The organism is Stenotrophomonas sp. PE591 (assembly GCF_018320795.1).
In the GTDB taxonomy this organism is placed as follows: Bacteria; Pseudomonadota; Gammaproteobacteria; order Xanthomonadales; family Xanthomonadaceae; genus Stenotrophomonas; species Stenotrophomonas maltophilia.
The window spans coordinates 1-113025 of sequence record NZ_JAAOKO010000004.1 but is presented as its reverse complement, the minus strand read 5'-3'; the positions used below and the strand labels follow the sequence as shown (position 1 = coordinate 113025).

103 protein-coding genes and 2 pseudogenes (1 of these 105 only partly in view) are annotated in these 113025 nt (G+C 65.6%); 70 read left to right on the top strand and 35 right to left on the bottom strand.

The window, feature by feature from the left end:
- Window positions 1–1642 carry the 5' portion of a TonB-dependent receptor gene (locus tag JLDANKMP_RS12440; protein WP_212561254.1) on the bottom strand. The gene continues 533 nt to the left of window position 1, outside the view, so 1642 of the gene's 2175 nt are visible here — the first part of the coding sequence; it begins with the start codon at window positions 1640–1642; its stop codon lies off the left edge, out of view.
- A gap of 220 nt (window positions 1643–1862) precedes the next feature.
- Here JLDANKMP_RS12440 and JLDANKMP_RS12435 point away from each other — a divergent pair, with 220 nt between their 5' ends.
- The 4 genes from JLDANKMP_RS12435 to JLDANKMP_RS12420 all read left to right on the top strand — a co-directional run bounded on the left by JLDANKMP_RS12435 (window position 1863) and on the right by JLDANKMP_RS12420 (window position 5854).
- A complete protein-coding gene (locus tag JLDANKMP_RS12435; protein ID WP_212561253.1) occupies window positions 1863–2867 on the top strand; it encodes a PHB depolymerase family esterase in 1005 nt (334 codons plus the stop codon).
- Window positions 2868–2995: 128 nt separating this feature from the next.
- Window positions 2996–4144 carry a serine hydrolase domain-containing protein gene (locus JLDANKMP_RS12430; RefSeq protein WP_212561252.1) on the top strand — a complete coding sequence of 383 codons (1149 nt, stop codon included), beginning with the start codon at window positions 2996–2998 and terminating at the stop codon, window positions 4142–4144.
- 245 nt (window positions 4145–4389) lie between these two features.
- Window positions 4390–5202, top strand: a complete 813-nt coding sequence (locus JLDANKMP_RS12425) for a trypsin-like peptidase domain-containing protein (protein WP_212561251.1) — start codon at window positions 4390–4392, stop codon at window positions 5200–5202.
- A gap of 82 nt (window positions 5203–5284) precedes the next feature.
- Complete coding sequence (locus JLDANKMP_RS12420; RefSeq protein ID WP_249336903.1) at window positions 5285–5854, top strand: hypothetical protein; 570 nt, start codon at window positions 5285–5287, stop codon at window positions 5852–5854.
- On the opposite strand, the gene JLDANKMP_RS12415 is transcribed toward JLDANKMP_RS12420, so the two are convergent.
- From JLDANKMP_RS12415 to msuE, 3 genes are read right to left on the bottom strand one after another with little or no spacing between them, the layout of a single operon-like run.
- Window positions 5811–6845: a methionine synthase gene (locus JLDANKMP_RS12415; RefSeq protein WP_212561249.1), complete on the bottom strand. Its 1035-nt coding sequence runs from the start codon at window positions 6843–6845 to the stop codon at window positions 5811–5813. The two genes, JLDANKMP_RS12420 and JLDANKMP_RS12415, sit on opposite strands and share 44 nt — an antisense overlap.
- A 38-nt stretch (window positions 6846–6883) precedes the next feature.
- The gene (locus tag JLDANKMP_RS12410; RefSeq protein ID WP_212561248.1) at window positions 6884–7861 is read right to left on the bottom strand and encodes a DUF1852 domain-containing protein; all 978 of its coding nucleotides are present in this window, start codon (window positions 7859–7861) and stop codon (window positions 6884–6886) included.
- 56 nt (window positions 7862–7917) lie between these two features.
- Entirely contained in the window at window positions 7918–8505 is a 588-nt protein-coding gene (gene msuE, locus JLDANKMP_RS12405) for an FMN reductase (RefSeq protein WP_212561247.1), read from the bottom strand.
- A 75-nt stretch (window positions 8506–8580) separates the two neighbouring features.
- On the opposite strand from msuE, the gene JLDANKMP_RS12400 reads away from it, so the two are divergent.
- On the top strand, window positions 8581–9495 hold the full coding sequence (locus JLDANKMP_RS12400) for a LysR family transcriptional regulator (RefSeq protein WP_201862023.1): 915 nt from the start codon (window positions 8581–8583) through the stop codon (window positions 9493–9495).
- Window positions 9495–10364: a methylenetetrahydrofolate reductase gene (locus tag JLDANKMP_RS12395; protein WP_212561246.1), complete on the top strand. Its 870-nt coding sequence runs from the start codon at window positions 9495–9497 to the stop codon at window positions 10362–10364. Before JLDANKMP_RS12400 ends, JLDANKMP_RS12395 begins: the two co-directional genes overlap by 1 nt.
- A 392-nt stretch (window positions 10365–10756) precedes the next feature.
- On the opposite strand, the gene JLDANKMP_RS12390 is transcribed toward JLDANKMP_RS12395, so the two are convergent.
- On the bottom strand, window positions 10757–11002 hold the full coding sequence (locus JLDANKMP_RS12390; protein WP_005409734.1) for a hypothetical protein: 246 nt from the start codon (window positions 11000–11002) through the stop codon (window positions 10757–10759).
- Between the two features lie 171 nt (window positions 11003–11173).
- Here JLDANKMP_RS12390 and JLDANKMP_RS12385 point away from each other — a divergent pair, with 171 nt between their 5' ends.
- Window positions 11174–11605, top strand: coding sequence for a BLUF domain-containing protein (locus tag JLDANKMP_RS12385; protein WP_043033421.1), 432 nt, complete (start codon window positions 11174–11176; stop codon window positions 11603–11605).
- A 501-nt stretch (window positions 11606–12106) separates the two neighbouring features.
- A complete protein-coding gene (locus JLDANKMP_RS12380) occupies window positions 12107–14755 on the top strand; it encodes an excinuclease ABC subunit UvrA (protein ID WP_212561245.1) in 2649 nt (882 codons plus the stop codon).
- A gap of 65 nt (window positions 14756–14820) precedes the next feature.
- On the opposite strand, the gene JLDANKMP_RS12375 is transcribed toward JLDANKMP_RS12380, so the two are convergent.
- A complete protein-coding gene (locus tag JLDANKMP_RS12375; protein ID WP_059034473.1) occupies window positions 14821–15723 on the bottom strand; it encodes a LysR family transcriptional regulator in 903 nt (300 codons plus the stop codon).
- A gap of 109 nt (window positions 15724–15832) precedes the next feature.
- Here JLDANKMP_RS12375 and JLDANKMP_RS12370 point away from each other — a divergent pair, with 109 nt between their 5' ends.
- The 5 genes from JLDANKMP_RS12370 to JLDANKMP_RS12350 all read left to right on the top strand — a co-directional run bounded on the left by JLDANKMP_RS12370 (window position 15833) and on the right by JLDANKMP_RS12350 (window position 21264).
- On the top strand, window positions 15833–16954 hold the full coding sequence (locus tag JLDANKMP_RS12370) for a 4-oxalomesaconate tautomerase (RefSeq protein WP_212561244.1): 1122 nt from the start codon (window positions 15833–15835) through the stop codon (window positions 16952–16954).
- Window positions 16955–17029: 75 nt separating this feature from the next.
- On the top strand, window positions 17030–18088 hold the full coding sequence (locus tag JLDANKMP_RS12365) for an ABC transporter substrate-binding protein (RefSeq protein ID WP_044571384.1): 1059 nt from the start codon (window positions 17030–17032) through the stop codon (window positions 18086–18088).
- 14 nt (window positions 18089–18102) lie between these two features.
- Window positions 18103–18936 carry an ABC transporter ATP-binding protein gene (locus JLDANKMP_RS12360; protein WP_005413494.1) on the top strand — a complete coding sequence of 278 codons (834 nt, stop codon included), beginning with the start codon at window positions 18103–18105 and terminating at the stop codon, window positions 18934–18936.
- On the top strand, window positions 18920–19696 hold the full coding sequence (locus JLDANKMP_RS12355; protein ID WP_005409726.1) for an ABC transporter permease: 777 nt from the start codon (window positions 18920–18922) through the stop codon (window positions 19694–19696). The genes JLDANKMP_RS12360 and JLDANKMP_RS12355 overlap by 17 nt, the downstream gene beginning before the upstream one ends.
- A gap of 134 nt (window positions 19697–19830) precedes the next feature.
- Window positions 19831–21264, top strand: a complete 1434-nt coding sequence (locus JLDANKMP_RS12350) for a porin (protein ID WP_212561243.1) — start codon at window positions 19831–19833, stop codon at window positions 21262–21264.
- 25 nt (window positions 21265–21289) lie between these two features.
- Here the strand turns inward: JLDANKMP_RS12350 and JLDANKMP_RS12345 are convergent, their stop codons facing one another.
- Window positions 21290–22537, bottom strand: a complete 1248-nt coding sequence (locus JLDANKMP_RS12345) for an arsenic transporter (RefSeq protein ID WP_212561242.1) — start codon at window positions 22535–22537, stop codon at window positions 21290–21292.
- 296 nt (window positions 22538–22833) lie between these two features.
- On the opposite strand from JLDANKMP_RS12345, the gene JLDANKMP_RS12340 reads away from it, so the two are divergent.
- A complete protein-coding gene (locus JLDANKMP_RS12340; protein ID WP_212561421.1) occupies window positions 22834–24015 on the top strand; it encodes a serine hydrolase domain-containing protein in 1182 nt (393 codons plus the stop codon).
- Window positions 24016–24427: 412 nt separating this feature from the next.
- Here the strand turns inward: JLDANKMP_RS12340 and JLDANKMP_RS12335 are convergent, their stop codons facing one another.
- Window positions 24428–24883, bottom strand: a complete 456-nt coding sequence (locus JLDANKMP_RS12335) for a fasciclin domain-containing protein (RefSeq protein WP_239668883.1) — start codon at window positions 24881–24883, stop codon at window positions 24428–24430.
- A gap of 527 nt (window positions 24884–25410) precedes the next feature.
- Here JLDANKMP_RS12335 and JLDANKMP_RS12330 point away from each other — a divergent pair.
- From JLDANKMP_RS12330 to JLDANKMP_RS12295, 8 genes are all read left to right on the top strand, one after another.
- Window positions 25411–28539: a TonB-dependent receptor gene (locus JLDANKMP_RS12330; RefSeq protein ID WP_212561241.1), complete on the top strand. Its 3129-nt coding sequence runs from the start codon at window positions 25411–25413 to the stop codon at window positions 28537–28539.
- Window positions 28540–28669: 130 nt separating this feature from the next.
- Window positions 28670–29428, top strand: coding sequence for a SapC family protein (locus tag JLDANKMP_RS12325; RefSeq protein WP_100478406.1), 759 nt, complete (start codon window positions 28670–28672; stop codon window positions 29426–29428).
- A 3-nt stretch (window positions 29429–29431) separates the two neighbouring features.
- On the top strand, window positions 29432–30454 hold the full coding sequence (locus tag JLDANKMP_RS12320) for a cupin-like domain-containing protein (protein ID WP_212561240.1): 1023 nt from the start codon (window positions 29432–29434) through the stop codon (window positions 30452–30454).
- Between the two features lie 14 nt (window positions 30455–30468).
- A complete protein-coding gene (locus tag JLDANKMP_RS12315; RefSeq protein WP_212561420.1) occupies window positions 30469–31998 on the top strand; it encodes a tryptophan halogenase family protein in 1530 nt (509 codons plus the stop codon).
- 165 nt (window positions 31999–32163) lie between these two features.
- Complete coding sequence (gene xylB, locus JLDANKMP_RS12310; protein ID WP_212561239.1) at window positions 32164–33657, top strand: xylulokinase; 1494 nt, start codon at window positions 32164–32166, stop codon at window positions 33655–33657.
- Between the two features lie 43 nt (window positions 33658–33700).
- Complete coding sequence (xylA, locus tag JLDANKMP_RS12305; protein WP_212561238.1) at window positions 33701–35035, top strand: xylose isomerase; 1335 nt, start codon at window positions 33701–33703, stop codon at window positions 35033–35035.
- Window positions 35036–35084: 49 nt separating this feature from the next.
- Entirely contained in the window at window positions 35085–36494 is a 1410-nt protein-coding gene (locus tag JLDANKMP_RS12300) for a sugar porter family MFS transporter (RefSeq protein WP_010485699.1), read from the top strand.
- The gene (locus JLDANKMP_RS12295; protein ID WP_212561237.1) at window positions 36491–39049 is read left to right on the top strand and encodes an exo 1,3/1,4-beta-D-glucan glucohydrolase; all 2559 of its coding nucleotides are present in this window, start codon (window positions 36491–36493) and stop codon (window positions 39047–39049) included. The genes JLDANKMP_RS12300 and JLDANKMP_RS12295 overlap by 4 nt, the downstream gene beginning before the upstream one ends.
- Window positions 39050–39057: 8 nt before the next feature.
- Here the strand turns inward: JLDANKMP_RS12295 and JLDANKMP_RS12290 are convergent, their stop codons facing one another.
- Entirely contained in the window at window positions 39058–40116 is a 1059-nt protein-coding gene (locus JLDANKMP_RS12290; protein WP_212561236.1) for a LacI family DNA-binding transcriptional regulator, read from the bottom strand.
- A gap of 92 nt (window positions 40117–40208) precedes the next feature.
- On the opposite strand from JLDANKMP_RS12290, the gene JLDANKMP_RS12285 reads away from it, so the two are divergent.
- From JLDANKMP_RS12285 to JLDANKMP_RS12255, 7 genes are read left to right on the top strand one after another with little or no spacing between them, the layout of a single operon-like run.
- Window positions 40209–42383, top strand: a complete 2175-nt coding sequence (locus tag JLDANKMP_RS12285; protein ID WP_212561235.1) for an alpha-glucuronidase family glycosyl hydrolase — start codon at window positions 40209–40211, stop codon at window positions 42381–42383.
- A gap of 32 nt (window positions 42384–42415) precedes the next feature.
- Window positions 42416–44368, top strand: coding sequence for a sialate O-acetylesterase (locus tag JLDANKMP_RS12280; RefSeq protein ID WP_212561419.1), 1953 nt, complete (start codon window positions 42416–42418; stop codon window positions 44366–44368).
- Window positions 44369–44421: 53 nt separating this feature from the next.
- The gene (locus tag JLDANKMP_RS12275) at window positions 44422–46116 is read left to right on the top strand and encodes a glycoside hydrolase family 43 protein (protein ID WP_212561234.1); all 1695 of its coding nucleotides are present in this window, start codon (window positions 44422–44424) and stop codon (window positions 46114–46116) included.
- Window positions 46113–48806 carry a glycoside hydrolase family 3 protein gene (locus JLDANKMP_RS12270; protein ID WP_249336902.1) on the top strand — a complete coding sequence of 898 codons (2694 nt, stop codon included), beginning with the start codon at window positions 46113–46115 and terminating at the stop codon, window positions 48804–48806. The genes JLDANKMP_RS12275 and JLDANKMP_RS12270 overlap by 4 nt, the downstream gene beginning before the upstream one ends.
- Before the next feature lie 59 nt (window positions 48807–48865).
- Window positions 48866–50350, top strand: a complete 1485-nt coding sequence (locus tag JLDANKMP_RS12265; protein ID WP_212561233.1) for an MFS transporter — start codon at window positions 48866–48868, stop codon at window positions 50348–50350.
- Window positions 50351–50366: 16 nt separating this feature from the next.
- A complete protein-coding gene (locus tag JLDANKMP_RS12260) occupies window positions 50367–51404 on the top strand; it encodes a glycoside hydrolase family 43 protein (protein ID WP_212561232.1) in 1038 nt (345 codons plus the stop codon).
- A complete protein-coding gene (locus JLDANKMP_RS12255) occupies window positions 51394–52239 on the top strand; it encodes an aldose epimerase (protein WP_212561231.1) in 846 nt (281 codons plus the stop codon). Before JLDANKMP_RS12260 ends, JLDANKMP_RS12255 begins: the two co-directional genes overlap by 11 nt.
- Window positions 52240–52352: 113 nt before the next feature.
- Here JLDANKMP_RS12255 and JLDANKMP_RS12250 read toward each other — a convergent pair whose 3' ends face one another.
- The 4 genes from JLDANKMP_RS12250 to ptsP all read right to left on the bottom strand — a co-directional run bounded on the left by JLDANKMP_RS12250 (window position 52353) and on the right by ptsP (window position 58996).
- Complete coding sequence (locus JLDANKMP_RS12250) at window positions 52353–53606, bottom strand: carbohydrate porin (protein WP_212561230.1); 1254 nt, start codon at window positions 53604–53606, stop codon at window positions 52353–52355.
- A gap of 83 nt (window positions 53607–53689) precedes the next feature.
- Entirely contained in the window at window positions 53690–55393 is a 1704-nt protein-coding gene (locus JLDANKMP_RS12245; protein WP_212561229.1) for a fructose-specific PTS transporter subunit EIIC, read from the bottom strand.
- A gap of 85 nt (window positions 55394–55478) precedes the next feature.
- Window positions 55479–56435: a 1-phosphofructokinase family hexose kinase gene (locus JLDANKMP_RS12240; protein ID WP_212561228.1), complete on the bottom strand. Its 957-nt coding sequence runs from the start codon at window positions 56433–56435 to the stop codon at window positions 55479–55481.
- Window positions 56432–58996 (bottom strand): phosphoenolpyruvate--protein phosphotransferase, encoded by a 2565-nt coding sequence (gene ptsP / locus JLDANKMP_RS12235; RefSeq protein WP_212561227.1) that lies wholly within the window; start codon window positions 58994–58996, stop codon window positions 56432–56434. The genes JLDANKMP_RS12240 and ptsP overlap by 4 nt, the downstream gene beginning before the upstream one ends.
- A gap of 101 nt (window positions 58997–59097) precedes the next feature.
- Here ptsP and JLDANKMP_RS12230 point away from each other — a divergent pair, with 101 nt between their 5' ends.
- The 3 genes from JLDANKMP_RS12230 (at window position 59098) to JLDANKMP_RS12220 (ending at window position 61034) form a co-directional block, all read left to right on the top strand.
- A complete protein-coding gene (locus JLDANKMP_RS12230; RefSeq protein WP_212561226.1) occupies window positions 59098–60081 on the top strand; it encodes a LacI family DNA-binding transcriptional regulator in 984 nt (327 codons plus the stop codon).
- Window positions 60082–60231: 150 nt separating this feature from the next.
- Window positions 60232–60678 (top strand): Rap1a/Tai family immunity protein, encoded by a 447-nt coding sequence (locus JLDANKMP_RS12225; protein ID WP_249336901.1) that lies wholly within the window; start codon window positions 60232–60234, stop codon window positions 60676–60678.
- Window positions 60679–60800: 122 nt separating this feature from the next.
- Window positions 60801–61034 (top strand): hypothetical protein, encoded by a 234-nt coding sequence (locus tag JLDANKMP_RS12220; RefSeq protein WP_005409710.1) that lies wholly within the window; start codon window positions 60801–60803, stop codon window positions 61032–61034.
- On the opposite strand, the gene JLDANKMP_RS12215 is transcribed toward JLDANKMP_RS12220, so the two are convergent.
- The 3 genes from JLDANKMP_RS12215 to JLDANKMP_RS12205 all read right to left on the bottom strand — a co-directional run bounded on the left by JLDANKMP_RS12215 (window position 61017) and on the right by JLDANKMP_RS12205 (window position 62541).
- Window positions 61017–61610 carry a cysteine hydrolase gene (locus tag JLDANKMP_RS12215; protein WP_212561225.1) on the bottom strand — a complete coding sequence of 198 codons (594 nt, stop codon included), beginning with the start codon at window positions 61608–61610 and terminating at the stop codon, window positions 61017–61019. The two genes, JLDANKMP_RS12220 and JLDANKMP_RS12215, sit on opposite strands and share 18 nt — an antisense overlap.
- 3 nt (window positions 61611–61613) lie before the next feature.
- The gene (locus JLDANKMP_RS12210) at window positions 61614–62252 is read right to left on the bottom strand and encodes a DUF6766 family protein (protein ID WP_005413480.1); all 639 of its coding nucleotides are present in this window, start codon (window positions 62250–62252) and stop codon (window positions 61614–61616) included.
- 100 nt (window positions 62253–62352) lie between these two features.
- Window positions 62353–62541 carry a hypothetical protein gene (locus JLDANKMP_RS12205; protein ID WP_005409707.1) on the bottom strand — a complete coding sequence of 63 codons (189 nt, stop codon included), beginning with the start codon at window positions 62539–62541 and terminating at the stop codon, window positions 62353–62355.
- A gap of 148 nt (window positions 62542–62689) precedes the next feature.
- On the opposite strand from JLDANKMP_RS12205, the gene JLDANKMP_RS12200 reads away from it, so the two are divergent.
- From JLDANKMP_RS12200 to JLDANKMP_RS22455, 7 genes and pseudogenes are all read left to right on the top strand, one after another.
- Window positions 62690–63853, top strand: a complete 1164-nt coding sequence (locus tag JLDANKMP_RS12200; protein WP_005409706.1) for a zinc-dependent alcohol dehydrogenase — start codon at window positions 62690–62692, stop codon at window positions 63851–63853.
- Between the two features lie 10 nt (window positions 63854–63863).
- Window positions 63864–64367, top strand: coding sequence for a hypothetical protein (locus JLDANKMP_RS12195; protein ID WP_212561224.1), 504 nt, complete (start codon window positions 63864–63866; stop codon window positions 64365–64367).
- Window positions 64368–64472: 105 nt separating this feature from the next.
- A complete protein-coding gene (locus JLDANKMP_RS12190; protein ID WP_212561223.1) occupies window positions 64473–65414 on the top strand; it encodes an acyl-CoA dehydrogenase in 942 nt (313 codons plus the stop codon).
- Window positions 65402–66160 carry a PIG-L family deacetylase gene (locus JLDANKMP_RS12185; RefSeq protein ID WP_212561222.1) on the top strand — a complete coding sequence of 253 codons (759 nt, stop codon included), beginning with the start codon at window positions 65402–65404 and terminating at the stop codon, window positions 66158–66160. Before JLDANKMP_RS12190 ends, JLDANKMP_RS12185 begins: the two co-directional genes overlap by 13 nt.
- Window positions 66157–66744 carry an SAM-dependent methyltransferase gene (locus tag JLDANKMP_RS12180; protein ID WP_005413477.1) on the top strand — a complete coding sequence of 196 codons (588 nt, stop codon included), beginning with the start codon at window positions 66157–66159 and terminating at the stop codon, window positions 66742–66744. Before JLDANKMP_RS12185 ends, JLDANKMP_RS12180 begins: the two co-directional genes overlap by 4 nt.
- Complete coding sequence (locus tag JLDANKMP_RS12175) at window positions 66741–67427, top strand: glycosyltransferase (RefSeq protein WP_212561221.1); 687 nt, start codon at window positions 66741–66743, stop codon at window positions 67425–67427. Before JLDANKMP_RS12180 ends, JLDANKMP_RS12175 begins: the two co-directional genes overlap by 4 nt.
- 157 nt (window positions 67428–67584) lie before the next feature.
- Window positions 67585–67983: pseudogene (locus tag JLDANKMP_RS22455) on the top strand (BLUF domain-containing protein).
- 14 nt (window positions 67984–67997) lie between these two features.
- On the opposite strand, the gene JLDANKMP_RS12165 reads toward JLDANKMP_RS22455, so the two are convergent.
- Window positions 67998–68390 (bottom strand): response regulator, encoded by a 393-nt coding sequence (locus JLDANKMP_RS12165; RefSeq protein WP_005409699.1) that lies wholly within the window; start codon window positions 68388–68390, stop codon window positions 67998–68000.
- A 125-nt stretch (window positions 68391–68515) separates the two neighbouring features.
- On the opposite strand from JLDANKMP_RS12165, the gene JLDANKMP_RS12160 reads away from it, so the two are divergent.
- From JLDANKMP_RS12160 to JLDANKMP_RS12150, 3 genes are all read left to right on the top strand, one after another.
- Window positions 68516–68944: a hypothetical protein gene (locus tag JLDANKMP_RS12160; RefSeq protein ID WP_242899910.1), complete on the top strand. Its 429-nt coding sequence runs from the start codon at window positions 68516–68518 to the stop codon at window positions 68942–68944.
- A 159-nt stretch (window positions 68945–69103) separates the two neighbouring features.
- Window positions 69104–69625: a ferritin-like domain-containing protein gene (locus JLDANKMP_RS12155; RefSeq protein WP_005409697.1), complete on the top strand. Its 522-nt coding sequence runs from the start codon at window positions 69104–69106 to the stop codon at window positions 69623–69625.
- 37 nt (window positions 69626–69662) lie between these two features.
- Window positions 69663–70571, top strand: coding sequence for a manganese catalase family protein (locus JLDANKMP_RS12150; RefSeq protein WP_088436490.1), 909 nt, complete (start codon window positions 69663–69665; stop codon window positions 70569–70571).
- A 121-nt stretch (window positions 70572–70692) separates the two neighbouring features.
- On the opposite strand, the gene JLDANKMP_RS12145 is transcribed toward JLDANKMP_RS12150, so the two are convergent.
- A complete protein-coding gene (locus tag JLDANKMP_RS12145) occupies window positions 70693–71016 on the bottom strand; it encodes a KGG domain-containing protein (RefSeq protein ID WP_005409695.1) in 324 nt (107 codons plus the stop codon).
- Between the two features lie 302 nt (window positions 71017–71318).
- Here JLDANKMP_RS12145 and JLDANKMP_RS12140 point away from each other — a divergent pair, with 302 nt between their 5' ends.
- The 3 genes from JLDANKMP_RS12140 to JLDANKMP_RS12130 are packed head-to-tail and all read left to right on the top strand — an operon-like array spanning window position 71319 to window position 73277.
- The gene (locus JLDANKMP_RS12140) at window positions 71319–71786 is read left to right on the top strand and encodes a BLUF domain-containing protein (RefSeq protein ID WP_212561220.1); all 468 of its coding nucleotides are present in this window, start codon (window positions 71319–71321) and stop codon (window positions 71784–71786) included.
- Window positions 71783–72550, top strand: a complete 768-nt coding sequence (locus JLDANKMP_RS12135; RefSeq protein WP_212561219.1) for a DUF72 domain-containing protein — start codon at window positions 71783–71785, stop codon at window positions 72548–72550. The genes JLDANKMP_RS12140 and JLDANKMP_RS12135 overlap by 4 nt, the downstream gene beginning before the upstream one ends.
- A complete protein-coding gene (locus tag JLDANKMP_RS12130) occupies window positions 72543–73277 on the top strand; it encodes a DNA-formamidopyrimidine glycosylase family protein (RefSeq protein ID WP_212561218.1) in 735 nt (244 codons plus the stop codon). Before JLDANKMP_RS12135 ends, JLDANKMP_RS12130 begins: the two co-directional genes overlap by 8 nt.
- A 38-nt stretch (window positions 73278–73315) precedes the next feature.
- On the opposite strand, the gene JLDANKMP_RS12125 is transcribed toward JLDANKMP_RS12130, so the two are convergent.
- Window positions 73316–73813 (bottom strand): DUF892 family protein, encoded by a 498-nt coding sequence (locus JLDANKMP_RS12125; RefSeq protein ID WP_005409691.1) that lies wholly within the window; start codon window positions 73811–73813, stop codon window positions 73316–73318.
- 251 nt (window positions 73814–74064) lie between these two features.
- Here JLDANKMP_RS12125 and JLDANKMP_RS12120 point away from each other — a divergent pair, with 251 nt between their 5' ends.
- Both JLDANKMP_RS12120 and ligD read left to right on the top strand, forming a co-directional pair.
- Window positions 74065–74241, top strand: coding sequence for a DUF3606 domain-containing protein (locus JLDANKMP_RS12120; protein WP_005409690.1), 177 nt, complete (start codon window positions 74065–74067; stop codon window positions 74239–74241).
- Window positions 74242–74254: 13 nt separating this feature from the next.
- Entirely contained in the window at window positions 74255–76804 is a 2550-nt protein-coding gene (ligD, locus tag JLDANKMP_RS12115; protein WP_212561217.1) for a DNA ligase D, read from the top strand.
- 7 nt (window positions 76805–76811) lie between these two features.
- On the opposite strand, the gene JLDANKMP_RS12110 is transcribed toward ligD, so the two are convergent.
- Complete coding sequence (locus JLDANKMP_RS12110) at window positions 76812–77072, bottom strand: hypothetical protein (protein ID WP_224482002.1); 261 nt, start codon at window positions 77070–77072, stop codon at window positions 76812–76814.
- 189 nt (window positions 77073–77261) lie between these two features.
- On the opposite strand from JLDANKMP_RS12110, the gene JLDANKMP_RS12105 reads away from it, so the two are divergent.
- Entirely contained in the window at window positions 77262–77711 is a 450-nt protein-coding gene (locus JLDANKMP_RS12105) for a BLUF domain-containing protein (RefSeq protein WP_212561216.1), read from the top strand.
- A 9-nt stretch (window positions 77712–77720) separates the two neighbouring features.
- On the opposite strand, the gene JLDANKMP_RS12100 is transcribed toward JLDANKMP_RS12105, so the two are convergent.
- Window positions 77721–77951 (bottom strand): hypothetical protein, encoded by a 231-nt coding sequence (locus tag JLDANKMP_RS12100; RefSeq protein ID WP_212561215.1) that lies wholly within the window; start codon window positions 77949–77951, stop codon window positions 77721–77723.
- Between the two features lie 226 nt (window positions 77952–78177).
- Between JLDANKMP_RS12100 and JLDANKMP_RS12095 the strand changes: the two genes are divergently transcribed.
- Entirely contained in the window at window positions 78178–79695 is a 1518-nt protein-coding gene (locus JLDANKMP_RS12095; protein ID WP_212561214.1) for an FAD-dependent oxidoreductase, read from the top strand.
- Window positions 79696–79698: 3 nt separating this feature from the next.
- Here JLDANKMP_RS12095 and JLDANKMP_RS12090 read toward each other — a convergent pair whose 3' ends face one another.
- From JLDANKMP_RS12090 to JLDANKMP_RS12080, 3 genes are all read right to left on the bottom strand, one after another.
- Window positions 79699–80121 (bottom strand): low affinity iron permease family protein, encoded by a 423-nt coding sequence (locus JLDANKMP_RS12090; RefSeq protein WP_005409684.1) that lies wholly within the window; start codon window positions 80119–80121, stop codon window positions 79699–79701.
- On the bottom strand, window positions 80118–80372 hold the full coding sequence (locus JLDANKMP_RS12085; protein ID WP_212561213.1) for a hypothetical protein: 255 nt from the start codon (window positions 80370–80372) through the stop codon (window positions 80118–80120). Before JLDANKMP_RS12085 ends, JLDANKMP_RS12090 begins: the two co-directional genes overlap by 4 nt.
- Window positions 80373–80585: 213 nt before the next feature.
- Window positions 80586–81617 (bottom strand): SDR family oxidoreductase, encoded by a 1032-nt coding sequence (locus tag JLDANKMP_RS12080; RefSeq protein WP_343237739.1) that lies wholly within the window; start codon window positions 81615–81617, stop codon window positions 80586–80588.
- Between JLDANKMP_RS12080 and JLDANKMP_RS12075 the strand changes: the two genes are divergently transcribed.
- Window positions 81618–82445 (top strand): GlxA family transcriptional regulator, encoded by an 828-nt coding sequence (locus tag JLDANKMP_RS12075; protein WP_249336898.1) that lies wholly within the window; start codon window positions 81618–81620, stop codon window positions 82443–82445.
- 133 nt (window positions 82446–82578) lie between these two features.
- On the opposite strand, the gene JLDANKMP_RS12070 is transcribed toward JLDANKMP_RS12075, so the two are convergent.
- Window positions 82579–83532 (bottom strand): alpha/beta hydrolase, encoded by a 954-nt coding sequence (locus tag JLDANKMP_RS12070; protein WP_212561211.1) that lies wholly within the window; start codon window positions 83530–83532, stop codon window positions 82579–82581.
- Window positions 83533–83700: 168 nt separating this feature from the next.
- Between JLDANKMP_RS12070 and JLDANKMP_RS12065 the strand changes: the two genes are divergently transcribed.
- The 3 genes from JLDANKMP_RS12065 (at window position 83701) to JLDANKMP_RS12055 (ending at window position 85620) form a co-directional block, all read left to right on the top strand.
- Window positions 83701–84270, top strand: coding sequence for a TetR family transcriptional regulator (locus JLDANKMP_RS12065; protein WP_212561210.1), 570 nt, complete (start codon window positions 83701–83703; stop codon window positions 84268–84270).
- Window positions 84271–84332: 62 nt separating this feature from the next.
- The gene (locus JLDANKMP_RS12060) at window positions 84333–84809 is read left to right on the top strand and encodes a nuclear transport factor 2 family protein (protein ID WP_099473254.1); all 477 of its coding nucleotides are present in this window, start codon (window positions 84333–84335) and stop codon (window positions 84807–84809) included.
- 79 nt (window positions 84810–84888) lie between these two features.
- The gene (locus tag JLDANKMP_RS12055; protein WP_212561209.1) at window positions 84889–85620 is read left to right on the top strand and encodes a hypothetical protein; all 732 of its coding nucleotides are present in this window, start codon (window positions 84889–84891) and stop codon (window positions 85618–85620) included.
- Between the two features lie 17 nt (window positions 85621–85637).
- Here JLDANKMP_RS12055 and JLDANKMP_RS12050 read toward each other — a convergent pair whose 3' ends face one another.
- From JLDANKMP_RS12050 to JLDANKMP_RS12040, 3 genes are all read right to left on the bottom strand, one after another.
- On the bottom strand, window positions 85638–86108 hold the full coding sequence (locus tag JLDANKMP_RS12050) for a hypothetical protein (RefSeq protein ID WP_212561208.1): 471 nt from the start codon (window positions 86106–86108) through the stop codon (window positions 85638–85640).
- Window positions 86109–86465, bottom strand: a complete 357-nt coding sequence (locus JLDANKMP_RS12045) for a hypothetical protein (protein WP_212561207.1) — start codon at window positions 86463–86465, stop codon at window positions 86109–86111.
- Window positions 86466–86921: 456 nt separating this feature from the next.
- On the bottom strand, window positions 86922–87677 hold the full coding sequence (locus JLDANKMP_RS12040; protein ID WP_212561206.1) for a hypothetical protein: 756 nt from the start codon (window positions 87675–87677) through the stop codon (window positions 86922–86924).
- A gap of 455 nt (window positions 87678–88132) precedes the next feature.
- Here JLDANKMP_RS12040 and JLDANKMP_RS12035 point away from each other — a divergent pair, with 455 nt between their 5' ends.
- Entirely contained in the window at window positions 88133–88582 is a 450-nt protein-coding gene (locus JLDANKMP_RS12035; protein ID WP_212561205.1) for a BLUF domain-containing protein, read from the top strand.
- Window positions 88583–88629: 47 nt separating this feature from the next.
- Here the strand turns inward: JLDANKMP_RS12035 and JLDANKMP_RS12030 are convergent, their stop codons facing one another.
- The 3 genes from JLDANKMP_RS12030 to JLDANKMP_RS12020 form a co-directional block, all read right to left on the bottom strand.
- Window positions 88630–88983 (bottom strand): response regulator, encoded by a 354-nt coding sequence (locus tag JLDANKMP_RS12030; protein WP_212561204.1) that lies wholly within the window; start codon window positions 88981–88983, stop codon window positions 88630–88632.
- Between the two features lie 3 nt (window positions 88984–88986).
- On the bottom strand, window positions 88987–90120 hold the full coding sequence (locus tag JLDANKMP_RS12025) for a PAS domain-containing sensor histidine kinase (protein ID WP_212561203.1): 1134 nt from the start codon (window positions 90118–90120) through the stop codon (window positions 88987–88989).
- A gap of 174 nt (window positions 90121–90294) precedes the next feature.
- Window positions 90295–90651 (bottom strand): hypothetical protein, encoded by a 357-nt coding sequence (locus JLDANKMP_RS12020; RefSeq protein ID WP_249336897.1) that lies wholly within the window; start codon window positions 90649–90651, stop codon window positions 90295–90297.
- 618 nt (window positions 90652–91269) lie between these two features.
- Here JLDANKMP_RS12020 and JLDANKMP_RS12015 point away from each other — a divergent pair.
- Window positions 91270–91695 carry an organic hydroperoxide resistance protein gene (locus tag JLDANKMP_RS12015; RefSeq protein ID WP_212561202.1) on the top strand — a complete coding sequence of 142 codons (426 nt, stop codon included), beginning with the start codon at window positions 91270–91272 and terminating at the stop codon, window positions 91693–91695.
- A 48-nt stretch (window positions 91696–91743) separates the two neighbouring features.
- On the opposite strand, the gene JLDANKMP_RS12010 is transcribed toward JLDANKMP_RS12015, so the two are convergent.
- Window positions 91744–92694: a hypothetical protein gene (locus JLDANKMP_RS12010; RefSeq protein WP_212561201.1), complete on the bottom strand. Its 951-nt coding sequence runs from the start codon at window positions 92692–92694 to the stop codon at window positions 91744–91746.
- Window positions 92695–92826: 132 nt separating this feature from the next.
- On the opposite strand from JLDANKMP_RS12010, the gene JLDANKMP_RS12005 reads away from it, so the two are divergent.
- On the top strand, window positions 92827–95514 hold the full coding sequence (locus JLDANKMP_RS12005) for an ATP-binding protein (protein WP_212561200.1): 2688 nt from the start codon (window positions 92827–92829) through the stop codon (window positions 95512–95514).
- Window positions 95515–95546: 32 nt separating this feature from the next.
- Window positions 95547–98930 (top strand): hybrid sensor histidine kinase/response regulator, encoded by a 3384-nt coding sequence (locus JLDANKMP_RS12000; RefSeq protein ID WP_212561199.1) that lies wholly within the window; start codon window positions 95547–95549, stop codon window positions 98928–98930.
- Window positions 98931–98956: 26 nt separating this feature from the next.
- Here the strand turns inward: JLDANKMP_RS12000 and JLDANKMP_RS11995 are convergent, their stop codons facing one another.
- Window positions 98957–99544 carry a response regulator transcription factor gene (locus JLDANKMP_RS11995; protein ID WP_249336916.1) on the bottom strand — a complete coding sequence of 196 codons (588 nt, stop codon included), beginning with the start codon at window positions 99542–99544 and terminating at the stop codon, window positions 98957–98959.
- On the opposite strand from JLDANKMP_RS11995, the gene JLDANKMP_RS22275 reads away from it, so the two are divergent.
- From JLDANKMP_RS22275 to JLDANKMP_RS11935, 13 genes are all read left to right on the top strand, one after another.
- The gene (locus tag JLDANKMP_RS22275; protein ID WP_249336934.1) at window positions 99509–99685 is read left to right on the top strand and encodes a hypothetical protein; all 177 of its coding nucleotides are present in this window, start codon (window positions 99509–99511) and stop codon (window positions 99683–99685) included. The genes JLDANKMP_RS11995 and JLDANKMP_RS22275 overlap by 36 nt on opposite strands.
- Window positions 99682–100359 carry a response regulator transcription factor gene (locus tag JLDANKMP_RS11990; protein ID WP_212561197.1) on the top strand — a complete coding sequence of 226 codons (678 nt, stop codon included), beginning with the start codon at window positions 99682–99684 and terminating at the stop codon, window positions 100357–100359. Before JLDANKMP_RS22275 ends, JLDANKMP_RS11990 begins: the two co-directional genes overlap by 4 nt.
- The gene (locus JLDANKMP_RS11985; RefSeq protein WP_212561196.1) at window positions 100349–100648 is read left to right on the top strand and encodes a hypothetical protein; all 300 of its coding nucleotides are present in this window, start codon (window positions 100349–100351) and stop codon (window positions 100646–100648) included. Before JLDANKMP_RS11990 ends, JLDANKMP_RS11985 begins: the two co-directional genes overlap by 11 nt.
- 277 nt (window positions 100649–100925) lie before the next feature.
- Window positions 100926–101834 (top strand): hypothetical protein, encoded by a 909-nt coding sequence (locus JLDANKMP_RS11980; protein WP_212561195.1) that lies wholly within the window; start codon window positions 100926–100928, stop codon window positions 101832–101834.
- A 180-nt stretch (window positions 101835–102014) separates the two neighbouring features.
- Window positions 102015–102593, top strand: coding sequence for an outer membrane beta-barrel protein (locus JLDANKMP_RS11975; protein ID WP_249336896.1), 579 nt, complete (start codon window positions 102015–102017; stop codon window positions 102591–102593).
- Window positions 102594–102759: 166 nt separating this feature from the next.
- A complete protein-coding gene (locus tag JLDANKMP_RS11970; RefSeq protein WP_212561194.1) occupies window positions 102760–103344 on the top strand; it encodes a type 1 fimbrial protein in 585 nt (194 codons plus the stop codon).
- Window positions 103345–103407: 63 nt separating this feature from the next.
- Window positions 103408–104160, top strand: coding sequence for a fimbria/pilus periplasmic chaperone (locus JLDANKMP_RS11965; protein WP_212561193.1), 753 nt, complete (start codon window positions 103408–103410; stop codon window positions 104158–104160).
- An 80-nt stretch (window positions 104161–104240) separates the two neighbouring features.
- On the top strand, window positions 104241–106811 hold the full coding sequence (locus tag JLDANKMP_RS11960) for a fimbria/pilus outer membrane usher protein (RefSeq protein ID WP_249336895.1): 2571 nt from the start codon (window positions 104241–104243) through the stop codon (window positions 106809–106811).
- A gap of 37 nt (window positions 106812–106848) precedes the next feature.
- Complete coding sequence (locus tag JLDANKMP_RS11955; protein WP_212561191.1) at window positions 106849–107874, top strand: fimbrial protein; 1026 nt, start codon at window positions 106849–106851, stop codon at window positions 107872–107874.
- A 45-nt stretch (window positions 107875–107919) separates the two neighbouring features.
- On the top strand, window positions 107920–108666 hold the full coding sequence (locus JLDANKMP_RS11950) for a molecular chaperone (RefSeq protein ID WP_212561190.1): 747 nt from the start codon (window positions 107920–107922) through the stop codon (window positions 108664–108666).
- A gap of 124 nt (window positions 108667–108790) precedes the next feature.
- Complete coding sequence (locus JLDANKMP_RS11945) at window positions 108791–109513, top strand: molecular chaperone (RefSeq protein WP_212561189.1); 723 nt, start codon at window positions 108791–108793, stop codon at window positions 109511–109513.
- A gap of 528 nt (window positions 109514–110041) precedes the next feature.
- Window positions 110042–110716, top strand: coding sequence for a fimbrial protein (locus tag JLDANKMP_RS11940; RefSeq protein WP_249336894.1), 675 nt, complete (start codon window positions 110042–110044; stop codon window positions 110714–110716).
- Window positions 110717–111198: 482 nt separating this feature from the next.
- Complete coding sequence (locus tag JLDANKMP_RS11935) at window positions 111199–111570, top strand: hypothetical protein (protein ID WP_212561188.1); 372 nt, start codon at window positions 111199–111201, stop codon at window positions 111568–111570.
- An 11-nt stretch (window positions 111571–111581) separates the two neighbouring features.
- Here JLDANKMP_RS11935 and JLDANKMP_RS11930 read toward each other — a convergent pair.
- Window positions 111582–111863, bottom strand: a pseudogene (locus JLDANKMP_RS11930) (transposase); the annotation flags it as partial.
- An 18-nt stretch (window positions 111864–111881) separates the two neighbouring features.
- Entirely contained in the window at window positions 111882–112796 is a 915-nt protein-coding gene (locus tag JLDANKMP_RS11925) for an IS110-like element ISStma6 family transposase (RefSeq protein WP_005407612.1), read from the bottom strand.
- Window positions 112797–113025: the final 229 nt, after the last annotated feature.

The window sequence follows — 113025 nt, the reverse complement described above, 5'->3', positions numbered from 1 at the left end:
TATCCAGGCCGGTGAACACCGACAGCTGGATGTCCTTGTACTTGTTGTAGAACGCTGACAGGTTCAGGAACAGGCGCTGGTCGAGGAAGGCCATCTTGCTGCCGACCTCGTAGCTGTCCACGGTCTCGTCATCGAACGGCTCCGCCGAGCGCGGTACCGCCACCGCGTTGGCGCGGATGTTGTAGCCGCCGGACTTGAAGCCACGCGTCGCCAGGCCATAGACCATGATGTCCGGAGTGATCTGGTAGTCCAGCGAGACCTTGGGCGAGACGTTCCTGAAATTGGTCTTCTTGTCGAAATCGGCGGTCACCGCCACCGGCCGGCTGAAGCCCGGGTCGGCGTAGAGGCGGTTGAGCACGATCGCGCGCTTGTCCTCGTCGGTGTAGCGGGCGCCGACATCGAGCTTCAGCTTGCTGGTCAGGTCGAAGGTCCAGTCCGCGTACAGCGCGATGCTGTCGGTCAACACCTTGCCCTGGTTGTCGGCAAACTGGGCACTGAAGTAGTTGTTCTGGATCTGGCCACCGGCCTCGCCACTGAACTGGTACAGGCCGACCACACCGCGCACCCGACCGCCAGCATCGTAGTTCAACTGCACTTCGTTGCTGACCTGGTCGTCGTGGTAGGTGCCACCCACGTCGGCGAGCTTGACCGGGGCGGTATCGAAGTCGATGTTGGCCTCGCTGTCCGATTCACGCTTGGCGACCACGTATTTCAGCGCGATGTCTTCGTTCGGCCGCCAGTTCACCGTAGCCGAGGCGCCCTTGCTCTCCACGTTGTTGAGGTTGCGCATGCCCGAGCGGATGTCATAGCGGCTGTCCATCGGCGGGTAGGCGCGCAGGAACGGATTGGGTGCCAGCATCTTCGAGCCGCGCATGCCGGACTGATCGTCGATCCAGTCCAGTGCGAACTGCACGTCGAAGTCGTCGCCCGCATACGCGCCCAGGTTCAGGCGTGCCGCGTTGATCTGCTTGTCGCTGACCGGCTGGCCGTTGAGGGTGTTCTCGCCAAACCCGTCGTGGTTCATGCTGGCCACCGCCACACGGGCGCGCAGGCCACTGTCGGCACCGCCGATCGGGCCGCCGATGGCCGCCTTCGCATCCAGCTGGCTGTAGTTGCCCACGGTGATCTGGGCGAAGCCCTCGGTCTGGGTGGGCAGGCCGCGCGAGATGTACTTGATCGCGCCGCCGATGGTGTTCTTGCCGTAGAGCGTGCCCTGCGGGCCGCGCAGCACCTCGATGCGCGAGACGTCGAAAACGTCCAGCAGCGCGCCCTGCGGACGTGCGATGTAGACGTCATCCAGGTAGATGCCAACACCCGGATCGGCGCCCCAGGTGGGGTCGGACTGGCCGATGCCACGGATGTAGGCGGTGACCGTGCTGCTGGCGCCGCGGGCGGCGTAGATGGTCAGGTTGGGTACCTGCGCATCCAGGTCGCTGATGTCCTGGACATTCATCTTGTCCAGCGCTTCGGAGGTAAATGCGGTAACCGCTACCGGGACCTCCTGCAGGGTTTCCTCGCGCTTGCGCGCGGTGACCTTGATGCTGTCCAGGTTGGTGGGTGATGCAGTCCTGGCCGCCGTCGGCGTGGCCTGGGGCGTTTCCTGTGCCAGTACCGGCCCGGAGGCCAGCAATGCGCTGATCATGAGACTCAGGCAATTCCGTTTCATTCGGTCCTCCCCCAGGCAGCTGCTTGCAGATGGCCCATTGCCATCCTGCAGCCAAGGCTAGCGGTGTCATCACGCAGCGGCGAGTGGACCTAGGTCCAGTCGGCAGCGGCCGCTGGATGCGGATACTGGGCGCGCCCCCAGCCGGAAGCGCGTCCCGGTACCACTTCATCCACGACTCACGCATGAGGATCTGGCCATGAAATCCGGAATCGATTCGATCAAGGTTGTAATGCTGGTGCTGTGCAGTTGGCTGGCGATGGCGGGCAGTGCCCTTGCCGCAGGCCCAGCCGGGCATTGGGACATTGGCCTGTACGGCAATCTGTTCGGCGCCCGCGAATACCAGGTGTGGGTGCCGGCCGGCTACGACGACCAGCAGCCGCTTCCGTTGCTGCTGGTGCTGCACGGCTGCGTCAACGGGCCCAACCTGATGGGGGAGGCGTCAGGCTTCAATGATGTGGCCGACACCGAAGGGTTCATCGTGGTCTACCCCCGGCAGAACGTCACCTCCAATCCGGCCCGCTGCTGGAACTGGCAGCTGCCGATCAACCAGGCCCGCGACAGCGGCGAAGCCTCGATCCTGGCCGGTATCGTGGACAAGGTGAAAGCGGACTACAGCGTGGATCCGCGCCGGGTCTATGTCACCGGCATTTCGGCAGGTGGTGCGATGACCTCGATCATGCTGGCCTGCTATTCGGATGTGTTCGCTGCCGGCGCCATCCACTCCGGTGGCATGTTCAAGGGCGCGATCACGATTTCCGGCAGCGCCTATGCATTGCTGGCCGGCAGCATCTATTCGCCGGACAGCAATGGCCGGCTGGCGTGGCAGTGCTCGGGTTCGCCGTCGCCGCGACCGCTGCCGGTGCTGGTGTTCCATGGCAGCGCCGATCTCACCGTCAATCCGGTGAACGGCCAGCAGGCCGTGCGCCAGTTCCTGCAGACCAATGACCTGGCCGACGACGGCCTGGACAACGACTCGGTGAAATACGTGGCGACCAGCACCTATCACGGACAGGTGCCGGGCGGTCGCGCGTATACCGTCGACACCTACGCCTACGGTGGCAGGACGCTGGTCCAGCACTACGTGGTGCAGGGCATGGGGCATGCCTGGAGCGGCAGCCAGTCGGGCCTGCCATTCACCGACCCGAAGGGGCCGGACGCCACGCTGATCACCTGGTTGTTCCTGAAGGACCACCAGCGCTGACGGGGGGGGCAGGGGGCCTCCAGGGAGGGCGCGACCGGAGGTGCCGGATGGCACCTTCAGCCGCTCATGGCAATCGATTATCGTGAGCGCCCGTTCCCACGACCTTCAAGCGCCGGCGCATGCAATCCATGTCAACGACTGCCCGAAACCGGCAATGGCTCAATGCCGTCGTGCTATCCGCAGTGCTCCTTGCCGTCGGCTGCGAGGGCAGGAAGGCACCGTCGAACGATGTGGGGGCGGCGGTTGACGAGGCGGCCCATGCCCTGATTGAACAGCCTTTGCTGCACTCGGCCTCCATCGGCGTGGTGTACCGGGGCAAGACCTTCATCCGTCACCGCGGCGAGATGGTAGCCGGCAAGCCCGATGTGCCGACCGACGCAACGCTGTATGAGATCGGCTCGCTGAGCAAGACCCTGGCGGGCACGTTGATGGCCCGTGCGGTGCTTGAGGGCAGGGTGGGCCTGGAGGATGACGTTCGCAGCTACCTGCAGGGCGACTATCCGAACCTGCAGTACCAAGGCCAGCCCATACGGGTCCGTCACCTGCTGTCACACACCAGTGGCCTGCCGAACATGCTGCCGGAGCGGGCGAACACCGTGTTGGAGGACTTCACCGATCACCGCGTGCCCGGTGAACTCAGTGCCCTCTATGCGCATTACGGCAAGCCGGATTTCCTGCGGGATCTGTACGCCGTGCGGATCCCACGGATGCCCGGGAAAGAGTACGCCTACTCCAGTGCTGGGACGGAGCTGACGGCCCACATTCTGGAAGGCGTCTACAAGACCGACTACACGTCATTGCTGCGTGGCTTCTTCAGCGACGCCGCAGCAATGACCAGCATCGGGATCAAGCTGGGGAATGCGGAAAAAGACCGTCTTGCCATCGGCTACCACAGCGACAATCCGGTGCCGACCTCGCCGATGCCACAGTTGCCATGGGGCGCTTCCGGCAACGTCAAGGCAACAGTGCCCGACATGGTGAAATACCTTCAGTTCCAGCTGGCCAACGGCCCGGTGGTGCAGGAATCGCATCGCACTCTGGCCAGATTCGACGACGAGTTCAGCATTGGCTATTTCTGGAACATCGTCGCTGGCGATCGCCAGAAGGGTGTCTATTACGCCCACCACGGTGGCGTTCCACGCTCGCAGTGCTACATCTACATCATGCCGGAGCACGATCTGGGCATCTTCGTGATCACCAACCAGAGCGGCGACCGGACCGCGCGTGCCATGGAGGCGGCGATCGATACCCTGGTCGGGAGAATCGTGGCGCGTTGAACCTCCCGCTGAGGCTCGGGCCCTCGCGGCCCGGTCCGTGCACCAATGTGGCTTCGCAGGACGACGTGTCGGACAAGCCTGGGACCGATCTGGACAGACCGCTCGGCCCCGGCGGCTGTCTGCCGCAGGGCTTTGCGCTCGAACTATTGGCATTCGTCGCTGCATGCTGTCGTTGGTCGCATGTTCTCCACAACGCGGGTGCCCGCGGCTAGGCTGTAGTGATCGACTACAGGGATGACGACCCCATGAATCGCTGGCTTTTCCTGGCGCTTGCTGCGCTCCCGTTCACTGCCGGTGCCGTGGTCATCCGTGATGACGTTGACGACGCCCGGTATCAGATCGATGCCTCTGTCTTCCCGGCGCTGGCCGACATGCCGGGCGAAGGACATGGCGTTCTCATCGCCCCGCGCTGGGTGCTGACCGCAGCGCATGCGGCACCCATGGAAGGGATGGAAGAATCCATCTCCATCAATGGACACGCCTATGCGGTCGAGCGCGTCTTCGTGCATCCCGGTTTCAGAAGAATGCCGGAGGCCCTGGGCAAGGAGGCGCTGGCGACAGGAAATCCCTCCAGGATCCACGCGTTCCTGGCAGCATCGGATGACATCGCACTGATCAGGCTTGCGACTGCTGTAAAGGATGTACAGCCCGTAGCGCTCTATCGCGGTGCTGCCGAAGTCGCGCAGATCGCGGCCCTGATAGGGAAGGGGGCTACCGGCAATGGCGTCGTAGGGCTGGTGCCAGGCGGCCCGCATCGCACGACCCTGCGGCGTGCATACAACGCGCTTACCGGCGGCAACGACCGGTATCTCTGGTATCGGTTCGATCCGCCTCCGCGGGCCCTGCCGCTGGAGGGGGTTCTCGGCAACGGTGACAGCGGCGGTCCGCTGGTGATTGATGATCACGGAACGCCGCAGCTGGTAGGGCTTGGTTCGTGGATCACTGCGGTTCCAGAGCATGCGCTCGAGGCGGGGTTCTATGGCCAGGTGGTCTACAACGTCCGCGTATCGCGCTACATCGACTGGATCGAAAGCACCAGCCGTGACGCGTCACATTGATTGCTTTTCGTGGAGTCGTAGCAGTGCAGGGGGCGTTGCCCTGATCTCAGCCGGTGCGACGGGCGTTCGTATGCTTCCCATCATGGGCTCATCATTTCACCGTCCAGATTTCATGATCGTCACCCGGCCGTCCGGCTGGGTGCAGAGCGGCGAGCGCTGGGATCTGTGGTGGAACGGCCGTTCGGTGGCCAGTATCGTGCCGCATGCCGTGCTCGGGTTCCGCCTGAAACTGGACGCACGCAGGATGTCACAGAGCAAGGTCGTGTCCGTCGCCAGCGCCCGCCAGGCGAAGCGCTACGCCGAGCGCTGGTGCGCGGCGCGGCTCTGCCCACAACTGCCACTGCGTGACGCCGTCGCCCGACTGGTGCAGAGTGCGCCCGAACCGGGCGCCGTGTCCGCGCCGCCACTGACCCGGACGCAGCGGCAGCAGGCCCGGCGCCTGGCCGAGGCCGGCGCAAGCGAGATGGGGCGGATCAAGGAAGCGCTGGCGCCACGGCCGCGCGTGATGGCCGCCAGGCCCGAGGTTCAGGGACGAGGTGGAACCTGGTCTGTGCCCGGCCAGAATCCATCCTCGCCGCACCGAAACGGGAACACCTCCCCAGCCAGGATTACGCCGAAAGCTCCTCACGCACGATCCTGGCCCCTTCGCTGAGCGCGCGCAGCTTGCCGCGTGCCACTTCCCGTGCAAGCGGCGCCATGCCGCAGTTGGTGCTCGGGTAGAGTTTGTCGGCATCCACGAACTGCAGCGCCCTGCGCAGCGTGTTGGCCACGTCTTCCGGCGTTTCCACCGTATTGGAGGCCACGTCGATGGCGCCCACCATCACCGTCTTGCCGCGCACCAGTTCGATCAGGTCGATCGGCACGTGCGAGTTCTGGCATTCCAGCGAGATGATATCGATGCTGGAGGTCTGCAGCTTGGGGAACGATTCTTCATACTGCCGCCATTCCGAGCCCAGTGTCTGCTTCCAGTCGGTGTTGGCCTTGATGCCATAGCCGTAGCAGATGTGCACCGCCGTCTGGCACTTCAGGCCCTCAACCGCACGCTCCAGCGCGGCCACGCCCCAGTCGTTCACTTCGTCGAAGAACACGTTGAAGGCCGGCTCATCGAACTGGATGATGTCCACGCCAGCGGCTTCCAGCTCCTTCGCTTCCTCGTTGAGGATCTTCGCGAACTCCCAGGCCAGCTTTTCGCGGCTCTTGTAGTGCGCGTCGTACAGCGTATCGATCATGGTCATCGGGCCGGGCAGGGCCCACTTGATCGGCTGCCTGGTCTGGCGGCGCAGGAACTTCGCATCCTCGACGAACACCGGCTCCGGACGGCTCACGGCGCCGACCACGGTCGGCACGCTGGCATCGTAGCGGTTGCGGATGCGGACCGTTTCGCGCTTCTCGAAATCGACGCCGCTGAGGTGCTCGATGAAAGTGGTGACGAAGTGCTGCCGGGTCTGTTCGCCGTCGCTGACGATGTCGATGCCGGCGTGCTGCTGTTCCTGCAGGGACAGGCGCAGTGCATCCTGCTTGCCTTCAGTCAGGCCGTCGTCCTGCAGCTTCCAGGGTGACCAGAGCTTCTCGGGCTCGGCCAGCCAGGAGGGCTTGGGCAGGCTGCCTGCGGTGGAGGTGGGAAGCAGTTTCTTCGTCGACATTGCGGCTGGTTTCCTGGGGCGAATGGGGAATCAATGGATCAGCGGGCAGCCCACTGCTCAAGCACGGCGCGGTACGGCTTGATGAAGTGTTCTTCGGTGAACCGACCCTGCTTGACCGCCAGCTGGCTGCGCTCTTCGCGGTCGTAGACGATGCGGGTGGAGGAGTAATCCTGGTGCTTCAGGCTGGGCTGGTAGACCTTGCCCGCCACGGAGTTGGCGTTGTAGATCTCCGGGCGGTAGATCTTCTGGAAGGCCTCCATCGTGCTGATGGTGCCGATCAGCTCCAGGTTTGAGTAGTCGCCCAGCAGGTCGCCCTGGAAGTAGAACGCCAGCGGTGCGACGCTGCCCGGCGGCATGAAGTAGCGCACCTGCAGGCCCATCTTGTCGAAGTACTGGTCAGTGGGAGAGAACTCGCCCTGGCGGTATTCCACGCCCAGGATCGGGTGGTGGTTCTCGGTGCGGTGATAGGTCTTGCTGCTGGATACGCTGATGCAGATTACCGGCCCCTTGCTGAAGTTGGCGCGGTAGGCCTCGGACTCCAGGAAATGCTTGAACAACTTGCCATGCAGGTCGCCAAAGCCCTCCGGAATGCCAAAGGTGGCCTTCCCTTCGTTGCTGGCCGGCAGCACCACGCTGAAATCGTAGTCGCGCACGTAGGAGGAGAAATTGTTGCCGACGATGCCTTCGGTGCGCGCGCCGGTGCGGGTGTCGACGATGGTCGGGCGCAGCACCTCGATCAGCGGGAACGGATCGCCGCCATCGCTGTTACCGATGTGCATCTCCACCGAGATGATGTCCAGCTCGACCGCGTAGCGATCCGCGCTGGGGTTGTCCCAGTGCGCCAGATCGTTGAAGCGGTTGTTGATCATGCTGATCGTATTGCGCAGGTTTTCCTGGCGGGACGCGCCGCGGGCCAGGTTGGCGAAATTGGTGGTGATGCGCGTCCCGTCGGCAGGCTGGTAATCCTCGTTGAAGGGGATCTGCGTGATGCTGAAGGCGAAGGTGTCGGTCGTCATGGGTGGCGTTCCGTAGTGCGGGGTGACATCCGGATGCGGGCGAGGGCATCCGCCATTCAAAGTGCTGCGGCCGCTTCCAGGTCGGCAAGGCGCTGGCGAGGCAGGTCCAGCAGCGGCATGGCCCGCCGCACCGCCAGCCGTGCGCGCTCGATCAGGGCATCGTTGTGCACGCGACCGTCGGCGAAATCGCGGTCGGTGGCGTAGACGCCCAGCGGCAGGGTGCGTGCCTGGAAGAAGCTGAAGAGCGGGCGCAGCTGATGGTCGATCACCAGCGAATGGCGCTCGCTGCCGCCGGTCGCGGCCAGCAGGATGGGGGTGTCGACCAGTGCGTCCTGGTGGACGAAGTCGAAGAAATGCTTGAACAGCCCTGTGTACGAGCCGCGATAGACCGGCGTGCTCACCACCAGCACATCGGCCTGCTCGACGGTGGTCAACTGGCGCTCCACGGTGTCGGGCAACTGCGAACGCCAGAGCGCACCTGCCAGCTGCGGGGCCAGTTCGCCCAGTTCGACCAGGTGCTGCTCGCTGTGGATGTCCTCGCCGATCAGGCCCAGCAGATGCTCGGCCAGGGTGGCGGCCTTGGAGGGGCGCTGCAATCCGCCGGACACGGCGACGATTCGAAGGGGGCGGGCAGGTGAAAGCATGACCCGATGCTAGCCACGGCCTTCCATGACGTAAAATGGTATTACTTCACCTATCCATGAGCAGGATTCATCGTCATGCTGGAGCGGATCCACCTCAGCATCGTGCAGCAGGTCGAGCAGCAGGGCTCGCTTACCGCGGCCGCCGGCGTACTCAACCTGACCCAGTCTGCCCTGAGCCACAGCATGAAGAAGCTGGAGCAGCAGCTGGGCACTGATGTGTGGCTGCGCGAAGGCCGCAGCCTGCGCCTGACCCAGGCCGGGCAATACCTGCTGGCCGTCGCCAACCGCGTGCTGCCGCAGCTGGATCTGGCCGAGGAGCGGTTGGGCCAGTTCGCACAGGGCGAGCGCGGCGCGCTGCGCATCGGCATGGAATGCCATCCCTGCTACCAGTGGCTGCTGAAGATCGTCTCGCCATACCTGGCCGCGTGGCCGGATGTGGATGTGGACGTCAAGCAGAAATTCCAGTTCGGCGGCATCGGCGCGCTGTTCGGCTACGAGATCGACCTGCTGGTTACCCCCGATCCACTGCTCAAGCCAGGCCTCAAGTTCATTCCCGTGTTCGACTACGAGCAGGTGCTGGTGGTGGCCAGCAACCACGCCCTGGCCAAGGTGGATTACGTGAAGCCGCGCCAGCTCGGCCAGGAAGTGCTGATCAGCTATCCGGTGCCGTTCGAGCGCCTGGACATCTACAACCAGTTCCTGCTGCCGGCCGGCATTACGCCGCGACGGCACAAGGCCATTGAGACCACCGACATCATGATGCAGATGGTGGCCAGTGGTCGTGGCGTGGCCGCCATGCCGCGCTGGCTGGTGGAAGAGTACGCCACCCGAATGGACGTGGTGCCGGTGCGCCTCGGTGCGAAGGGCATTCCCAAGCAGATCTATCTGGGTGCGCGCGAGGCCGATACCAGCATCGACTACCTGCAGGCCTTCATCGAACTGGCGCGGAACAGTTCGCCCCTGGCCGGCAATGCAGGCGGAGCCCGTTGATGGCTGCACCTGGATCACTACGGGCGGAAACCTTCATCAACACCTTTTCACTGGAGGTCAGCGCCAAGTCCATGCCCGCGCTGCGCGCCGAGGCCGACCGCATACCGCGCGGCACAACGATCTCCATTCCCTACCTGGCCAGTGAGGATGACGACGCACGCCTCGCCGCCGCGCGCACGGTGCGCGCGCTTGGCTTCGAGCCGATGCCGCATCTTTCGGCCCGCCGCATCGGGTCGCGTACGGTGCTTGAACGGTTCCTGCAGCGCGCCGCCAACGAGGCAGGTGTCGCCCAGTGCCTGGTGATCGCCGGCGACCTGGCCACGCCCGCCGGACCGTTTGCCGACAGCGCCTGCGTCATCAGAACCGGTCTTCTGGAGACGTCCGGCATCAGGATCGTTGCCATCGGTGGTCACCCCGAAGGGCATCCGGCAATGCGCGCTGAGGAACGCTGGCAGGTACTGGAACACAAGTGCCAGTCCATCGAAGCGCGCGGCATGGCGCCAATGATCATCACGCAGTTCGCCTTCGATGCCGACATCGTCCTGGCCTGGTTGCACGCGCTGCACGCCCGTGGCATCCACGTTCCGGTGCTGGTCGGCGTGCCGGGCCCGGCAAGCATCGCGCGGCTGGTACGTTACGCCGCAATGTGTGGGGTGGGGGCCAGTGCATTGATGCTGTCCCGGTATGGCATCTCGATCGGCCGGTTGCTGGGCAGCGCGGGCCCGGAGGTGTTCGTGGACCGTCTGGCGGGCGGTTTGACTGATGCCCACGGGTTGGTCAGCCCGCACTTCTTTCCGTTCGGTGGAATTGCCCAGTCGTTGGACTGGATCAACCAGCATCGGGCGCTGCCATCGGTTGCCCGCCGCTGACAGGCCATCAATCACGCCTGCCGGGCAGCGCATGGCCCGGTGCCGCCCCGCTCAGCCCCGGCGGTGGCGTATCCCTGACGGGGTACTGATCAGGCCCGCATTGCTGATGGCCTGGCGCGTACCGCACGCCCGGCACGCAAGCACGGTTCCTCCTCGCACATGCTCCATTTCCTGCTCGCCCCAGACGCTGGTTGCGCCGCAGGCCGTGCAGGTGGCTTCGATCTGCAGGGCACGGGCCAGGTCGCCCCCCGCGCTTGGCCTGTAGGTGAGGCCAGTGATCTTGAATAGGCCGGTATGACTCATTTGAACGCCGTTGTGGGGGCACTACGGGAAGATGCGAGGCCAAGGTGTCGACAGGGTTGGCACAGTGTCGAGAAACGGCGCGCTTCAGCTCATGGATCACTACGCAGCACGAATTCCTCCAGCCGCGCCCGGCTGACGGACTGGTGGTTGCCACAGCCCGGGCAACTGAGCGAAGCAGCGCCGTTGAGGTCGACGAGGCCATGATCAGGAATTGCGCGGAACTGCCTTGAACACTTCAGGCAGGAACAATCGATCCGGGTGACCTGCAGCAGGGTGCCATCCTCACGCGCCACTCCTTCGACGCTGTTTACATAGAACTGTCCGATGTCGCGCATGAAGATGAATAAAGCCCTGAACGCATGGGGGCGTTCATCATGCCGCCTGTCGCGCTGCTAGGCGCGAACCGTATTCTGAAGAATTAAGAATATGCATCACGGCCCGGACTTGCGCCGGGTGCTAGAGTGTGAATAGGTGCCGACGTGGCCCCACATTTCAAGGCGAAGTCCATGCCCATCCGGGCCGTTGTATACGCAAGCCAGGCCGTTGAAGGCCTTTCGATTGACCGCCTGGAAGCACTCGTCACCGATGCCGCGAGGTTCAACAAGCTTGCAGGGGTGACAGGCGTGCTGCTGCATGACGGCACGCGGTTCGTGCAGTACTTCGAAGGGCCGGAAGATGGGGTGGCCAGCGTCTACGAGCGGGTGCTGCAATCGACCAGCCACACGGATGTGGTGGAGCTGGCCCGGGGGCGTGTCTCTACCCGGCAGTTCCCCTATTGGTCGATGCACCAGCTTCCTGCCGACCAGCTTCTGGTCGGCAGGCTTGCCAGGGCCGACTGGTCACGCTTCAAGAGAAGCCAGCCCGAGGAGATTGCGGGTTCTGCGTGGGGTATCGATGTGCTGGCCGCCGCGGTTGAGCCCTACGTGCACGCCGCTTAGTTTCCTCTTCGGCGGCCACTTGATCGAGGTGTGCAGTGAAATGAAGGCGCTCATCACGCTCATCGCTGCACTGGCTGCGAGCCCGGCGCTTGCCGATGCCCCGCTGCGGCCGCCGGAGAGGTTCACGGCATGCTCCCCCGCGCGGAATCTCTGTGCTGATTCCGATCCGGCCTTGAATTCAACACGGGTAACGCCACAGGCATCGGGCCGGGATGCCTGGCTGATACCCGGATGGCATCGCGGGTTGTTCCCGTCGGACGATGGGGCTCGGTCGTGGTCGGCTGCGAAGGCATGAACCTGGTTCCGGCTGACGTGACGTTGAGTGAGCCGGTGCTGCATTTCTACAATCGCGGCCGCCTGGTTCGCACCGTTACGCTCGATCAGTCGTATCGGCGCACCATGGTGTGACCGCGCCATCACCCGCATTCACCCCGCAGCAGCGAAAATGCACCATCGGGCGTGCCCCTACGCGCGCCGCTCACTGCCCGCAGGATCGCGAAGATGCCCAATCCCCCCTTTGGTGAATCGTCATGTGCCGCCGCTGCCAGCGGTTGCGTCGAGGTGCGCGGCGCGCGCGAGCACAACCTCAGGAATGTCGACGTCTCCATCCCGCGCAACGCATTGGTGGTGTTTTCCGGTGTTTCGGGCTCCGGCAAGTCATCGCTGGCGTTCGGCACGATCTTCGCGGAGGCGCAGCGGCGCTACTTTGAGTCGGTTGCGCCGTATGCACGGCGCCTGATCGACCAGGCCGGCGTGCCCGATGTGGACGCCATCGACGGGTTGCCGCCGGCAGTGGCCCTGCAACAGCAGCGCGGCGCCAGCAACGCGCGCTCATCGGTGGGCAGCGTCACTACGCTGTCCAGCCTGGTGCGCATGATGTATTCGCGTGCAGGTGCATACCCGGCCAACCAGCCGATGCTTTACGCCGAAGACTTTTCGCCCAATACCCCGCAGGGCGCCTGCAGCACCTGTCACGGGCTGGGGCACGTCTACGAGGTGACGGAAGCCTTGATGGTGCCGGATCCGTCGCTGAGCATCCGCGAGCGCGCCATCGCCTCCTGGCCGCCGGCCTGGCATGGCCAGAACCTGCGCGACATCCTGGTCACGCTCGGCTACGACATCGACGTACCGTGGAAGAAGCTGCCGAAGAAGGATCGGGAATGGATCCTGTTCACGGAAGAAACGCCCACCGTGCCGGTCTATGCAGGCTTCACGCCTGCCGAGACCCGGGCTGCGCTCAAGCGAAAGCTCGAGCCGAGCTACATGGGTACATACACCGGCGCGCGTCGCTATGTACTGCATACCTTCGCCAACACCCAGAGCGCGCTGATGCGCAAACGGGTTTCCCGCTACATGGAAGGCAAGCTGTGCCCGGCCTGCCACGGCAAGCGCCTGAAGCCGGAAGCGCTCTCGGTCACCTTCGCGGGCGTGGATATCGGTGAGTTCATGCGGTTGCCCCTGGATCAATTGGCGGATCTGCTGGAGCCCATCGCGGAAGGTGATTTCGGCGCACACAGCAAGGGTGCACCTATCAGCAGGCATGCGACACCCCGCGATCGTGCCCGGCGCGCCGCGAGTGGCCGCGCGACCCACGAGGGCGCCCCCGACGTGCGCCTGACCTCGGCCCTGTCCGAAGAGAAGCGGCTGGCCGCACAGCGGCTGGCGGGCGGAGTCATGGGGCGGGTACGGCAACTGCGCGAGCTTGGCCTGGGCTATCTCTCGCTGGACCGCGCCACGCCCACGCTGTCCGCCGGCGAACTGCAGCGCCTGCGGCTGGCCACGCAGCTCAGCTCGTTGCTGTTTGGTGTGCTGTACGTGCTCGACGAGCCTTCGGCCGGACTGCATCCCGCCGACAGCCAGGCGCTGTACGACGCGTTGGACCGGCTGCGTGATGGCGGAAATTCGGTGTTCGTGGTCGAGCACGATCTGGAGCTGATGCGCCGCGCGCAGTGGCTGGTGGACGTGGGCCCGGAGGCCGGCGAGCGGGGAGGGCGCGTGCTCTACAGCGGCGAGCCCGATGGCCTGCGCCAGGTGCAGGATTCGCGCACGGCCCGGTATCTGTTCGACCAGGTGCCTGCGCCTGCCAGCCGCCAGCGAAGCGCCGCGAACTGGCTGGAGCTGAAGGGCATCCATCGCCACAACCTGCAGGGAGTGGACGCGCAGGTGCCGCTGGGTTTGCTGACGGCCGTGACCGGCATTTCGGGGTCGGGCAAGTCCAGCCTGATGGCACAGGCCTTGCCCGAGCTGATGCTGCTGCACCTGGGGCATGAACCCGCGGACGATGGCGCCGAGGCGTCGCCGGACGACGGGCCGACGGTGATGGAAACCACCCGTGGCCAGTTGGCCGGTGATGTGGACGCCATCCAGCGGGTCGTGCAGGTCGACCAGAAGCCGATCGGCCGCACGCCACGCTCCAACCTGGCCACCTATACCGGGCTGTTCGATCACGTGCGCAAACTGTTCGCGGCGACGCCCGCCGCACGTCGTCGTCGCTTCGATGCGGGTCGTTTCTCGTTCAACGTAGCCAAGGGCCGATGCGAAACCTGCGAAGGCGAGGGTTTCGTGAGTGTCGAACTGCTGTTCATGCCCAGCGTCTATGCCCCATGCCCCACCTGCCACGGCGCCCGCTACAACGAGGCCACGCTGAAGGTGCTATGGAATGACCGCAACATCGCCGAGGTCCTGCAGATGACCGTGGACCAGGCGCATGCATTCTTCATGGCGGAAGAGGTGATTGCCCGGCCGTTGCAGCTGCTGCAGGACATCGGCCTGGGCTACCTGAGGCTGGGCCAGCCGGCCACGGAGCTTTCAGGCGGCGAGGCCCAGCGCATCAAGCTGGCCACCGAACTGCAGCGCAGCCAGCGCGGGCGCACGCTTTACGTGCTGGACGAACCCACCACCGGCCTGCACGCGTCGGATGCGGACAGGCTGCTGGTTCAGCTGCAGCGGCTGGTCGACGCAGGAAATACGGTGGTGATGATCGAGCATGACATGCGGGCGGTCGCCCAGGCGGACTGGGTGATTGACGTCGGGCCGGGCGCAGGCAGCGCGGGTGGCACCATCGTGGCGAAGGGAACGCCGCAACAGGTGGCGCGCGCGCGGGGAAGCAGGACAGCGCCTTTCCTTGCGCGCGAGCTGGCTCCTCTGTAGGGCCGAGCCATGCCCGGCCATCATCCTCGGCCAGATCCGGGGGCGGCCTGTCCAGCAAACGATGCTCAGGCCTCCCCGCGCCACTGGCTCATCAACATCTGCAGAAAGCGTTCCGCAGTAGGCGAGAGCAGGGCGCCCCGGCGACGGACGATCCCGATCGTGCGCGACACCACGGGGTTACCAATCGTGCGCGTCACCAGGGTCGGATGATCCCCGTCCGGCGTGGCCATTTTCGGCAGGACCGACACGCCGATGCCGGCCTCGACCATGCCCAGTGACGTCGACAGGTGGGTCACTTCGTAGTGCCAGCTCAACTTGAGGTTTTCGCGCGCCAGGGCACCATCCAGCAGCGTGCGGTTGCCGCTGGTGCGATGCACGGTGATCAGCTGGTGCTCGGCCAGATCCGCCCACTCAACCTTGCGCTTGCGGGCCAGCGGATGATCGCGTCGGCAGGCCAGCACGAAGGGATCTTCGGCCAGCACGTCGAAATCGAGATTCGGATCGTTGGCGCCCATGAAGTTGATGCCGAACTCGACTTCGCCACGCTCTACCGCCTGCAGGCCTTCGGTGGCCGGGATATCCAGGATCCGGAAGCGCACGTTGGGATGCGCTTCGTGGAAACGCGCCATCACGCTGGGCAGGAAGTAGAACGCCGCCGTGGGCAGGCAGGCGATGGTGACGGTAGCGCCCCGCGTATCGTCCCGGCCCCGCAGTGAGAACAGTGATCCATCGAATTCCTCCAGCATGCGACGCACCAGCGGCAGCAGGTTCTCGCCGACGGCGGTGGTGCTGACGCTGCGCGTGGTGCGCTCCAGCAGTGGCGAACCCACCGCCTGCTCCAGCTTCTGTATCCGTCGGCTGAGTGCCGGCTGGGAGACGTGCAGGATCTCCGCGGCGCGGTGGAAGCTGCGCGTCTCCGACACCAGAAGGAATGCGCGTAGATCCAGGATTTCGCAATTGATGCTCATTGGGTATCAATCATCAAAAAATCAGCAATTCACAGATCAATTGGGGCCATGCCAGTATCGAATCACAGAGGGGTCATTCATCCCCTATACGCATCAATCTAGCACACGTATGTCCAACGATCTGCTCAGCATTCCCTGCGTACTCATGCGCGGTGGTACATCCAAGGGCCCGTTCTTCCTGGCCAGCGATCTTCCGGCGGACATTGCTGAACGCGATCGCCTGCTGGTGGAAGTAATGGGGTCGGGCCATCCGCTGCAGATCGATGGCATCGGTGGCGGCAACGCGCTGACCAGCAAGGTGGCCATCATCGACCGATCCAGCCGGGCAGACGCCGACGTGGACTATCTGTTCGCCCAGGTACGGGTGGAGCAGCAGGTGGTGGACACGTCCCCCAACTGCGGCAACATGCTGGCGGCGGTGGGCCCGTATGCCATCGAGCGGGGGCTGGTGCAGGCTCAGGATCCGCAGACCGAGGTGCGCATCCACAACGTCAACACCGGCAAGCTGATCATCGCCACGGTGGAAACGCCGGGCGGCCATGTGGTCTACCGCGGTGATACGCGCATTGCCGGCGCACCGGGCTCGGCCGCGCCGGTCAGGCTTTCCTTCCTTGATGCCGCAGGCGCCCGCACCGGCAAGCTGCTGCCCAGCGGCCACGCCCGGGAAACCATCGATGGCGTGCCGGTCAGCCTGGTGGACTGCGCGATGCCGATGATGCTGGTGCGTGCCGAGGACCTGGGCGTGCGCGGTGATGCTTCGCCCGCCGAACTGAACGCGGACGCGGCGCTCATGCGCCGGCTGGAAGCGCTGCGCATCGAGGCGGGCGCCCGCATGGGCATCGCCGACGCCGGCAACAAGGTCATTCCCAAGCCGGTGCTGCTGTCGGCGCCGCAACACGGCGGCGATCTGCAGGTGCGTTACTTCATGCCGCACCAATGCCACACCGCACTGGCGATCACCGGCGCGGTCGGCCTGGCTACCGCCGCCGTCACGCCGGGCACGCTGGCCCACACTTTGGTCGGGTGCCTGTCCGTTCCCGGCAGCATTACCCTCGAACATCCGAGCGGGGACCTGCAGGTGGGCCTCAGTCGCAGCTCGGATGACGCACCGGTGATTGCCAGCGTGGTCCGCACCGCACGCCGATTGTTCGAAGGTCGCGTGTTTGCGACAACGCCAGTGCCTGCCATGGCCAGTTCCACCCAAGCCCGCCAATGGACGTCAGCGGCATGATCTGAACCCGGCAGGGCCGGCGCAGACGCGCATGCCAGCCATTACAACGTAGATGCTTCACTCCTGGGAGGGATGATGTACAAGCAGTTCTTCATGGCCGCGCTGTGCGCGGCCGGTCTAGCCGCGGCCGGTTGCAGCAACAGCGGGCGCCCCGATGGCGCATCCACCGGCACCGGTGACGATGCACCCGTGCGCATCAGCGTCGGCTCCTACAACCTCAACAACCTTCCGTTCTTCATTGCCGATGCCAAGGGCTACTTCAAGGACGTCGGCCTGGACGTAAAAACCGAGAACTTCGCCCAGGGTGGCTCGAAGGTGCTGCAGGCCCTGGTGGCGAATTCCACCGACGTGGCGGTCGGTTTCTACGACCACACCATCCAGATGCAGGCCAAGGGCAAGGACGTGGTGGCCTTCGTGCTGCTCTCGCGCAATTCCGGCCTGGTGATGGCGGGGCGCGAAGATGCCACGTTTGATCCTGCGCGACCGGAGTCCATCAAGGGCCAGAAGGTCGGCATCACGGCCCCGGGCTCCTCGTCCGACTTCTTCGTCCGCCACTTCCTGGCGCAGCACGATATTCCGGCCGACAGCATTTCGCTGATCGGCGTCGGCTCCGGCGCTGCTGCAGTCGCCGCGCTCGAGCAGGGCAAGATCGACCTGCTGGTCAACTACGATCCGGCTGCAACCCTGATCACCGAGCGCAAGGTCGGGAAGATCATCCTTGACGCGCGCAGCGACGAAGGCGCCCGCCAGGTCTATGGCGGGCTGTACCCGACCTCGGTGATGTATGCCAATCAGAGCTTCCTGGACAAGCGCCCCGAAGCGGCCGAGAAGATCGCCCGTGCCGAACAGATGGCGCTGAAGTTCATCGCCGACAACAGTGCCGAGGAGATCGTTGCCGCGCTGCCGGACAGCTATGTCTCCGGCGACCGCGCCACCTATGCCCGCGCGGTGGAGAATGCGCGCGCGATCTTCACCCGCGATGGACGCTTCACCCCGGCCGACCTGGAGACGCCGTTGAAGGTGCTGCGTGAGTTCAATACCGATGTGGCCAAGGCCAACATCGATCTGTCCAGGACCTACACCAATGCCTTCGTCGAGCGTGCCAACGCTGCGGCGCCGGCTGCCCAACCGTAAGCGGAGGTAACCCCATGGCCCTCAATGCCACCGTGCGCCAACTCAACGGCGCGCCGCAGCTGGAGCCTGCACAGACCATGGTCGCCATCAACAAGGTGACCATGTCCTTCGGCGAGTTCACCGCCGTTCGCGATGTCGACATCCAGGTAGGTGACGGCGAGTTCCTCGCCATCGTCGGGCCCACCGGCTGCGGCAAGAGCACCATCCTCAATTCCGTGGCGGGCCTGCTGAAGCCATCCTCGGGCGACGTGGCCATCGATGGCCGCACGGTCAGTGGCGTGCAGGAGTCGGTCGGCTACCTGTTCCAGCAGGACGCCTTGCTGCCGTGGAAGACAGCTTTCCAGAACGTCGAGCTGGGCCTGCGCTTCCGCGGCGTGCCCGAAGCCGAACGCAAGGCCAAGGCCAACGCGTGGCTGGCCAAGGTCGGCCTGGCCGGTTTCGAGCATCGCTATCCGCACCAGTTGTCCGGTGGCCAGCGCAAGCGTGTGCAGATGGCGCAGGCGCTGATCGTCGAGCCGAAGGTGATCCTGATGGACGAGCCGTTCTCGGCGCTGGACATCCACACCCGCCACCTGATGCAGAACGAGCTGCTGCGCCTGTGGCAGGAGGATCGCCGCTCGGTGATCCTGATTACCCATGACCTGGAAGAAGCGATCGCGCTGGGAGATCGCGTGGTGGTGCTGTCCTCCGGCCCAGCCAGCCGCGTGGTGCGTAGCTTCGACGTGGATCTGGAACGGCCGCGCAACGTGGCCGAGATCAAGCTGGATGACCGTTTCACCGACCTGTACCGCGACATCTGGGCCTGCCTGCGCGGCGAAGTGGAGAAGAGCTATGCACGCCAAGACTGACAAATTCATCCAGCTGGCCCTGGTAGTCGCCGTGTTCGGCGGCTGGGAAGGCGGTATCGCGCTGGGCGTGATCGATCCGTTCTTCTTCCCTTCGCCGACGGCCATCGTGCAGCAGGCCTGGACCTGGTTGTCCGATACCTCGTTCTACCAGCATGTCTACATCACCCTTACTGAAACCGCGCTGGGCTACATCATCGGCACCGGCTTGGGCGTGGCTGGCGGTGTCTGGCTGGGCCTGAGCCGCCGTTCGGCGCGCATCCTCGATCCCTTCATCAAAGGCTTCAACGCGATTCCGCGCGTAGTGCTGGCGCCGATTTTCGTGTTGTGGCTGGGGCTGGGCCTGTGGTCGAAGGTGGCGCTGGCGGTCACGCTGGTGTTCTTCACCACGTTCTTCAACGCCATGCAGGGCGTGCGCGAGGTGAATCCGGTGGTGCTGGCCAATGCCCGCATCCTGGGCGCAAGCCGCAGCGATCTGCTGCGCCATGTCTACTTCCCGGCAGCGGCCAGCTGGATCCTGTCCTCGCTGCGCACCTCGGTCGGCTTTGCCGTGGTCGGCGCGATCATCGGCGAGTACCTCGGCGCTTCGGCGGGCCTCGGTTACCTGATCGCGCAGGCCGAGGGCAACTTCAATGCCGTGGGTGTGTTCGCCGGCATCATCATCCTGGCCGCCTTCGTGCTGGTCATCGACGCCCTGCTGGACGTGGTCGAGAACAAGCTGATCACCTGGCGTCCCAACGCCCAGGCACAGGCCACCAGCTGACCGGGCCGGGCTGAGCCCGCCTGCCGCGCCGCCGGTCCGATCCGGCGGCGCGAGCTTCCTCCCCCAATCTTCCCCCGCACCACCGCAACAGGCCAGCGCCGGGCCAGGGGGCCGGCTGGCCGGAGAGAGAGTCCATGAACCCTTCCACCGTGCTGCCGCTGGCAGCGCTGCCGGTCGCGCTCGGCCTGCTGTTGGCCAGTGGCCACGCCGACGCCCAGTCTGTTTCATCCCCGCCCGCGCCATTGAGCCAGGCCGAGCTGTCACACCTGGTGCAGCAGCAGGCGCTGCAGATCCAGCAATTGGAAGCGCGCCTGCGCGCCGTCGAGGGCGGGCAGGGCACCGCGGCCGCACTATCCGCGCCGCCCGCGCCCGCGCTGGAAAGGCGGGTGGCCGCACTGGAATCCGGCCAGTCCAGGCAGCCCAAGGTCTCCTGGGCCAAAGGCGCACCGGAGTTCAGCAGTGCCGACGGCACGACGGTGTTCCGTCCCCGCGGCCGCCTGTTCGTCGATGCCTCCAGTACGGACGGTTCGGCGGTCGGTGATCGCAACGTTTCGGGCACCGAGGTCCGTTCGGTGCGCCTGGGGGCCGAGGGACGCTACGGCACACTGGGCTGGGTGGTGGAGGGTGACTTCGCCGACAACGCGGTGGCCTGGAAGTCGGTCTACGCCACGCTGGACCACACCCTGTTCGGCCTGCCGGCCGATCTCACGATGGGCAACCGCTTGAACGATCGCGGTATCGATGGCTCCAGCAGCACCTCCAACACGCCGTTCCAGGAACGCAACGTGGTCGGCACGTTGATGCTGCCGCAGCGCGGCCTGTTCGGTGTCGGGCTGACCGAGCGGGTGTACGGAAAGGGCTGGCACGCCAGCCTGTCGGTGGCCGGCAACGATCTCAACAACGCCGGCACCGACAACGACAGCCAGACCTGGGCCACGCGCGTGCACTGGAATCCGCTGGACACCGCTGGTGCCACGTTGCATCTGGGCGCATGGGCGTTCCACGAGAAGATTCCCGCCGGGGCCAGCGGCGTGGTGCGCAGTTCGGCCATCGCGGGGCATTTCAACGATCTGGTCAGGATCACGCCGGGCACACTGCTGGGCGCCGAGCGCAGCACCGCCTACGGTGCCGAACTGGCCGGCTTCTTCGGCCCGGCGTGGGCAACGGGCGAGTGGGGTACGCGAAGCCTGCGCGGGGCCGATGCCGGCGGTCGCTACGATCGCGACCACGCGGCGTGGGCGATTTCTGCCGGCTGGTTCCTGGCGGGGGCGCTGCCGTCGTACTCGGGCAAGGCCGGTACCTGGGGGAAGGTGAAGGTCGCCGATCCGGTGACGCGCGGCGGCGGCGGTGCCTGGGAGCTGAAGGGCCGCTATGAAGACGTGGACTATGCCGAGCTGCCCAGTGGCGGTACCGGTAACGCGTGGACCCTGGGCGCGAACTGGTACCTCAACGATTTCAGTCGCGTGATGTTCGAAGCCGTGCGCTGGCAGACCCGTCACCGCAGTGGCAGTGCAATGGGCAGGGATGAAGGCACCACCTTCAATACCCGCCTGCAGCTGGTCTTCTAGGGCAGGGGCGCCGCCTGCACTCTGGTCACAGCAGCAACAACGCTGCGATGAGTGCAGGTGGCATCACCAGCGCGCCGACGCGCAGGAAGTCGAGCGCGCTGACATGCTCGCCTTCGCGACGCAACGCCATCAGCCACAGCATCGTGGCCAACGAGCCGGTCACTGACAGGTTCGGGCCCAGATCCACGCCGACCAGCAATGCGGCACGGGTCTGCGCCGGCAGGTCCGCCATCTGCCCCAACGAACCAGCCGCCAGGCCGACCGGCAGATTGTTGGCCACGTTGCTCAGCAGTGCAGCGGCGCCGCCGGCCAGCCAGCTGGCCTGGTGCGGCGACGTTTTCGCCAGCGCCTGCAGCGCGCTGGCCGAACTCTGGATGACACCGGTCTGCGCTACCGCTTCCACCAGCACGAACAGCCCAGCCACCAGCGGCAGCACCCCCCAGGATACGTGGCGCAGCAGCGGCAGCGGGCTGCGTCGCTGGCGGATGGCCACTGCCACCACGCTTAGCGTGCCCGCGCAGAACGTGGTCAGGCCCAACGGCCCGTTCAAGGCGGACGTAACCAGCAGCACCGTGCCGGTGAACAGCACGCCCAGTGCGCTCAGTCGGCCGCCGTCGGTCAACGGGCGATGCGCCGGCGCGGCCACCAGCGGCTGTGCAATTTGGCGACGGTGCACCCAGCGCAGCACAAGATAGGTCGCACCGATCGCCGCCAGCGAGGGCAGTGCGAACTGCGCCAGCCACTGCAGCAGCGGCGGCATGTGCTGTCCGTACACCACGAGATTGGCCGGGTTGGAGATGGGCAACACGAAGCTGGCCGCGTTGGCGATGAAGGCACAGACGAACAGGTACGGCAGGGGATTGGCCCGGGCCGCCTTGCAGGCCGCGTAGACCGCCGGCGTCAGCACCACGGCCGTTGCATCGTTGGACAGGAATACCGTTACCAGCGTGCCGACCAGGAACACCAGGTCGAACAGGCGCCGCCCCGATCCGCCCGCGTGCCGCACCGCGTACAACGCCAGCCAATCGAACAGCCCTTCGCGGCGGGCGAGCTCGGCCAGCACCATCATGCCGACCAGGAACAGGTAGACATCGCGGCCTTCGGCGACTGCGTGCCATGCGGTGTGCAGCGACACCGCGCCCAGCAACGGCAACAGGGCGGCAGCGCCCAACGCCCACACATATTCGGGGATGCGCAAAGGACGGAACAGCAGGCCGATGGTGGCAACGGCGACCGCTGCCCAGATCACGAGGGGGGCTTGGGGGGCGAGCATGGAGTGGGGCTTCAGCGGCACCTGCAGCGACCCCGGCGCAGGGGGCCTGGCGCGCGCGATCAGCGGATGGGCGGCCGCTGCAATCATCGCAGGTTCCGGGTCGCCGCATCATACCGTGCGGCGCGGCATGGCGACCGCTGCGGACGACCGCGTTGCAGGTGGGCCGGGGGCGGCGCCCAGCCCACGTTCAGCACTCAAGCGCGCCATGACTTCAGGCACTGCAGTGTGACTACACATGTAGTCAAACTCCACACACACACTCATTGGACGAGATTGCGATGCCAAGATCCTGCTGGTTGTCCTGCGCCCTGGCCCTGGTGTTCGGCATCGCCGGGCCCACCCAAGCGGCGACGCGCGCCGAAGCCCTCGCCGCGATCGAGCGCAACGCGCGCGCCGCGCATTCCGATGCGGTCCTGGTGATGCACGACCGGGAGACGCTGCTTGAGCTGAAGCCCGCCGTCGGGCAGGAATCCGTTCACCTGATGTCGGCCACCAAGTCGCTCGTCGCGCTGGCCATTGCATTGCTGCTGGACGAAGGAAAGCTGGCTTCGATCGATACGCCGGTCAGCCGGATCTATCCCGAATGGAAGCAGGGCAGGAAGAGCGCCATTACCGTGCGCATGCTGCTGGACCATACCTCGGGCCTGCAGAACGTGGCGAACGCGGGCGAAGAGCTGGAAGGGGCCCCGGACCTGGTCAAGCTGGCACTGGCTGCCGAGCTGAGCGATGAGCCGGGTAACGTGTTCTCCTACAACAACAAGGCTACCAACCTGCTGCCCGGCATTGTCGAGCGCCTGGCAGGCGAGCCTGTGGATGAGTACCTGGACGCGCGGCTGTTCAAGCCCCTGGGCATCGCCCACTACACCTGGATGAAGGATGAAGCAGGCACTCCGCTGGGCATGGCCGGGCTGTCCCTGCGCGCGACCGATCTTGCCGCCATCGGGCAACTGTTGCTGGACGGAGGCGTGGCGCCGGATGGCAAACGTCTACTGAGTGAGCAGTCGGTCGCGTTGATGACGACCGAAAGCGCCCGTGCGCCAGAGGTTGGGCTGCTGTGGTGGCGGATACCGGCCTGGGAACGGTACCAGCTCAAGCCCCGGCTACGGGATCTGCTGGTGGAAAGGGGCGTGGACGACGACGTACAGCGCGCACTGCAGGCCAGCGCAGGGCGTGCATTCGAGAGCCGCAGCGCACTGGTCGCCTTCCTCGCCAATCAGCTGGGCGCGGACTGGTCCCAGCGCTACGCCAGCCAGGTCTCCGCGCGCGGCCTGAAGCTCGCCGATCTCTACGACATCACACGGGGACCGGTCATCGGCTTTGCCGCCAACGGCTACCTGGGCCAATACCTGATGATCGTCCCGGAACAACGGGTGGTCGCCGTGCGTCTGGTCCACCGGCGCGACACCCACAGCGCTCCACAGGACGACTATCCCTCCTTCTTCGCCGATGTCCTGCAGTTGGCGCGGACACTGCCATAGGCCCTGTTGTCATCATGTCCACGCGCTCTGAACATCCTCCTGGAGCGTTCTTCACTGTCGTGGCGCCCAAAGTGGGATGACATCTTGGCCGCACACTTACTGAAGCATGTTTGATTATCAGCACTGGACCTTCCACGCCAATGGCCGAACGGTAGTGGCGCGGGTAGCGCTGGACGGCGACGGCGGCGGCACCATCAACCGCTAGCTGGTGCCGGGGCCGGCGCAGTCGGGGCTGTGCATCAAGGTCGCCTCCCAGGACGAGGCTGCGCGGAAACTGGAGACCGAAGTGACCAAGCTGCTGGGACCGGAGTGGTAGCCACTACGCCATGCCGGGCGGGGATCCGCATGGTGACGGCGGGATGACCGGCCGGGGCAACGGGCATCGCGCCGGATGCCCGTTGCATGAGGCCGCCTACTTGGGCATCAGCACGGTGTCGACCACATGGATGACGCCGTTGGACTGGCTGACATCTGCAACGCTGATACCTGCCTTTCCACCCTTTGCGTCGATGACCCAGAGCTTGCCATCGTGGAGCGCCACGGTAAGAGGCTCACCCTGCACGGTCTTCAGGGTGGCCTTGCCGCCGTGCTTGCGGGCATCGGCCAGAAGCTGTGCGGAACTGTAGTTGCCCGGGACGACGTGGTAGGTCAGGATCCGGGTCAGCTGCGCCTTGTTCTCAGGCTTCACCAGTGTATCGACAGTGCCTGCAGGCAGCTTTTCGAAGGCCGCATTGGTGGGCGCGAAAACAGTAAAGGGCCCGGCGCCGTTGAGGGTGTCGACCAGGCCGGCGGCTTTGACCGCTGCGACCAGAGTGGTGTGGTCCTTGGAATTGACTGCGTTCTCTACGATGGTCCTGGTGGGATACATTTCTGCCCCGCCCACGATGACGGTGTTGGCGGCGAGGACAGTGGGCACGGACGAAACGAGTACGGCGAAGCCGACTGCGGCGGCGATGCGCTGAAGAGCGTTCACGGTGCGTTCCTTTCTGGATGACCCGCAAGCGCGGGCATCTTTCCTACGGCGGGCGAGCGTGACCGGATGCAGCAACGGCCGAGTCAGCAGCTGTTTCGCGCGCTGCCGGTTTTGCTGCGCTGCATGGTGACAACGGCGAACCTCGGTGATTACTCTCCGCTGCAACGCGATGGTAGCGCTACCAGTTGAACGGGGATCCAAGGTCCAGGGGCTGCCTTCTTTGCCGCGTGTTTGTCCTGGCAGGCTTGAAAAGCAAGTGTAAGTCGCGGCGTGCCCGAGCACCCGTGCTGTTCGGTTTGGAATGCGGGCCACGCCCGTGCGTGCCCCTGGGAGGGGGCGGTACATCCATTCGATCGTATGTCAGAGGGGACTTTCATGAGCACTTGCAGTTTCCGCGGCACCCTGGCCCCGAGGGCCGGTTCATGAGCCGCGCGTTGGCGAAGTTCCGGTCCCGGGCCATGTTCACCTTCGTGGGTGGTGCCCTGGTCATCAATCCCGCCTTTGCGCAGGACGCCGCACCGGCGACCGGGCAGCAGCCGCAGAGCCAGTCGCAGCCCACCCAGCTCGATGCAGTGCAGGTCACGGGCATACGCAACAGCCTGAGCCAGGCCATGGACATCAAGCGCGACTCGGCGGGCGTGGTCGACGCGATCAGTGCCGAGGACATCGGCAAGTTCCCCGATACCAATCTTGCCGAGTCGTTGCAGCGCATCACCGGCATCTCCATCGAGCGCCGTGACGGCGAGGGTGCGCAGGTGACCGCGCGTGGCTTCGGCCCCCAGTTCAACATGGTCACGCTCAACGGTCGGCAGATGCCGGGCGCAGATGCATTCGGTGCCTCTGGACAGGTCGCCATCGGCGGTGTCGACGGCGGCACCCGCGCCTTCAATTTCGCGCAGCTGGCCGCCGAGGCCATCAATGGTATCGAGGTCTACAAGACCAGCCAGGCACAGGTGCCCAGCGGCGGCATCGGCGCGACGATCAACATCCTGACCTCGCGTCCGCTCGATCACGCCGGCATCGTGGCCAACGCCGGGGCGAAGCTGGTGTCCGACCAGAGCCAGCCGTTCGACAATGACCTGACCCCGGAGCTGTCAGGCATCTTCAGTTACAGCAATCCGGAGAAGACCTTCGGCGTCAGCCTCAGCGCAAGCCAGCAGAAGCGCAAGGGTGGCTCGGTGCAGGCCACGGAGAACTACTGGAACGTGCAGCCGTGGACAGGGTCGATGCCGGGCAATCCGACCGTGGTCAATGCCCCGGCCATCGGCCAGCTTTACGCGCGGCCCAACGACCTGCGCTACGCGTTCTCCGAATTCGAGCGCGAGCGCGTCAACGGCCAGGCCGTGCTGCAGTTCGCACCGACGGACAGCCTGACCCTGACCGTGGATTACACCTACTCGACCAACGAGATCACCGAGAATCGCGGCGAGCAGGGCATGTGGTTGCAGAACAGCAACTACACCAACGTCGAGTTCGACACCAGCGGCGCCGTCGCGACGCCGGTATACATCCGTGAAATCGCCGGCACCAAGGATTTCGGCCTGGAACAGCAGCGCAGCATGCAGGAATACAAGCTGGGTTCGCTGGGCTTCAATGCCGTCTGGAATGTCAGCGACCGCTTCAAGCTCAGCTTCGATGCGCACAACTCGAAGAACGAGAGCCGCCCGAACGACCCGCTCACCGGCGGTGGTTCGATCTTCATGAGCATCGCCGGCACCAACAACTGTACCCGTGGCCCGCATTGTGGCGGCTCCTGGGTGCAGGAGCTGAACTTCAACAATGGCCTGCCGGTCGGCACCCAGGTCTGGTATCCCAGCACGGCCGATGCGATCGCCGGGACCAATGGCGTGGTCAATCCGGGCTTCCAGGAGGGCGAGGTCGGCACGCAGGTGCTGCGCGTCAACGCGCAGACCCAGATCAGCGAGATCAAGCAGGCGCGCGTCGATGGCGAATGGAACTTCGACCACGGCCGCTTCCAGTTCGGCGTGGACACCAACAAGTCCACCACCCACCGCATCCAGGCCGCCGAGGCCTACTCGACCCTGGGCGACTGGGGCGTGGCCAACGTGGACCGGGATACCGCCGCAGGCCTGATGGACCTGCTGCAGCCGGTCAGCATCGTCGGCCTGTTCGACGACTACAGCGCCAACAGCTGGCCGGCCTGGCGCGGCAATGCCGGGCAGCTCGCGCAATGGGCATCGCGCGAGTACGGCGTCGGCCTGGGTGTGAACCCGCAACGTGCGGCCGACAACTTCGTGGAAGAAAAGACCAAGGCGGCGTACTTCCAGGTGGAGCTGGACGGGGAGCTGGGCGGCATGCGCACCAACACCCGCCTGGGCGTGCGCTATGAAACCACCGATGTAGTGTCGACCTCGGTCATTGCCGTGCCCGAATCGATCGAGTGGCAGGCCAACAATGATTTCCGCATCGTGCTGTCCGATGAGCAGCAGCCCTTCACCGAGAAGGCGCGGTACAGCTACATCCTGCCCAACCTTGATTTCAGCATCGACCTCACCGAGGAGCTGAAGGGACGCGTTTCGTTCGGCAAGAGCATCGCCCGCGCGCCGTACGGCAATCTCTATGCGGGACCCGGGGCCCAGCAGCCGTTCGGCTCGGTGCTGATCGATCCCTCGTCGCGCGCCAGCGGCAACTCGCAGAACCCGAGCTTGAAGCCGCTGGAATCGGACAACCTCGACCTGGGGCTGGAGTGGTACTTCGCCGACGCCAGCTATGTGTCATTGACCTACTGGAACAAGTCGGTCAGCAACTTCATCGGCAATACCGTCGTCCAGGAAAGCCTGTACGGCCTCACCGACCCGACTTCCGGGCCGGATGCGCGGGCGGCGTTGGACTTCCTGACCAGCGGCGCCTGCGTCGCCCAGGTCGGGCCGGCCAATGCGGCCGCCTGCTCGGCCAACGACACCTCGCTGTTCACCGCACTGGCGTTGCTGCGCAACAATCCTGCCGGCCTGGGCGCCTACAACGGAACCGATGCGCAGGTGCTGGCCACCGAAGCGGCCTACGATCTGTATGGGCAGCCCAACGACCCGCTGTACCAGTTCAACGTCAATCGCCCGATCAACCAGAACAAATCCAAGCTGCATGGCTGGGAGCTGGGCGGCCAGTACTTCTTCGGTGACACCGGCTTCGGCGTGCTCGCCAACTACACCGTGGTCAAAGGCGATGTCGGCTACAACAATGGCGGCGATCCGGGTGTCGACCAGTTCTCGCTGACCGGCCTGAGCGACACTGCCAACGCTATGCTGATGTACGAGAAGTACGGGTGGTCGGTGCGGCTGGCATGGAACTGGCGCGACCAGTACCTGATCCTGGCCAACCAGGGCTCCAGCCGCAATCCGTACTATGTGGAGCCGTACGAGCAGTGGGATCTCAGCGTCAACTACGCGCTGGATGACCACTGGTCCTTCAGCCTGGAGGCGATCAACCTGACCGGCGAGGATGTGCGGTGGCGCTCGCGCACCTCGCAGATGATCGTCAAGCTGGCAGACCAGAGCCCGCGCTACATGCTGGGCGTACGCTACAAGTTCTGAGCCTGGTTGCCGATGCGTCCGGCACGGCACCGCTGCCCGCCAGCGGTGCCGCGCCGGGACGGTGTCGCCGCACCTGTCGCGCCTGCGCTACTCTGCCGGCCAGCCACCCCGCACTGGACTGGATACCCTGATGGCCCGCTATGAAATGCTCAACAACATCGCGCATCGGGACCTGAAGGTCGCCACCGGATTCGGGCCGCAGTTCGGCGATGCGGTGGGCATGGTGCCGGCCTATCCCAGCGAGTTCGCTGAACTGCAGCGTGAGTATCCGATCTTCCTGCGCAGGGAAGCCGGGACGGGAGCGTGGCAGTCCGTGGCCCTGCTGGGTTTCGAACAACACGAGAACCTGTTCCTGCTGGACGGGCGCTGGAATGCCTCCTACCTGCCTGGCGCGGCCGCCAAAGGGCCGTTCCTGATCGGCTTCCAGGAGCACTACGTGGATGGCCTGCTCACCGAGGATGCGGTGATGCACGTGGACCTGGACCATCCGCGCGTCACCGCCGGCGTCGGTGAGCCGCTGTTCCTGCCGCAGGGCGGCAACACGCCTTACCTGGACCACATCGCCGGCGTGCTGCGCGGCATCCACGAGGGCAGTGCCTTCGCAACCGGGATGTTCACGATGCTCGACGACTGCGGCCTCATCCAGCCGGTCATGCTCGACGTGCAGGTCGCGCCGCACCACCGGGTGAGCGTGAGCGGATTGCACGGCGTCGACCGCGAGCGCCTGGCGGCGCTGGACAGTTCGCGCCTGGCTGCGTTGAACCGCGCCGGTTACCTGGAAGGTGCGTACCTGATGCTTGCCTCGCTGCATAACATGCGCCGCCTGATCGCCGAGAAGCAGCGCCGCCTCCGCGTCCAGGACGGCACCGCGCAGGCGGTCAGGAACTGACCGGTGCACGCCCGCCTGCCGATGCGGATCCTGGAAGGCATCGATCCTGCCGCCTTGCCATTGGCTGACCTGGTGGGGGCCGGTGAGCCGGTCGTACTGCGCGGCATCGCCAGCGGTTGGCCGCTGGTCCAGGCCGGACTAGGTGGGGTGCAGGACGCAATGGCGTACCTGTGCAGCGTCGATGCGGGTGCGCCCATCCAGTACTCGTTCGGCGGCCCCGAGATCGGGGGGCGCCCGTTCTACAGCGCGGACTTCACCCGGTTGAATTTCGAAGTGCGGCGCGGTGTGCTGGCCCAGGTCCTGGAAGAGATCGCCATGACGCTGCATGTACCGCAACCGCCAACTTACTACGTGGCCTCGCTGCCGATCGCGCGGGCACTGCTGCCGGCATTCGCGCAGGCCAACGACGCCGGTCTGGCGAAGCAGGGCATCGACGCCACCGCCAGCATCTGGATCGGCAACCGGGTGACGGCCTCATGCCATTTCGACACACCCGACAATCTCGCCTGCTGCGCGGTGGGGCGGCGCGAGTTCACCCTGTTCCCGCCCGCCCAGATCGACAACCTCTATCCGGGCCCGCTCGATCCCACGCCGGGCGGACAGGTGGTCAGCGTGGTGGACTTCGAGCGCCCCGACTTCGATCGGCATCCACGTTTCCGCGAGGCGCTGGCGCATGCACGCAGGGCAGTGCTTGGGCCCGGCGATGCGATCTTCATTCCCAGCATGTGGTGGCACCATGTACGCAGCCTGGAACCGTTCAACGTGCTGGTGAATTACTGGTGGCGAAGCTCGCCGGCCTGGCTGGGGTCGCCGCTGGCGGCGCTGCAGCACGCGATGTGGTCCGTGCGCGACCTGCCAGCGCGCGAAAAGCAGGCCTGGGAAGGGCTCTTCCGCTACTACGCATTCGGCCCTGGCGAGCGCGCGGGGCAGCACCTGCCTGACCCCGCGCGCGGGGACCTGGCACCGTTCGACGAGCAGCGCGCCCGCCGCATGCGCGCGATGCTGCTGGGCAGGCTCAACCGTTGAGAGAGGGCACCGCGTTGGATACCGAGAGCGCGCCTGCAGGGCGCATCCGCAAGGTGGTCATTGCCGGTGGCGGTACAGCGGGATGGCTGGCCGGCTGCGCGCTGGCGCACCAGTTCCGTGACCAGCTGCAGATCACGCTGGTCGAGTCCGAGCAGATCGGCACGGTCGGCGTCGGTGAGTCCACCGTGCCGCCGATCCGCACCTTCCATCGCTTCCTGCAGATCGATGAGCAGGAGTTCCTGCGCGCGGTGGCCGGCACCTTCAAGCTGTCGATCTCGTTCGAGAACTGGCGCCTGCCGGGCGATCGCTTCTTCCATCCGTTCGGCATCATCGGCCATGGCACCTGGGCGGCCCCCTTCCATCACTTCTGGCTGGACAGCCTGCGCCGCGGCATGTCCTCCGACCTGGGCGACTTCTGCCTGGAGAGCATCGCCTCGCGTGGCGACCGCTTCTCGCTGCACACCCAGCCGCAAGCCAGCTATGCGTATCACTTCGATGCCGGGCTGTATGCGCGGTTCCTGCGCCGCAGGGCCGAGGCCCACGGCCTGCGGCGGATCGAAGGCCGGATCGCCCAGGTCAGGCAGCACGCGCACGACGGTTCGGTGCAGGCGCTGGTGCTGGACGACGGCCAGGTGATCGAGGGCGATCTGTTCATCGACTGCACCGGCTTCCGCGGCCTGCTGATCGAGCAGGCGCTGGGCACCGGCTACGAGGACTGGCACGAATGGCTGCCGTGCGACCGTGCCGTGGCGGTGCAGACCGAGGCGGTGGCACCGCCGGTGCCCTATACCCGGGCGATCGCCCACGAGGCGGGGTGGCGCTGGCACATCGCGCTGCAGCACCGTGTCGGCTGCGGGCTGGTGTATGACAGCCGCCATCTGTCCGATGACGAGGCCGCCGCGAAACTGCTGCGCGATGCCGGGGCTCCACCCTTGCGCGATCCATGGAAGGTGCCGTTCCGCAGTGGACGCCGGCTGAAGGCGTGGAACAGGAACGTGGTGTCGCTCGGGCTGGCCAGCGGTTTCATCGAACCGCTGGAGTCGACCAGCATCCATCTGACGATCAGCGCAGTGGTGCGCCTGATCCAGTTGTTCCCGTTCGACGGCATCAGTGCGTCGCTGGTGCAGCTGTACAACGATGTCAGCCGGCAGGAAATGGAGCACGTGCGCGACTTCATCATCCTGCACTACCACGCCACGCAGCGCCCCGAACCGATGTGGAAGGCCTGTCGCGAGATGCGCGTGCCGGAATCGCTGCAGCAGCGGCTGCAGGCGTGGCGCGAGCGTGCACATGCGTGGCAGGACCCCGGCGAGCTGTTCCGCGTCGAATCCTGGACCAGCGTGCTGCTCGGGCAGGGCATCGCACCCGGTCCTGCCCACCCGCTGGCGCGGGCCGTGAGTGATGTCGATCTGCGCACCTTGTTGAAGGGCATCCAAGGGCCTGTGCAGCAGGCCGCCGCGCAGATGCCGGCGCAGGCGGAGTTCATCGCGCAGTACTGCAGGTCCGGCGTGGACGTATGGCGTTCGACGACGGCGAGCACGTAGCAGGGTTTTGCGTTGCAGCACGCTTTTTCCGCTGCAGCTGGTTACAGTGCGGCAGCACCGCGGGCGATGACGCCCGCGGTGGCAACGAGGGGGCCGGACACCACGCCCCCTTTTTGAGTCCACGGAATGTTAGCGCTACCTTTTTGTTGATCGGAGGCGGTTTCGATGGGTCTGGTTGCAGGGATCGATGCAGGGACGCAGAGCCTGAAGGTGCTGGTCTATGACCCGCGGAAGCAGGCGGTGGTGGCTTCGGCCAGCGCGCCGCTCGCGCTGGACAGCGGCGCCGATGGCAGCCGTGAACAGGCGCCGGCCGACTGGGTGTCGGCCCTGCGCGACTGCTTTGCCCGGATCGAACCCTCGCTGCGCGCACGCATCGTCGCGCTGGCGGTATCGGGGCAGCAGCACGGGTTCGTGCCGGTCGATGATGCTGGCGAGGTACTGGCGCCGGCCAAGCTGTGGTGCGACACCAGCACCTCGGCCGAATGCATCCAGATCATGGACGCTGTGGGTGGGTTCCAACGGACCATCGCGCTGGCGGGCAACCCGATCCTGGCCGGCTACACGGCCTCCAAGCTGCCCTGGACCCGAACCCACCGTGCCGACGCCTATGCGCGGCTGGCGACCATCCTGCTGCCACACGACTACCTGAATTTCGTTTTGACCGGGCAGCGGTTCTGCGAGCTTGGCGATGCGTCCGGCACCGGCTGGCTGGACGTGCGCACACGCACATGGTCGCAGGAACTGCTGCGCGCAACCGATCCTGATCGTGATCTTGCTTCCTGCCTGCCGCCGATCGCAGCGCCCGATGCCCTGTTCGATATCGCGCCGAAGGCAGCCGCCGAGTTCGGGCTGCCGGCGGCCGTGAAGATTGCCGTGGGTGGCGGCGACAACATGATGGCGGCAATCGGCACCGGCTGCGTCACGGAAGGGCGGCTGGCGATGAGCCTGGGAACCTCCGGAACGCTGTTTGCGTATTCCGGCTCGCCAGTGATCGATCCGGACGGCGCGTGGGCGGCGTTCTGCTCGTCCACGGGGGGCTGGCTGCCGCTGATCTGCACCATGAACTGCACCGTGGCCACCGAACGCGTGGCCACCGCCTTCGGTTTCAGCAGCCGCGACGGTGACGCGCATCTTCGCGCAACGCCGCCGGGGGCAGGGGGCCTGGTGATGCTGCCGTTCCTCAATGGCGAACGTACCCCAGACCTGCCGCTGGGCAAGGGCGTGCTGGCTGGCCTGGACATTGCCAATTTCACCCCGGCGCATGTGTACCGCGCCGCCATGGAGGGCGCGACCTACAGCCTGAAGTACGGCTACGACGCCTTCGTCCGCGCGGGCTTGCAGTTCGATCGCATCGTGCTCACCGGCGGTGGCAGCAACAGCGCTGCCTGGCGTCAGCTGGTGGCTGATGTGTTCGGCCTGCCGGTGGACGTCCCGGTGCAGGCCGAAGGTGCGGCGTTTGGTGCGGCACTGCAGGCGCTGTGGGCGCTCGCCCGGGCGCAGGGAGACGCCACCTCGATCAGCGACATCACCGCGCGCCACGTCACCGTCGATCCCGCGCTGTCCGCACGGCCGGATCCGGACCGCAGCGATGCCTATGCACGGGCGTACGCACGCTTCCTCAGTCATCTCAAGGCCATCACGCCGCTGCAGCGCGGCTGATGACTCCTCCACGACACCCCGTACCACGACAGGAGCACGCACCATGAGCACGCAGCCCTTCATCGGCGCCAAGGAATACTTCCCCGGCGTCGGCCGCATTCCGTTCGAGGGCAAGGGCTCGGACAATCCGCTTGCCTTCAAGGTCTACGATGCGAACCGGGTCATCGGTGGCAAGACCATGCAGGAGCATCTGCGCTTCGCCGTGTGCTACTGGCACACCTTCTGCAATGCCGGGCACGATCCGTTCGGCCCGGGTACCCGGCAGTTCCCGTGGGAGGCCGCCTCGCCACTGGCCACGGCCGAAGCGAAGGTGGACGCGGCGTTCGAGTTCTTCACCAAGCTGGGCGTGCCGTACTGGTGCTTCCACGATATCGACCTGGCGCCGGATGCCGACGACATCGGCCAGTACCAGAAGAACCTCTCGCATATGGTGGCCCTGGCCAAGGCGCGCCAGGAGGCCACCGGCGTCAAGCTGCTGTGGGGCACGGCCAACCTGTTCTCGCACCCGCGCTACATGAACGGCGCATCGACCAATCCCGACTTCGCGGTGGTCGCGCGTGCAGCCGTGCAGGTCAAGGCCGCCCTCGAGGCCACGGTCGAACTCGGCGGCGAGCACTACGTGTTCTGGGGCGGACGCGAAGGTTATGCGTCGCTGGCCAATACCCAGATGAAGCGCGAGATCGAACATTTCGCGCGCTTCCTCACCATGGCCCGCGACTACGGCCGCAGCATCGGCCTGAAGGGCAACTTCCTGATCGAGCCCAAGCCGATGGAGCCGATGAAGCACCAGTATGACTTCGACAGTGCCACGGTGGTGGGCTTCCTGAAGGAGCATGGGCTGGACAAGGACTTCAAGCTCAACATCGAAGCCAACCACGCCACGTTGTCCGGGCACACCTTCGAGCACGACCTGCAGGTTGCGTCCGACCATGGCCTGCTCGGCAGCATCGATGCTAATCGCGGCAACGCGCAGAACGGCTGGGACACCGACCAGTTCCCCAGCGATCTGTACGACACGGTGGGTGCAATGCTGGTCGTGCTGCGCCAGGGCGGGCTGGAGGGCGGGTTGAACTTCGATGCGAAGGTGCGCCGTGAGTCGACCGACCTGGAGGATCTGTTCATTGCCCATATCGGCGGCATGGATGCGTTCGCACGCGGGCTGGAGGTTGCCCATGCACTGCTGACCGAATCGCCGTGGGAGCAATGGCGTGCGCAACGCTACGCAAGCTTCGATTCCGGCGCCGGACAGGATTTCGAGCGTGGCACGCTCAGCCTGCCGGACCTGGCGGGGCTGGCCGCCCGCCTCGGCGAACCGCGCCAGGCCAGCGGCAAGCAGGAGCGTTACGAGAACCTGCTCAACCAGTACCTGCTGCGCTGAGCGCGGCACGCAGGCCAACGGCGGCAACGGTGCACTCAAGGGGACGGGGATGAACCAGGCAGCAGGCAGTGGTGAGAACACGCGGCTGATCGTACTGATCAGCGTGGTGGCGACGATTGGCGGTTTTCTGTTCGGCTTCGACAGCGGCGTGATCAATGGCACCCAGGATGGCCTGCACCAGGCGTTCCGGTCCGGCGAGTGGATGCAGGGCTTCGAGATCGCGTCGATGCTGCTGGGCTGTGCGGTGGGTGCTTTCAGTGCCGGCCGGCTGGCCGACCGCCTGGGCCGTCGCAACGTGTTGATCCTGTCGGCAGTGATGTTCCTGCTGTCGGCACTCGGCGCCGGGGCGGCGGTCTCCTCGGGTTGGTTCATTGCGGCGCGGGTGGTGGGCGGATTCGCGGTCGGCGCAGCCAGCGTGATCTCGCCGGCCTACATTGCCGAGGTCGCTCCGGCCCGTTACCGCGGCCGCCTGGCGACGGTGCAGCAGATCGCGATCATCACCGGCCTCACCGCCGCGTTCCTGTCCAACTACCTGCTGGCGGCCGCAGCGGGCGCGTCGACCGAACCGCTGTGGGGCGGGCAGGCCGCCTGGCGCTGGATGTTCTGGATGCAGGCCGCGCCATCGCTGCTGTTCCTGCTGCTGTTGCTGACCATTCCGGAGAGTCCGCGCTATCTGGTGGTGAAGCGGCGCAAGGACGACGCCCTGCGGGTGCTGACCCGGCTGCTGGGCAGCGACAAGGCCAGGGCCACGCTCGAGGAGATCGATGCCTCGTTGTCCAACGACCATCATCGCCCTCGACTGTCCGACCTGAAGAGCCGGGCGACCGGGCGGATCCGCCCGATTGTCTGGGTCGGCGTCGGGCTGGCCTGCTTCCAGCAGCTGGTCGGCATCAACGTGGTGTTCTATTACGGCGCCGTGTTGTGGCAGGCGGTCGGCTTTTCCGAAAACGACGCGCTGCTGATCAACGTGCTGTCCGGCGCGCTGAGCATCGGTGCCTGCGTGGTCACCGTACTGCTGATTGACCGGATCGGCCGCAAGCCCCTGCTGTGGTTCGGCTCGGCCGGGATGTCGCTGTCGCTTGCACTGGTGGTGGTGGCCTTTGCCAGTGGTTCGCTGGCCGACGGGCATCTGCAGCTGCCCGGCCGCATGGGCACGCTGGCGCTGGTGGCGGCCAACGCCTACGTCGTGTTCTTCAATCTGTCCTGGGGGCCGGTGATGTGGGTGATGCTGGGCGAGATGTTCCCGAACCAGATCCGCGGTTCGGCATTGGCGGTCGCTGGCGCAGCGCAATGGACCTCCAACTTCGTGGTCACGGTAACGTTCCCGATGCTGCTGGCCGCGGCAGGGCTGGCTGCGACCTACGGCATCTACCTGGTCGCTGCCGTGATCTCGGTGATCTTCGTCGTCCGGCATGTGCACGAGACCAAGGGCAAGGAACTGGAGCAGATGGAAGGATGAGCGCCATGACATCGCAGACCTTCGTAAACCGCAGCGGCGCGCTGGTCGCCGCACTGATGCTGGGGTTGCTTGGCTGCCGCGGCCAGGACCGGGCTGCCGCCGCCGCAACCACCGACAAGGATCCCTGGCCGGAGGTCACCTGGCCGCTGGCTGCGGATCCGGCACTGGAGAAGCGCATCACCGACCTGATGGCGGGCATGACGGTGGAAGAGAAGGTCGGCCAGCTGGTGCAGGGCGACATCGCCAGCGTCACCCCCGATGATGTGCGCCGCTACCGGCTCGGCTCGATCCTGGCCGGAGGCAACTCCGATCCCGGCGGCCGCTATGACGCCTCGCCGGCCGAATGGCTGGCGCTGGCCGACGCCTTCTACGACGCCTCCATCGACACCTCGAAAGGCGGCAAGGCCATTCCGCTGCTGTTCGGCATCGATGCCGTGCACGGGCAGAGCAACATCATTGGCGCCACGTTGTTCCCGCACAATATCGGGCTGGGCGCCACGCACAATCCGGAGCTGCTGCGGCAGATCGGTGGCATCACCGCGCTGGAGACCCGCGTTACCGGCATGGAATGGACGTTCGCGCCGACCGTTGCCGTACCCCAAGATGATCGCTGGGGACGCACCTACGAAGGCTACTCCGAATCGCCGGACGTGGTGGCCAGCTATGCCGCCGCCATGGTGGAGGGGTTGCAGGGCAGGGTGGGAACACCGGAGTTCCTCGATGGCCGCCATGTGATCGCCTCGGTGAAGCACTTCCTGGGCGATGGGGGCACCACCGACGGCAAGGACCAGGGCGACACCCGCATCAGCGAGTCAGACCTGGTGCGCATCCACGCCGCCGGATATCCGCCGGCAATCGCCGCCGGCGCGCAGACCGCGATGGCGTCGTTCAACAGCGTCAACGGCGAAAAGATGCATGGGCACCGGCATTACCTCACCGATGTGCTCAAGGGCCGCATGAACTTCGGTGGCTTCGTGGTAGGTGACTGGAATGGTCATGGACAGGTCAAGGGCTGCACCACCACAGATTGCCCGGCCACCATCATCGCGGGCCTGGACATGGCGATGGCCTCGGACAGCTGGAAGGGATTCTACGAGACGACGCTGGCTGCGGTGAAGGACGGCCGGATCACGCCGCAGCGCCTGGACGATGCGGTGCGCCGGATCCTGCGGGTCAAGTTCCGCCTGGGGCTGTTCGAGGCCGGCAGGCCGTCCACGCGGGCCGTTGGCGGGCAGTTCGCACTGATCGGCGCGCCGGCGCATCGCGCGGTCGCCCGGCAGGCCGTGCGCGAATCGCTGGTCCTGCTGAAGAACCAGAACAGCCTCCTGCCGCTGTCGCCGAAGCAGCGGATCCTCGTGGCCGGCGACGGAGCCGACGATGTCGGCAAGCAGGCCGGCGGCTGGACGCTCAACTGGCAGGGCACCGGCACCACCCGCAAGGACTTCCCCAATGCGGACACGATCTACGAGGGCATCGCGCGCCAGGCCAGGGAGGCCGGTGGTGAAGCCGTGCTTGCCGTCGACGGTCGCTATGCAGTGAAGCCTGACGTGGCGGTGGTGGTGTTTGGCGAGGACCCCTATGCCGAGTTCCAGGGAGACCGGCCGACGCTGGCCTACAAGCTCGGCAACGAAACGGACCTGGCGCTGCTCAAGCGGCTCAAGGCCGAAGGCATACCGGTTGTTGCGGTTTTCCTGAGCGGACGGCCGCTCTGGGTGAACCGGGAAATCAATGCCGCCGATGCCTTCGTGGCTGCATGGCTGCCGGGCTCGGAAGGCGCCGGCATTGCCGATGTACTGCTGCGCGGAAGCGATGGCCGCGTGCAGCACGATTTCAAGGGCAAGCTCAGTTTCAGCTGGCCGCGCACCGCCACCCAGTACGCCAACAACGTCGGCCAGAAGGACTACGATCCGTTGTTTGCGTTCGGCTTCGGCCTGACCTACGCCGACAACGGCGACCTGGGCGCGCTGCCAGAGGCATCGGGCGTGACCGGCAACGAGGGCGCGACGGGCGTGTTCTTTGCGCGCGGTGATGCAGGCCCCGGCATGGCGCTGCGCCTTGAGCAGGCCGCAGGCCAGGGCCTGACCGTGACCCGCGTGCCGGACGCATTGCCCGGTGATCGGCTGAAGATCACCGGCGTGGATCATCTGGCACAGGAGGATGGGCGACGCCTGGCCTGGTCGGGCAATGGCGAAGCCGCCGCGGCACTGCAGTCGCACACGGCGCTGGACCTGCAGCGTGAATCGAACGGCGATCTGATGCTGCTGACCACGCTGCGGGTGGATGCAGCCCCGAAGGGCGAGGCGTGGCTGTCGGTCGGTTGCGGCGTGGGCTGCTCGGCGCGCATCGCCATCGGGCCGGCGCTGGCGGCGCTTCCACAGGGCCAGTGGAAGCGTGTCGGCGTGCCGCTGAAGTGCCTGGCCAAGGCGGGTGCAACGCTGGACGCGATCGACCGACCGTGGTCGGTGGTGACGGCCGACGCGATGACGATCTCCGTGTCACGCGTTGCCCTGGGTGCGCTGAACGAAGCCGAGGTCACCCTCGGATGCGGAGCATGAGGCCTGCGCTACCGCCCCCGGGGCGGCGCGGCGACCGAACCGCGTCCGATCAGCCGATGCGGCATCACATGATCGCGCAGCACCGTTGCGTCCCCCGCCGGACGGCGGATGGTGCGCAGCAGGATGTCGACGGCCGCGTTGGCCATCGAGGCGATGGGCTGGTGGATCGTGGTCAGTTCCGGCCACACGGTGGTGGCGGCCGAGGTGTCATCGAAACCCACCACCGACAGATCGCGCGGCACTTCCAGCCCGCGCCGATGCGCGACGGAGATGGCCGCGGCACCCATGTCGTCGTTGCTGGCGAAAATCGCGGTCGGTGGGCGGCGTTGGGACAACAGCTTTTCGGCGGCAGCGAGGCCGGACCGGTAGGTGTAGTCACCGTGTTGGACCAGGCCAGGCTCCACCGCAAGCCCGGCCTCGCGCAGGGCGGTGACGAAGCCGTCGTAACGGAGCGCACTTGCGCTCAGGTCATCGCGCCCACGGATGAAACCGATGCGGGTGTGTCCCTGCCGGAGCAGGTGATCGGTCATTTCCCTGCCCGCACTGAAATCGTCGATGCGGACGCAGGACAGGGCCTCGCTCAGGCGACCCGATGCGATGGCTACCACTGGAATGCCAGCCTTGACCAGTTCGCTTACGGCGGCCTGCGATTCGCAAAGGGGCGGCGGCAGGATCACCCCGTCGACGCGTCCGGCGAGCGCGCGCGCCGCCCTGCGTTCGGAGTCGGCATCCAGGTTGTCCCAGTAGTCGATGACCAGCTGGATGGCGGAACTGGAGGCGACGCGCAGCAGGCCCACCAGCAGTTCGCGCAGGTAGGCGCCGCTGGGGTTGGTGTAGATCAGCGCAATGCGCGTGTGCTGTGCTGCGGCCAGCGAACTGGCGGCAAGATTGGGCGTATAGCCCAGCTCACGCACGGCGCGCAGCACGCGCTCGCGGGTGACGTCGCGCACCTTGCCCTGGTTGATCACCCGCGACACGGTCATCGGCGAAACGCCGGCAAGGGCCGCAACCTCGTCGATCGTCACGCCTGCGGTTCTGCGGCGAACCGACTTCTTCGGCTTGTCCAATGCACGATCCCTTTGTTCTTGGTGGCGCTGCCGCGCGGGTGCGAAGGACGATGATGCGCTGCCCCGGGCCCGGACGTAGTCTACAAAGGCGCATGTTAACGCCGTTGTTGCGTGCTGTCGGCACGCGCCTGTGCGCCGTGCTCGCACTGCTGGCCTGTGCTGGCGGTGCACGGGCGGAGGATGGCTACAGGCTATGGATGCGCTACCAGCCGGTTGCCACAACGGTCGCTGCCGACTACCGGCGGCAGCTGGCCGAAGTGGTGGCCCCGGATGGCACCCCGATGCAGCGCGCCACCCGCGACGAGCTTGCGCGCAGCCTCCCTGGATTGCTGGGAGCGGCGCCGCCAATGCGAACGGCAATCAGTACTGACCATGCCCTGGTGCTGGGTACGCCGCAGTCTTCGGCGCTGGTCGCCGCGTTCGGCAACGAGGTTGCCACGCTGGGCGACGAGGGCTTCCTGATCCGGCGGGTCCGGACCGAGGGGCGCGATGTGCTGCTGGTGGCGGCACGCCGGGATGTCGGCGTGCTGTATGGCACGTTCCACCTGCTGCGCCTGTTGCAGCGTGGCATGCCGCTGCGGGGGCTGGACGTGCGGGAGTCGCCGCGGGTCGCACTGCGTGTGCTCGACCATTGGGACAACCTGGACCGCTACGTCGAGCGTGGCTACGCGGGCAGTTCGCTGTGGGACTGGCAGACGTTGCCGCAATGGCGTGACCCGCGCTACACCGACTACGCCCGTGCCAATGCTTCGATCGGCATCAACGGCACCGTCCTCAACAACGTCAACGCCAGTGCGCTGAGCCTGTCGCCGGCCTATCTGGCCAAGGCCGCCGCGCTGGCCGACCTGTTCCGCCCCTATGGCATCCGGGTCTACCTGAGCGCACGCTTCAGTGCGCCCATCGAGCTCGGCGGCCTGGCGACGGCTGACCCGTTGGATCCCGGCGTGCGGCGCTGGTGGCGCGACAAGGTCGATGAGATCCATGCGCGCATTCCGGATTTCGGCGGCTTCCTGGTCAAGGCGAACTCGGAGGGGCAACCCGGCCCGCAGGATTACGGTCGTTCCCATGCCGACGGCGCCAACCTGCTGGCCGACGCGCTGGCACCCTACAACGGCGTGGTGATGTGGCGGGCCTTCGTGTATTCGCACGAGGTTCCCGAAGATCGCGCCAAGCAGGCGTACAGCGAGTTTGTCGGGCTGGACGGTGCCTTCCGCCCCAACGTGATCGTGCAGGTGAAGAACGGCCCCATCGACTTCCAGCCGCGCGAGCCGTTCCATCCGCTGTTCGGCGCGATGCCACGCACGCCGCTGATGATGGAACTGCAGATCACCAAGGAATACCTGGGTTTCGCGACGCACCTGGTCTACCTGGGAACGCTCTACGAGGAAGTGCTGCAGGCCGACACCCATGCCCGCGGCGAGGGCTCCACGGTTGCCCGTGTGATCGATGGTTCGCTGGAGGGCCACGCACTGACCGGTATCGCCGGCGTCGCCAACATCGGCGTGGACCGCACCTGGAGTGGCTCGCACTTCGACCAGGCCAACTGGTACGCGTTCGGGCGACTGGCGTGGAATCCGCAGCAGTCCGCGCGCGGCATTGCCGAGGACTGGGCCGCGCTGACCTTCTCGCCCGACCCGCAGGTGACCGGCCCGATCGTGCGGATGATGATGGACTCGCGCGAGGCGGCAGTGGATTACATGACGCCGCTGGGCCTGCACCACCTGATGGCACGCGGCCATCACTACGGCCCCGGCCCCTGGGTGGACGGCGGTCCGCGTGCGGACTGGACGTCGGTCTACTACCACCGTGCAGACCGTAACGGCATCGGTTTTGACCGCAGTGCAAGCGGAAGCAACGCCGTGGGGCAGTACTTCCCGCCGGTTGCCGGGGTTTATGGCGATCCGGCGCGGGTGCCCGAGTCGCTGCTGCTGTGGTTCCATCATGTGCCGTGGGACCGCCGCATGCGCTCGGGCAGGACGCTGTGGGACGAACTGGTCGGGCGCTACTCGCGGGGTGTGCGCCAGGTGCAGTCGATGCAGGCGACCTGGGCCGGCCTGCGCGACCGGATCGATCCGCAGCGGCATCGGCACGTTGCTGCGTTCCTGCAGATCCAGCACGACGAAGCGCAATGGTGGCGTGACGCCAGCGTGGCGTACTTCCAGTCACTCAGTGGACGGCCGCTGCCCGTCGGCGAACGGCCACCGCCGCAGCCATTGTCGTACTACCAGGCGTTGCAGTTTCCGTTCGCACCGGGGGATGGGCGATGAGCAGGTTCGGAGCGGTCGGGTATGCGCTGTTGATGATGGTTGCGGCAGTGGTGGCGATGCCGGCCGCGGCGCGGGAAACGACGGGACTGCTGCATCCCCTGTTCAGGGATCACGCCGTCCTGCAGCGTGACCGGCCCATTGCGGTCTGGGGTCACGCAGGCCCTGGGCAGCCGGTTTCCGTGACGTTTGCCGGGCAGGCGGTAAGCACTCGGGCGGACGCCGCAGGCGGCTGGAAGGCGACGCTCCCCCCGGTGGCCGCGGGCGGTCCGCATACGCTGGAGGTAAACGCCGGGACACGTCGGGAGATGGTGCGCGACGTGCTGGTCGGCGACGTGTGGCTGTGCTCGGGCCAGTCGAACATGGAACTGCCGGTGTGGCGCTCGCTCAACGCAGCCAGCGAGATTGCCGCAGCCACGATGCCACGGATCCGGCTGTTCACCGTGCCGCAGCACGCCGCCGCGCAGGCACAGGAGACCTTCAACGACAGCACTGCCTGGACATCGGCAACGCCTGATGCGGTGCGCGATTTCTCCGCCACCTGCTTCTACTTCGCGCGCGAACTGCAGCGCACGGTCGACGTGCCGATGGGGCTGATCGAGGCGGCGTGGGGTGGCTCGGGGATCGAGGCCTGGACCAGCGTTGGTGCACTGCGCGGGCAGGGCGGCCTGGATGAGGCCCTCGATATCCTCGCGCGCTCTGCGCGTGATCCGCTGGAGGCACGCGCAGCCTGGGGCCGCTACTGGCAGCACTGGTGGGCCACACGCGAGGGCACGCTGCCCGGCGACGCCCCATGGCGCGCGGATGCCGATGACCGAGGATGGTCGTGCGCACCGGCCACACTGGGCGCATGGGAGCGTTGGAACGAGCCCGCGCTTGCCGGCTACAACGGCATGGTCTGGTATCGCACGCAGGTGATGCTGAGCGCTGAACAGGCTGCACGCGGCGCGACCCTGGAGCTGGCATCGGCCGACGAGGTGGACGTGACCTGGGTGAACGGGGTCGCCGTCGGCAGCCAGTACGGCGCCGGCGAGAGGCGCTACCCGTTGCCACGTGGCCTGCTGAAGGCAGGATCCAACGTCATTGCGGTCAACGTGCTGGACACCTACGGCGAAGGCGGCCTGGTCGGCCCCGCCACGGCATACGGCCTGCAGTTCGACGACGGTAAGCGGGTGGCACTGCAGGGTCCGTGGAAGTACCGGGTGGCGCCGGGCCAACAGGCGCCGCCATTTGCCCCCTGGCAGGCCGCCACCGGGCTGTCGACGCTGTACAACGGAATGATCGCACCGCTCGGCGGTTTCGGGCTGCGCGGCATGCTGTGGTACCAGGGTGAATCGAACACCGGTGATGGCGCGGCATACGCGGCGCGGTTGCGTGCGCTGCGCGACGATTGGCGGCGACAGTTCGGTGCACGCACGCCACTGCTGCTCGTGCAGCTGGCCAGCTATGGCCAGCCGCCGGTCGCGCCCGCCGACAGCGGTTGGGCGCAGGTGCGCGAGGCGCAGCGGCGCGTCGCCGCCGAGGATGCGCGGAGCGGGCTCGCCATTGCCATCGACATCGGTGACGCCTACGACATCCACCCGCCGAACAAGCAGGAGCTCGGGCGCCGCCTGGCGCGCGTGGCCCGCCACGTGGTGTACGGCGAGCAGGATCTGGCACCGTCAGGTCCGCGGGCGGTCACGGCCGTGCGGACACCCGCGGGCGTGGCCATCGCGTTCGAGGATGTCGAAGGCGCGCTCACCGCAACCGGTGCGCTGCGACCGATTGGCTTTGAACTGTGCGAGACCAGGGGTGATACCGGCCACTGCGACTACGGCCACGCGGAACTGGATCGGCGCCGGATCCTGCTGCGCGGCCCGCGGTCGACGCACGCAACGCACGTCCGCTACTGCTGGGCCGATGGCCCGGTGTGCACGCTGCGCGATCGCAGCGGGGCACCGGCCGGCCCGTTCGAACTTCCCATTGCCGAAGCCGAGGCCCGACGATGATGACGCTGTCCACGAAGTCCCCTCTGGCGCGCGACAGGGCCGGCCTGAGATCGATGGCGCGCCGCCTGCTAGGGGCGTTGTTCCTGCTGTCGGCCGCTGCCACCCGGGCCAGCGCGCCGCCGGACGCTCCGCCGGTGTACTTCGACTGGTTCGAGTACCGCGGCGATGACCAGGCGTTTGAAGTGCCGCTGCCGGCCGGCCACTACCGCAATCCCGTCCTGGCCGGCTTCCATGCCGATCCCAGCATCGTGCGCGCGAACGGCCGGTTCTATCTGGTCAATTCCAGCTTCACCTACTTCCCGGGCATTCCGGTGTTTGAAAGTGCCGACCTGGTGCACTGGAAGCAGATCGGCAATGTGATTGACCGCCCCACGCAGCTGGATTTCGACGGGCTGAGCGTCTCGCGCGGCATCTTCGCGCCCACCATCGAATACCATGACGGCACCTTCTACGTCGTCACCACCGCCACCGACAGCGGTGGCAACTTCATCGCCACCGCGCGCGACCCGGCCGGGCCGTGGTCCGATCCGCACTGGCTGCCCGGCATCGATGGCATCGATCCATCACTGTTTTTTGACGACGACGGCAAGGTGTACCTGATCAACAACGATGTACCTCCCGGTCCGCCGCGCTACGACGGCCACCGCGCCATCTGGATGCAGCAGATCGACCTGGCGGCGTCCAAGCCGGTCGGGCCCCGCCGGGTGCTGGTTGATGGAGGCGTGGAGCCGGCGAAGAATCCGATCTGGATCGAGGGACCGCACATCTACAAGCGGGAGGGCTGGTATTACCTGTCCGACGCTGAAGGAGGTACCGGGCCGCAGCACTCGCAGGTGGTGCTGCGCAGCCGCGCGGTGTGGGGGCCCTACGTTCCCTATGCGGGCAATCCGATCCTGACCCAGCGCGAACTGCCGGACGACCGTCCGCTTCCGATCACCAATGCCGGCCACGCCGACCTGGTCGAAGGCCCGGATGGCTCGTGGTGGGCGGTGTTCCTGGCCAGCCGCAACTATCAGAAGCGCCACTACAACACCGGGCGCGAGACCTACCTGTTGCCGGTGCGCTGGCAGGATGGCTGGCCGCAGATCCTGCCGCCCGACCAGGCCATTCCCTACGTGGCCAAGGCGCCGTCATGGATGCAGGGCGAGGCATCGCAGGCCCCGTCGACCGGAAATTTTGTAGCGCGCGACAATTTTGATGGCCCAGCGCTCGATCGCCAGTGGCTGCGCGTGCGCGTGCCCAGGCATGCCTGGGCAGACCTGCACAAGCGCCCCGGCATGCTGGCCGTGCACCCGCTTGCCGAGAATCTGGACACGTTGCGCAATCCGGCATTTCTCGGCCGACGCCAGCAGCATCTGCGCTTCGAGGCGAGCACCGCGATGACCCCGCCCGCCCCCGGTGTCGCCGCCGGTCTGGCGGCGTTCCAGAGCGAGGCGTACTGGTACTTCCTCGGCGTTCGTGACCTTGGTGGGGGGCGCCTCTCGCTCTTCCTCGAAGCGCGTGACGGTGGTGGCAGCACGCGGACGCTGGCCAGCCATGCCGTGCCGGCGTCTGCAGCACTGCGCCTGAAGATTGCCGGCAACGAGGGCGACTACGCGTTCTCATTCGACACCGGCGACGGGCAGGGCTGGCAGCTGCTCGCGGGCGACGTGGACGGCACCGTTCTGAGTACGGACCGGGCAGGCGGCTTCGTGGGCGCACTGCTGGGTCCCTTCGCGCGCGACGAGCGCACCGGGAGAAGCAAATGAGACTGTCGATTTCATCCAGGGCCCGTCGCCATACGTGGCGTGGCCAGGCCACCCTGTTCGTCCTGACCTGCGTGGCGGCCGCCGCATCCGCGGCCGCGCCACGGCCCTGGCTGGATCTCTCGGCAAGCTTCGAGCAACGGGCCGCCGCACTCGTCGCGCAGATGACCCTGGAAGAAAAGGCCGCGCAGATGCAGAATGCCGCGCCGGCAATCGAACGGCTGGGTGTGCCCGCCTACGACTGGTGGAATGAGGGGTTGCATGGCGTTGCACGGGCAGGGCAGGCCACGGTGTTTCCGCAGGCAATCGGCCTGGCCGCGACCTTCGATGTTCCGTTGATGGGGCAGGTGGCCACGACCATCAGCGACGAGGCCCGCGCGAAGCACCACCAGTTCCTCCGCGAAGGCGCGCATGGCCGTTACCAGGGCCTGACCTTCTGGTCGCCCAACGTCAACATCTTCCGCGACCCGCGCTGGGGGCGCGGGCAGGAAACCTACGGCGAGGATCCCTACCTCACCGCCCGCATGGGCGTTGCCTTCGTGCGCGGCCTGCAGGGCGACGACCCGGTCTACCGCAAGCTGGACGCCACCGCCAAGCATCTGGCCGTGCACAGCGGACCGGAGGCCGACCGCCATCACTTCGATGCACGGCCCAGCCGGCGCGACCTGTATGACACCTACCTGCCGGCGTTCGAGGCGCTGGTGAAGGAGGGCGAAGTGGATGCGGTCATGGGCGCCTACAACCGCGTGTACGGCGAGTCCGCCAGTGCCAGCCGTTTCCTGCTGCGCGATGTGCTTCGACGCGACTGGGGCTTCAAGGGCTACGTGGTCTCGGACTGCTGGGCCATCGTCGATATCTGGAAGCACCACCATATCGTCGCCACGCGCGAAGCCGCCGCGGCGCTGGCGGTCAGGAACGGCACCGAGCTGGAATGCGGCCAGGAGTACGCCACGCTGCCCGAGGCCGTGCGTCAGGGCCTGATCAGCGAAGCGGAGATCGATGATGCGGTGACCCACCTGTTCACCGCACGGATGCGCCTGGGCATGTTCGATCCGCCGGAGCGGGTGGGCTGGGCGCGCATTCCGGCCCCGGTGAACCAGGCCCCGGCCCATGATGCGCTGGCCCTCAGGGCCGCGCAGGCGTCGCTGGTGCTGCTGAAGAACGACGGCATCCTGCCGCTGTCGCGCGACACCAAGCGCATTGCCGTGGTCGGACCCACCGCCGACGACACCATGGCACTGCTCGGCAACTACTTCGGCACACCGGCGGCGCCGGTCACCGTCCTGCAGGGCATACGCGAGGCGGCCAAGGGCGTTGAAGTGCGTTATGCCCGCGGCGTGGACCTGGTGGAAGGGCGCGACGATCCCGGCGCCACGCCGCTGATCGAGCCGACCTTCCTGCGGCCCTCGGCGGACTCGCCCGAGCGTGGCCTGCGTGGCGAGTACTTCCGCACGCCCGACCTGTCCGGTACGCCGGCCCTGGTGCGTACCGACGCGCAGATCGGCTTCCGCTGGGACCGCGGCTCGCCGACCGACAACCTGCTGGCACGCGGCGAAGCGGCACCGGGGCAGGGGATTCCCAACGACCGCTTCAGCATCCGCTGGAGCGGCCAACTGCTGCCCCCCGTGTCCGGTCGCTACCGGCTGGAGGTGGCCGGCGATGATGGCTACCGCCTGTACCTGGACGGCAAGCGTGTGATCGATCACTGGGTAAACACAGATCGCCTGCATGCCGAAGGTGTCGAACTCGACCTGCAGGCGGGGCGTGCCTACGCGCTGACGCTGGAGTACTACGACGACCAGCGCGATGCCGGCGTGCGCCTGGGCTGGCGCATGCCCGGCGCCAAGGCGCCGTTCGATGAAGCGCTCGATGCCGCACGCGAGGCCGACGTGGTGGTGTTCGTCGGTGGCCTTACCGGCGATGTCGAAGGCGAGGAGATGACGGTCAACTATCCGGGCTTTGCCGGTGGCGACCGCACCGACCTGCGGTTGCCCGCGCCGCAGCGCACCCTGCTGGAGGCCCTGCACGCTACCGGCAAGCCGGTGGTGATGGTACTCACCGGCGGCTCGGCCATCGCCGTGGACTGGGCGCAGGCGCATCTGCCGGCGATCCTGATGAGCTGGTACCCCGGGCAGCGCGGCGGCACCGCCGTCGGCCAGGCGCTGTTCGGCGACGTCAATCCCGCCGGCCGTTTGCCGGTCACCTTCTACAAGGCCGGCGAAGCGATGCCGGCATTCGACGACTACGCCATGGAGGGCCGTACCTACCGCTACTTCCGTGGCACGCCGCTGTACCCGTTTGGTCACGGGCTGTCGTACACGCGCTTCGATTATGGAACGCTCCGCCTCGATGCGGACACCATCGGCGCCGATGGTCGCGTGGCCGCGTCGGTGGATGTGACCAACGCGGGCACGCGCAGCGGTGACGAAGTGGTGCAGCTGTACGTGCGGCGCGAACACGCCGGCAGCGGCGATGCCGTGCATGAATTGCGGGGCTTCCAGCGGGTCCATCTGGCCCCGGGCGAACGCCGCACGGTGACGTTTACCCTGCAGGCAGCGCAGGCCCTGCGCCACTATGACCAAGCCCGCGCTGGGTATGCGGTGAAGCCCGGTGCCTACGAGGTCAGGGTGGGGGCGTCCAGTGCCGATATACGTGCGCAGGGCAGATTCACGGTGGTGCCCACGCATGACTGATCGCCCCGGGCGACATCGATTCCCCTTCGACCAGATTCCTTTTCCAGGACGTCCGCTGCATGGCAAGCACTGAACACGCGCTATCGGTACGCGAGAAGCTCGGCTACAGCCTGGGCGATCTCGCTGCCAACCTGATCTTCCAGACCCTGATCACCTACCTGGCGTTCTTCTACACCGACGTCTACCGCCTGCCAGCTGCGACCGCGGCCACGATCATCTTTGTGGTCGGCCTGCTGGGTGCGTTCGTGTTCACGCCGTTGATCGGCATCGCGGCTGACCGAACATCCACCCGCTGGGGCCGCTTCCGCCCGTGGATCCTGTGGACGGCCATTCCCTTTGGCGTACTGTCGCTGCTGGCGTTCAGCACCCCGGACCTGGGCGAGCGCGGAAAGGTGATCTATGCACTGGCCACCTACGCGCTGCTGGTCTGCGTGTACGCCGCGAACAACCTGCCGTACTCGGCGCTGAGCGGCGTGCTGACCGGCAGCATGGCCCAGCGCAACAGCCTTTCGGCCTACCGCTTCGTGGCCGTGATGATCGCGCAGTTCATCATCCAGGTGCTGCTGATGCCGCTGGTGCTGATCCTGGGTGACGGCGACCGGGTGCGCGGCTTCGAGCAGGTCATGACCGCATTCGCCATCATCGGCACGGCGTTCTTCCTGATCACGTTCGCCACCACCCGCGAACGCATCGTGCCGACGCGCGAACAGACCGGCGGCATAGTGCAGGACCTGTCGGACCTGCTGCACAACCGCCCGTGGCAGGTGATGCTGGCCCTGACCGTGCTGGTGTTCATCAACCTGGCATTGAAGGGCGGTACCTACATCTATTACTTCCAGTACTACATGAGTGAAGCGGCGCTGGCCGGCTTCCTTGAAAATTCGGGGTTCAACGGCCTGGTCAGCGCGTTGAATGCTGCGCTGGCCAGCGCCGGCTTCGCGGCGTTCACCTGGCCGAAAGACGCGGCCACCTCGGCGTTCAGCCTGTTCAACGCGTGCGGCATCCTTTGCATGATCCTGGGTATCGGCGCATCGCGACGGCTGGCGGACCGCTTCGGCAAGCGCGACGTCTTCGGTGGCGCCCTGTTTGTCTCGACCCTGTTCCTGCTGGCCTTCTACCTGTTCCCTCCCACGGCGGTGGCGGTGGCGTTCGCAGCGTTCATGCTGCATGGCTTCTGCTATGGCATCACCATCCCGTTGCTGTGGGCGATGATTGCCGACGTCGCGGACTACTCGGAGTGGAAGAACCATCGGCGGGCAACCGCGATCATCTTCTCGGCGATGCTGTGCGGGCTGAAGATCGGCCTCAGCGTGGGCGGCGCGCTGGTCGCCGCGATCCTTGCCCACTACGGCTACCAGGCCGGCCTGGCGCAGCAGCCTGAGGCCGTGGTGCAGGGCATCCGCCTGACCGTAAGCGTCTACTGCTCACTTCCTTTCCTGCTCGCCGTGGCGCTGCTGGTCCTCTACAGGATCGACAAGCGCACCGAAACCCGCATCGAGCAGGACCTCCACCTGCGTCGCCGTTCCGCCGACGCCTCCGCGTAACTCCAAGATGACGACCATGATCGACCTCTCTGCCGGCGAAGACGGCCAGGCCAGCGAAGCCCGTCTTGCGCAGCTAACCGCGCACGCCATTTCGCAACCGCTGGTGACCCACATCTATACCGCCGACCCTTCGGCGCATGTTTTCGAGGGGCGCCTGTACATCTATCCGTCGCACGACATCGACGGCGGCCAGCCATTCGACGACGAAGGTGGCCACTTCGGCATGCAGGATTATCATGTGCTGAAGATGGATACGCCCGACGGCACGGCCGTCGATTGCGGCATGGCGTTGCATGTGCGCGACGTGCCCTGGGCCCGGAAACAGATGTGGGCCCCCGATGCCGCCTGCCGTGATGGCCGCTACTACCTCTACTTCCCGGCCAAGGATGCCGAGGGCCGGTTCCGCATCGGCGTGGCGATCGGTGCGCGGCCGGAGGGTCCGTTCGTGCCCCAGCCGGAGCCGATCAAGGGTGCGTACTCGATCGACCCGGCCGTGTTCGAAGACGACGATGGCAGCCACTACCTGTACTTCGGCGGCATATGGGGCGGGCAGCTGCAGAAGTATCGTGACAACCAGTACAGCGAGGCCCACCAGGAGCCCGACGGCAGCGCACCGGCCCTGGGCCCGCGCGTGGGCCGCCTGGATGCCGGCATGACCGAGCTGGCCGAAGCCACCCGCGAAGTGGAGATCCTGGATGAGCATGGCCAGCCGCTGCGCGCGGACGACCATGCGCGCCGCTTCTTCGAAGGTCCGTGGCTGCACAGGTACCAGGGTCGCTATTACCTGTCGTACTCCACTGGCAACACCCACCAGCTGTGCTACGCCATCGGCGACAGCCCGTATGGACCGTTCACCTATGCTGGCGTGATCCTCACCCCCGTGGTCGGTTGGACCACCCACCACTCCATCTGCCAGTTCGACGGACAGTGGTACCTGTTCTATCACGATGCACTGATGTCTGGCGGCATCACCCACCTGCGCTCGGCCAAGTGCACGCCGCTGCACATGGAGCCGGACGGAAGCATCCGCACGATCAATCCCTATGGGGCCTGAGCGCATGCTGCCGGTGGATGATGCGCTGGCCCCGCTGCCGGCCGGTGAGCTGCACTGGCTCAGATGCGGCGAACTGGAGGTTGCGCTCGCCGCAGGGGCGGGCGGGCGCGTGGCGCACCTGCGTTACCGGGGTGTGGATTGGCTGGTGGATGCGCAGCAGGCGGGCACGGCGGCGATCGCGTGGGGCTGCTACCCGATGGTGCCGTGGGCCGGGCGCATCCGCCGTGGACAGTTCCGTTTTGACGGCAGGCCGCATCGGCTGCCGCTCAACTTCGACGGGCATGCCATCCATGGCGTGGGCTTCACGCGGCCCTGGCAGGTCGAGCGCATGGAGACGGCCACGGCCACGCTGTCGCTGGCGCTGCCACGCGACAGGTACTGGCCCTTCGGTGGCGTCGCCCTCCAGGAAGTGAGCCTGCACCCTCACAGCCTGCAGCTGCGCCTCTCAGTCCAGGCGGGTGGGCAGGCGATGCCGGCAGTGCTGGGCTGGCACCCCTGGTTCCGGAAGCCGGAACGACTGCTGTTCAGTCCTCGCTCGATGTATCCGCGGGACAGGGAAGGCATTGCCACGCTGCCCTGTGTATCTCCTGCCCACGGCCCATGGGACGACTGCTTCATCGCCGAAAGTGACATCACCCTGCTACGCGAAGGCCAGCGCCTGCGGCTGAGGTCGGACCACGACCACTGGGTGGTCTACGACGCTGCGCAGCATGCCACCTGTGTCGAGCCGCAGAGCGGCCCGCCAGATGGCTACACCCTGGCACCGCACCGGCTGGAGCCCGGCCAGCGCCTCGCGTTGACATTCGAACTGGCGTGGACGGCGGACAGCACCTGAAACCCCGGCCAGGGCAGGCGATCACCCGGGTGCCGGGCGGTCGGCAGGCCGCCCGGACCGGCCGTGGACCCGGTGCCTGACACGGGCCGCGCCCCAGGACCACCTGACATTTCCTACAGGTTCCAGTCGACCCGCATGCCCGCGATCAACGCGTTCGGCAGGTCCCGCTGGCGTGCGGGTTCGTTGAACTGGTCCGGATGCACGATGTAGTGCAGGTTCGGCGCGACCCGAAGCTGCGGGGTGACCTGGATGCCATAGCTCAGCTCCATCATCACCTGGCTCCCGTGCGGGGTACCGCTGCCACCCGCTGCGGCACGGGCAAGGCGCAGGTTTTCCAGTGCAATGCTGCTGTACTTCTGCTGGGTCACGACAAAAGCGATGCTGTCCTGCGGCCGGCTGGCGAACGTGCCTTTCTGCACAAGCCCGGCCTGCAGGAAGTGATCCTCGATCAACTGGCCGGAGGCGCCCTTGAGCGCCGCACCGAACAGGGTCAGGCCACGGCCGGCACCATCACTGGTGAGCTGCTGTTCGAAGCGGGCGAACGCGCCGGAGCGACCGTGACGTCTTGCGTACTCCTGGCCACTGAGCAGCGCGGGAATGCCATTGGCATCGCGCAGCGGGTCGCGATAGGTCGAGTTGTCCTGCCAGCCACCCAGTTCATAGCGGGCCTTCAAGCGCGCCGATGCCGGGCTGCGCCAGCCGATCGTGTACGGCACGATCCACCCGGTGGCCTGGTTCGTGCTCCATTTCAGGCCGTGCTGGCCGTCCTCGGCCTGGCTCGGGTCGACCTGGTAGGCGCCGACGCGCACGTAGACATCCGGCGTCACCCAGGCCGTGGCATCGGCCATCCAGCTCGATACCGGCCACCATGTGAAACTGCTGGTGCGGAACACATAGGTCGGGTTGCCGCAGGCCGAGTTGCCCTGGAAGTACTGGCACAGCTCCGAACCAAGATGATGGATGTTGGCGACGCTGCGCCCGGCTTCCAGCACCAGCCGGTCGTCGAGCAGTTTCTGCTCCAGCGTCAGGTTGGCCAGGCGGGTGCCCTGGCCACCGTAGATTTCCTGCACCGAGGTGCTGTTGCCCGTGCTGCTGTTGGCGAGATTGGTGCCGTGGCGGTTGATGCCGTACGCCTTGATCGTCGCACCCCTCCAGCCAAACGCGGCGTCCAGGTCCACGTCGGCACCGAACATCAGCTGGCCGGCATAGGCCGTGCCGCTGCGCTTGCCGCCATCGAGCGTGGCGGCCGCTTCGCCGGTGTAGGCGAGCTTGGGGGTGAAGACGTCGCGCGCGTCGGCGGCTGCGGCCAGTGATGGCAGGGCCAGCAGGATCGCTGTCGGCAGCAGGCGGCGGGAAGGGGAGGTCATGGGCGGGGCTCCGTGTGCAGGGCGTAGGTCGCTGAGCCCCTGCGCGCGCAGGGGCCGCGAAAGGACCGTGAGGGCAGGGGGGATCAGGTCGCCGCCGTCACCGGCTTCTTGAGGATGCGCAGCGCGACTGCGGTGACGGCCACGCCAGCCAGCAATGCCAGCAGGTAGATGCCGAGATGAGTGACCGCATTCGGGATCGGCAGCACGAACACACCACCGTGCGGGACCTTCAGCTCGACGCCGGCAGCCATCGAGATCGCACCCGCCACCGCGGAACCCAGAACCAGCGCGGGAATGGTGCGCAGCGGGTCACGCGCGGCGTAGGGGATCGCGCCTTCGGTCACGAAACTGAGGCCAAGCACGCTGGCGGCGCCGGCCGTGCCTCGCTCTTCCGCGGTGAAGCGATTGCTGAACAGCCATGTCGCCAGTGCGATACCCAGCGGCGGCGTCATGCCGCCGATCATCGTCGCCGCCATCGGCGTGTAGACCTGGCTGGAAATCAATGCGGTAGAGAATGCGTAGGACGCTTTGTTGACCGGCCCGCCCATGTCCACCGCCATCATTCCGCCCAGCAGCAGGCCAAGCAGGATCGCGCTGCTGCCCTGCATGCTGCGCAGCCAGTCGGTCAGCCACGCCAGCAGCCCGGCGACCGGCGTACCGATCACGTACATCATCAACAGGCCGACCAGCAGTGTGCCCAGCACTGGCAGGATCAGCACCGGCTTGAGCCCTTCCAGGCTGCGCGGCAGGCGCAGCGCACGGTTGATCCAGTGCACGCCATAACCGGCGATGAATCCAGCCAGGATGCCGCCGATGAAGCCAGCATCCATGTTCACTGCTACCAGTCCGCCGATCATGCCGGGCGCAATGCCGGGCCGGTCGGCGATGGAGTAGGCGATGTAACCGGCGAGCGCCGGCACCATCAACATGAAGCCGGACTTGGCGCCGATCTGGAACAGCGACCACGCCAGCGTGCCCTTGTGCGCGTCATCGAAGGCATAGATGCCGCCGAGTGCGAACGCCAGTGCGATCAGCAAGCCACCGGCAGTGACGAACGGCAGCATGAACGACACGCCGGTCATCAGGTGCTTGTAGGGGCCGGTGGCCCTGGCTTTTTCGGCCGTGCGGCCCGGAGTCGCGCTACCTGCCTGCACGCCGGCCTCGGCCAGCGCCTTGCGGATCAGGTTCTGGCCATCGTTGATCGCCGGCTTGGTGCCACTCTTGAACAGGCGCTTGCCGGCGAAGCGCGACAGATCGACTTCGCGGTCTGCGGCGATCAGGACGAGGTCGGAGGCAGCGATTTCCTCGTCACTCAACGCGTCCTGCGCGCCGACCGAGCCCTGGGTTTCGACCCGGATTGCATGGCCCAACGCCTTGGCGGCCTGTTGCAGGCCCTCCGCCGCCATGAAGGTGTGGGCGATGCCGGTGGGGCAGGAGGTGACGGCGACGATGCGCTTGCCCGCATTCGTGCCGGCGTTGCTCGGCAGTGTGGCAGCGAGCGGTGCGAGCGCCGCAACCGGGTCGTCCAGTACCTCGCCCAGGCTGGCATGCGCGACTTCGGCATTGGCGAAGCGCGCGATGTCCGCCTCACCGTCACCCACCAGCAGCAGGCGCGTCGCGGCGGCGGCGTTCGAGGCAGACAGCGCGCCGGTCACGCCCTGGTCGCTGCGGACCTCGATCATCAGCTCGAGCCCGCGCTGGCGGGCGGCGCGGCGCAGCGCTTCGGCGGCGAGAACCGCCTCGATGCTGCGTTCGCCGGCGGCGATGACTACGGTGAAAGCGTGCATGGAAACTCCTGGAATTCTTCGGGCTCGTGCTTGCCGAAAGCGCTGCGGTCAGCCCGAAGCCGCCGCCGTGCTCCCGGCAGGGGGGTCAATCCAACCGCTCGATCAGTACATCGCCGGTCCAACCGCGTACCTGCGCCGGGTCCAGCCGTCGTGCGTCACCGCTTTGCAGCCGGCTCATCGAGAACGCGGTCGCCAGCCGCGCGCAGCCGTCCAGATCGATGGACGGCTCCAGCAAGGCGGCAGCGATGCCGGCCACCATCGCGTCGCCCGCACCGACCGTGCTGCCCTGGGCCAGTCGCGGCGGTCGTGCGACCAGGGCGCCGCTGCGATCAATGAACAGCGCGCCGTCGGTGCCCATGGAGATCGCTACGAGCGCAACGCCACGCTCGACCAAGGCCTGGCCAGCGACGCGCAGGGCGCTGCGGTCCGGCAGCGGGGTGCCGGTCCAGGCCTCCAGCTCCTGGCGGTTGGGCTTGACCGCGTAGGGCAGTGCACCGGCGGTGTCACTCAATGCAGCCACAAGTGCGTCGCCGCTGGTGTCCAGCATCACGCGCGCACCGGCGGCGGCGGCCTGCGCCTGCAGTCGCGCCCATGCATCGGACGGCAGTCCAGACGGCAGGCTGCCGGACAGCACCACCGGAAGGCCCGGCAGCAGCAAGGCGCCAAGCCTGCGCGACACTGCGTCCAGAGCGGTATCGTCGAGGGCCAGGCCGGGCAGGTTGATGTCGGTGGTTTCGCCGTTGTCCTCGTCAACCAGCTTGATGTTGGTGCGGGTGCTGCCGGGGATACGCAGGCAACCATCCACGATGCCGCGCGTGGAGAAGAGCGCGCCGAACACACCGTCGTTGCCGCCACCGAGCACGCCCAGCGCGGTGGTCGGCACGCCCCAGTCGGCCAGGCAGGCGGCCACGTTGATGCCCTTGCCACCCGCATCGTCGCGGCTGCTGCGGGCGCGGTGCACATGGCCCGGCCGCAGGCTGGCCAGCCGCACGGTCTGGTCGATCGCCGGGTTCAAGGTAACGGTGACGGCGCGGGCGTTCATGCGCGGGCTCCGTCGAGGGCACGCACCTGCTCGGCGGTTTCGCAGTCCAGCGCCGTCGCAGCCAGCGTTCGCAGATCGGCCAGCGCGCTGCCACGCAGGCGTGCTTTCACGGCCGGGATGTCGTTCGGGGTCATCGACAGTTCGTCCACGCCCAGCCCTGCCAGCAGCATTGCGCCGAACGGATCGCCGGCCAGGCCGCCGCAGACACCCACCCAGCGCCCCTGCGTGCGTGCGCCGTCCACCGTGGTGCGGATCGCGCGCAGCACGGCCGGGTGCAGGCTGTCGGCCTCTGCGGCCAGCTCCGGGTTCTGACGATCGATCGCCAGCACGTACTGGGTCAGGTCGTTGGTGCCGATCGAGAAGAAGTCGGCGTGGCGCGCCAGCACATCGCTCTGGGCGGCCGCGGCCGGGACTTCGATCATGATGCCGATCGGCACGTCGGGTGCCTCCAGTTCGGCGCGCAGGCGCTCGCAGATGGCACGCAGAGCGACCAGCTCAGGCACCGAGGTGATCATCGGGAACATGATGGACAGGTGTGCACCGTCCCTGGCTGCGCGATACAGCGCACGCAGCTGCGGTTCCAGAAGATCCGGGCGGCGCAGCAGCAGGCGCGCGCCACGTACGCCGAGGAACGGGTTTTCCTCGTGTGGCAGCTCCAGGTGGGCGACCTGCTTGTCGCCGCCGATGTCGAGCGCGCGCACGATCAGCGGACGACCGTCCAGCGCTCTGGCCATCGCCATGTAGGTTGCGTACTGCTCGTCCTCGCTGGGCGTGCTGCCGCGTTCGAGGAACAGAAATTCGGTGCGCATCAGGCCGACCCCTTCCGCGCCCTGTTCCAGCGCCAATGGCACCTGCTCCGGCAGGTTCACGTTGGCGCCGATGTCGATGCGATGGTCATCGGTGGTCTGCGCCGGCAGTGCGCGTTGAGCGGCTTCACGCGCGCGGATCTGCTGCTGCTCAGCGATCCAGGCGCGTGCCGAAGCAAGATCGGCCTCGGAAGGGGACAGGTAGAGCCGCCCGCTGCTGCCGTCGATGATCGCTTCGCGGCCGGCCTGGATCGCCAGCAGTTCGGCGCCACCGGCAACCAGCGCCGGCAGGCCGAGCGTGCGCGAGAGGATCGCAGTGTGCGACGTGGGGCCGCCCTGTGCGGTGGCGAGGCCGAGCACGCGGGTGGTGTCAAGGTTGGCGGTATCCGAGGGCGACAGGTCGGCGGCAAGCAGGATGCACGGTTGCGCCGGTAGATCTGCCAGGCCGCCACCGGCCGCAGAGGGGTCAAGCTGCGCCAGTACGCGCCGACCCACATCGCGCAGGTCGGCAGCGCGCCCGGCCAGCACCGGATTGCCCAGCGCCGCCAGCCCGGAGGCGATCTGCTCGATGGCCTGGTGCCAGGACCACGCGACGCCATGACCTTCAACCATCAGCTGGCAGGTGCGGGTAATCAGGTCGGTGTCGTCAAGCAGCGCAGCCTGTGCCCTGAAGATCGCCGCATCCGAGGCGCCAAGGCGGCGCTGGGTGTCGTCCTGCAGCGCGGCCAGCTGCTGGCGGGTACGGCTGAGTGCATCCTGCAGGCGCGCGCCGCCCTCGCCAAGCGGGGCAGGGCGATCGGCAACATCGGCCTGCGCGCTGGCCAGTGCATGCAGCGGACCGATGGCCAGCCCGGGGCTGGCGCCGATGCCGACGATCGCCGCCTGCGCTTCGGGCGGATTCCAGCCCGCGACCGGCGCCGCCTTTCGCTGTGCTGCACGCTCCGCATCGGCCTTTTCCTGCGCGACCAGCCCGTCCATGGTCTTGCGTAGTGCAGCCAGCAGTTCGGGGGCATCGGCACCTTCGGCAGAAACACGCACGGCATCGCCCTCGCGAAGCCCGAGCTGCAGCAGCGCCACCAGACTCTTGGCATCGGCCGCCTGATCGCCCGCGCGCACCTGGGCCCGGGCCGTAAAACTCCGCGCCGTCTCAGCCCAGCGCGTGGCCGGGCGCGCGTGCAGTCCGCTGGGGTAAGCAATGGTCCAGTCGAAACGCTCGGCCAGGTCCGCCACCGGAACGTGAGTGGCAGAGACTGCGACATCGCTGGCCAGCGCATTGACGATTTCGCTTGCATCGGAGGTAGTGAACAACCGCTGCAGCGTGGCCTCGTCCTGGATCAGGCGGGTCAGCCTGCGCAGCAGGGTGATGTGGGTATCGGACTGGGCGGCAATGCCAACCACCAGGCGGGTGACCTGGCCGGGGTTCCATTCCACGCCTTCCGGCAACTGCAGCACCGCAATGCCGTCGCGACGCACCAGGTGGCGGTCCTCGCCGAGCCCATGCGGGATCGCCACGCCATGGCCGAGGAAGGTGTTCGCCAGCGCCTCGCGGCGTCCCATGCTGGCCTCGTAGCCCGGCGCCACGCAGCCGGCAGCGACCAGCATCTGGGCCACCTGGGCGATGGCATCGGTCTTGTCCTGTGCCCGCGCGTCCAGGCGGATCAGTTCCCGGCTGACGGGGGAAGGGGAGGTCAGGGGCGACAAAGCGGGCTCCGGGAGGGATGGCTGGGGCGTATTGGGAACGTTCCCACTGCACATTTCAATGTGCACTGCACAAAAATCCAATAGTCCTTTGGCGTTAGCATTGTCCTGAATAGCCATCCGGCCATGAACAGCGTACGTTTCCGGGAACGTTTCCAATGAGCATCAGCATCAACGACGTCGCACGCGTGGCGGGGGTGTCCAAATCCACGGTGTCACGGGTGCTCGGGGGCGGTCCGGTCAGCGAGGACGTGCGCGGCAGGGTCGAGCTGGCGATCCGCCAGACCGGCTATCGACCCAACCTGCAGGCAAGACGGCTGCGCTCCCGGCACACCGGCATCATCGGCTTGATCGTTGCGGATATCCGCAATCCCTTCTTCACGGCGCTGATCCGCGCCGTGGAAGAGGTGGCCTATCGCGAAGGTCTTCGGGTCACCCTCTGCAACACCGACGAGGACCCCGAGCGGGAGGCGCTGTATCTGCAATTGATGCACGAAGAGCGCATCAGCGGCCTGATCTTCGCGCCGACCCGGACCACGGTGGGCCGGCTCGAGCGGCTCACGCTGGACTATCCGACGGTGCTGGTGGACCGTGCCGCGCCCGGCGGTCCGATCGACAGCGTGGTACTCGACAATCCGGCAGCGATGGCAGGCCTGGTCGAGCATCTGGTGGAGCGCGGCTATCGGCGTATCGGCGGATTGTTCGGCAGCACCAGTACCACTGCGGCCGAGCGACGTGATGGTTATCTCGCTGCGATGCGCACGCATGGGTTGCAGCCGGACTACCGTGAGGTTGAACCCACGGCCGAAGCCGCCATCGCGACGGTCGATCAGTGGCTCGCTACGCCATCCCGCCCCGAAGCACTGGTCACCAGCAACAGCCTGCTGTTGATGGGAGCATTGAAAGCCACCCGCGGCGCAGGGCTGGCGATTCCAGAGGCGTTGGCACTGGCCGGCTTCGACAACGAACGCTGGACCGAGCTGGTCGAGCCGGGCATCACCGTGATCGAGCAACCGGTTGAGGAGATGGGGCGGGCCGCGATGTCGCTGCTGCTTGAGCGCCTGCGCACGCCGGAGCTGCCGGTACGCCGACTCGTAATGACGGGCCGGTGCCTGGTCAGAGGGTCGACGGCAGCGCGATAGCTCGGCGCCCGATCGCGGCGAAGCCTGGGAATGCCGCCCGGGTGTTGGCGGGCCAACCGCTGTCTGTTACAAGCCATCTGTCCACAACCAGCTTGATCGACTTTGACCCACGCTGTGTGCACCCCACAGGAACGCGCCAAGGACCCCGACATGAATGGACATCACGAACCCAAGGCGCGCCGCCTCGTGCGTCGGCTCCTCGCACTTGGCCTCTGCGCCCTGGCAGGATCCGCCCTCGCCGGAACAACGCAACCGGCACGCACCTGGCTTGTCAGTGGAGCCGAACTCATCACCCTGCTGCAGGGCAAAGGCGCTGATGGGTTCTGCGACGGCGAGCAGTGCCGGAACCTGTCCAGCGCTCGCGCCAGCGCCTATATCCAGGGCGTTGCCGATGCCAGCCGCGGCCAGTGGTGTGGCCAAGGCAGGATTCTTCCGCATGAGCTGGTCGACCGTGTGTCTTCCCATCTCCGGCAGTTGCCCGGCGAGCGATTGCAGCAGGATGCGTCTTCACTGGTTGCCGAAGCGCTGCGGACCGCATTTCCCTGTGGTGGCGGCGCGTCACGGGGTGGCAGTGCCGAGCCCGGCAAAGACGAATAGGACGGGCCGCGCCCGACGCGTGACGACGCGAACGTCCTACACCCTCGCGACACGGTGCATTCACGGCCACCGACACCCGCGCTGTCCACACTGCATGTTCCTTCCACAGCACGAGGTGCCCCATGGCCACCTGTGATGTCTGCGGCAACAACTACGACAAGAGCTTCACCCTCCAGCAGGGCGGGCGCAGCGGCACGTTCGATTCGTTCGAATGCGCGATCCACGCATTCGCACCGCGCTGCGCACACTGCGATTGCGCTGTTATCGGGCATGGTGTTGAAGGAAACGGCCAGATCTTCTGCTGCGCACACTGCGCCGGTCATTCAGGTGTACAGGGTTTAGCCGACCGGGCCTGAGTCGCCGTCAGTGCCATCCCGCTCCTGGCCAGAGACAAGCGAAGAAACCCGCACGACCCGCGCTGCGCCCGAACCAGCAAGCAGCGCCAGTGCCCGCCGCTTCTGCGCTGGCATCCCCGCCACGGCCTCCGACGCCAACACCACGTGGAATTCCCTGGCGTTGGCGTCCAACGCTGTAGCCAGGACACACGAATCGGCCGTCATGCCACACAGGCAAAGGTGGCGCACTCCCAGTTTGGCCAGCAGAATCGGCAAAGGGCTGGCCAGAAAGGCCGAGTGCTTGGGCTTGAGCACGAAGTAGTGACCAAGCAAAGGCGAGAGAAGGCTGGCGATTCGCCCCGCCGGGCCACCGTCGCGCAGGCACTGTTCCACCTGCTGGCGGAAGTCGCGCTTCCAATCCGAGAAATTGTCATTGGCGTAGATGACCGGCCAACCGCGTTCGTCGAAGTGATCCCTCAGGCGCCGGATCTGCCGGGCCGCCCGCTCTGCCGCCGGCGCCAGCTTTTCAGCGCCAGGGAAGTCAAATCGGCTGAACATGTCGATGATCAGCAGGGCCGTCGATGGATCAGCTCGCATGGCTCAATCACCTGTCTGCGCGTGTGGGGCCTCAACCGGCTTGGATTGCGGCGAGTCTTTCTGGCGCAGGAAAATCGTCAGCACCACCAGGGACAGCACGGCCAGGAATTCGCTCTGCCAGTTCTGCATGGATTCGAACCAGAATGTGCTGCTGGCGAGGTGCTCCACAAAGCCTGGCGGCGGCAATCCCTTCAACTGCTGTTCGGCTTCCTCGGCGCGCCAGCTTCCCACTGCATGCAGCGTAAAGCTGAACAGGAACAACAGCCCGAACGCGATCGCAAGCGAATGACCGTAGAGCGTCTTCCATGGACCACCGCGCCTTACCGGCCACGGCGTGGGCCCCGGCTCGACGCGATTCTGTTCCTGCGCAGGGTCCAGCGGCCGCGATTCGGCCGAGCCGCGCTGGCGCAGGCTGACCGTCAGGAGCACATACATCCCCATCTGCAGGAACTCGCTCTCCCAGTTCTCGAACGTGGCGCTGACGAAGTGCCCCGTCGCGAGGTAGTGCCAGAGATCGATCGGCGCGCGTCCGTGCTCGACCAGTTCCTGGTTGTGCACGTGATGCCCGGCAACCGCCTGCCCAACGATGAACACAAGCGTGAGCACAAGCAGCACCAGCGAGAGACCGTTGCGTTTCCACATGCAACACCTCGTTCAGTCTGTTCCAGAGGCCGTGCGCGAAGCTTGCGCGGGTAGCAGGCCATGACCCGTGAATCCGGCGCATCCAGAATGTGAGGCGGACTCAACGCTTTCCTGTCGGGTCAGGATCAGGACGTTCGTAGTCTTCCGGTACGGCCTTGGGGCCATCGCCGTCGTCGGGCATGTCGTGCTCCTTCCACTTGGCTCGATCGTTGCGCCGCTTGTCCGGCGTGTGCGCCTTCGACTGATCGTCCACGTCCGTCGTCGGATTGAAGGGCAGCTTGTCGTTCATGGGCAGCTCCTGCGGCTAAAGACCGAAGACTGCACCGGGCCGGGTTAACACCATGACCCCGTAGAATGAACGCCGTGCACACCGGGATGTCACCGAAGCGGGATGGCGGCCTTGCGATGCTGGCGTCCCCAGCTCCTGGAGAAGCACGATGCAGGCATTGACCTATCACGGCCGCAAGGATGTGCGAGTCGAGACCGTACCGGACCCGGTACTGGCGGCCGAGGATGATCTGATCCTGAGGGTAACCGCCACCGCCATCTGTGGATCGGACCTGCACCTGTATCGCGGCAAGATTCCGGATCTGCACGATGGCGATGTGCTCGGCCACGAGTTCATGGGCGTGGTGGAAGAGGTCGGCAGCGGCGTGACCCAGGTGCAGCCGGGCGATCGTGTGGTGATCCCTTTCGTGATCGCCTGTGGAGAGTGCTTCCATTGCCGCCTGGCCGAGTATGCCGCTTGCGAAACCACCAATACCGGCAAGGGCGCCGCGCTGAATCAGAAGGGCATGCTGCCTCCGGCCGCATTGTTCGGCTACAGCCATCTGTATGGCGGCGTGGCCGGGGGCCAGGCCGAATTCGTGCGTGTACCGAAGGCGAATGTAGGCCCGCTGCGCATTCCGGAAGGCATTGCGGATGAGCAGGTGCTGTTCCTGTCCGACATTCTCCCCACCGGCTACCAGGCTGCGCTGAACGCAGGGGTGAAGGCGGGCTCGACGGTGGCCATCTTCGGTGCGGGCCCGGTGGGGCTGATGAGCGCGGCCTGCTGCCGCCTGCTGGGCGCAGAGACCATCTTCATGGTCGACCATCTTCGTTACCGTCTGGATTACGCGCGCCGTACCTACGGTGTGACGCCCATCGACTTCAAGGAGATCGAAGACCCGGCGGACTACATCCTTGCCCAGACCAGCGGGCGGGGCGTGGACGCCTGCATCGAGGCGGTAGGCTTCGAGGCCGAGGGCAGTGCGCTGGAGTCAGCATTGACTGCCGTGAAGCTGGAGGGCAGCAGCGGCGTGGCGATCCGGCAGTGCATCGCGGCAGCACGCCGCGGCGGCGTGGTCAGCATCCCGGGTGTCTACGCTGGCTTCATCCATGGTTTTCTGCTGGGTGATGCGTTCGACAAGGGGCTGACGTTCAAGATGGGGCAGACCCACGTGCAGGGACTGATGCCGGAACTGCTCGACGCAATCATGGAAGGAAAGCTGCACCCGGGTGACATCATCTCGCACCGGATGCGCCTGGCCGATGCAGCTCAAGGCTACGCAATGTTTGATGCCAAGGACGATGACTGCCGCAAGATCGTATTGACACCCTGAGCGTGCCGCCATGAGCGCGATTGTCATCGCCTGTGTCTACGCCCTGTGGCTGGCTGCCGGATCGCTGGATTTCCATTTTCACCGGCGTACCGATCTTCCGCACACTTCCGGGATGCGCGAAAGCCTGCTGCATGGGGTGCAGCTGCTGCTGATCGGCAGCGGCGTGCTTGCCTGGCTCCTGCTGGAGAACACGTTGTCGCTGGTCGCGCTTCTGGCAGGCCTGGTCATCGCACATGCGGTCGCCGGCTATCTCGATACCGTCAGCGCGGACGGCCGTCGACGCATCAGCCCGGCGGAACAACATGTGCACAGCGTGCTGGATGCCGCGCCGTGGGTCCTGCTGGCCTGGGTGGGCTGGCAGGCCCACCCGCGGTGGTCGCTCGAAGTGAAGCCTTCAGCACCGGACGTCTGGTGGCTCACCCTGCTGCCGGCGCTGGGCCTGGTGGTGCTGCCATGGCTCTGGGAACTGCGGCAGTGCGTGCGTGCAAGGCAGCGCACGCAGACGGGTCCGTGAGGATCGCGGTACCGGGCATTCATGTGCCCGCCACGCCATCAAGACAGACATGTGACCGCCTGCCGCCTACGTTCATGGCGTATCTCCATTGCAGGTCTGCCACCCATGCAGGATGTGACGTCATCCTCTTCGCTGTTCAATCGCGCACGCCAGGTGCTGGTGCAGCAACCGGCATTGCCTTTGCCCGGTGGCGGCCAGACGCTGCAGCGCTGGCAGGCGCTGGCAGCCTGGGGGGCAGAGGATCTTTGCCTGGCCAAGGTACTGGAGGCCCACTATGACGCCCAGGCGATTGCTGCCGAGTTGAGGGCGCCCCTCCCTGCTGAAGACACGTTGCTGGCGGTATGGGCTGCAGAGGGTCCGGCCAACACCGTTCGCATCGATGCCGGCGGTGGGCTGTACGGTGACAAACCCTGGTGTTCCGGCAGCGCATGGGTGGATGCGGCACTGGTAACGGTTCGCAACCCACAGGGTGTGTGGCTATGCCAGGTAGCGACGGAACACTGGCGCACACTTGCGGGCGAGCCATGGCCTGCCGTGGGCATGGCCGCAATCCCTTCCACCACGGTGCGATTCGACGGCGCACCGATGGTGATCCTGGGGACGCGCGATGACTACCTGCAGCGCCCGGGCTTCTGGCACGGCGGGGCAGGCATCGCAGCGGTCTGGTTTGGTGCAGCGGCCGCATTGGCCGAGCGCATGCGACCGGCCTGCACCGAGGGGAATCGCGCGCGGCTGCTGGGTGAAGTGGACCTCGCCCTGGGCCCGGCAGCCGCGCTGCTTCGCGAACTGGCGGCGCACATCGACGCCGCGCCCGAAATGGCCCATCGCGAAGATGTAGTGCGCGTGCGCTGTGTCGTTGAGCGCGCGGCAACGCGTGTGCTGGACCTGGCGGGTCGGGCGCTGGGCCCGGGCCCGATGTGCCTGGAGGACGCCCATGCCCGGCGCTGCGCGGACCTGACCGTGTTCCTTCGCCAGAGCCACGCCGACCGCGATTGGGAATGGCTGGGCGAGCAGCGTGCAGCACAGGAGGCAACATGGGCGCTGTAGCCAGGACACCCCTGCAAGGGCAAGGAACCCAGGAGCGGGCCTGGCTGCACTGCGATTGGCTCTGGCAGCAACCGACCACATCGGCAACCGCACTCTGCAGCGGGCATGACCGCATGGTGGTGGTCGCGCCGCATCCGGACGACGAAATCCTCGGTTGTGGCGGACTGCTGCATCACGCTGCGGGGCAGGGTATCGACGTCAGTGTCGTTGCCGTGACCGACGGCGAAGCATGCTACCCAGGCGAGCCGTGGTGGACGCCCGAACGCCTGCGATCAGCGCGCCGAGCGGAGCTTGCCGCGGCATTGGGCGAACTCGGTATTCCGGTCGGCTCCATCTTCCACCTGGGTATCGCCGACGGCGCGGTCAGCGCGCATGAGCGGGGGCTGGAAGGTTGGCTGCAGCAGTATCTGCAACCGCGCGACCTGGTCCTGGCGCCATGGCGGTTTGATGGTCACCCCGATCACGAAGCGGCAGGGCGCGCTGCCTGCCGCGCCGCGCGGGCGGTCGGTTGCCACCGGCTGGAGTACCCGGTGTGGGGATGGCACTGGCTTGACCCTGCCTGCGCACATATGGCGTGGGAGGTTCCGAAGCTGGTCGACATTTCAGCAGTAGCGTCCGCAAAGCGAAACGCGATCGCGCATTTCCGTACGCAGACCGGCGACGTGGTGGGCCTGAACAGCCCGCCGGTGCTGCCCGCACATGTACTCGCCCGATTCTTCCGAAACTACGAGGTATTCCTTGCATGAGCGCGCAACCGTACTTCGATGACCTGCATGAGCAGGAGGACCCGTTCGGCTACCGCAGCCGGTGGTATGAAGAGCGCAAGCGTGCGCTGCTGCTGGCAAGCCTCAGCCAGCGCCAGTTCGCTCGCGGCTGGGAACTGGGGTGTTCCAACGGCGTACTGACCGAGGCGCTGGCCGCGCGTTGCGAACGCCTGCTGGCAACCGACATCAGCCCACGTGCGGCGTTCCAGGCGCGCCGCAACCTGGCCCATCTGCCGCACGTGCAGGTTCATTGCGCCAGCCATCCCGAGCAATGGCCGCCAGGGCGCTTCGACCTGATCGTCTGCGGCGAAATGGGCTACTACCTGGGAGCAGGCGCACTGCGCGAGCTGCGCGGTGGCATCGATGAAGCACTTCGCGATGACGGCTTGCTGGTTGCCTGCCATTGGTTGCCCTCGTTCGCCGGACGCGCGAGCCGGACCGAGGTGGTGCATCGATGCCTGGGGGAAGGCCTGCAGGAAGCCTTCCACTACCGCGATGCGGACTTCGTGCTTCAGGGATGGACACGGGGCCCCTTGTCATTGGCCCGGAACGAGGGCCTGCGGTGATAGGCGTCCTGATACCCGCCCACAACGAGGCGGACAGTATCGCGCGGTGCCTGCAATCCATCCGGGTGGCGGCTCTTCACCCGGGCCTCGGCGGCGAAGCAGTGGAGGTGATGGTCGCGCTGGATGCGTGTACGGATGCAACGGGCACCATCTGCCGCCAACACCAGGTCGGCAGCGTACAGCTGGATGCACGCTGCGTCGGTGTCGCCCGGGCCGCAGCCGCTGCTGAACTGCTGGGGCGGGGTGCCAGGTGGCTGGCAAGCACGGACGCTGACAGCGAGGTGCCTCCCGAGTGGCTGGCCGCACAGGTTCAGGGCAGTTGTGACGCTTTCTGCGGACTGGTGGACATAGCGACGACCTGCCAGGGTGAACGGCGCCTGCGCAGGGCATTCCAGGCAAGACAGCAGTGGGGCGACCATCATGGGCGCATCCACGGTGCCAACCTCGGCGTCTCTGCCTGTTCCTATCGGGCCGTGGGCGGCTTTGCTCCCCTGCACTGCAGTGAAGACGTGGCGCTTGTCAGAGCGCTGCAACGCTGCGGTGCGGTGGTGCGCTGGGCCGGCGCTCCCGTGGTGATGACAAGTGCGCGCCTGCAGGGGCGCGCTACAGGCGGATTCTCCGCTTATCTGGCGGCGCTGGGTGGCGAGCGCTCCGGCGCGGAAGCATCGGCCCTGATCACCTGAGGGTCAGCCACACCGTCACGCAAGCGCCCCGTGTTATCGGAGCGTGCGGTTGAGGAGGGCGTTGGGACAGGGCAGGCCACGAAGGCCCTCATCCCTGCCTACCTCCGCGAAGCGATGATGGACGAGCAGGAAATCTCCTGCGTCAGAAGGAACGAACGTGCCCCTCCGTGCAGTCGCCTACGCAAGTGAGGCGACATCGGGGCTTTCCATGGACCATGTGGATGACCTCGCCAGGGCCGCCGCCCGCTTCAACTTCGAAGCCGGCGTTACGGGTGTGCTTCTTTACGACGGGCTCCGTTTCCTCCAGTAGATCGAGGGACCGGAAGACAGCATCAACGTGGTGTACAGCCGCATCCTCAGTGCCCGCAGCCATTGCGAGCTGATCGAGCTGGGCCGGGGCAGGGTTTCCGGCCGATTCTTTCCCTACTGGTCAATGCGGCTGCTGTGGGTCGATGACTCCGAGATCCGCAGCGTGGCGCGCAGCAACTGGGATGGGCTCTCCCGTGGCGGCGCGCTGCGCCAGCTGAGCCTGGTGGTGGCCCCGCACCTGGGGTGACCACCCCATGGCAATCAATGCGCCGGCGGTTGCACGCAGACATCCCCCATGACGCGCCGAACCGTCTCCTGCAACTCGCCGACGTGGAACGGTTTGGCCACGAAAGCGGCGCGACGGTGACGCTGCGGCACCAACTGGTCATAGACCGCGGATACGAACAGGAACGGAATGCCGAGTTCCGTCAGGCGATCAGCCACCGGAAAGACCACGCCGTCGCGAAGCTCGACATCGAGCACGGCGCCGTCGAATCGCTGGTTGTCCAGCAGCCCCAGCGCATCGAACACGCTGTAGGCATGCGTCACCTGGTCGCCTGCGTCCTCCAGCGCCTGTTCCATCAGCGCAGCCAGGTCGAGCTGGTCTTCCACCAGCAGCAGGTTGCATCTGCGCTGGCTCATTCCGGATTGCATACGTGCACGCCTGTGTTGTCCTGGGAACTGCAGTCTGTGCTGTGCTGCATCAACGCCATGCGTGTGCATTGTCAGCCCGGCGCGAAGCCTCCCCCCGAGCGCGCCGCCAACCGGGTGGAGGAGGTGTGGAAGGTGCCCTGGATTTCGTTGACGGCGTCTTGGCACGCGCTGTGGATACTGCCGCCGTCCCCCGCATCGGAGATTCTGTCATGCCGCTATCCGGAACCGATTCTGTCGCTCCAGGCGTACTGCGTGTCGAGTGCATGCCGCTCGACTGCGGCGGTGCCGCCATCGTCGTGGAGCTGGACCGGGCGCCTGAACGGGCCTGGATGAAGTCGCTGAAGCGAGCACTGCTGGCCGACGACGCCATGGAAGGCGCACAGGCCAAGTTCGATGGGCGCTTCGTCTATGTCGTGGGCGTGGATGGTGGCGGGCATCGTGCTCAACATCGGGTAATGCAGGCCGTGATGGCGGCGGGCGGCGCGTGCGCCTCGAACGCCGGGCGCCAGCGACCTGCAGCCGGCGTGGGCGTATCCAGCGCACTGGCGACCTGAGAGCGCCCCCTGGGTGCAACACAGGGCTGCGGATGTTATCGCCGCATCACCACTGCGTGCAGCGCCCACCTTCAACGGCTCACACCGGCCGACAGGGCGGTGATTGCAGGCGCTCCACCATGGTCTCCGGAGGCATGTCGCCCCGCACCGGAGATCGAAATGGCAGACCAGAACAACGCCCGAAGCGAGCGCCTGTTGAAGTGGCTGCAGGACGCCTACGCCATGGAGCAGGAGGCGGAGACCATGATGAAGGCCATGGCTTCGCGGATCCAGAACTATCCCCACCTCGCTGCACGGATCGCCCAGCACGTCCAGGAAACGCAGGGGCAGGCCGCCTCCCTGCGCCAGTGCATTGAAGCGCTTGGAGGAAGCGTGCCGACCGCCAAGGGACTGTTCGCCAGCATGACTGCGGCTCTCCACGCGGCCGGCACAAGCCTGATGGAAGACGAGGTGGTCAAGAGCGTGGGGCTCTCGTTCGGCTTCGAAAACACCGAGATCGCCACCTACCGGGCGCTGGTGATTGCTGCCGAGCGTGCCGCAGCGCCGGACATCGCCGCGGTCTGTGGCCAGATCCTGCAGGAAGAGATCGCCATGGCGCGCTGGCTGGAAGACCACCAGGACGGCCTGGTCGGTGCGTTCCTCAATCGCGACGAAACGCCGGGCGCGCAAGCCAAGCGCTGACCCCGAAGCCAGTACAGCCAGCCATTGGAGAAACCCCATGTTCTTTCATCACAAGAAGCTGATGTACACCGTGCGCGTGCGCGAATCCAACCCGCAGCTCGCCAGCCTCATGCTTGAACAGTTCGGCGGCCCGCAGGGCGAGCTTGCTGCCGCCATGCGCTACTTCACCCAGGGACTCGGCGAATGCGATCCGGGCCGCAAGGACCTGCTGATGGATATCGCCACCGAAGAGATCAGCCATCTGGAGATCATCGGCACCATCATCGCCATGCTCAACCGCGGACCGAAGGCCATTCAGTCCGAAGGGCTTGCCGAGGCCGAGGATATGCGGCTGCTGGGGCAGAACAGCACCAGCCATACCGAGCAGATTCTGTACGGTGGGGGGCCGGCACTGGTCAATTCCAGCGGGGTGCCGTGGACAGCGGCCTACATCGACTCGATCGGGGAACCTACCGCCGATCTGCGCTCGAACATCGCTGCGGAAGCGCGCGCCAAGCTGGTGTATGAGCGCCTGATCAACGTCACCGACGACCCCGGCATCAAGGATGCGCTGCGTTTCCTGATGACGCGCGAGATCGCGCACATGAAGTCATTCGAGAAGGCGCTGCACAGCATCCAGCCCAACTTCCCGCCGGGCAAGCTGCCGGGGGACCCTGCATTCACCGATCTGTACATGGACATGTCGCAGGGCGACGGCGCCGACGACCTGCAGGGCAGCTGGAACAGCGGGGAGCTGTGGGAGCGGGTCAGCGACCGCGAGGCACAGACCGCTGTGGATGGTGGCGACGGCGGCGGCACGGTGGGCCTGGACGCGCGCGAACAAGCGGCGGTGCAGGCCATGGCCCTGCGTACACTCTCCGACCCGGAAGCGCGGCCGACCACCGGGGCCGAGCTGGGGGCCGGCCCGGGCGCGGGAGCACTGGACCTGCCACCACGCGAGCCGTGAAAGAGCTGGGGCGCCCATCTGCGGCGCCCCAGTGGCGAAGCCCTTGATCAGCATCAAGGCGTACGAAAGTGGGCGGACATCACGTCCGCCCACGAAGCGGTGCATCTGGCTTCAGCCGCGATCAGCGCTGCTGGCCACCGCGGTTGTTGCCGCCGCCGCGTTCCTGCTGTTGCTGCCCGCCGCCCTGGTTACCGCCCTGGTTTCCACCCCCGCGGCTGTTCTGGCCGCCTTCGCGGCCGATGTCCGCCATGTGCTGGCGATCCTGGCTCACCGCTTCGCCGCCCTTGCGGCCGGCTTCGCGTGCTTCTTCCGAGCTGAATTCATGGGCGTTGCCTGATTCGTGCGCGGCACGTCCACCCTTGGCGGCGATCTCGCGCTGCTTGTCCTCGTCCATCGAAGCGAAACCGCGGTTGCTGTTGCCCTGGTTCTGGTTCTGGTTGGCCATGGAAAGTCTCCCTGGGTTGAGCCGCCCGACTGGCGGCAGGGACCATCTTCCAGATCCGGCGCTAGACGGCGGTGGCATGACCGCCAACGTGGCGTCATCCGGAAGCCCACGATTCCTCATCCGGTCTCCACGAAACGTGGTGCACGCGCGGGTGCGCCCGCAGGCGCGCCCGCCGCGCTCGAGCACGTGTCAAGGCGATGCGGCGGGCCCGCGCCTCAACTCGACGCAGCCTCTACGCCGGCCTCACTGCACATACGACCCGCGTCGCTAAGGTAGAGCTGTCTGCAACAACCGGTGGTGCCATGCCTTTTCGTGCGATTGCCTATGTGAGTGAAGCTTCCCGAAGCCTGACCGAAGAGCGGCTGCAACGGCTTGTGGCCGAAGCGGTGCAGTTCAACGAATCCGTCGATGTCACCGGCACGTTGCTGTTCGACGGCTCGCGCTTCCTGCAGTATCTGGAGGGCCCGGAGGCCGGGACCAATGCGGCGTACATGCGCATTCTCGCGGCCGGCAGCCACAGTGGGATCGTCGAACTGAACCGGGGCAGGGTGGGGCGCCGGCAGTTTCCGCACTGGCGGATGCGCAGCGTTCGGGTGGATGAGCTCGCGCTGGGAAAGATCGCCATCTCCGACTGGACCGGCTTCGTGCGCAGCGCGTCGGCGCTGGAGTCGGGCGCCAGCGCACTGGATCGTCTGCTGTCGGTCTCGCAGTTGCAGACGGATGCAGGCGCGGGAGCGGCCCTGGAACCGTACGGGCAGCTGGTACGATGACGGTGGCGGCCGCCCCGCGTGCATCCGCCCCACTGCGTGTTGGCTGTGCGGGCTGGTCGCTGCCGCGGGCGGATCAGGAAGCGTTCGGCGCGGGTGACAGCGCGCTGCAGCGCTACGCCACACGCCTGCCGATGGTGGAGATCAACTCGTCCTTCTATCGACCGCACCAGGCCAAGACCTATGCGCGATGGGCGGCGAGCGTGCCGGAGGGCTTCCGGTTCGCGGTGAAACTGCCGCGAGAGATCAGCCATGAGCGTCGGCTGCGCGACGCAATGCAACCGCTCGAGCGGTTCCTTGAAGGCGTGCTGGAGCTGGGTGAAAAGCTCGGGCCGTTACTGCTGCAGTTGCCGCCGAGCCTGGTGTACGACACGGCCACGGCCAGAGCATTCCTGCGGGGCCTGCGCGCGCGCACCCAGGCCGATGTGGCGTGCGAGCCGCGCCACCCGAGTTGGTTCACGCCGGAAGTGGATGCGCTTCTGAGCGCGCATGGCGTGGCACGGGTTGCCGCGGATCCGGCACGTGTGCCGGCGGCAGCGACGCCCGGCGGTGACCGCGCGTGGAGCTACTGGCGCTGGCACGGCCAGCCACAGATCTATCGCAGTGCCTACGACGAACCGACCCTTGCCCACCTTGCGCGGCAGCTGCTGGCCGAGGCCGAGGCGAAACGACCCGCCTGGTTCGTACTGGACAACACCGCACTGGGTCACGCCACCGGCAACGCCCTGCACCTGCAGGCGCTGCTGCAGGAGAAGGAACATGCCTGAAGGCCCTTCGATCGTCCTGCTGCGCGAAGCAGCGAGCCACTTCAAGGGGCACGTGGTCCGCGCCGCCTCCGGGAACAGCCGGGTCGACCTGTCGCCGCTGCAGGGCCGAAGGGTCAAGGCGGTCCGCAGTTGGGGCAAGCACTTCCTGCTGGAATTCAGCCGCCACACGCTGCGCGTCCATCTGATGATGTTCGGCAGCTGGCGCATCGACGAACGTAAGCCAACCCCGCCGCGTGTATCCCTGCGGTTCGACAATGGCGAGCTGAACTTCTATGCGTGTTCCGTGCGGCTGATCGGCGAGCCGTTGGACGAGGTCTACGATTGGCGCGCGGACGTGATGAACGATGCCTGGGATCCGAAGCTGGCCCGGCGCAAGCTGAAGGCAATGCCGGACGTCATGGTCTGTGATGCGCTTCTGGACCAGACAGTCTTTGCCGGCGTGGGCAACATCATCAAGAACGAGGTGCTGTTCCGTATAGGCGTGCACCCCGCCACGCGGCTGGGCGACCTGCCACCGCGCAAGCTTACCGCGCTGATCACGCAGGCCCGCGCCTACAGCTTTGATTTCCTGCAGTGGAAGCGCCGTTTCGAGTTGAAGAAGCACTGGCAGGTACACACGCGCAGGATCTGCCCGGCATGCGGCGGCCCGATCAGCAAGCTTTACATGGGCACCACCCGGCGGCGCACGTTCTTCTGCCCGAACGACCAGGTGCTGTACGAACCCTGAGGCCGCCGTCCATGGCGGCCGGCTTCGGGGCGCGTCGATCAGGCGGCTTGTGCTGCCTTGGCATTGCCGCCGCCCTTGGCCAGCAGGGTGAGCTTCTCGTCAGTGGCCTTCTCTTCCTCAAGCGTCTCCAGCAGCAGCGGAAGGGCGTCCTTGTAGCCCAGCTGCTTGGCCAGCGCGGCGATGGTGCCGTAGGACGCAATCTCGTAATGCTCGACCTTCTGTGCGCCACCGATCAGGGCGGCATCGCGCACAGGGCCCTTGTCGATGCTGTCGATCACTTCCTTGCCTTCCTCTACCAGACCTTCCATCGCCGCGCACTTGATGCGCTTCAGCCGGATGCCGAGAACCTCCACCACCTGGTCGATGCGCTCGATCTGGCCCTGGGTTTCTTCCAGGTGCGTTTCAAACGCTGTGGCCAGGTCAGGGTTCTCGGCCGCACGGGCCAGGCGCGGGAGGGCCTTGGTCAGCTGCTTTTCGGCGCTGTAGATATCCGAGAGTTCGTGGATGAACAGGTCTTCCGCTGTCTTGATAGCCATGCTGGGCTCCGCTGTGAGTGGAGCGCTCAGAGTAGGTCCCGCCCGGTTGCGATCAGGCGGGGGCCAGGTGAAGGCGGCATGTGAACGCCAACGCGAACCCTGCGCGTTGTCTTCACGAGGTGGCGTCTGTCGCCCGCCTGCCGCGGTCCCGATACCGGCAGGCCTTCGCCATCGCTTCACGGTGGCATCGCCTGGTGCCCATGGGCCGGCCGGTACGGTCACTTCACGCCCGATCACGCGTGGAGACTCCCATGAGCGATGACAAGAAGAACACCGGCAGCCCGGACCGGGATCGCATCAACGTCAACGAAGACTATGAACTGCAGTACTGGACCACGACGCTGGGTGTGTCAGCCGAGGAACTTCGGGCTGCGGTCGCCGAGGTCGGGCCCACCGCCGCTGCTGTACGCAAGCACCTGGGAAAGTAGCGCGGAGCTGCCCATGTCACTGGTCGAGTACCGCCGCAAGCGTCGTTTTGACCAGACCAGGGAGCCCGAACCGGGCAAGGCGCTGCCAAAAGGCCAACGCGCCATTTTCGTGGTGCAGCTGCATCATGCCAGCCGCAGGCACTACGACTTCCGCCTGCAGGTGGGTGACGCGCTGAAGAGCTGGGCCGTTCCCAAGGGTCCCAGCTACGACCCGAAGGTCAAGCGCATGGCGGTGGAAGTGGAGGATCATCCCGTCGACTACGCAGCATTTGAAGGCGAGATTCCCAAAGGCCAGTATGGCGGCGGACATGTCGCCCAGTTCGACCACGGTGTGTGGGCCACGCAGGGCGACCCGGAAGCCCAGCTCGCCAAGGGCCATCTACGCTTCGAGCTGTTTGGCGCCAAGCTCAAGGGTGGATGGCATCTGGTCCGTTCCGGCAAGCCTGCGCGCCAGCCACAGTGGCTGCTGTTCAAGGATGACGATGAATTTGCCAGCGATATCGAGGCAGACGATCTGCTGGCGGATGTTGCTGTAGCGCCCCCGGAGGACCTGAAGCGTGCCGGGGCCGGAAAGACCGCGAAGAAGAAACTCACGGTCGTACCCCCCACACGCACCCGACGAAAGAACTGGGCGAAGAAGGCCCTGGCGCTCAGCAAGGCGAAAAAGGCGGCAGCGCCGTCCGGGCCGTTTGAGCCGCAGTTGGCCAAGCTGGGCGAAGCGCCGCCCCAGGGCGCGCAGTGGGTGCATGAGATCAAATGGGATGGGTACCGCATCCTTGCTACGGTGGCTGAGGGCAACGTGCAGCTGTGGTCGCGGAACGCACTGGAATGGACCGGCAGGCTGCCTGAAATACGTGAAGCGATCGCGGCACTGGGGCTCACCTCGGCGGCACTGGACGGTGAGCTCATCGCCGGCGCCGGCACCAGGGAAGACTTCAACCTGCTGCCGGCCACGCTCTCCGGCGAGCGGCAGGGCGTCCTGACGTATGCATTGTTCGATCTGCTGCATCTTGATGGCGTGGACATCGCCGATGCGCCCTTGCTGGAACGCAAGGCCCTGCTGCACTCCGTGCTGGAGGGGCAGGGCAGGCCATTGGCGTTCAGTTCGCATGTGCAGGGGGATGGCGACGAGGCCTATCGCCTGGCCGGTGAGCAGCACTTCGAAGGCATCATTTCCAAGCGCGCCGATCGCAGCTACCACAGCGGTCGCAGTGAGGATTGGCGCAAGACCAAACAGCTGGCCAGCGACGAGTTCGCGGTGGTCGGATACACCGCGCCGAAGGGCAGCCGCACCGGGTTCGGCTCGCTGCTGCTGGCGCGGCCAGACCCGAAACATGGCTGGCTCTACGTCGGCCGCGTCGGGTCCGGGTTCTCGGACGAACTGATCGGCGAAGTCAGCAAGCGCATCGAAGGCGGCGGCGGCCGCAAGCCGACGGCGCACGTGCCCACCCAGGACACCGACCTTCGCGCCGCGACCTGGTTCGCACCGCGTTTCGTAGTGGAGGTCTTCTATCGCGGGATTGGCGGGCAGAAGCTGTTGCGCCAGGCATCGCTGAAGGCGGTACGGGCGGACAAGGACATCGCCGATCTCGAAGATTCCGATCGCTCCGGGCCGGCCATGGCCTCTGGTGGACAGCCCGCATCCACGCGTCCTGCGCGCGATACGAAAAAGTCACCCGCTACCGGCCGCACACCGCCCGCGCTTTCGTCCCCCGGCAAGATCCTGTTTCCTGGCGATGGCTACACCAAGCAGGAGGTATGGGACTACTACGCAGCAGTGATGGAGCACCTCCTGCCCGAGTTGGTTGATCGTCCGCTGTCCATCATCCGATGCCCCAGTGGCACCGCAAAGCCCTGCTTCTTCCAGAAACACCACACAGCCGGGCTGGAACTGGTCGATCCGGTAAGGCTGAAGGAGGAAAGCGGCATCAACGCCCATTACCTGGTGGTGCGTGACGCGGCCAGCCTGCTTGAACTGGTGCAGTTCAACGCGTTGGAGTTCCACCCCTGGGGCAGCCACGCAGAAGCGCCCGACAAGGCCGACCGGGTGGTGTTCGATCTGGATCCAGGACCGGACGTACCCTTTGCCGAGGTCAAGAAGGCGGCAACCGACATCCGCAAACTGCTGGCGCAGCTGGAGCTGGAATCGTTCCTGCGGGTATCCGGCGGCAAAGGCCTGCACGTGGTGGTGCCGCTCAACCCGGGATGCGACTGGGACCTGACCAAACGCTTTGCGAAGGGCTTCGCCGATGCGCTGGCGCAATCCGAGCCCCAGCGATTCCTGGCAACGGCCACCAAAAGCCTCCGCAACAAGCGGATCTTCGTCGACTATCTGCGCAACGGGCGTGGTGCCACTGCCGTTGCGTCCTACTCGCTGCGGGCCAGGCCGGGGGCACCCGTGGCGCTACCGATCGCCTGGGACGATCTGGCGAAACTCAAGCGTGCGGACGCGTTCACGATCAAGGACGTGCCAGCAAAGCTCAAGCGGCGGCGCAAAGACCCCTGGGCCGGCATCGGGGAAGTGAAACAGAATCTGGCGCGCTGGGCGCAGGCAGACCCGTAGCCCGCGCCTACGCGTCGGATCCCTGCGCGCTGCCGGGCAGGACATGATCGCATTCGACCAGCCGCGCGTTGCTGACCGTCTGGCGCGAAGGACAAGCGCCGCACACCAGCGTCGTTCCACCGGGCACCGCCCCCAACGCGTCCCCCGACAACTGTGTAATCCCGCCGCAGGTGTTGCAGCGCACGCGGATGGACCTGACGCGCTCAATACCCTGCACGCCGGAAACAGCGTCCAGCTCCAGAACATGGAAAAGGCCGGTATTGGGCATGGGGCGCTCCCGAGTCATCTGGCCCAAGCGTAAACGATCCATGGCGTGGGGGGTGTAGGCGTCCTGCATGCCGTTTGTCAGCTGGAACCCAACTGATTCACAAAATGCACATGATGGGAACAACTGCGGGGCGCAGCTGGCCTATCCTACGGCCACGGAATCTGGGGGGATTCGCTACAGGAGCAGTTAATGCCGATCAGAGCAGTCGCATACGTCAGCGAAGCGGGCCCAGCCGTTGCTGGTGATCCGTTCGGCCTGGGCAGCGGAAAGCTCGACGATCTGGTCGATGATGCCGCCCGCTTCAACCGCAGTGCCGGCGTCACCGGCGTCCTGCTGTTCGACGGCAGCCGCTTCCTGCAGTACATGGAGGGGCCCGAGGACGGCTTGAGGGTGGCGTATTCGCGGGTGGTGGGCGCCTCCAGCCATACCGGGCTCATCGAGTTGCAGCGCGGCAGGGTGGGCAACCGGCGGCTCCCGTTCTGGCCGATGCGCTGGCTGCCCACCCAACCCGAGCAGTTGAAGCTTCTTGCCCGCGCGGACTGGTCAGGGTTCGCCCAGCACAGCGGTGACGATGCGCCAACCGAGACGGCGATGGATATCCTGGTCAGGTTGGTGGAACCCTACGCGGTCGCGGCGTGATCCACCGGCCTAGCGGCCTCCATAGCGCGCCGCCCAAGGAATCTCTCCGCTGCACGCGTTGAGGTGCCCGGCGCGCATCACGCAATACAGCCGGGCCTCCGGGTCTGCACTGGCAGCAATGTTGTCCAGTGCCTCGGCAAGCATGCGGACGAACTGCTGCTCGGGGTAGAACGCTGCCCAGGTCGGCAGCAGTTCGTCCAGTTGCGCGATCATCAGATCGATTTCCAGGTGCGTGCTCACTGCCCGATCCTCCTTCCAGGCACGTTAGCGACCACGCTGCAAGCAGAGAGTTGCGGTTCGCAGAGGCGACACAGGCGTGTTGCCCACGCAGCGCTCACCTGGCCTTGACCATGGCGTTGATCGTAGCAGCGCGTGAGCATCATCTGCACGGCCGCGCCACCATCGTTTCACCCGGCAAGGCGTATCAGAGAGAGGCCTCCCAGCTGAAGCTGCAAGGATCCCTTTCATGTCCGAACCGTTCCCGCGCGCCAGCCTATGGTCAGCTGACACCGAGTCGCATTGCTTCCGCCCCCTTGCCGGCACGACGCGCGCGGACGTGCTGGTGGTGGGCGCCGGCATGACCGGCCTGCTGACAGCGGCCCGCCTGGCGGATAGCGGACTGGATGTGCTGGTGGTCGATGCAGGGCCCATCGGCGGGCGCAATACGGTGATGTCCACGGGCAATCTTTACGCGCCCGTCTCCCGGCTGGCAGAACTGGTCTCGCGCTGGGGCGGAGACACGGCCAGTCGCATCGTGCAGTGGCGGCAGCAGGCGCTGCGCGCCATCGAAACGCTGGTTCATCGCTACGATCTGCGTTGCGGCTTCGAACGCGTGGCCATGCAGTACGGCATGCAGGAGCGCACGCGCGAGGTGACGACGCGATTCGAGCGTGAACTCCAAGCCTATCAGCGCGTTGGCCTGCAGTGCGAACACCAGCAGTCCGGTCTGCCATTCGCATTGGGCCACGCGTTCCGTGTTCCCGATCAGGCGCAGTTGGATCCGGCGGCCTTCTGCAGGGAGCTGGCGCGACACCTGGTCGGCCGGGTGCGCATCCACGACTGGACCCAGATCAACAGCATCGAGGCCTCAGCAGGCGTTGCCACCGCTCTTGGCGGCCGCATCCATGCCAGGCACTTCGTGCTCGCCACCCACTCGCCAGCAGGGTTCAACCTGGTGCAGGCCGAGATGGAGGTGTACCGCGAGTACGGCGTGGCGGTGCCGGTTGCCAATCCGCCAGCGGCAGGTATTCATTGGATCGCCGATCGGCACCGCTCGCTGCGCGGGGTGCGCGGTACTGATGGCCGCGACTGGCTGGTGCTGGTCGGCGAGACACATCGCACCGGCGAAACCCCGGTGATGGATCCGGCACAGCATCTGGTCGCCGACGCGCGTCGCAACTTCACCGTGCAGGGCGAGCCGCTGTGCTGGTCGGCGCAGCAGTTCCGTGCAGCCGACCAGCTGCCCTACATCGGCAGCAGCGCGCACGACAATGTGTGGGTCGCCACCGGCTATGGTCCCGATGGCTTGACCTGGGCGGGCGTGGCCGCTCGTGCGATCACCGAGGGAATCATGGGCACGACCAGCGAGATCGAGAAGCTGCTAAGCCCCATGCGCTTCACGCCAGTGCGCTCGGCGGCCGGCTGGGCCCGTACCAATGGCACAGTCGCACGGCACATGGTGGGAGATCGACTTGGTGCTGCGCCGTCGCACTCACCCGGCGAGTTAAGCCGTGGCTGTGGCGCACTGCTGGACGTGGATGGAAAGCGGACCGCCGTCTACCGCGATGAGCACGGCCAGCTGCACGCGATGTCGGCGCTGTGCCCGCACCTCAAGTGCGTTGTCCAATGGAATGGCCATGAACGCACATGGGATTGCCCATGCCACGGCAGCCGCTTTTCCGCCACCGGGGCGCTGCTGGAAGGCCCCGCCCGGCAGGGCCTCACGCCAGAACCGCTGCAGGCGGAGCAGCCGCTGCAGCGGTGAGCCTCAGGCTTCGGCGGCCGCGTCCGCCTCGCAGGGCATGCAGCGTTCCTTCTTGGACTTGATGTCTGCAGCGGTCTTCGCCAGTGCCTCGTAACGCTGGCGAATCTCTTCAAGGTGTGCCGGTTCCATCGACTCCAGGTTCAACAACTCCTGGTTGGCGTCCTTGCTGACCCGGATCAGTTCATCCAGCTTGATGTGCAGCGCGGCCGTATCGGCATTCTGCGTATGCTGGATCAGGAACACCATCAGGAAGGTCACGATGGTCGTTCCCGTGTTCACCACCAGCTGCCACGTATCATTGAAGTGGAAGGCCGGCCCGCTGGCGGCCCAGGTGATGATCACCCCCAGCGCCGCGACGAATGCGCCCAGGCTGCCGGACAATCGTGCCGTCGCGGCCGCGACCCGGGCGAAGCCGCGCCGGATCACTCGTCACCTCCCGCGGCCTCCTCATCCGTTCGACGATCTGGCAGCCTGACCCGCTCGCCCAGGCGCTTGGCCTGATCTTCCGGCGTTGGCGCGGCGACGAAGGGGGAGATCGGATCGCTTGCGGGGAAGGTTTCCTGCAGCGCCTCGTCATGATTGCGGTGGTTGTGCAGCTTTGCCTGCAGCGGGCTGACAGGATCGGGGCGCTGCGCTTCCGCGTCGGGGTGGGGGAGGTCTTTCTGATCGCGTTGCATGGTGAATCTCCAGGTTGATCACCACCCCTCAGGTGGCGGGCCCAGCATAGGAGTGCGCTGTGAGCGGCCCCATCAAGGGCGGGGCAACGTGGCGTCAAACCTTCAGGCAACACGCGTTAACAATCAGCAGGGTGGGGCAGCGTAGCGCTCAACGCAACGCCGCCCGACCATTGCTCCATCCCTTGCACCGGGCATCTGCAACCCGTTTGCCGGTCAGACCCTGCTCATATAGCGCTGTGCCGGCTGCGCACGCGAAAGCCCCGGTGCCATCGCCTTGCGTGCATGCTCGAAGGCGTCCCACTCAGCGATGTCCGGAAGCGCCGGAATGGTCACGCGTTCGCCCTGCGCCAGCCCGGCCAGGGATGCATCCACCATGTCCTCGGCGCTCATCACGATGCCCTGCGGCAGGTGCTCCACCGGCAGGCCGGAGAGGTGCCAGAAGTCCGTCGCGGTAGCCCCCGGCAGCACAACCTGGACGCGCACGCCCTTGTCGGCCAGCTCATGGTGGAGCGACTGCGAAAACGCCAGAACGAACGCCTTGCTTCCCGCGTAGACGCCGTTGAGCAGCTCGGGCGCCAATGCGACGATGGAGGCGATGTTGATGATCGTGCCCTGACCATGGGCCACGAACACCGGGGCGGCGGCGTAGGCCAGGCGCATCGCGGCGTTCACGTTGAGCGTGATCATGCGCTCCATCTCGCCGATGTCCGACTGCAGCAGGGGAGCCGTTGCGCCGATGCCGGCATTGTTGACCAGCAGTCGGATATCCGCTCGGTCTCGAATGACCTTCTCAACTTCGGCAAGCCCGTCGGAGGTGGTCAGGTCGGCCGCGACAATGTCCACTGTGCGGCCGGTGCTGCGGGCCAGGGCTTCGGCCAGTTGGCGCAGGCGGTCGCCGCGTCGCGCAACCAGGATCAGGTCGTATCCGGCGCGGGCCAGGCGATCGGCGTAGATCGCGCCGATGCCGGACGATGCGCCGGTGATGAGAGCGGTGCCTTGAAGGGTAGGGTTGTTCACGGTGGTCAGTCCGAAGCGGCGGGCGTCGCCGGGGTCAGGGCCAAATCTAGGCCGGCTTGTGAATGGCGTAAATGTCGTATATACCTCGTTTACGGCCACCCCTGAAAAACCGTCATGCTCAGTGTTGGATTTGTCCTGCCATCCGGGTTCCAGACCATGGCGATCGCGGCTGCGTCCGCCTTCGAACTGGCAAATGCCGCCGAAGGCGCGCGCCTTTACGATCTGCACATGCTCTCCGAACAGGGCGGGCTGGTGCCCAGCTCGCTTGGCATGGCCATGCAGACGGCGCCGCTGGCGCAGCAGGCGCTGGATACTTTGATCGTGGCCGGCCTGCTGGAGCCAGCCCCGTCCACCGGCACGCTGATCGAACTGATCCGCCAGGCAGCCACACGCACGCGCCGGACCGCGTCGGTGTGCACGGGCGCCTTCATTCTTGGCGAAGCGGGGCTGCTGGACGGGCGGCGCGCCACCACGCACTGGTTCCACGCCCGTGCGCTCAGGCAGCGCTTTCCCGCCGCGCAGGTGGAGGAAGATCGCATCTTCATCATCGATGGCCCGATCTGGACTTCCGCCGGCATGAGCGCAGGGCTGGACCTGGCGCTTGGCATGATCGAGAACGACTTCGGTGCGGAGCTGTCCAGAGCCGTGGCCCGTAAGCTGGTGATCTACCACCGGCGCGGAGGCGGGCAGTCCCAGCATTCGGTGCTGCTCGAGCTGGATGCCCGGTCCGATCGCATCCAGAACGCGCTGACCTTCGCGCGTGGCAATCTGCGCGCCACCTTGTCGGTTGAAGAACTGGCCCAGGCCGCACACCTCAGCACCCGTCAGTTCAGTCGCGCGTTCCGCGAAGAAACCGGGCAATCCCCCGCCAAGGCGGTGGAGAGCCTGCGGGTGGAGGCCGCTCGCGTGTTGATCGAGCAAAGCCGCTACACGATGGATGAAGTCGCGGCCGAAACGGGCTTCGTTGACACCGAACGCATGCGAAGAGCGTTCCTGCGCGCCTTCGGCCAGCCCCCGCAGTCCCTGCGGCGCAACGCACGGGGCGGGGCGGACTGAGTTCGTCTTTGCAGGCACCTGTGCGGAGCCGATCCATGCTCGGCTGCCGATGTCCGGCACCAGAAGGCCTGCATGGAGCCCGCACTCTGCAGGATGAAACGGGCTCCGGCGCAGTGCCGGAGCCCCCTGTTGCTCACTTTTCCTGCAGGAACGTCAGCAGGTCCTGGTTGACCTTGTCCTTGTGGGTATCGGTCAGGCCGTGCGGCGCGCCCGGGTAGACAATCAGCCTGGCGCCCTTGATCAGCTTTGCCGATTGGCGGCCGGAGATATCGATCGGCACGATCTGGTCGTCGTCACCGTGGATCACCAGCGTGGGCACATCGAACTTCTTCAGGTCCGAGCGGAAATCGGTGGCCGAGAACGCGGCGATTGAATCGTAGGTGTTCTTGTGGCCGCCCTGCATGCCCTGCGCCCACCACGCATCAATCAGCCCCTGCGACACCTTCGCGCCCGGGCGGTTGAAGCCGTAGAACGGGCCCGACGGAATGTCCTTGTACAACTGGGCGCGGTTGTCCATCTGTGCTTTGCGGATGCCATCGAACACTTCGATCGGCAGGCCGTTGGGGTTGTCGGCGGTCTTCAGCATGAACGGCGGCACCGAGCTGATCAGCACGGCCCTCTTCACTCGCCCGGTGCCATGCCGGCCGATGTAGCGTGCCACTTCGCCGCCACCGGTGGAGAAGCCCACCAGGGTGACATCGTGCAGGTCCAGCGTATTGATCACCGTGGCCAGGTCATCAGCGTAATGATCCATATCGTTACCGTCCCACGGCTGGCTGGAACGACCGTGGCCACGACGGTCATGCGCGATCACGCGGTAGCCATGATTGGCCAGGAAGAGCATCTGTGATTCCCAGCTGTCCGAATTCAACGGCCAGCCGTGGCTGAAGGTCACGACGGGGCCGTCCTTCGGACCCCAGTCCTTGTAGTACAGCTGCACGCCGTCGGCGGTGGTGATGTAGCTGGCGGTGCGCGCGATGGCGGTGACCGCCGCCGGCTTGGCCGGTTCAGCGGCCTGCGCGGACAGGCCGGCCTGGACCGAAAGGGCGAGCGCGGCGATAGCCAATGTGCGGGCGAAGGTGTTCATGCAGGGCATCTCATGGGTGGGTGGTGAGACGTACTTTGCGCCCGCGATCAGGCGCCAGGGATATGACTAGTCCGAATTTCTTGATAGATCGTCTTGCATCGATGTGCTCGCACGAATCGCCCGCCACCGCCTGTTGACGAAGGAGAATGATCGTTCTACCTTGTGGCCATGAGCAAGGCCACCACCGACACCCAACAGAAGATCCTGGCCACGGCCGAGGCACTGATCTACCAGAACGGGATCCACGCCACCGGCATGGACCTGCTGGTGAAGACCTCGGGCGTGGCGCGGAAGAGCATCTACCGCCATTTCCAGAACAAGGACGAGGTGGCCGCTGCTGCGCTCAGGGCGCGCGATGTGCGCTGGCTGGCCTGGTTCCGGCATGAGTGCGACAAGGCGGACACTCCGGAAGCGCGCATCCTCGGAATGTTCACCGCGCTCAAGAGCTGGTTCCAGTCCGAGGGCTATCGCGGTTGTGCGTTCATCAATACTGCGGGCGAGGTCGGTGACCCTGCCGATCCGATCCGGGAGATCGCCCGGAACCACAAGCAGAAGTTGCTCGATTACACATTGGAACTTACCGGACAACTGGATATGGAGCAGCCGGCGGTACTGGCCCGTCAGCTGCTGGTCCTGATGGAAGGCGCCATCACCCTGTCGCGCGTGATGGGTGATTACGGCGCCGCAGACACCGCGAAGGATGTCGCGAAGCTGTTGTTGGAACAGGCCAAGCGTTAGCGCCTGAGTACGCCAGATCCTTTGAAGCAACCCGTCTGTCCATTTCGATTGGAGGTCTCCCCGTGTCCGCAGAACACCCCCGTCCGCCGCTTCCTCCGTTCACCCTTGAATCGGCCACGCAGAAAGTGCGCCTTGCCGAGGATGGCTGGAATTCCCGCGATGCCGACAAGGTGTCGCTTGCCTATTCGCTCGACACCCAGTGGCGTAACCGCGCCGAGTTCACCAACGGCCGGGAAGAAGCCCGGCAGTTCCTGGCACGCAAATGGAACAAGGAACTCGAGTACCGCCTGATCAAGGAGCTCTGGGCTTTTACCGAAAACCGTATTGCGGTCCGCTACGCGTACGAATGGCACGACGACTCCGGCAACTGGTTCCGTTCCTATGGAAATGAGAACTGGGAATTCGGCGCCGATGGCCTGATGCAACGCCGCTTCTCATGCATCAACGACCTGCCGATCAAGGAAAGCGACCGCAAGTTCCATTGGCCGCTGGGGCGTCGCCCGGATGATCATCCGGGGTTGTCTGAGCTGGGTATGTGATTCCCGCTGAGGCGCCATCCAAAGCGCGCTCGGGTACGATGAGACCGCCGGCATCCGCGCCGGCGGGCAAGGGGGCGCAATGGACATGCAGGCAGGAGGCGGATTCGATCCTCCGGCAAAGACCGATTCGCAGGAACTGACATTCCACTGGCTCTACCAGCGGGTGCAGGGGCTGGTTGAGCATAGCATCTACCCCAAGGCGGGCAGGGTGGAGACGTGGGCGTTTCGTGCGGCCATGATGGCCACCGCCATCGGCGTTCTAGGCAGTCAGCTGCTAGAGCAATGGATTCCACTTGCGACCACGCTGTTGTTGGTGAGGACGTGTCTGGCGGTGGAGATTGGTGGCTTCGCCATAGCAGGCCTCCTTGCAGCAGGCCGTGGAATCCGTCAGTTCAGCCAACCCCGGCTGTCACATGCCCAGGAAATGGACGGAGAGTTTGCCCACTGGCAAGCTGTGATCGCTGACCTTCGGTGCTTCCCCCGGCTCGAGCGAGAGCGTCGCCTCAAGTACGTCAGTCATCTGCGCGCAAGCATGATCGAACGCATGGGCATGATGTACGGCGGGCTGCAGCGATTGGGGCCGTTTCCGCTGTTGATCGCGCTCTACGTACAGTTCCGCGGATGGAAATGGGGCGATTGGGCGAGCGTGTTTGACGTCAGTCTGCTCGGAGCACTGCTGATCTTTGGCATGGTGCTGCTGTATGTCGTGGGCTGGATGTTGATCAGCTTACGCACCCGGCTGGACACCTACGTTGCCTTGTTGGAGGGTTCCATCCACGAACCCGAACCCTCCCAGCCAACGCCTTTGTAGGGTCGAGCCCTGCTCGACTACTGCCTGCCGCACCGCGCGCCATCAGGCACCTCGCCAACAAGGGCCCGCCGCACCCGATCCATCAAAACAGGCTCCGGCACACCCGCCAACACCTGCTCCAAGTAGTCCACCGGTTCCATCTGCCATTGAAGAAGCGCCCGCAACCGCACAACGTCGGGCGCCCGCTGCCGGGCGTCCAGTGAAACCTGCAGGAGCAGATAGTGTGAGCGCCTCTCCACCCACAGCACCGGGACGCCCCTGCAATAGATCTGCAAAGTGGCGTCTTGACGTTGTTCAACGAACTCAAAGCCCTGCTGTGGCCGCGCTTCCACAAACTGCCTTGCCTGTCGGCGGAGCAGTGAAAAGCGATCGTCAGGGATGCGATGGAATGCGAGCTGCTCAGGCCTCGGCGGCACCGGCCACTGAATCTGTACTGCAGCCACCGCTGCAAGGCAAAGCACCGTGGTCGCCCAGCGCCACCACGCCACTCAACCCTCCGGATGCAGCCGCGTACTGGCGTGTGCGGTGAGGCCGAGTCCTGCCATGATCAGGCCCTCCATCACCCGCGGGCCGACGTACTGTTCCAGCTCGCCATTCTCGCGGGCACGCTGCGCGGCCAGCAGGATCTCCAGCACCACCCGAAGACCCGCCAGCGAGCAGTCGGTATCCGCCAGGGCGATGCGTCGGCCGGGCATCTGATGGCGTTCAGGCCACGGCTGGCCATCGGAGGCGACGCCGGAGCCGATGCTGTGCAGCAGGGCGATGAGGGTGTTCGGGTCCAACGCAAGGCCGTTGGTCGGCGCATCGTGGATCGAGTGTGGGGCAGGGGAGTGGTGCTGGGTCACGGCTGGGCTCCTTGCGTGCAGGCAGAAGCCGCCACCTAAAAGGTGGCGGACGGTGCGAGGTTCGAAACCCGGTCTACGCTAAACCGGCAGGCACAAGGCCTCCGCGCACCGCCCGCCATAGCCGGCCGACGGATTGCCAGCCGGCACCACCTGAGGGGTGATGCCGGCTGGCAAGCGTTTACTTCAGCGTAGAACCGGGGTTTCGAATCCCGGCCACCCGTTTCAGGTGGCACGCAAAGGAATACGCCCGGTTGTGCGCGATGCCAATGCAGTAGGGCTGATGCCGACACCACTTTCAACACTTTCAGAATCGTTGCATATGACGCAATGAGGCCGGAGCCTTGCACTGCAAGGCTGTCGGCGATGTCGATGGTGCATGCCTGATGAGTGTCGGCATCCGCCCGGCGAGGCCGTGAACGAGGCGGATACGACAGAATTGCCAGAGGGCGCCAGGCGTCAGTAGCCCTTCAACGCGACCTTGGTTCGCTCCAACCATGTGGCATTGTGGCTGCGCGCGTGGCGCGACCAATGCTGCGCATCGTCGATGATGCTGGCGAACAGGCTGCGGGCTTGCTCACGATCGTCGGGCTGCGGCTGTGCCATCAACCATTCGGCGTACAGGCAGCGAGCGGCCGCATCGTTTCCGCATTCGACGGCGCGCTCGAACGCGGCACGGGTGCCGGGTGCTTGGGTAGCCGCCAGTGCCTGCGCGTAAAGCAGCGTCTGTTCCGGCTTGCGGCGCACATCCGGATGGCGGGCGAACAGACCGTCCAGCGACTCCACTGCAAGCGCGGCGTACCCGGACTCAAGGCGGGCACGGGCAAGGCCGGTCAGGATGTAGGGGTCGTCGCCCAGTGGCGAGCTGGCTGCCTGCTCAAGCAGGGTTCTGGCTTCCTCCGCCTGGCCGGCATCCAGCAGCGTCATGCCAAGACGAACCCGGTTCTGCACGGTGGGCGTTCGCGACAGATCAGCACGCGCGTTGCGCAGGTCCTGGCCCGGGTCCATGAGCTGCTTGGCGGAGCGGACGACCTGCCGGGCGCCGCGCGAATGGCGGACTTCCGGGAAGTAGATCGCAAGGAAATAGACGATGCTGCCGAGCAGCGGGAACGAGAAGAGCAGGATGAGCCAATAGAGGCTCCGGCCCGAGCGGATGGCGTGCACCGCGAAGTAGATGGCTGCCAGTACGTGGAGTCCGATTCCGATATAGGGCATGAGTGCCGCCTCGTCCTTGTGGGGTTGGCACTATAGTGGGGTAGGGGTGGGGCGCCAATGGGGTGGCGCGGTCGGGCGTGACGCGTCACTTTAATTGAATCAAATCCTGCCGTGCGCCGCGCGACTCGCGATAAGGCGTCGTTATCGGGGGTGACACCGCAGCCCTTGCGCCCCGCTTTCGCATGTGCGCGACCCCAGTTCGGACACTCGATCATCCCACGCGTGCCGATGTCTCCACCACGATTGATGAGCGCTACTGCGATTCGCCGCAGCGAGCTTTAATTGAGGCGGAGTGAAGCTGTTCGCAAGTTCACTCTTGACGTAGTAACTACATCTCACCGGGAGCGGCTTGAGTGGGGCGGCCATTGCTGAATGGTTTAGTTTAACCAATGCCAAGCGTCACCTATCCGTACAGTCGCCCTTGGTATGGTTCTGGCTGATCAAGGAGGTGCGCCATGCCCACTAGGGCTGTTGTATATGTGAGTGGTGCCGGTGAGAAGATCGCCGGCGACAAGCTGGGCCTGTCTAACGAAAAGCTGGATCAAGTAGTGGATGATGCAGCCCGCTTCAACAGAGACGCTGGCGTCACGGGGGTGCTGCTTTTCGATGGCGAACGCTTCCTGCAGTATCTGGAGGGCCCGGAGGATGGACTGTCAGTAGCCTATTCTCGCGTACTGGGCGCCAGCAGCCATAACGGCATCGTTGAGCTTCAAAGGGGGAGGGTAGGCAAGCGCCGTTTGCCGTTCTGGCCGATGAAATGGTTGCCGGTGGAGTCGACCGAACTTCGGCAGTTGGCTCGCGCTGACTGGACCGGTTTCAATTGGCGTGGCGATGCAGAAGTCGCCAACGCCACGGCCGTGGACCTCCTAATCTCTCTCGTAGAGCCCTACGTCATCGCCGCCTAACGCCGCGCCGAGTTCGCTCCCCCTTCCAGACGGGAGCGAACGGCACTTCAGAACTGACGATTGATCGCGGCTATCAGCTGCTTGAATCGATAAGGCTTTGAGAGGAACTGCACATTGCTTGGCAATGTGGGCAACTGCGAGCGGCTGTAGCCCGATGCCAGTAGGATACGTGCGTTTGGCTGCACGGAAGCCGCTTCTGAGGCTACGTCCAGGCCGGATACTCCTTCGGGCATGTTGTAATCAGTGACGACAATGGAAAATTGAGCGGCGCTCCGCAAGCATTCAATCGCTTCGACGCCATTGCGAGCAGTTGTCACTGCGAAGCCCTGTGCGGCGAGCGCATCAACGACGATCTCACGCAGGTCGTCCTCGTCATCCACAAATAGTACAGAAAGAGGCATGAGCTACTCGGCGACTGGGTAGTAAAGGGCAATGGATGTACCTGAGCCTGGAGCGCTCTCTACGCGAATGAACCCACCCGATTGGGTGGTGAATCCAAAAACTTGGCTAAGGCCCAGCCCGCTACCGCGTCCCACGGTCTTTGTAGTGAAGAAGGGCTCGAAGATCCGCGCCTGATCTTCCGGTGGAATCCCTTGGCCATTGTCCTGTACTTCTATGCGCACGTAGGTGCCAAATTGCTCACTGGCGCCATCAGACTGCACGTTGGTCTGTAAACGCGCTGTAATTTTGATGCGTCCACCTGTAGGCATCGCGTCACGACTGTTGCACACCAAGTTCAAGATGGCCGCTTCCAGTTGGCTACGGTCGAGCTCGACGGAGGGCAAATCGGTTGGAGCGTTTAGTTCAACCGCAACTGTGTCGCCGGCTGAGCGTTGGAGCATGTCGTGAATGTCACTAAGAGCATTCCCAACGTTGAGTCGTTCGGGCGAAAGTTCATGGCCTCTTCCAAACGTAAGAAGTTGCCGAGTTAGAAGTGCCCCTCGTTCAACCGACCTTAGAGCGGTACGGATGTACTTGTCAGACAACTCACCGTGAGGCTGATCCGCGAGAAGATCCAGACAATTCGTCACCACACCCAGCAGATTGTTGAAGTCATGGGCGAGGCCAAGGGTCAACTTGCCAATTGCCTCTAGCTTTTGCGCCTGCAATAGCTCTTGCTGGGCTCGTCTAAGCTGTTCTTGGGCAAGGTAGCGTTCGGTTACGTCTCGCGTGATCTTGGCGAACCCGACCAATGAGCCATCCACCCAGACCGGATCGATGACCACGCTTGCGTGAAATCTTGAGCCGTCCTTTCTAAGCCGCCAGCCTTCGCCTGCGTAGCGGCCTTCATTCGCAGCTATCGCGAGATTGCGTTCTGGGACGCTGGCGGCGATGTCTTCCGGGGTATAGAACCTGGAGTAGTTGGTGCCGACTACCTCATCCCTTCGGTAGCCTTTGATGCGTTCTCCGCCAGGGTTCCAAGTGCGGATGACCCCCTGAGGGTCAAGCATGTAAATTGCGTAATCAGTGACGGAATTGACCAGAAGTCCAAATTGTTGCGACTCGTCGCCTAGATCGCCCGTGGGACTTGGAGTCATGACGCACTCTCCTTCGGGGCGCCCAAGCTATGCGCATGATTGTTAGTGGATTGTGAAGGCGAAGGTGCGAACTCCATCACAAACCGGCCGCTCTCAGGTATTTTTTGTGCCAGCCGTGGCGTCGCATTTTGCTCGCTATTTGCCCGGCTATGTCATCGGCATCAGCGTCGGTCACTAAGGCTGGGGCCCGGAGCCCATTTGCTCTGTGAGGACTGTAAGGGACTGCTGAAACGCGGCGGCGAACAACGCGCCGCTGTCGCGTTCGTGGCTGTGCGCGATAGCAGGAAGCAGCTTTGTCCACGTCAAAAGCAGCGCTTCGCGATCCTGGTGAGTGATGAAAGAGACGCGTAGGGCGTACTCCATAGCCTTGAGGTAGCCGCGGTGCACGGCCGGATGATGGCCCCGAGGTATGCCAAGAGCGATAGTCAGCGCCCCTGCTTGGTTCAGGCTATCCCGGATCGACTGGCTTCGCCAGGCGAACCGCTCCAAGCCGTGACGCTTAGCACGGCCCAGACGGATCTGCTGGCCCATGCGAGTCTGCAGGCCCGCCACCCCAATGAGCAGCTGGGCCGAAAGGTGGCGGGAGGTCGGCTGCTGGCTGGGTTCCTGCAGAAGACGTAAGCCGTGCTCAAGGATCTGGGGCAGATCTAGGGCAGCGGAGGCAACGGCACCATTGGCTGGGGCTTCAGCTCTGAAGCTAGGGACGATAGACCGCAGTGTATCGAGGCCACCTTTCGGATTAGGAATGTTTATGAAGGGTAGAGTTGTTGTCCGCTTCTGAGCGATAGCGGACATCGCTGGACTGCCCGATTAAGGTGCTTTATCGAGGGTAATCGTTGGTCATCGACGACATAAGATGGGCCTATTCAAATGTCGGATGGAGCCAACTGCCAGCGTGCGAACTGAGGGAGGACGCAAACCACTGGAGTTCGTCACGCGGATCGTTCGCAGCCTGTGGCGTCGACATCCGGCTCCTTTTTTTAAGAATTGTCACACCAAGGGTAAGCGCGGTTGTGCTGAGTGCGAATTTATTGGTACATGGCGTGCTGCCAGAAGCCGTCCTTGTCCGATGGAACCCTGTCGACATGCGACCCAGTCTTTGACGGGTGGCAACTGATGCCACTTCGTCCACCCTAACTGGAGCATTCCATGAGTATCGAGTCGATTCTATACACGGCGCAGGCCACCGCAGTGGGCGGTCGCGAGGGGCACGCCGCATCGTCTGACAAGGCACTGGATGTGACGCTCGCCACGCCAGTCGAATTGGGTGGCGGCGGCGGAAAGGGGACCAATCCGGAACAGCTGTTCGCGGCCGGCTACTCGGCGTGCTTCCTTGGCGCGCTGCGCCATGTGGCGGGCCAAGAGGGCATCTCCCTGCCGGAAACGGCGGCGGTCACCGGCCGGGTAGGCATTGGCCCGGTCAGCACCGGTTTCGCCATCGACGTGGCGCTGACCATTTCGCTTCCGGGCATCAACCCCGACACGGCCGGTGAGCTCGTGCGCAAGGCCGATGTGGTCTGCCCCTACTCGCATGCCACCCGCAACAACATCAATGTCGCTCTGGTGCTGGCCTGAGTGACCGGCCGCAGCAGGGAGCACCTCCCCTGCTGCGGCCCACGCCGCTTAGCGGTCCAGATCCATCCACTCCATCGGCGCCACGGCGAGAAAATCCTCGATGTCATCCCGGAGGCCGCGGGCATCGGCAGCGAGCGCATCTCCCCGGTATTCGCCGATGACGTGGAGGGTACCCGCGCCACCTCGCTCGCGCCGATGCCCCAGCAGAACCATCGGAACACCTGTCAGTCGCGCAAGGCGCAGGGGCGAGGGTGAGTGGACAGGGCCAGCCGGCGAAGAGGGCAGGGCGAAGGGATCGAGCACGGTGACCACGCTGGCGCCGCGTTTCAGTTGGCGCCAGGCCATGCCTGGCTGTTCGAGCGTATCGATATCCAGGCGATGGCCGTAGCGCTGCAATGCGGCCAGCGCGCGGCGCAGCGGCGAATCCGGAGCATGCCCGCAGCGGATGACGTAGTGCGCAGGTGCACCGGGGCGATCCAGCACGGCGCCCACAGCGAGGTCCAGGTCGCCGGTGGGCAGCACGCAGACGACACGTCCCCGGCCCGCCGATGCTTGCCACAGGGCGTGCGGATCATGCCAGCCGATGCTTCGCAGATGTTGCCGGAGCACCGGGAAAGGCAACGCCAGCAGACGGTCACGGCGCGCACGGCGCAACCAGTCATGGGCCAGGAAGCAGCTGCCCATGCGCGACGCCGCACGCGATGGAATACCCAGGCGCATCAGCCGCGCGCACGCGCGAGCGTGACGCTGCCGCTGCAGCCATGGCCCCAACGCGGAGAACGCCCAGCGCGTGGCAGGGGCCAACGCCGCCTCGGGCAGCAATGACTGCATCGCCCGGGCCAGCGCCCGCCCTGCGTGACGGCCGAGGTGCCCGCTGATCAAGCGGACCGCCCACCATCGTTCGCCCCATCGTCCGTGCATCCTGGCCTCCTGTACGTGCCGGATGTACAGCGTCGGGCCGGCCAGGGCGCGCAGAAACCGGACGAGTACGAAATCCATGCGAGCGTTGCTACGGGGTGAAATGCGACAGGCGGCGCCCTGTTTTTGGACATCGTCCTACATCGGTTGTGGGCTCGGCGCCGCAAGCTGGCGGTCCTCCCAATTGCTGGTGAACCTCGGGAAACCGCCGCCATGCCCTTCACGCCGCCGCCCGACGCAGCTTCCCTGCGCCCTCCTCACGCCAGTGCGGGGGAGGCATCGCGCGGCCAGGATGAGCTGCAGGCGTTGCGCCGGTATCCACGGCGGCTGATGCTGGCCTGCGGTGCCGTGCTCAGCCTGCTGGCGATCAGTGTGCTGATCACGCTGATCGTGGTCCAGGTCAATGGTTACGAAGCGCGCCGGATCGCTGACTTCCGGCGTGCGCACAATGCACTGCAGATCCAGCTGGCACGCCAGGACGCCAGTTACCGACGCTTGGCGAACATGGCCGAGTACGCCTGGGGTCATAACGTGCAGCTTGGCCAGGCAAGCCCGGAAGCGATGTACCAGAGCTATCTGGACGGCGGCCAGCGGCTGATGGTGGTGGCCGACGAAAGCAGCCGGCCACAGATGGCGCTGGGCCTGGAAACACTGGCCTGGAGCCCGCAATCGCTGAAACGCTACCTGCAGCTGAGTGCAGCGGTCTCGCTGATCCAGCGCCTGACCCAGACCCCGGACGACGATGAGCCGGCAGGTGCATCGTACTTTTTCGACCCCAGTGGCCAGTACCTGTCGCTGGACAAGGGGTTGACCGAGCGGAGCCTGAAAGACGCGCTTGCCGCCCGGTCGCGCAGCGAGGTATTCGAGCACCTGCGCGCGCCGGCCCAGCTGCTCGCGCCGGTTTCCCTGCATGACCAGGTCCCGCGACTGGAAAGCGTGGAGCGCGACAATGCACCCGAGCGCAGCTTCGGGCGCCATCCGATCAGCGGTGAACCCTCATTGGTGTCGGTGTTCCAGGCCAGCGCCGAGGGTGCGCCGATTGCGATCTTCGTGGCCTATGAGCCGTTGTCGCGCCTGCAGGCGCTGCTACAGCGCAACAGCCAGGGTCATCTGGAGCTGCTCGATCGCGAGGGCCTGCGCGTACTGGCCAGCAACGTGCCCACGGCGAAGGCCGCTGCGCGTAGCGCGGACGCCGATTGGGTACTGCTGGGGCACGCAACCCGCGCCCGCTTCCACAATGGCCGCTTCACGCTGGCCCTGGCGGTCGTGGGTACGCCATGGACGCTGGTGGAAACCTACAGCTGGGGCGATATCCTGCGCGGGATCGCGCCGATGCTGCTGTCCGGTGGCGCGTCGCTGGTCGCCGCCCTGGCGGTCCTATGGATATTCCTGCTCTGGCTGCATCGGCGCATGTACGTGCCGGCGCTGCGCCAGGTGAAAGCGATCTACGCCCGCGATCAGCGCCTGCGGCTGCTGTTGGAGTACGTGCCGGTGGGGGTGGCCCTGCTCGATGCCCGTACCGGCGAAGTGAGGGACCTCAACGCGCCCCTGCAGCGGATGGATCTCGCCAGCGGTGGCAAGCTGATCACGCAACTGCGCGCGGCTGCGGTTGCTGCGGACCTTGCCCATGGCCCGGCGGCCGTCGAGGGCGCTCTGGCATTGGCACATGATCCTCAGCAGCAGCTGTTCCATCGCACGCACATCCACTGCGGTGGCCACGCATGGCCGGATGGCGTGCTGTTGATGGTGGAGGATGTCAGTGAGGATCAGCGGGCGCTGCAGGGCGAGCAGCAGCGCACTTCAGCGGCCGAAGCCTGCAGCCGCGCCAAGTCGCATTTCGTGGCGGCCATGAGTCACGAGATCCGGACACCGCTGCACGGCATCATCGGCCATATGGAGCTGCTTGCGCGTGCGCCGCTGCCACCGGAGGCCATGGAGCGGGTGCTGCGGCTGCGGCAGTCCGCTGATTCGTTGATGGATGTCATCTGCGACGTGCTGGACCTGTCGCGTATCGAATCGGGGCAGTGGACACTGGTGCCGGAGCGCTTCTCGCCGACCGCGTTGCTGGAGCGGGTGGCGCTGCTGTATGCGCCGATTGCACAGGCCAAGGGCCTGCAGCTGGATTGCGTGGTGGGGCCGCACGTACCCGAGGGGGCGGTTGCACCGATGGCGGCCGTCGAGCGCGTGCTGCGCAACCTGGCCAGCAACGCGTTGAAGTTCACCGCCTCCGGGCGGGTGCAGCTGGGTGTGACCTGTCGCAAGGAGGGGGAGCAGGCCTGGCTGCAGCTGGAAGCAGCCGATTCCGGTATCGGGCTCAGCCCGATCGACTGCGAGCGGCTGTTCCAGCCCTTCGTTCAGGCCGACAGCTCCATCCTGTCCAGGTTTGGCGGATCCGGGCTGGGCCTGGCGCTGTGCCAGCAGCTGTGCGAGCGCATGGGCGGGCGGATCTGGGTGGAAAGCACCGCCGGGGTGGGCAGCCGATTCGTCTTCGAGGTGCCGCTGTTGACTTCGGTTACGCAGCCGCCGGCGGTGCCGCTGGCCGGACGCAGGGTCGGGTTGCTGGCCGCCGTCGGCCCGTGGCGGGAGGAGCTGGACCGCCGCCTGCGTGGCTGGGGCGCCCAGGTGCTGGCGCCCAGCCAGGCCGCGTGCGATCTGCTGTCCGACATCCCGGATGAAGCCCGGGTGCTGGTGGTATTCGAACCTGCGCCGACACAGTGGGTCGCGATCCTTCGCTCCGGGCGTCCGTGGATACGCGTCTGCCGGGACGGGCCGCTGCGGCCCATGGCCGAGGGCGACGGTCAGATCGTGTCCTGCTACGCAAGCGAATCGTTGTGCCAGGCCCTGCTGGGTGCTCACGCCAAAACAGAGCCACAACTGCCAGTTCCTGACGTAATCGGATAAATTGCATGGGCGCCCAATTCAGGATCAATGTGATGGCAGGCTCCGAATCCGTGTCGACCAACGGCGGGACGGCCGCCGCTGCGCGTCTCGGCGATCTGCGTCGCCTGCGCAAGCGCCTGTTGTTGGGGGGGGGCGCGTTGATCACGGCACTGGTACTGCTGGCGGCCATCGTCAGCTCCATCGCGGATGTCGAAGAGTTCCATGGCCGTGAGCGGCAGTCCTTCCTCGAGGCCCGCGCCGCGCTGGACTATTTCCTGTACCAACGCGACCGCGCCTACGCGACGGTCATCAACGGCAACGACGTGCTGTGGCGTGACCAGCGTCCCGTGCTGCAGCACACCGGCGCGCCGTTGGCGCAGCGCTTCCAGGCACAGGGCAGTGAACTGGTGGTGCGTGCCGAAGGGCGTACTGCGGTTCCCTGGCTGGTGCTGGGGCTGTCCGACAACCCGCTGCCAGACGATGAGCTCAGTGCTTATCTGGGCATGATCGAGGTGTATTCGGCGTACACCGCCGATTCCATCACCTCGCAGGAAGCGCCCGGCGCGGTGATGGCCTATGCCTACGAGCCGCAGGGACGGCTGCTGGCAGTGTCCAACGTGCGCGATGAGGCGCAGTTGCTGCAGGCGTTGGGTGTTGCGACCCGGCAGCAGGCGTTTGCGCGGTTGCTGCGCGACGAGCCCGACGTGCGCCGGCTGGCGCCACGACCGGGTCCGATCCGCTCGGCGACCCGCGAGGGGCGCCTGTATTCGCACTATGCGGTCAATCCGTTCAATGGCCAACCTTCGCTGGTGGGCGTGGTCACCATGGCCGAGGGCACCACGCCGTATTTCAGGCGCGTGGTGTTTGAATCGATCAACACCATCCGGTCTCGCCTGGAAGCGCGCGAGGAGGGGCGTTACCTGGTCGCCACGGCCGACCGCAGCGTTGTGCTCAGTAGTGGCGGCCTGACCCAGCAGGAGCAGGCATTGGCGATGGGGGCGCTCGCAGCAGGGCTGGGCACCAAGCCATCGCGCGAGTACTCCAGCGGGCGCTTCATCCTGGCCTGCACCCTGCCCGGAGTGGACTGGACATTGAGCCACGTCTACGACTGGCGCGATATCTGGCAGGCGCAGGGCAACTACCTGCTGGCACGCTGGATCAGCGCGCTGCTGATCATCGCCCTGTTGTGGTGGCTGCTGCGTCGTATCGATCGCCGCGTATTCACTCCGGCGCTGGCCGATGCCTCGCGCGTCTATGAAAGCGAAGCCCTCAGTCGCGCCATCATCAGTACGGCGCCGATCGGGTTGGCGCTGCTGGCGCGCGATGATGGTCGCCCACTGCTGCAGAACGAGACCGCCCGGCAGATGGTCCTTGGCGTGGGTACGGGTGAGGGTCAGGGCGAGGCCGCAACCGGAGCTGTGGCGCCCCTGTACGCTCGCCTGGCCGAGGTGGGGCGCGGTGTCCAGGGCGATGAATCGCTTGAACTGCAATGGTCGGCCGATGAGGGCGACGCCACGCAGCTGCAGATCAGCATGGCGATGGCCCGCTACCACGACCAGGCAGTGTGGGTCTGCGCATTGCGCGATGTCACCGCCCAGCTGGAACTCGAGGAGAACCTGCGCCGCGCCCGCGAGGATTCCGAAGCAGCGCGGCAATCCGCCGAGGCTGCAACACGGGCCAAGTCGGCCTTCGTGGCCACCATGAGCCACGAGATCCGCACGCCACTCAACGGGGTGCTCGGGCATCTCGAACTTCTCGGCCGATCGCCGCTGCAGCCGAGCCAGCGCGAGCGCCTGGAGCGCATCCGCTTCTCGGCCGACGCGCTGATGCGCATCATCAGCGATGTCCTCGACTTCTCCAAGATCGAGGCGGGCCAGCTGGATATCGAGCCGGCAGCCTTCGCGTTGCGGCCGCTCATCGAAAGCGTGGCCCTGCTGTATGCGCCCGACGCAGTGCGCAAGGGGGTTCGCCTGTACTTCGCGGTGGAGGCACCGGCCGCGCAGGACTGCATCGGCGACGCGCACCGCATCCGCCAGATCCTCAACAACCTGGTCAGCAATGCCGTGAAGTTCACGGCGTCCGGGCGTATCCAGCTGCGTTCGGAACTCGTGGTCGAGGGCGGGAGTGCCGGGCTGCGGGTGCAGGTGGTGGATTCCGGCATCGGCATGGCGCCCGAACAGGCTGCGCAACTGTTCCAGCCGTTCCAGCAGGCCGATGCCAGCGTATCCCGCCGCTATGGGGGCAGTGGCCTGGGACTGGCGCTGTGCCAGCAACTGGCACAGGCGATGGGAGGCCGTGTCTCGGTGCAGAGCACCGTGGGGGTGGGTAGCAGCTTCACGCTGGAATTGCCGATACGCGTGCAGCCAGCCGTCCTTCCTCCCGCACAGCCGGTGAACGGCAAGCACGTGACGGTGCTCTCATCCACGCCGGAATGGCGCAACGAATTCGAGCGCCTGATGGCCGGGTGGGGCGCCGACGTGCGCGTGCTGGACCAGCCGCAGAGCGACGTCGTCGGCGACGTGCTGCTGATCGTGGGCGATCATCGCCCGTGGCCGCGCGAGGATGAACAGCAGCTGGCATCCGCGCACCACCGCACCGTGTTCGCACACGCGCAGGGGCCGCTGCTGCCGGAACAGCGTGGCGATTACACCGAGGTGACCTGCTACGCCAGTGACGCACTTCTGGCAGCGCTGGGGGTCGACGAACTCAAGGCGCCGGCACCGGCTCCACTGCCTGCAAGCGCCGTCGATGCACGCGGACGGGTGCTGCTGGTGGAGGACAATGCCGTGAACCGCGAGCTGATCCAGCAACAGCTGGAAGAACTCGGCTTTGCCGTCGACGCCGCCGAAGATGGCCAGGCCGCACTGGCGCTGTGGCAGGACGATACCTACCTGGCCGTACTGACCGACATCAACATGCCGGTGATGGATGGCTACGCGCTGGCACGAGCGTTGCGCGGGCGCGGCCAGTCGCTGCCGATCCTTGCCATCACCGCCACCGCGTTGGCCAGCGAGCGTGAGCGCTGCCTGGCTGCGGGCATCGATGATCTCCTGCTGAAGCCGCTGAATCTTGATCGGCTGGAGGCCGGCCTGACCAAGGTGCATGCCAGCACGCCGCAGGTGGCAGCCCCGGCGCCGCCCAGCCGCAAGCTCTCGGCGGCCATACGACGCATCTTCGTGGAGACCGGCGACAAGGATCTCCTGGCCATCGCCCAGGCACGCGCAGCGAACGATCTACAGCAGCTGCTGGACCGCGTGCATGGATTCAAGGGGGCGTTGCAGATGCTCGGCGAAGTCGCCCTGGCCGAACAATGCGGCGCGGTCGAGCACGCACTGCGTGATGGCGAGTCGGTCAGCGCCGAGCAGATGGATGCGCTGGTGCGGGCGCTGCAACAGCGGCTTGATGAGTACCGGCAGGAACTGGAGCGGGACCCGTGATCACACCTGCGGCCACGGGGGCGCCGTCAGTGCGCGGCAGGCTTGAGCCCCAGTTCGACCGCGAACTTGTGCAGCTCGGCGTCACGCTCGACGCCCAGCTTGCGCATGGCATTGATCTTCTGCGTGCTGATCGTCTGCTTCTTCCGGTCAAGCTTGATGGCGATTTCCGCAACGCTGAAGCCCTGGATGACCAGGCTGACCACTTCCTGCTCCCGCGGAGACAATTCGGTCACCCGGCGCGACTCTTTGCGCTGCAGCACCTCGGCCACGCTGGGCGAAAGGTAACGGCGCTGGGCGTAGACCGCCATGATCGCCGGCGGCACATGCTGCAGGTCGTCGCCCTTGCTCAGGATGCCGTGCACACCCAGCGCCTCGATCTGGTGCAGCAGGCCGGGCTGGTCCAGGCCGGTCATCACGACGATGCGCAGTTCAGGGTACGTCGCCAGCAGCAATCGCAACATGTCCAGCCCGTCACCGTGCTCGCCGCCCGGCATCGCGAAGTCGGTTACCAGCACGTCGCACGGTTCGAGACGCAGCAACGCGAACAGCTCAGTGGAATTGCTCACTGCGCCAATGCAATGCAGGGCAGGGGCTTCATCCAGCGCGCTGCGCAAGCCAAGGCGGATGACGGGGTGATCGTCGGCGAGCGCTACGCGGATGGCGAGATGATTCATCAAAGGGATTGCCCGGTCGTCCAATGGGTGGCTGGCAACGCAGCAGGAAATACGAACCGCTTCAAGGAGAATGCAACATGAGCATCCGCATCGTCATCGCTGATGATCATCCCGTGATACTGGCCGGCGTACGCGAGGCCTTGGGCGAGGTGCCCGACATCGAGGTGGTTGCCGGCGTCGATGATTCTACGGCATTGGTGAATGCGCTTGGCAAGTTGCCGGTGGATGTGGCGGTGACCGATTACTCCATGCCCGGTGGCCAGTATGGCGACGGAGTGGCGTTGGTCGGTTTCCTGCGCCGACGCTTCTCTTCGGTGCCGCTGGTTGTCCTGACCGGGGTGGGCGGCAAGCAGGTGCTGACCAGCATCGGCAAGGCAGGTGTTGATTGCATTGTTGCCAAGGCAGACCCGATCGCGGAACTGGTGCTCGCCATCCGTGCCGCGAAGGCCGGGCAGGGCTACCTTTCTGCCGATATCCAGCGGCAGCTGGGGGGTGATTCCCTGGAGCAGCCTGCGCTGACCCGTCGCGAAGCGGAAGTGGTGCGGTTGATCGCCGAGGGCATGACGCAGAATGAGATTGCCGCGCAGCTGCAGCGAAGCCGCCAGACCGTCAGCACGCAGAAGCACTCGGCCATGCGCAAGCTGGGGTTGAAGCGCACGGCAGAAATCTTCGAGTACGCGCTGCGCGAAGGCATGGTGTCGGCATCACAAGGCGCGCGCCTGGCGAAAGGCCCACGGGTGCCTGATGAAGGTTGAAGCCAGGCAAATCAGACGTCGTCCGATGGAAACGGTGGGCGAGGAGACTAGGGTGGAAAGGCCAAACACTCCTGCTGCCGGAGCCGCCGTGTCGCGTCTGCTCGATGTACGCATTGCCGCCATGATGACCAGCTTTGTCCGCTTGAGCCCGCACGGTCAGAAGCGCTTCATGGACCTGCTGAACGCTTACCTCTACGCCTCGCCTGCGCAGCGCAGGCAGTTGCGCAGCAGCTGGCCGGATGTAGTGATCGAACCGTGCAGCTGCCACGAAGACCGCACAGACCAGTAGATCCACGCCATGCGTGGATGCGCCCAACCCGCATCCCGCGAACTCGACGGCCGGGCAGACCGGAGCGTGTACGCCTCAGTCTCGAAGCTGGCGTAAGCGTTTGACGTAGCGTCGCAGCATAGGCGTCAGCGCGCTTCGCCCCGCGACTGTGAAAGCCTCGTGAAAATCGTACTCGTCAGAAGGACGCGGCTGCTCGCGCCGCGCATTGTTGCAGGGCCACGCCAGATCAGCTCTATCGATCTGGTGCGGCGCCCCTCAACAGAGAGACGAGACAAACATGATTTCACGCAAGCTTCTGTGCACCGCCACCCTGCTGTGTCTGGCCCCGTTCGCGGCGTCGGCTGCTGAAGCCCATTTGACCCCGAGTACGAATGGCGGCAGCGGCGCCATGCCATCGGGCTACTCCAGGCTGTACTTCAGCATCTCGGGCAGCGACTTCGCCGACCAGCTGAAGTTGCCCGAGAATCCGCGGCTTTATGACGAGGTCGTCTTGAGTTCTTCGTCCGCGAAATCCAGCCGTCTCGACGCTGCTGCCACTGCTGCCGCTGATCTGGCCTACATTCCCGTCGAGAATGGTACCCGCGCCACCTTTACCTACAACGACAGAGAGAAGCGATGGATGCTGGGGGGGCGCAGTGACAACGGCACAGCCCGGTTTGTCCTGAAGGACGGCCCGCATGCAGAGATGCAGATGACGGAGGCGAGGCACATCAACGTGCACGTAACCCGCGACGCGGTGACCTCCGTAGGACTTCCGGCCTGGGCGCCGGGTGGTGCCATTCTGGGTCTGGTCAATTACACATCGCACGACGTTTCGGTCAAGGGTGTGGATGGCAATGCTCCGCAAGCCTGCCCCGCCAGCGATATCTGCGCGTTCGTCTTTGACCAAGCGACAGGTGCCTGGCAGGCCCGCCGTGGCCGTGCTCACTTCCAGCCGACCTCCGCCCAGCTGCCGATGTTGGAGCAGCGCTGGACCGATCTGGTGCTGAACGGCCCGGCCGAAGACATCGTCACGCCGCAGCGGATGCTGTTGCCGACCGATGGTATCGAAGGCGACATCCTGCAGGCTTCGGATCGCTCCAACTCTCGCTATTACAAGCTCGGCGGCTACAGCCTGGGCAGCAAGCCGGTGACGTTCCGCTACGACGCACAGCGCCGCAGCTGGGTGAAGCAGCCGGAGCTCTGAGCGGCGCGTACCGCTGCCGCACCTCCGTCAGCGCCATGTGCGCTGGCGGACTTCCACGCGCCATAACCGGAGACGCCATGAAGAACCGATTGGTGACGCTGTCGGCACTGCTGGCCTGCTCGCTGCCGCAGCTGGCCCAGGCCGGAACCGCCTGCCACTATGCCACCGTTCGCATCATCGATGCCCACCACCAGGCTCCCAACATGGACGCCAGCGCGCGACCAGGGCATCGGCCAATTCGTTGGCGGCGATGAACGCCAGCACTTCGCCACCGGGTCGCTGGGCTTCGGCTATACGCATTGCAACATCTGGCGCACCGGGGGCGAGTACGTGGCCCGCCGCAGCGATACCTACACCAGTGGCTCCCGCGGTTTCTACACCAGCCTCAACCACCACGACGTGCGTTCGCAGCGGCTGATGCTCAATGCGTACCGCGACTTCGCCATCAACGATGCGTGGTCGGTGTACGGCATGGCTGGCGCCGGTCTTTCGCACATCACCTCGGCCGGCTGGCAGGGCAATGAGGGCCGCCAGTACGCCAAGGCCACCCGCACCGGCCTGGCGTGGTCGCTGGGAGCCGGCGTGTCGGTGGCTATGGGCAGCAACATGGCCGCGGACCTGGGCTATCGCTACGCGGACCTGGGCCGCACCGAAAGCGGCTGGAACACCTTCGGCAATGCCCGTGGCCTGCAGGACGAGAGGATGAGCCTGGACCTGGTCTCGCGTGAAGCAACGCTGGGCCTGAGCTACTCGTTCTGAACCCGTTTGCTCCATACCGGTGGGCATTGGGATTTTTAGTCGTTGTCCTATGCCTGCCGTTACGGGGCCTCCGTAGCATTTCCTCTCGAAGGGAATGCCCTTCGCTCAAGCCCAGACCTAGCGCGGCTTGAACGCAAATCCACTCCTAAACAGGAAATTCAACATCATGAACAAGCTTGCAATGGCACTGTCTGCCGCGCTGTCGTTGGGCGCTGCTGCTTCGGCCAGCGCTTCGACTGGCACCGTCAACTTCACCGGCCGGATCGTTGCCGATGCCTGCAGCGTCGCCATCGGTGGTGGCACTGGCACTGCCACGGTCGCTCTGCGGCCCATCACCAAGGAGGCTCTGGCAGCAGACGCCGAGGCTGGTCGCACCCGCTTCGACGTCAAATTGACCTCCGGCGCCGCCGGCGCTGCACCGCTGTGTGCCGGTGACACCTCCGAGCTGTTGGTGCGCAAGGCTGGCCTGACCGCAGACGGTCGCATCGCCAACACCCACGTCGCCGGCACCGGCGATCCGGCGGCGGGCGTTGTGGTCCAGCTCCTGCGTGTCAATGGCTCGAGCGTCGACGATATCAACCTGCAGAGCGACAGCATCACCGCTGCCACCACCGATGTCGGTACTCCTCCGGCAACGACTCGTGAGGCGAACTTCACCTTCGAAGCCCGCTATCTCAGCGACGGCGGCCCCACCGCCATGCAGGCTGGCACCTACACCGGACAGATGATCTTCGACGTCTCCAACTATTGATTCACCCCCTCAGGGCGGAGCGAAGCCTGCTCCGCCCTCCTTGATCGAAAGGAGAAGCCCGCCATGGCTAGTTTGCTTCGTTGTGCACTGTTCTGGGGGGCGATGGGCCTTTTCGCTTCGGCTTCCGTCCCGGCAGACGCTCGTATCGTGATTGAAGGCAATCGGGCCATCTATCCGGCAGCAAGCAAGGAAATCAGTGTACGTGCCAAGAACCATGCTGATGTTCCGGCACTTGCACAGGTCTGGGTGACTGAGTATGAGGTCGATGCGGACCCCGAGGCCTCCCGTGCACCGTTCGCTGCATTGCCGCCATTGGTTCGTATTGGCGCCGGGAAGACTCAGGTGTTTCGCATCCGGCACATCGGAGCCGAGTTGCCACAGGACCGCGAAAGTGTGTTCTGGTTGAACGTTCTGGACATGCCCGGGCACAGCAGTGAGGCCGGTTCGCCACAGTCCGAGATCCGGATCGCTGTGCGAAATCGCATCAAGCTGTTCTATAGGCCTGAGGCGCTGAAGGGCCAGGCTGCAGGTGACGCCATTGGGAAACTGCAGTGGTCGCTGGTTCCCCAGGGGCATAGTTGGGCGCTGCAGGTTCGCAACGATAGTCCCTTCCATGTCAATACTGTAAGTGCAGCGTTGCTGGTGGGAGGAAAACGCATCGAGGCGGACAAGGTGGGCATCATCAAGCCCAAGGCCGTGCAGCAGTTCGCCGTGCCCGGTCTGAAGGCCCGGCCGGCCAATGCGGAAGTCACGTTCAAGTTTGTCACCGAATACGGTTCGGCGGCCGAAGAGACGGTTTCCTTGGCTCTCGACTGAAGAGCACCTCTTTCTCTACAGCACTGTCGTGCTCCGCCTCGTGCGGAACGATGCTCTGTGCTCGCAACCGGATGATGACCATGAACCATCAGCGCCTGCTTCATACCCCATGTCGCCGCCCATTGGCTGCGGCAGTGGTGGCCGCGTTGCTGCCGATGACTGCATGGGCAGCACCCAAGGTTGAATTCAATGCAGACATGCTGTTCGGGTCGGCTGGCTCCTCGCTGGATCTCAGCCGATATGAGCAGGATGGGCTGCTGCCCGGCACCTACATTGCCGACATCATTATCAATGGCGTGCTGGTGGGACGTCAGGACGTGGTTGCAGGTGTCGGTGCGGACGATGCCGTGCACATCTGCCTGGATCCTGCGCTGTTCGAGCTGATGGGGCTGAACGAGAAGCGCCTGGATGCGGCGCGCGCTTCGGAGGAAGGTCAGGATCTGTTGCCGTTGCCGGCCGAGTCGGCCTGCGTAGCGCTGTCGAATTATGTGCCGGGCGCCAGCCTGGAGTTCGATAGCGGCGAGCAGGCGCTGAAGATCAGCATTCCGCAGCTCTATCTGCTTCGCAATCCCCGCGGTTGGGTGGACCCCAGTCAGTGGGAGGCCGGGGTCAATGCTGTCACCTTGGGTTACAGCGTCAACCACAGCCGCCAGCGCAACAGCGGCCAAGAGTACACCCACACCAGCATGACTGTGGATGCCGGCCTGAACCTGGGCGAGTGGCGCCTGCGTCACAAGGGCTATCTGCAGCATTCCGATGCCAACGGCACGTCATATCAGGCGGGTCGTACTGCATTGAAGCGAAATCTGCCTTCGCTCGCGGCGCAGCTGACGCTGGGAGAAGCATCCACGCAGGGCGATATGCTGCAGGGCGTGAACTACCGCGGCATCAACATCAGTTCCGATGCACGCATGATTCCGGATTCGCTGCGTCAGTTCGCACCCGTTGTGCGCGGCGTCGCGCAGACAAATGCGCGCGTGACCATCCGTCAGCGCGGCTATGTGATCCACGAAAGCACCGTGGCGCCGGGCCCGTTCGAGATCGAGGACCTGCAGATCTCCGGTGCCAGTGGCGACCTGGAAGTGGAGGTCACCGAGGCCGACGGCCGTGTGGAGCGGTTCGAGATACCGTTCACGGCCATGCCCCAATTGCTGCGCCCGGGACAGCAACGCTACAGCTTCACCGCCGGCGAACTTCGCAACGATGTGTGGAGCGAGAAGCCACGCTTCCTGGAGGCCACCCTGCGTAGAGGCCTGAGCAACCGCGTGACAGGTTATGCCGGTGCCACGGTGGCCGAAGGCTACACCGGCGTGGTGCTGGGGGCTGCGCTGAATACGCCTGTCGGCTCGTTCTCTGGCGATGTGACCTTCAGCGATGCGCGCCTGCCGGGCAGCGAGAGTGCCGCTGCAGAACGCCGTCGTGGCCAGTCGTACCGGGTGGCGTTCAACAAAGCGCTGTTCTCCAACAACACCAATATCACCCTGGCGGCCTATCGGTACTCCACCAGCGACTTCCTGTCGCTGACCGACGCCATGCGCCTGCGGGCACAGGCTGAAGGCGCTGGAACTGTGACGAGTCGCCAACGCAGCCGGCTTGACCTCACTGTCAACCAACGCCTGGGCGAGATGGGTGGCTCGCTGTACTTCACCGGCAGCACCACCGACTACTGGACCGAGAACCGTCGGCAGACCAGCTTTTCTCTGGGCTACAGTGATCGCTTGTGGCGCGGCAGCTACAGCATCAGTGCGCGCCGTACGTTGGAAAGCAATCTGTTCACCGGCAGCTCGGCCAAGGCCAGCAACAGTATCTACCTGGGCTTCAACATGCCGCTGGGCAAGGCACCTGTCGCACCGCGCGTGGACGTAGGCCTGAACCGTGACAGCCACGGCAGCAGCGGCCAGCGTGTGGGTGTCTCGGGTAGCTTGGGTGAACAGTGGCAAGGCAATTACAGCGCCTCGGTCAGTCGTGACAATGGCGAAACCAGCTATGGCGTGAGCGCCGATTACCAGCTGCCCACCGTGCGCGTGAATGGCTCGTACAACCGCACGTCGGCAGCCAGCCAGCTGTCGGTGGGCGCATCGGGCGGCCTGGTGCTGCACAGCGGGGGCCTGACCCTGGCCCAGCAGATGGGCGAGACCATGGGGCTTGTCCACATTCCGGGTGCGGTCGGCGCGGGTATCAGCACGATGACTGGCGTCAAGACCGATTCGCGGGGCTACGCCGTGGTGCCCTATCTGACGCCGTTCCGCCGCAATGAGCTGAATGTTGATCCGAGCGATCTCTCGATGGACGTAGAACTGGAGGCCGGTTCGGTCTCTGCCATTCCCAATGCGGGTGCCGTGGTGAAGATGGTGTTGCCTACCCAGGTTGGGCGCAACGCACTAATTGAAGCCATGATGGCGGATGGTACGCCGTTGCCGTTTGGTAGCGACGTCACCAACGAAGCCGGTGAGGTTGTCGGTGTGGTAGGGCAGGGCAGCCGCCTATGGGTGCGCGGCCTGGAAGAGCAGGGCGAACTGCAGGTGCGTTTCGGTAAGGATGAGGCGCAGGTGTGCCGGATTCGGTACGACCTGAATGGAGCCGCGTCCGGCGACCTGATGACAAGCCAATGCACTGAGCCTGGTGCGGGGCTGGCGGAGCTGCGGGATTGACCAATCCGGGCGATACGCTCGGCAGGAGAAAATAATCATGTACAAGCGATTTATCAAGGTTGCTGCCCTATGCAGCGGCATGTTCCTCGCGGCTGACGCAATGGCGGTCTGCTATGAACCCGCAGTCAACCCGGAGCAATTCCCGCTGCCGCACGCCCGGTTGGTGGTCAACGCTGCGGATGTGGGCGAAGCGCTGTCACCGTGGCTGAGTTCACCACAGAAGGCATTCGTAACGTGCGCCGCCATGGGTTCCCTCCCTCATCGCTATTCCCTTGAATGGAGTGGTACCGAGGTCAGGCTTCATGATGAAGGCGGCGAAACCTATGGGGTATTTGACACTGGCCTGCCAGGTGTTGGCATCATCTTCGCGGTAGAGGCAGTGTTTGTGTATGACCCCGGCGCCGGCGACTCTGGTACCCGCAGATATCCGGTTCGAGCCGGAAGATTTGTCAACAGAATCTCAGTCAGCCAGCATTTCAATGTTGGTCATGTGCTTCGGGCGCGTTACATCAAGCTGGACAACACGCCACGCGACGGTCGTTACACGATACCTGCACATCGGGTGGGGTACGCGAACGTCTACCAGAACGACGCAAACCAGCAGACGCAGTATCAGGAGGTGCCGGATATCACGTTCGAGGTGGTCAATATTCCACTCTGCCATGTCCGGCCGAAGACGGTTCACATGGGGGTGGGTGCCATCGCGTCCTATACCAGGCCAGGTGCTGCAAGTCCCACGGTTCCCTACACCGTGGAGCTCGATTGCGAGGTTGGTGCCGGCAGGGTCAACTATTACGTGGAGGCGCTGACCACTGCCATCCACGATCGCGCGGCGGGCATTCTGGAGGTGGAGGGCGGCGCGCAGGGCGTTGGCCTGCAGCTGCTGGACAAGGATGGCGATCCGGTGCCCATTGGCACTGAAAAGCCGTTCGGGAACAGTGCTGCCGATGGCCTGCGAAGCGAGAACTTCGGCGCACGCTATATCCGCACTGCGGTGAACGCACGGGATATGAGAACTGGCGAAGCCAATACCTCGGTCCGCTACCGCATCGATTATCCATGAGTAGAGAGAGCTACGCCTCGCTCGCAAAGTATTGAAGGAGTCATTATGCGTATGCCGGTCAATAATCGCACTGCACTGCGCGTATGGCTGGGACGATGGATTGGGTTGCTTTCGATCCTCAGTGTCGCCGGCATCGCGCAGGCGCAAGTGGTGATGGAAGGCAGCCGCGTCGTGTTTCCTGCCGATCGCGAACAGCAGGCGGTGTCGCTGAAGAACATGGGCGAGCAGCCGGTGCTGGTGCAGGCCTGGGTTTCCGATGGCCCCGCAGACCAGCCTCCTGAGCAGTCGCGGGCGCCGTTCGCGTTGGCGCCCCCAGTTGCGCGGCTCGACGCGGGAAAAAGCAAACACGTGCGTATTCGTCAGCTTCGTTCCGCAGCGCCTACCGATCATCGCGAGCATCTGTACTGGCTGAATGTTCTGGCTGTGCCGCCGCAGGTGACAGGTAAGGAAGGCAGCCATCTGCAACTGGTGGTCCGCAGCCGTTACAAGCTGTTGTACCGCCCACCAGGTTTGGGCGAGCCAACAGACCCTCCGGCACAGCTTCGCATTGAGGCATCCGCGGGCGGGCAGCAGCTGGTGCTGCGGAATACCTCGCCCTTCTACATCAACCTGGGCTATGTCTTTGCCCGATGGACAGGTGGGGCGGAGCAAGAGCTGGACAATCCGGCCGTGCCTCCCCAGGGATCCGTGTCCATCGAGCTTCCTGCGCAAAATGCAAGCCGGCCCGGCGCCGTTCGCTTTGCCTGGATTGATGACCAGGGAACCTTGCATGAGGTGGTTCGTACGCTCTGATCCGGGGTAGGGGCGGCGGATCAGCTCTGCGGGGTAGACCTGTAGTTTGATGATGACAAGCATTAGGATGGCACCATCGACTGGCCACTCCTGCCCGCCGGGCGCGCTCCGCTGGAGGTTTCCTATGCGCAAGACATTTCGCTCGTGCGTCGGCGCTGCGGCAGTCGCGCTGTGCCTGGTATCGGCGTTGGCGATGGCGGACGTAAGCGTGCAGTCGACCCGTGTGGTCTACCCGGCGGATGCTCAGGAGGTTTCGGTGCAGCTGAAAAACGGTGGCGACCAGCCCTCGCTGCTGCAGGTGTGGGTCTCCGATGGCGACCGTGATCAGCCTCCGGAAGCCTCGAGGGCGCCGTTCATCATCGACAAGCCACTGCTGCGGCTGGAACCGGGAAAGTCGCAGGCGCTGCGCATCCGCAGCGTTCCAGGTGTCGCGCCGCGGGACACGGGTGAGCATTTGTATTGGTTGAATGTGCTGGATGTGCCGCCCAAGGCCAAGCGAAGTTTGGATGAGGACGCCAACGAAGTTCAGGTTGCGCTGCGGATCCGCCTTCGGCTGCTGTACCGACCGGCGGGTGTGGGCGTGCCACAGGACCCTGACAGCCACGTGCAGATCCGGCGCACTGCACAGGGGCTGGTGGTAAGCAATGCTGCTTTGCACTACTTCAATCTCGGCAGTTTCGCGCTGGTATCTGCCGCAGGTGAAACCGAGATCGGCAGCTTCCACGTGGCGCCAGGCGAGGACAAGCTCTTGGCGTCGCCCGCAGGTATGCAGGGGCCGATTACCGGCGTGCGCTATGAGTGGATTGACGACGACGGCGCTCTGCACGAGGTCAAGCGCAGTCTTTGATCGACGGCCCCAATCCGCTGGGGAGAAGGCGCTTGCCCCCGTTCATGTTGCATACCACACTGTCCACAGGTTCCGGCGGACAATCGGCTGGCGCTTTGGCACGTAACCAAGGGATGCGTCATGCGAGGTGGACAAGGCAGACCAAGGGAAATACAGCATACGTATTGCGGGCATTGGCATGGCTTTGCCCTGTGCTTTGCACTGTGCATCCTGCCTCTGCTGCTCATCGGGCCAGCGTCTGCGGCCGTATGCGGTTTGGCCGGTGGCGCCGCGGTAGTGTTGTCTCCGCCCGACCCGGTGCGATTTACCAGCTACAACGTACCTATCGGGGGGGGCTTGACCCCATGGATTCCCCTGAACGGTGGCGGGACCACCCAGGAGTTCCGTTGTGACCCTGGCGCTACGGTTTCTTACCGTATTGCCGGGCATGGAGGCAGGTCTGGCACCTATGTCGAGGATGGTAAGACGTATACCTCCTATCCGATAGGCAATTCTGTAGGGTCGGATGGTATCTGGTACGTCTTTGGCATGAGGTTCGCAAACACGTCTGGTGCCCCCGAGCCCGTGGTCTATGCCAGTGATCGCGAACTCTATCGTGGCGCTGGCGACCCGGGGGGCGGCACGCTGGGGGCGCGCTATTTCGTAAAGTTCATCCGTATGGGGGACGTGCCCTTCGGCAGGATTACGATGTATCAGGATATGGTCATACAGACTCGACTATACGAGGATGGTGTGGTTGGCGGACCGCTGGCCATTGATGTGTCAATAGGTAGGGCAACGCTGGACAATGGCGTCCGGCGATACTGCTCCGTCCGCGCGAAGAACGTCCGGATGCCGACGATTGCGCTGGCCGCCTTTAGGGGCGAGGGCAGTACCGCTGGTCAGCGTACTTTCGAGGTAGAGTTAGAGTGCGAGGCCGGCGTCGGTCAGGTGAACTACCAGATGGTGCCGACCACCCCCGTGCTGGATGGCGAGCAGGGTGTGGTCGAGGCCAGTGGCGGTGTGGGCGGGGTGGGCTACCAGTTCCTGAAGGAAGACGGCGTGACGCCGCAGCGCTTCTATCAGCTGGAGGAGTTTGGGCAGGGGGAGTCTACTGCCAAGGTGTTGAAGCGGACGTTCGTGGCGCGCTACCGGCAGACCGGGCCGGTCATCACCGCCGGCGATGCCAATACCGCGCTGACTGTTTCACTGGATTTCCCTTGAGCGCTGCGGGTGCTATGTCGGCTTTGGCATGGACGGGTGTCTGTCCCGGCTTGCCGTTGATGGGATGGCTGACTGACAGCGCGCCAACCCCTCTGCGCTGCGAGGCACGCCCCAGCGCTTGAAAACAGGGCCTGCCCGCTGCTTTAGGCGGTATGCGACAATAGTGCCGTTGCATGAATGTCTCCGTCTGCACATGGCGTGCTTGGCGTTTGCCGGGTGGCTATGTGCATGATGGATTGCCGCCGAAAATGGGCGGCCGGGTGTGGAAACCCGTTTGGTCGAGTGATGTAAGCGCTTGCCAGCCGGCGTCGCCTTGAGCGGCGCCGGCTGGCAATCCGTTCGCGTTCCATGGCGGGCGGTGCGTGGGGTGTGCGCAAGCACATCCGCCGGTCACGATTACTCGACCACCGGTTTCCACACACGTACCGTCCGCCGCCTTTGTTAAGGGCGGTCGTCCCGCATGCCTTGCACGGAGACCTGCCATGAACGCTTCGGATGTTCCCCCTTTGCGCGCCCAATACGCCCCGGCCAATGCCGACGAGGGCGAGGAAGCGAGCGCAAAGCCCGACCCCAACAACCTGATCGCGTTGCTGCACCAGATAGGCTGCGGCGCGGCCGCCGACGGCCAACCCTGGCCGGAGCGCGGCCAGCCGCCGGGCCGCCGCCTCGCGCTGGCCGACAGCGATGGCGCATTGGTCGGCCTGCGCATCGTGAACGAGATCCTGCTGGCCGCCGAGCGCGCCCGCCAGAACGGCGGCCCCGAGCACTACGTGGGCGACCGCGTGATGGAAGGGCTGAAGCTGGCGGCGCTGGCGCTGACCAATCACGCCATCTACCGGATGCATCCCGAGTAGCAACTGTCTTGTCAGGGGCAGCCGAGGGCCACCTCGGCGTCTCGCTTACGGGCGTTGAGGATCACCAGCATTTTGCGCATGACCGCCACGAGCGCCACCTTGCTCGCTTTGCCCTTGGCCTTCAGGCCAGCGTAAAACGCGCGCAGCCTTGGCTCGTACCGGATGGCCGTCAGGGCCGCCATGTAAAGGGCTTCGCGTACCACCGCGCGCCCACCACTGATCCGCCGTTGGCCCTGCCAGGTGCCACTTTCGCGGTTCATCGGGGCCAATCCCACCAGCGATGCTATGGCCTTGCAGTAGCAACTGTCTTGTCAGGGGCAGCCGAGGGCCACCTCGGCGTCTCGCTTACGGGCGTTGAGGATCACCAGCATTTTGCGCATGACCGCCACGAGCGCCACCTTGCTCGCTTTGCCCTTGGCCTTCAGGCCAGCGTAAAACGCGCGCAGCCTTGGCTCGTACCGGATGGCCGTCAGGGCCGCCATGTAAAGGGCTTCGCGTACCACCGCGCGCCCACCACTGATCCGCCGTTGGCCCTGCCAGGTGCCACTTTCGCGGTTCATCGGGGCCAATCCCACCAGCGATGCTATGGCCTTGCTTCCCAAGCTGCCCAGTTCGGGCAACTCGCAGGCCAGTGTGCTGATCAGGATGGGGCCGACGCCTTTGAGCGCGCCGATATTCTTCCAGCCAGGCTGCCCCTCAAGCTGCTCGGCAATAGCTTTATCCAACTGCTTCAGGTCGTCAGATAGCTGAGCTATATGGCGTTGCTTCATCGCAATCAGATCCGGATCGACCAATCGCCGCAAGCGCTGCATCTCACTGACCCGCATCTGCACCAGTTGCCTGCGGCATTGCGCAAATTCAGCCAGACGCTGCTGCCAAGGAGCAGGCGGTACGTAGCGGGTCAGCGGCAACAAATGGGCCATCTGTGCCAGCACTGTCGCATCGAGCCGATCGGTCTTGGCGGCACGGCCCGTGCCTTGGGCAAATCGCCGTGCACGCGCCGGATTGATTCGTACCATCGGCAGGCCAGCGGCGTGCAATACATCCAGAGCAGCACGCTCGTAACCCCCGCTTGCCTCAAGAACGACCTGCTTGATCGGCCACGTCTTCAGCCACCGAATCAAGCGCACAAAGCCGCGCTTGTCGTTGCTGAATTGGCGAAACTGCTCTCCATGGACGGCCACATCCAGCGTGGCTTTGCTCACATCGATCCCGATCCCAAACATGGCAGAACTCCGCTAGGCTGACAGGGTCGAGAGCTCTCCCCGCTTGCCCAGTCTTATCAGTTCGAGCGCCAACTCAACCAACTGTTCGGGCGGTTCAGGGAGAATCCGGCGTGGGGACCCAAGCTACTTCTCGGTCGCAAGACCTGGATCCACACGGTCGCCCACGCCGGGCTCTCGGCACCCAAGGTGCCAGATTGGCAAGAGATAAGATCCACGCCATGCGTGGATG

Bases quoted from the DNA above. Each gene is read 5' to 3' on its own strand.
- JLDANKMP_RS12435 (WP_212561253.1), top strand. From the start codon at position 1,863: ATGAAATCCGGAATCGATTCGATCAAGGTTGTAATGCTGGTGCTGTGC.
- JLDANKMP_RS12430 (WP_212561252.1), top strand. From the start codon at position 2,996: ATGTCAACGACTGCCCGAAACCGGCAATGGCTCAATGCCGTCGTGCTA.
- JLDANKMP_RS12425 (WP_212561251.1), top strand. From the start codon at position 4,390: ATGAATCGCTGGCTTTTCCTGGCGCTTGCTGCGCTCCCGTTCACTGCC.
- JLDANKMP_RS12420 (WP_249336903.1), top strand. From the start codon at position 5,285: ATGGGCTCATCATTTCACCGTCCAGATTTCATGATCGTCACCCGGCCG.
- JLDANKMP_RS12415 (WP_212561249.1), bottom strand. From the start codon at position 6,845: ATGTCGACGAAGAAACTGCTTCCCACCTCCACCGCAGGCAGCCTGCCC.
- JLDANKMP_RS12410 (WP_212561248.1), bottom strand. From the start codon at position 7,861: ATGACGACCGACACCTTCGCCTTCAGCATCACGCAGATCCCCTTCAAC.
- msuE (WP_212561247.1), bottom strand. From the start codon at position 8,505: ATGCTTTCACCTGCCCGCCCCCTTCGAATCGTCGCCGTGTCCGGCGGA.
- JLDANKMP_RS12400 (WP_201862023.1), top strand. From the start codon at position 8,581: ATGCTGGAGCGGATCCACCTCAGCATCGTGCAGCAGGTCGAGCAGCAG.
- JLDANKMP_RS12395 (WP_212561246.1), top strand. From the start codon at position 9,495: ATGGCTGCACCTGGATCACTACGGGCGGAAACCTTCATCAACACCTTT.
- JLDANKMP_RS12390 (WP_005409734.1), bottom strand. From the start codon at position 11,002: ATGCGCGACATCGGACAGTTCTATGTAAACAGCGTCGAAGGAGTGGCG.
- JLDANKMP_RS12385 (WP_043033421.1), top strand. From the start codon at position 11,174: ATGCCCATCCGGGCCGTTGTATACGCAAGCCAGGCCGTTGAAGGCCTT.
- JLDANKMP_RS12380 (WP_212561245.1), top strand. From the start codon at position 12,107: ATGCCCAATCCCCCCTTTGGTGAATCGTCATGTGCCGCCGCTGCCAGC.
- JLDANKMP_RS12375 (WP_059034473.1), bottom strand. From the start codon at position 15,723: ATGAGCATCAATTGCGAAATCCTGGATCTACGCGCATTCCTTCTGGTG.
- JLDANKMP_RS12370 (WP_212561244.1), top strand. From the start codon at position 15,833: ATGTCCAACGATCTGCTCAGCATTCCCTGCGTACTCATGCGCGGTGGT.
- JLDANKMP_RS12365 (WP_044571384.1), top strand. From the start codon at position 17,030: ATGTACAAGCAGTTCTTCATGGCCGCGCTGTGCGCGGCCGGTCTAGCC.
- JLDANKMP_RS12360 (WP_005413494.1), top strand. From the start codon at position 18,103: ATGGCCCTCAATGCCACCGTGCGCCAACTCAACGGCGCGCCGCAGCTG.
- JLDANKMP_RS12355 (WP_005409726.1), top strand. From the start codon at position 18,920: ATGCACGCCAAGACTGACAAATTCATCCAGCTGGCCCTGGTAGTCGCC.
- JLDANKMP_RS12350 (WP_212561243.1), top strand. From the start codon at position 19,831: ATGAACCCTTCCACCGTGCTGCCGCTGGCAGCGCTGCCGGTCGCGCTC.
- JLDANKMP_RS12345 (WP_212561242.1), bottom strand. From the start codon at position 22,537: ATGCTCGCCCCCCAAGCCCCCCTCGTGATCTGGGCAGCGGTCGCCGTT.
- JLDANKMP_RS12335 (WP_239668883.1), bottom strand. From the start codon at position 24,883: ATGTATCCCACCAGGACCATCGTAGAGAACGCAGTCAATTCCAAGGAC.
- JLDANKMP_RS12330 (WP_212561241.1), top strand. From the start codon at position 25,411: ATGAGCCGCGCGTTGGCGAAGTTCCGGTCCCGGGCCATGTTCACCTTC.
- JLDANKMP_RS12325 (WP_100478406.1), top strand. From the start codon at position 28,670: ATGGCCCGCTATGAAATGCTCAACAACATCGCGCATCGGGACCTGAAG.
- xylB (WP_212561239.1), top strand. From the start codon at position 32,164: ATGGGTCTGGTTGCAGGGATCGATGCAGGGACGCAGAGCCTGAAGGTG.
- xylA (WP_212561238.1), top strand. From the start codon at position 33,701: ATGAGCACGCAGCCCTTCATCGGCGCCAAGGAATACTTCCCCGGCGTC.
- JLDANKMP_RS12300 (WP_010485699.1), top strand. From the start codon at position 35,085: ATGAACCAGGCAGCAGGCAGTGGTGAGAACACGCGGCTGATCGTACTG.
- JLDANKMP_RS12295 (WP_212561237.1), top strand. From the start codon at position 36,491: ATGAGCGCCATGACATCGCAGACCTTCGTAAACCGCAGCGGCGCGCTG.
- JLDANKMP_RS12285 (WP_212561235.1), top strand. From the start codon at position 40,209: ATGTTAACGCCGTTGTTGCGTGCTGTCGGCACGCGCCTGTGCGCCGTG.
- JLDANKMP_RS12280 (WP_212561419.1), top strand. From the start codon at position 42,416: ATGATGGTTGCGGCAGTGGTGGCGATGCCGGCCGCGGCGCGGGAAACG.
- JLDANKMP_RS12275 (WP_212561234.1), top strand. From the start codon at position 44,422: ATGGCGCGCCGCCTGCTAGGGGCGTTGTTCCTGCTGTCGGCCGCTGCC.
- JLDANKMP_RS12270 (WP_249336902.1), top strand. From the start codon at position 46,113: ATGAGACTGTCGATTTCATCCAGGGCCCGTCGCCATACGTGGCGTGGC.
- JLDANKMP_RS12265 (WP_212561233.1), top strand. From the start codon at position 48,866: ATGGCAAGCACTGAACACGCGCTATCGGTACGCGAGAAGCTCGGCTAC.
- JLDANKMP_RS12260 (WP_212561232.1), top strand. From the start codon at position 50,367: ATGATCGACCTCTCTGCCGGCGAAGACGGCCAGGCCAGCGAAGCCCGT.
- JLDANKMP_RS12255 (WP_212561231.1), top strand. From the start codon at position 51,394: ATGGGGCCTGAGCGCATGCTGCCGGTGGATGATGCGCTGGCCCCGCTG.
- JLDANKMP_RS12250 (WP_212561230.1), bottom strand. From the start codon at position 53,606: ATGACCTCCCCTTCCCGCCGCCTGCTGCCGACAGCGATCCTGCTGGCC.
- JLDANKMP_RS12245 (WP_212561229.1), bottom strand. From the start codon at position 55,393: ATGCACGCTTTCACCGTAGTCATCGCCGCCGGCGAACGCAGCATCGAG.
- JLDANKMP_RS12240 (WP_212561228.1), bottom strand. From the start codon at position 56,435: ATGAACGCCCGCGCCGTCACCGTTACCTTGAACCCGGCGATCGACCAG.
- ptsP (WP_212561227.1), bottom strand. From the start codon at position 58,996: ATGTGCAGTGGGAACGTTCCCAATACGCCCCAGCCATCCCTCCCGGAG.
- JLDANKMP_RS12230 (WP_212561226.1), top strand. From the start codon at position 59,098: ATGAGCATCAGCATCAACGACGTCGCACGCGTGGCGGGGGTGTCCAAA.
- JLDANKMP_RS12225 (WP_249336901.1), top strand. From the start codon at position 60,232: ATGAATGGACATCACGAACCCAAGGCGCGCCGCCTCGTGCGTCGGCTC.
- JLDANKMP_RS12220 (WP_005409710.1), top strand. From the start codon at position 60,801: ATGGCCACCTGTGATGTCTGCGGCAACAACTACGACAAGAGCTTCACC.
- JLDANKMP_RS12215 (WP_212561225.1), bottom strand. From the start codon at position 61,610: ATGCGAGCTGATCCATCGACGGCCCTGCTGATCATCGACATGTTCAGC.
- JLDANKMP_RS12210 (WP_005413480.1), bottom strand. From the start codon at position 62,252: ATGTGGAAACGCAACGGTCTCTCGCTGGTGCTGCTTGTGCTCACGCTT.
- JLDANKMP_RS12205 (WP_005409707.1), bottom strand. From the start codon at position 62,541: ATGAACGACAAGCTGCCCTTCAATCCGACGACGGACGTGGACGATCAG.
- JLDANKMP_RS12200 (WP_005409706.1), top strand. From the start codon at position 62,690: ATGCAGGCATTGACCTATCACGGCCGCAAGGATGTGCGAGTCGAGACC.
- JLDANKMP_RS12195 (WP_212561224.1), top strand. From the start codon at position 63,864: ATGAGCGCGATTGTCATCGCCTGTGTCTACGCCCTGTGGCTGGCTGCC.
- JLDANKMP_RS12190 (WP_212561223.1), top strand. From the start codon at position 64,473: ATGCAGGATGTGACGTCATCCTCTTCGCTGTTCAATCGCGCACGCCAG.
- JLDANKMP_RS12185 (WP_212561222.1), top strand. From the start codon at position 65,402: ATGGGCGCTGTAGCCAGGACACCCCTGCAAGGGCAAGGAACCCAGGAG.
- JLDANKMP_RS12180 (WP_005413477.1), top strand. From the start codon at position 66,157: ATGAGCGCGCAACCGTACTTCGATGACCTGCATGAGCAGGAGGACCCG.
- JLDANKMP_RS12165 (WP_005409699.1), bottom strand. From the start codon at position 68,390: ATGCAATCCGGAATGAGCCAGCGCAGATGCAACCTGCTGCTGGTGGAA.
- JLDANKMP_RS12155 (WP_005409697.1), top strand. From the start codon at position 69,104: ATGGCAGACCAGAACAACGCCCGAAGCGAGCGCCTGTTGAAGTGGCTG.
- JLDANKMP_RS12150 (WP_088436490.1), top strand. From the start codon at position 69,663: ATGTTCTTTCATCACAAGAAGCTGATGTACACCGTGCGCGTGCGCGAA.
- JLDANKMP_RS12145 (WP_005409695.1), bottom strand. From the start codon at position 71,016: ATGGCCAACCAGAACCAGAACCAGGGCAACAGCAACCGCGGTTTCGCT.
- JLDANKMP_RS12140 (WP_212561220.1), top strand. From the start codon at position 71,319: ATGCCTTTTCGTGCGATTGCCTATGTGAGTGAAGCTTCCCGAAGCCTG.
- JLDANKMP_RS12135 (WP_212561219.1), top strand. From the start codon at position 71,783: ATGACGGTGGCGGCCGCCCCGCGTGCATCCGCCCCACTGCGTGTTGGC.
- JLDANKMP_RS12130 (WP_212561218.1), top strand. From the start codon at position 72,543: ATGCCTGAAGGCCCTTCGATCGTCCTGCTGCGCGAAGCAGCGAGCCAC.
- JLDANKMP_RS12125 (WP_005409691.1), bottom strand. From the start codon at position 73,813: ATGGCTATCAAGACAGCGGAAGACCTGTTCATCCACGAACTCTCGGAT.
- JLDANKMP_RS12120 (WP_005409690.1), top strand. From the start codon at position 74,065: ATGAGCGATGACAAGAAGAACACCGGCAGCCCGGACCGGGATCGCATC.
- ligD (WP_212561217.1), top strand. From the start codon at position 74,255: ATGTCACTGGTCGAGTACCGCCGCAAGCGTCGTTTTGACCAGACCAGG.
- JLDANKMP_RS12110 (WP_224482002.1), bottom strand. From the start codon at position 77,072: ATGCCCAATACCGGCCTTTTCCATGTTCTGGAGCTGGACGCTGTTTCC.
- JLDANKMP_RS12105 (WP_212561216.1), top strand. From the start codon at position 77,262: ATGCCGATCAGAGCAGTCGCATACGTCAGCGAAGCGGGCCCAGCCGTT.
- JLDANKMP_RS12095 (WP_212561214.1), top strand. From the start codon at position 78,178: ATGTCCGAACCGTTCCCGCGCGCCAGCCTATGGTCAGCTGACACCGAG.
- JLDANKMP_RS12085 (WP_212561213.1), bottom strand. From the start codon at position 80,372: ATGCAACGCGATCAGAAAGACCTCCCCCACCCCGACGCGGAAGCGCAG.
- JLDANKMP_RS12075 (WP_249336898.1), top strand. From the start codon at position 81,618: ATGCTCTCCGAACAGGGCGGGCTGGTGCCCAGCTCGCTTGGCATGGCC.
- JLDANKMP_RS12070 (WP_212561211.1), bottom strand. From the start codon at position 83,532: ATGAACACCTTCGCCCGCACATTGGCTATCGCCGCGCTCGCCCTTTCG.
- JLDANKMP_RS12065 (WP_212561210.1), top strand. From the start codon at position 83,701: ATGAGCAAGGCCACCACCGACACCCAACAGAAGATCCTGGCCACGGCC.
- JLDANKMP_RS12055 (WP_212561209.1), top strand. From the start codon at position 84,889: ATGGACATGCAGGCAGGAGGCGGATTCGATCCTCCGGCAAAGACCGAT.
- JLDANKMP_RS12040 (WP_212561206.1), bottom strand. From the start codon at position 87,677: ATGCCCTATATCGGAATCGGACTCCACGTACTGGCAGCCATCTACTTC.
- JLDANKMP_RS12035 (WP_212561205.1), top strand. From the start codon at position 88,133: ATGCCCACTAGGGCTGTTGTATATGTGAGTGGTGCCGGTGAGAAGATC.
- JLDANKMP_RS12030 (WP_212561204.1), bottom strand. From the start codon at position 88,983: ATGCCTCTTTCTGTACTATTTGTGGATGACGAGGACGACCTGCGTGAG.
- JLDANKMP_RS12025 (WP_212561203.1), bottom strand. From the start codon at position 90,120: ATGACTCCAAGTCCCACGGGCGATCTAGGCGACGAGTCGCAACAATTT.
- JLDANKMP_RS12020 (WP_249336897.1), bottom strand. From the start codon at position 90,651: ATGGGCCAGCAGATCCGTCTGGGCCGTGCTAAGCGTCACGGCTTGGAG.
- JLDANKMP_RS12015 (WP_212561202.1), top strand. From the start codon at position 91,270: ATGAGTATCGAGTCGATTCTATACACGGCGCAGGCCACCGCAGTGGGC.
- JLDANKMP_RS12010 (WP_212561201.1), bottom strand. From the start codon at position 92,694: ATGGATTTCGTACTCGTCCGGTTTCTGCGCGCCCTGGCCGGCCCGACG.
- JLDANKMP_RS12005 (WP_212561200.1), top strand. From the start codon at position 92,827: ATGCCCTTCACGCCGCCGCCCGACGCAGCTTCCCTGCGCCCTCCTCAC.
- JLDANKMP_RS12000 (WP_212561199.1), top strand. From the start codon at position 95,547: ATGGCAGGCTCCGAATCCGTGTCGACCAACGGCGGGACGGCCGCCGCT.
- JLDANKMP_RS22275 (WP_249336934.1), top strand. From the start codon at position 99,509: ATGCAGGGCAGGGGCTTCATCCAGCGCGCTGCGCAAGCCAAGGCGGAT.
- JLDANKMP_RS11990 (WP_212561197.1), top strand. From the start codon at position 99,682: ATGAGCATCCGCATCGTCATCGCTGATGATCATCCCGTGATACTGGCC.
- JLDANKMP_RS11985 (WP_212561196.1), top strand. From the start codon at position 100,349: ATGAAGGTTGAAGCCAGGCAAATCAGACGTCGTCCGATGGAAACGGTG.
- JLDANKMP_RS11980 (WP_212561195.1), top strand. From the start codon at position 100,926: ATGATTTCACGCAAGCTTCTGTGCACCGCCACCCTGCTGTGTCTGGCC.
- JLDANKMP_RS11975 (WP_249336896.1), top strand. From the start codon at position 102,015: ATGCCCACCACCAGGCTCCCAACATGGACGCCAGCGCGCGACCAGGGC.
- JLDANKMP_RS11970 (WP_212561194.1), top strand. From the start codon at position 102,760: ATGAACAAGCTTGCAATGGCACTGTCTGCCGCGCTGTCGTTGGGCGCT.
- JLDANKMP_RS11965 (WP_212561193.1), top strand. From the start codon at position 103,408: ATGGCTAGTTTGCTTCGTTGTGCACTGTTCTGGGGGGCGATGGGCCTT.
- JLDANKMP_RS11960 (WP_249336895.1), top strand. From the start codon at position 104,241: ATGAACCATCAGCGCCTGCTTCATACCCCATGTCGCCGCCCATTGGCT.
- JLDANKMP_RS11955 (WP_212561191.1), top strand. From the start codon at position 106,849: ATGTACAAGCGATTTATCAAGGTTGCTGCCCTATGCAGCGGCATGTTC.
- JLDANKMP_RS11950 (WP_212561190.1), top strand. From the start codon at position 107,920: ATGCGTATGCCGGTCAATAATCGCACTGCACTGCGCGTATGGCTGGGA.
- JLDANKMP_RS11945 (WP_212561189.1), top strand. From the start codon at position 108,791: ATGCGCAAGACATTTCGCTCGTGCGTCGGCGCTGCGGCAGTCGCGCTG.
- JLDANKMP_RS11940 (WP_249336894.1), top strand. From the start codon at position 110,042: ATGAGGTTCGCAAACACGTCTGGTGCCCCCGAGCCCGTGGTCTATGCC.
- JLDANKMP_RS11935 (WP_212561188.1), top strand. From the start codon at position 111,199: ATGAACGCTTCGGATGTTCCCCCTTTGCGCGCCCAATACGCCCCGGCC.
- JLDANKMP_RS11925 (WP_005407612.1), bottom strand. From the start codon at position 112,796: ATGTTTGGGATCGGGATCGATGTGAGCAAAGCCACGCTGGATGTGGCC.